Raw genomic sequence first — 115,343 nt, forward strand, 5'->3', positions numbered from 1 at the left:
TCGATGCTTTTCAGGGCAAAACACTTCGTCAGAAGTAGACAATTCTAGGTTACTTAGAATGCACCTCGCTATCCGTTTCACGGATAAATATAAGCTATAAAATTTGAATTTAAATATCTTATAATCAATTATTTAACTCTTAAAATCATATGAAACCATATGAGATTATTTAAGGCCGATCGGGGAATTTATCTGGTCTAATATGGTGTTTAAAAAATCAAGGAAATACGGAAATATTCAATTTTTTTGTGGGTAGGGGGAAGAAAGGGCAAGCGGCTTTTCCGCCGCTTGTTCTTTTGCGCGGCTCCGAGGGGGTTCGAAAATTTGGAACGCAAAGACCCCGAGTGCGAACTAGTGTAGCGGTTCGCTCGGGAAGTCTTGAAGTGGAAGATTTTTGAACTTCCGCAGGAGCTTGGGAAATGCCTTTCCGAAAAGCCAATAATTAAAAACAAGGTTTATGTTGCTATTTCATTTGTAGATAAACCTCAATATTTAGGGTTTATCCTTTAATGAAATATCATTGGAGAGGATATAGACTTAGATGTTCATAATTTGGTTATAACGCGAAGAAATCAGTTTGTATCAAAAGGTTCTCTGGCATGCGCTTCAAGATAATCGTTGATGGAATCTCGGTCATAAACAATGTGTTTTCGTTCAGGTTGTGCAAACCTGATTTTGCCTTCGTCCCGTAATTTTTGTAAGGTAGTAGATGATTTTATTCTCAGTAGCTGCATCGCTTCTTTTTTGCCAATCCATTTATCAGGAGTATCCATTTCCATTTGAGATTGGACATACTTGAACATCCTATCCAATAGGGTATAAAAAGCTTTTTCTTCGATACAGATAACGTTCATAGATGCCCAATATAGCAAATGATTTTCGGTTTTTCCAAATTTGAAAACACATGTTAATAGATGAAAAGAGATTGCACGGTAGTCTCACTAAATAATTAGAATTACCAATAAAAAAGGGTGGTATCTTCTTGAGAGGTATCACAAATTGTGACACCTTAAATCAAGCAATTCATTTTATTGCACATACACGCTTTTAGCTTTGCTGTTTTATTGGACTGGAACCAACAAGATTGGATTTATTTTTGAAATTTTTTAGTAAAAATTCGAGTTTATACCTAAAATTTGGTACTTTACTCGAAAATTTACTAAAGCTGGATGTATCTGAATACATAAAAGTCTGTCTATCAAGAGAAGAATACTCCTTTACATGGGATGAGCTAAGAGGTGCCATTGATAAACCCGCCTCTGCCATCAAAAAAGAAGTAACTTATTTAACCTCTAAAAAGGAGCTTATTGCCTTACGGCAAAATTTCTATTTGATAATACCCCCAAGGTATGCAACCCAAGGTAAACTTCCCATAGAACTTTACATACACAAATTGTTCAAATATCTCAAAAGGGAATACTATTTGGGTGGATTCTCCGCAGCAAAATTTCATGGGGCATCACATCAACAAATTCAAAAAGAATATGTCTTCACCACAAAGCCAGCTTTATTATCCATCTCAAAAGAAGGTATGGATGTCCGATTTTTTACGCTTTCCAATTGGCCCGAATCGAACATTATCCGTAAAAAATCCGATGCGGGATACTTCAATGTCTCAGACCCGATTTTGACCATAGTTGATCTAATCCATCATCAAACAAAATTTGGCGGTCTAAATAGAATGTTGGCCAATTTTGAAGAGCTTCTAGAAGAAGTGAAAATTCCACATCTACTAGAACTTCTAACATGGTATTCGAATAAAAGTGTTTTACAGCGTTTGGGTTTTCTGATTGAATATTTGCAACCTGAAAGCGAATTGCTTAATCCTATAATGGCTCATTTGGAAAAAAACCGATTTTATCCTGTTTTACTGAACACTTTCGACAAAAGCAAACCCGGGGCAGTTGACAATGGATGGAAAGTAGCTATAAACCTTGAATTGGAAAGCGATCTATGATACCTGTACTGAATAATCCTATCGATTATTATTAGAACAATTGGATTATTAATAAGTGAGAAATATTAGCGACCAAAGCTACCGTCCGAGAAGAATTTTAAACTTAAGATTTTATCCAATTTTACACTTTTTAGTTAAAATTACTTTAACACCGTTCTATCAAAAACACATTATTTGTATTTACCGTAATGAAACAATCATTTTGAAGATATTTTTTATGGAAATTATATTTTTTAGAAGCATGAAAATACAAAATTCACAATAAAAAGACATATTTCATAACTATTTGAACTACAAGTACTTATAAAAAAATATTAACAAATATTTAACATAATGTATTTTATAATTTTGATTTGTAAATCCTTCTTTTAACTACATTTAGCATAACTAATTACATCAGATGTAGTACGTTTCTCTCCTTTGGACATTAGGTCAGCTTTTGGTAAAAGCATGGTGGCCATTCTTTAGACTTTAAATCTGTTCAAATGAAACAAAGATTACTATTGTTGCTCACACTATTCAGTGTCATAGCTTCGGCACAACAAAAATTAAAATTTATCTACGATACAGCCGGCAATCAAATTTTGAGAGATCGGGTGTGCGCTACCTGCCTTAAGGCTATGATGCCAAAGGAATCCGATTCCCTATCATTAGAAGCATTTGATACTGAAATTGAGGTAATGGAAAATATTTCTGAATTGGAAATTATCGCTTATCCTAACCCAGTAACCCAAACTCTGTTCGTAGACTGGTTTCCACACAAAACTTTGTTACCAACACGGATTCAGGTTTTTTCTGTAGAGGGACGTTTAGTAATGGACATCCCAGTAAAGGGTTCCTCTGGCGAAAAAGCTATTGACTTCGGACAGAATCCGCCAGGGCTCTACATGGTCAATGTCTTGTTTGCAAATGGAGAAAAAAGATTCTTTAAGGTCATCCGACAGCAATAAAAAAGGAAATACTTATTAGTAAATATCGGGTTTTTGCTTGTAGCCATTTCCAACTAAGGTTAAATGCAAAATTAATAAAGTAAAAGGGCTTGCTAAACCCAATCCAACAATTCTAAAACACATTACCATTATGATAAAAATTCTACTAGGGGCAATCTGTCTAATATTTCTTAACATGTCTAATGCGCAGACCAATTATCAAGAGGTTGTCTTAGAAAGTACACCAATAAATGTAACAGATCGTGATAGTCAAGAGGGGACTATTCCTAATATTCTTTTACAACCACAGGCCATGCAAAAAATGTCCATAGGTGGAAATGAAATTTCGGAAACGACTGGTGAACTTTCTGTTTCGATGTCAGGAGGTGCCTACTACTCTTTACCCATAGTTGTACCACCAGGAATTAATGGAGTAGTACCAACAATTGCGATATCTTACAATAGCCAGGCTGGTAACGGATTAGCAGGGTATGGATGGAACATATCCGGTCTTTCGGTAATTACTCGTATTGCATCTACTAAGTACCACGATAACAACATTGACCCGGTGGACTTTGACAACTTGGACCGATTCGCTTTGGACGGAGAACGGTTAGTCCTCAAATTGGGTACTTATGGGGCTTCAGGGTCAGTATATGAGACAGAAACATTCTCCAATATCAAGATAGTAGCTAATGGAACTTCAAATTATGGTGCTTCCTACGGACCAGCCTCTTTTACTGTTACCTATCCTGATGGATCCGTTGCTCAATACGGAAATTTGACAAATACTTATTCTCGCTTGGAATATGCTATCTCTTCTTGGCAGAACCCACAAGGCGTGAAAGTTGATTATACATATACCCTTGTCGACAACAACCTTAGCATAAGTACCATCAAATATGGACATAGATCTACTGGAACAGCTCCCAACAGCATTGAGTTTGTTTACAAAACAAGAAAAAGACCTGAACAATCCTATATGGGAGGCCAAGAATTTCGCCGAAAGAACATACTTTCTGAAATACGGGTTAAAACAGGCGCAACTGGGTACCGGAACTATATTTTATCCCATGGTTTCAACACATTGGGCTATGAACGAGTCAATAGTGTTACTGAAAAGAACGGTGACAATTCGTTGAGCTATTCTCCAGTAAACTTTACCTATAATGATACCCAACAAACCTTAACAGGGTCCGGTATTACAACAACGCTAACAGTAAATAATATTGAACAAAGAAATGCTGAAGTGGTATCCCTTGATTATACAGGGAATGGTAAGATGGATTTTATTGTTTATCCATTGAACCGATCAGAACGAAACAAAATATGGGTTTTTGAAGATATACAATCAGGTGCTACGAATATAGGAAGCCAAGTAACGACATCTATATTTGAGAACTTATTCCCAATTTCCTATTTAAATGCTTCAAATAAACTAGACAAAGCACAAGGCTTTGCATTAGTCACACACACTGGAACTAATGAAACTAGGTTCAAGATAAATGGACAAAGTTACTATGGTGCCGCGGCACAGTATTATGAAAAAATATGGAACGCCCCTAGTTATTCTACTACTAGCTATTGTAGCAGTACCCCAACAACAAATCGAGTTCCCATGAGCTACATTTCAGGGGATTTTAATGGTGATGGCCTTTCTGATGTTATCGCAATCAGTAAGTCATATACAAGGAGGAGTTGCGTTCAGCAATCCCCCCCTTGTGATGGACCGCAACCTATTATGGCTTCATCTTCCACGTCCATTTTAATTAATTCCACTTCTGCAAATGCTGTCGCTCCTATAGACGGTTGTTGCGAGTGCACCAGTGCAACGGTTTCTACATCTACTGTTTATTATGTCAATTTGGACAGAAGGATTTCCTCCGGGTTTACTACGACGGCAGGCGCACTTTCTACAACCCTTAAGTCTACCGATAGATTGTTGACTGCTGATGTTAATGGTGATGGTAAAACTGATATCCTTCATATCACCGAGGGCAAAATGTATGCCTATACACTAAGTGCATCCAATTCTTTTACATCGCTATGGACTACCACTGATTCCAGAATCAAAATGGCATATCAGCCTATGCTAGGAGACTACAACGGCGACGGCAAGATCGACATAATGTACCCAACTGCAGCCAATAGTGGTCTATTCACCCTTTTCAGATCTACTGGAACCAGTTTCGTAAAATCAGAAAGTAATTACCCTTTCACCTTTAAATTGTCCCAGGTATCTTCTAGTCCAAGTTCAACTTATAATTTGATACCCACTGATATCAATGGAGATGGTCGTACGGATATACTGGAATATCATACAGTGGCCAATAATAATGGTCTAAATGGCTCCCAGAGCGTGGGCATGTATTTCAATACATTATCTACTGCCTCCGATGTTTCCCCGGCCTTTAGTTATATAACCAGTAAAACTATAAATAGTAATCTGAACCATTTTCCAGTTCCTGTTTACTTGTCCTCGATGAACAAGGCCAACAATAATTTGGATTTTGCAACCATTAGTAACAACCGAGTCTTTTATTTCACCTTTGGTAAGGACAATAGAGAAGACATGTTGCTTCGCAGTATTTCAAATAACGGAATTGTTCAAAATATTACGTATCGAGATATGATGACAACCGAGGTTGGTCTTGATAATATCCCCGTATATTATTCGCTAAGTAATCAGGTTTATCCTTATGTTGACATCGATGTTGGTCGTGGTATTAAACTAGCAGTGGCCATTGATAGGGTGGTAAGTGGAACCACTTCCATAAGAAAAGTGTTTTCATATGAAGGCGCAGTATCACATGAGGATGGCCTTGGTTTTATTGGATTTACAGGTTTGGCACGTAGTGAATGGAACACTGGAAACTCGGACCGGATTTGGACCATTACAAAGCACGATATGGCAAACAGGGGAGCTCTGACTAGTTCCTACATGACTCCATACACTGTCAATTTTTACAGTATACCCTCAGACTATATCGTTAAAACCGCATATGTAAACGCCTCTAGCATTGCACCTAACAAAATGTTCAAACTTTCCAATACTTCCAATGTAATGCAGAACCGATTGGAAGGTACAGCGATATCAACAAGTTACATATATGACACCTATAACAATCCAACGAAGATTACGGTGGATTATTCTGGGCAGGGTAAAAGTGTAAATGATATGACCTATGGTAATAGTACTGGGGCTACATATTATATTGGCAGGCCATTGACCAATAAAATTATAACTACTATAAATGGAAATACTTTTTCATTCGAGGAACAATTCACCTATACAGGGAATTTAATTACCACAAAGAAGACAAAAGGCAATGGGACGCAGTTTGATACCGAAACTTATGTTTATGATGCTTTTGGAAACGTTCTTAAACAAACAAGTACTCCATATGGAACTACTGCCAGGGAGATTAACTTTACATACGATACTTCAGGCCGCTATATGCTCACCAGCAAAAATGTAGAAGGGTTAAGCACTGTTTTAGAATACAATACACTTACTGGAACATTAAAAAAGGAAACGAATCCCTACGGTATTGCTACTCAGTTTTTTTATGACAGTTGGAATAGGTTGACCAAAATTACTGATTATTTGGGAAAAAACTCAAATACAACATATGTAGAGTCTGGATACTCCTACACCGTGACAGCTTCAGGGGATGACGGTGGAAGCACTATTAGTGTTTATGACCCCTTAAAAAGGTTGATCACCGAAAAATACAAAGATGTTCTTGGTCAATGGGTTTCAAAAAGTTATCAGTATGACAAGTTCGACAGACCTTGGAAGGAAAGTGAATCCTACATTGGTTCGGCGGCCAGTCAATGGAATATTATGGAATACGATTTATATGGTCGTCCGAACAAAGGAACTTCATATACCGGAAAAGTAACCAATATAACCTATTCAGGTCAATCGGTGACAGTTAACGACGGTACCAAAACTGTGGTTACCACTAAGAATGCTATGGGTAATATTACCCAAGTGACCGATCCTGGTGGCACCATAACTTACACATATTATGGTAACGGGGCTATGAAAACAAGCACCTATGGGGGCATAACCCTGAATGTGGAACAAGACGGTTGGGGCAGAAAAACCAAGCTTATAGATCCTTCAGCGGGTACATATACGTATTCTTATAACGGTTTTGGGGAACTAGTAAAAGAGACAACGCCAAAGGGGACTACAGACTATACCTTCTCCTCACTTGGAAAGCTTACACAGAAAAAGGTGACCGGTGACAATACCAATATGACTACTTCCTTTACATATGATGGCACCACAAAATTACCTACGAACATAAGTCTAACAAATTCCGATGGTAACAACAGTAATACCGTCATCACCTACGATAGTTACAAAAGGGTAACAGCAACGGTAGAGACCAACACATTTGCTAAATTTAGCAAATGGTTTACCTATGATGCTTTTGGTAGGGTCGCAACTGATGATAGTGAGGCCCGCTTACTTAGTAATAACAAATATAGTAGGGTAAAGGTCAAGAACACTTACGCCAATGGACAGTTAAAAAATATCAATGACAATACCAGTAATGAAGAGTTGTTCAACATTACCGGGTTGAATGCCCGTGGGCAGTTGGTCACGGCTACTATGGGTGTGGGACAAAAGCTTACCAACACGTATGATATTTACGGATACCTGACACAGGCTCTTGCACAAAAGAATGTGACAACAACCCCTCTGGAGGTTATGAAACTTACATTTGGTTTTAATGCACAGAAAGGGGTACTCAACAGTCGTACAAATAGTCTTTTTAGTTGGTCTGAGAGCTTTACCTATGACAGCATGGACCGCCTGCTAACGTTCAACGACAATAATGGCACCAAAAACCAAAATTACGATAGCAAGGGAAGGATAAACACCATCTCCTCATTGGGTACCTTTGCCTATAGTTCCACTAGTTTTCAACAGACCCAATTAACGTTGAACGCAACTGGAGAGGGTTATTATAACAACTATACCTCCCAAAATATCACCTACAATGCTTTTAAAAGCCCGGTTGAAATCAAAGAGAACGGAAAGGAATACTATAGCTTTCAATACAATGATGGTATGGATAGGGCCCATATGTTCTATGGTGATACCCAGACAGACAAGCTTTTGCGCCGCTACCGTAGGCACTACAGCGGAGATGGCAGTATGGAAATTACTTGGGACAAGAATACAGGGAAGACCACTTTTGTAACCTATATGGGTGGGGACGCCTATACCGCCCCAACCATTTATCGTTCTGAGCAGGCCGCTTCTACCAATGCGGAATACCAATACCTGCACAGAGACTATTTGGGCAGTATCCTTGCGATAACCGACAAGAACGGGAATCTAAAAGAGAAAAGGCATTTTGATGCATGGGGAAATATTGTAAAATGGACGAATGGCAGCGGTACGGCAATTACCGGAGGTATGGCAGGAGGTGGTATGTTGGACCGTGGTTACACCGGCCACGAACATCTCTTTGGTGCCAATCTGGTTCATATGAACGGACGTCTATACGACTCTATGCTGCACAGATTCTTAATGCCAGACAATTACATTCAGGACCCATTTAATACACTTAGCTATAATAGATATGGCTACGTATGGAACAACCCGCTAATGCATGTTGACCCTAGTGGTGAAATGGGGGAATTTACCGAGGAGCCCAATCAAGGGTGGTTCAGCAAGTTCCTTAGTCTTCCATATGTTAGTTGGACCACTGGGGTAATTGGAATCTATGAAAGCTTTTTTGGCCCCATTAATTGGGATAATGTTGGCGATGCCATTGCTAGACCCTTCAGGGAGGCAGGGCGCTGGTACGAAAAGAACATTGGCAAGCCAGCCAATAGATGGTTCAACAAACACATAAAAGGGCCAATAGACGATTTCTTTGATTGGGTTCATGGTAGAAGCGGAAGAGGCTCTGCACCACCTTTGGTAGCCCACGCAATGGAAGTACCCTCCCCATCAACGAATGTACAGAGTAATTTGCCTACCTTTAGCGTGTCTGGTAACGAAGGTGGATTAGGTATATCGACTGGTGATGTGCTACGTACCGGTGCCGACTTTGTACCCTTTGTGGGTAGTGGCCTCGATATTTATGAAGGCATACGTGACGGTGATGGGTGGCAGGTTGCCATGGGTGCGGGCTTTTTAGTGTTGGACGTTTTCACCCTTGGATCCGCTTCTGTTGTAAAAGGGGCTGTCAAGACCGGGGTTAAGGTTGGGACCAAATCCTTGGCAAAAGGAGCTGTTAAGGAAGGTACTCAGGGTGGATTGAATCTTTTCAAGTGGGGAGCTCCTCAAACTGGTAAAAATGTTGGATGGAGGACAGGAGATTATATGCTTCATTTACCAAACAAAGGAACCCCGAAATTAAACTGGAAAGCCAATTACGGTGCGTTACGAAGAGAAATGGGTTTAGGTAAGCCTATCTTCGATTCTTATAGATTACCGAATGGAAATCTGATACCTACAAAAGGGTTCTTAAATGCTGAAAGATCAATTCTTCAAGGTAGAGGATGGATTTATAGCCCAAGTAATGGGGCATGGATGCCACCGGGATTTTAAACAAAACTTATACATGGAATTTCATAAACTTATATCAGAAAAGCTTAGCCCATTATTTGAAGAATATGGGTTTAAATTAACTGGCAAATCAAATTATACTGTTAATTATAAAGCGGGTAATTTGGTTATTGAAATTGTTCATAACCCACGCGAAAATTCAAATACTCTTTGGTTTGGTAGAGATGGTTTTCAAGAAGTTGAGATTGATAATCAAGTGATGAAGGAATTTTTCAAATCCGATTTGAAACTTAGTAATCTACCTCAAGAGACTTTTGTAAATAATGTATTCTTATTCTTTGTAGGTGATGGTATTGGATTACTAAGTGGGAATGAATCGGATGTGATTAGCCTTGAAAAGTTCAACAAGAAAAGAAGTGATGAATTCACTGAGAATTTAATAAATAAAAAGTTTTTGGATGCAGCTAATAAAGCCTGGAAAGAAGGCAATTACTTTGATGTGGTCAGGCATTTGCAAAAAGTAAATGAAGAGAGCCTGACAACTTCTTTAAAGCAGAAATATAAAATTGCTCAAAAGCGGCTTAGTAATTAAATCAAAGTCATCTTCGAGTTCAAAAACTATGATAGAAGGAGAAGAATATGTAGAATTGGTAAAAAGGTTTTATTCCTTTCTTGAAACTGATTTTAACTTTACTAAAGTAAATGAAACTATAAATGGCAATGCCTTTTATGATGTGGAGTTTAGGAATAAGGAACGAATAATATCTATTTCGTACGAAAATATTGAAGACCATTTGGAAGTTATTGTCTTTATCCTGGAGAATGGCAAAATGCCAGACTATGACGACAAAACGAAAACTTTACATTTAAAACAGATTAACAGGTTTGCAATTGAAAAAGCTAGTAAGGATAAAATCAATTTTAACATTTTATACTTTGCCAAGTACAATGCAAAGAATGAAATAGAAAGGAGGCTATTAAAGAAGCCAGGGAACTTCGATTATACCTGAAATACTTTAGTTAGTTATTCAAAAAACTCAAAGCTCAGAAAAATTTTCTGAGCTTTGTTTACATGGTATGTTGCCGGAAATTATAAGCTTGAAATTCGGCTAGAGTACACCTCAACAGAAAGGTGACTGCTGGTTGATTACCATTTGTGTTTGATTCTTGGTTATGAATACATTTGTTCTTAGTTGGGGTGTCGTATAATCCACGAGCTATGCAGACAGGGCAAAGACAACTTCAAATGTATATGAAAGAATTAAAGTCGATGCCTCGTTATAAAGGTATTCAGTGGAAAACCGTTTTAGATGTTTATGGATTATGAATAGTAAAGAATTTAAAAAAACATTTAACACAACAGCCAAATCCTATGGATTTGAGTATGTTTTTGATGGCTCGAAGCTATTGTAGTGCTCGATTTGCAGAAGTCCAAATTTGGCGATTATTATGAATTGAACATTAAGATTTACATTCAAGGCATATTTGGAATAGACTACAAAAGAAATAAAAAATTAGTCAAAAGGATACTGGGGATATATTTAGAAAACAACCAAATGAATATAAATCAATTTTTGATTTTGAAAATGAAATGGAAGAAACTAAAAGAAAAGATTTTCTAGATAACCTTTTTAAGGAATTTATAGTTCCATTTACGACTAAAGCTCTATCAAGATCCGGAATTATTCAATTGGCAAAGGTAGGTGAAGTTACCTTGTTAGCAGCTGTTGAAGAAGAATTAGCGTAATCAAAAGACCGCCACGGGTTTTTTTTGTTTTGAAATTATGACAGTTTACGCATTTACGCAGTGGCCTCGATATTTATGAAGGCATACGTGACGGTGATGGGTGGCAGGTAGCCATGGGAATTGGTTTCATAGTTCTGGATGTATTGCTTCTGTTTTCAAAGGGGCTGTAAAGACCGGGGTTAAGGTTGGTGCAAAATCTTTGGCAAAAGGAGCCGCAAAAGAGGGAAGTAAATATTTATATCATTATACAAGTAAAAAAGCAGCACAAAGTATATCTCAGCAAGGTTTGAAAGTCGGACGAGATGGCTTTTCATACCTTACAAACAAAGGAAATCTATCGCCTTTGCAAGCTTAAATAGAATTGGCACTTCATGCAAATAGAGCTTTACCAAACTCAATTTTACGTGTTGATGAAACAGGATTAAGTCCTTCACTTATAAGAAGAGTATCTGGTAACTTACCTGGCTATGGTGCTGGTGATGGAACCGGATTATAAAACCTATAGAATTTCAGTTTTGAACCAAATTGTTGAACAATAGAATCAATATGTAAAGTTTCTATTGATACCAAAAGCTATTTTTATTTTTCTCGATTTAACTACAGATTTTGCCAATAAAGGTTTTTTTATATCTGCCTGTTGTTGACAAGAAAACTCAAACTAATGAAAACTAACTATCAACTCAGACTACTAATGGTCATGTTGCTGGCCCCCTATTTTATTTGGTGTCAAGACAGCAACACCCTTTTCAAACTGCATTCGGCAAACCGTACCGGAATTGAATTCAATAATTTATTGACGGAAAGCGATACCCTCAATATTCTTAACCAGGCGAATATTTATAATGGAGGAGGTATCGGTGTGGGCGATTTTAATAATGACGGACTTATTGATGCCTATTTTGCCGGCAACATGGTTTCAAACAAGCTCTACCTCAACCAAGGAAATTTTAATTTCAAGGATGTTACTAAAGAGGCACTCGTTGATGGGCAAGGCCATTGGAGTACGGGAATTTCAGTAGTCGATATCAATGCCGATGGCTGGCTAGACATTTATGTCGCGGCTTCATTTAGAAATGACCCCGAACGCAGAACCAACCTCTTGTATATCAATAAAGGAACCAACAAAAAGGGAATTCCCATTTTTGAAGAGTCGGCCAAATCTTACGGGTTGGACGATGATGGATATAGTACACAAGGCTATTTTTTTGACTACGATCAAGATGGTGATTTAGACATGTATCTGGTCACCAATGAAATTTATGATTCTCGCACCCCCATTCGCTATCGGGCGAAATTGACCGACGGTTCTGCAAAAAATACAGATCGCCTTTACCGAAACAACGGAGACCATACGTTTACCAATGTCTCGAAAAATGCAGGAATCACCATAGAAGGATGGGGGCATGCCGCTAACATCAGTGATTTTAACGGCGACGGATGGCCCGATATTTATGTCGCAAACGATTTTGTATCGAACGACCTACTCTATATCAATAATCAAGATAATACTTTTACCAATCAGTTAGACAACTATTTCAAGCACACGGCATGGAATGCTATGGGTACCGACGTAGTCGATTTCAACAATGACGGCTTTCCCGATGTTATTTCATTGGAGATGCTTCCTGAGAACAATCTTCGTAAAAAACGAATGCTGAGCGGTAATGAGTATTACAATTACATCAACAACCAACAGTACAGCTACAACTACCAATATGTACGCAATGTGCTTCAGTTGAGCAGCGGGCCTACCCCTAACGGCCACCCTGTATTTACTGATCAGGCATTTATGTCAGGTATTTACCAAACCGATTGGAGCTGGTGCCCGCTTGCTGCGGATTTTGATAATGACGGTTATAAAGACCTCATCATAACCAATGGATTGCCTAAAGACGTCACTGATCTTGATTACATAGCCTATGAAAGCGGGCAAACAGCAGGGGCACAGAGTTACACTCTTGAAATGACCGACCGCTTACCCGTAGTTAAATTGGCCAATTACTCCTTTAAAAATATCGATGGTTCCAGATTTGAAAATACTTCTAAAAAATGGGGGCTAAATCAAAAGTCATTTTCAAATGGTGGGGTCTATGCCGACCTTGATAATGATGGTGACCTTGATGTTTTAGTAAATAATATAAATGACACCGCATTTGTCTATGAAAATACCTTGAATGTTTCAGACGGGCATGTATCGGTATCCATTAAAGGCCCGGCCAACAATCCTGATGGTTATGGGGCATCCATAAAGGTATACTCCAACGGTAAAATGCAATATTTTGAGCATTACCCAATCAGGGGCTATCTGTCCACCCATGACTCTAGAATTCATCTAGGTATCGGCAACGCGGCCCAGGTTGATTCTTTGCGGGTACAGTGGCCCGATGGAAAATCCCAAGTTTTAAGCAACATCGTTAAGAATCAGATTACGGTTGATTATTCGAATGCGACATCCACTAAAGAAAGTAAGCCTTCTTTTGACAACTCCATTTTCTCCGACGCTTCTTCCGAACATCAATTGGTTTACACCCCAAAAGAAACAGACTTTTCAGACTTCAATATTCAGCCAACCATTCCGCATAAATTAAGTCAATATGGGCCGGGCATTGCCGTGGGCGATATTGACGGTAACGGTCATGATGACCTATATATTGGCGGTTCTTCCGATAACCCGGGAGTGTTCTTTATACAAAATAGTGACGGTACATTTATAAAAGATGCCAATCGTTTCTCGCAAAAAGAAGACATTCTTTATGAAGATATGGGCGTACTTTTTTTCGATGCCGACAACGACAACGACTTTGACCTTTACCTAGTTAGTGGCAGCTACGAAATACCTGCAAGGCACGAAATCAGCAATGACCGCTTTTTTCTTAATGATGGTAAAGGTTACTTTACACGGGCCAATAACCTTCCTAAAGATTTCACCAATGGATCTTGTGTAAAAGCCGCTGATTTTGATGGGGATGGTGACCTTGACCTTTTTATAGGCGGTAGAGTAGTTTCAGCAGCCTATCCACAGGCACCGGAAAGCTTTTTATTCCGTAATGATAACGGTCAGTTTGTTGATGTAACCGAGACTTATAGCCCTAAATTGAAACGCATCGGAATGGTTACGGATGCAATGTGGAGCGATTTTGACATGGATGGAAAACCGGACCTTATCTTGGCCGGTGAGTGGATGCCCATTACCTTTTTCAAAAATACAGGAGACTCGCTGGTCCAAATAAAAACGGGCATCGAAGACCGCAAAGGCTGGTGGAACAGCTTAGTAGCCGGCGATTTTGACAATGACGGTGACATGGATTATGTAGCCGGAAACTTAGGGCTCAACACAAATTATGAAGCTACCCCAGAAGAACCGATGACCATCATTGCTAAAGACATGGATAAAAATGGATCTTTTGATGGAACCGTTTTTTGTTATATGATGGGCGACGATGGAATACGCAAACCTTATCCGATACCATCACGTGACGATTTGGTGGGTCAGGTAGTCAGCATGAGAAAAAAATTTCCTACCTATACCTCATACGGTATGGCCGAAATGGATCAACTTTGGACGGAAGTCCAAAAAGAAGGAGCCATCATTTTAGAGGCCAACGAAATGAGAACCTCCTTTATTGAAAACAAGGGCAATGGTCAATTCGCCATGTCTCCCTTACCCAATGAAGCACAAGCGGCACCAATTTATGGTATGATGGCCGAAGATATTAACGAAGATGGTTATTTGGATATACTTATGGTCGGCAACGATTACGGAATGGATCCCTACAGCGGTCGCCACGATGCCTTTAACGGCCTATGCTTATTGGGTTCCAAAAATTCAGGGTTTCAACCCATGCAGTTGCAAAACTCCGGATTTTATGTAAAGGGTGATGCCAAAGGGTTGGCCAAGGTACATATAGCTGACCAAAAAGACCTTTATGTTGCAACCCAAAACCAAGATGAGCTTATTGTATTGCAAAAAGATTCAAATAAAACCAAGAATTGGGTACATATTCAACCCGACGATTTTTCTGCCGATATTTGGTTTAAAGATGGCCGTCGCAGAAGGGTTGAATTTCAATATGGATCTAGCTACCTTTCGCAATCTTCAAGAACACTACCTTTAGAAGAAGGTGTTACCAAAATTACCATTACCAATTTTAAAGGAGAAAAAAGAGAGGCCCTGTAGTCAGAATTCCTACTAACCCAAATTTAACGAACTAGTTACACCGCTTAGGCGGTTTTAAAGACAAAACCCCACAAATGAAAAGATTAAGTTTATTGGCTATTTTAATGATGCTGACCGTTTCTTCGAAACCTCCGGTCAATTACAAGAAACTTTCTGCCAGTGAAGAAGCCGATTATTTGCATCGGGCCGTTAAACAGGTTACCGATGTAATGGTGTACGATATATATTCGCCACCCGTGACCAGCAGAACGTATGCCTATGTTTCGGTAGCTGCCTACGAAACCCTTATTCAGGATAATAAAAAATATGTATCAATGGCCGGCCAGCTTCATGGTCTTGAAGCCTTCCCTTCTTTGGATAAGGATAAAAAATACGACCTTACGCTAGCCGCGGTTCACGCGGTTCTCACCACAGGTAAGGCCTTTGTCATCTCCGAAGAACGCATAGATACTTTTGAAAAGGAATTGTTAGCGGAAATCAAAGAAAATGGTATTCCGCAGAAAATATTCGATAATTCTATTGCCTACGGAGACATGGTAGCAAAACACGTTCTTCAATGGTCCGCAAAAGACAAATATTCCCAGATCAGGTCAATGCCCGATTATAGCGTAAAAAGTGGCGAAGGCTACTGGAAACCCACGCCTCCCGCTTACATGAAGGCCATTGAACCCAACTGGAATAAACTTAGAACCTTTATGATCGACTCTGCAGAGCAATTTAAGCCTGTAGCTCCCCCAGCTTTTTCACGTGACAGTACCAGTTTGTTTTACAAAGATGTCATTGATGTTTATGAGCAAGTGAAAAACAATACGCCCGAAGAAAATGAGATTGCCAATTTTTGGGACTGTAACCCTTTTAAAATGAACGTACGAGGGCATGTTATGTTCGCCACCAAAAAGATTTCGCCTAACGGACATTGGATGAACATTACCTCTTTGGTCTGCAAAAAAGCCAAGGCCTCTGCCGTAGAATCAGCGGAAGCCTATGCTTCATTGGCGGTCACCCTAGCCGATTGCTTCATCAGTTGTTGGGATGAAAAATACCGCAGTTCGGTCATCAGGCCAGAAACTTATATCAATCAATACATCGACCCGAACTGGTTACCGGTACTCCAGACCCCTCCATTTCCTGAATATACTAGTGGTCACAGTGTAGTGTCTTCTGGAGCGGCTATTATTTTGACCAAACTTTTCGGAGAGAATTTTGAATTTGCAGATTCTACAGAAGAAGAGTTCGGCCTGCCTACGCGCCATTTTAAATCGTTCAGAGATGCTGCTAACGAGGCGGCCATCAGTCGTTTTTATGGAGGAATACATTATATGCCTGCTATCGCCAACGGTCAAGATGAAGGTTTTGCCATTGGGGAGTATTACGCTGTCAACTTAAACACTCGACACTAGTTTTTAAAAATGGATTCAATCCTTTAAATAAACCGTTTGGGTAAAAGCGCCGTTGGCAGCTACATCCCAAACCTCAATACGAACCCACTTTCTGTTTTTGAGTTCTGCCTCAAAGCTGAATTTATCAGTTCCGAAGGCATTGGTATGGTTCATATCAATACGCTCCCTAAAAACCGAATTGCCATCACCAGAGATAATCTCAATAAAATTTAGAGGGAAAGTCCAATCCAGCTCCAAATCTATCTTAGCTTCCCCATTTTTTAATTGCAATGACTCTCCCGATTCTTTTCCATCTACCTTGAAGGCAGGTATGCGAATCTCTCCCGTTGTAGAAAAGAAACTGCCCTGGCTAAGTTGGTCCAGTACATTGCCCCATCCTTCCGAGAAACTAGGCAAATTTGGCATCTTAAGATAGTTGACATTCATATGGGCATACATTTCGTTCTCAAATGATATAGTGAACAAATCGGCTTCCGCCAACACCTTTTTTTGGTGTCCCCAATTGTTCATATCATCCAATAGGTCAAGCACTCGTAAACCAAGTTTGGGTGTCGACAAATCTGCGGGCATGGCTTTCCAAGCACCTCCCAAAAAGCGATCCGATTTAAAAAAAGTTTCGTTTTTGTATGCATCAGGGTAACCCGTTGAGCCCTTTATTCTTGGATGGGCCGTCCAGACCAATCCGTTTTCCAATTCCAATAATTTCAACATTTCGTCACTATTGCCAATTCGGTAGACCTTTCCGAAATCTGGCACTTCACTTACGAAAGGCTGGTCTTCGCTTCTGGCCATAATCCAATAGACCGGTTTGGGGAAAAAAGCCATGTAATGTCCTCCTAAAAACTCATTAGGTTCTTCACCCGGCAACAGCAAAAACTCATCATCCGACCATCTTTCTCCCATATCGAACAAAGCCTTTAGTTCCTGCAATCTCAAACTATCGGGCCCCTGTGGATGTGCCGTGTAATGAAATTCGCCCAAGTGAACGATATCAACCCCCATATCTTTAAAGACATCAACAAATTCGGGTTTCTCAGGAACTTCTTTGCCCGCCCTGACTACGTTTATAATAAACTCATTGTGAAAATGGCTTGAAAGGGTCTTATGATTTTCCAATGGACGATAGGTATCGCCATTCGTGAATTTCTTGATTTCTTCCAAGACCGTTTCGGGAGATTCAGAACCTAGGTACGCAAAGAAATTAAGTCGTTGTTCTGACTTCGGGGGCGCATTGAACCAAGGTACAAACCTATTGTCTCCATCAGGTTCGTGCCTGATCCCGACACCAAACTTACCCACCATATCTCTATAATTTTTACCATGCCAGACCGATTTGAGATTGAAGGCTTCATCTAAGGGATAGAAATACTGATGTGGTGGAGGAAAAATGGCTAGCGCTCCTTTTTCGCCATGTGCAAGAGCAGTTCTAAATTTGACCGCCTTATTGGTTGCAGAGTCGATTTGAACCTCTGCTGTTTCAAATCTTGAATTTGCATTATCGAGATACGAAACGTTGGTTGCACTTTCAAATGTTAAACCCGCATCGTACAAAACAGCCTTGGCATTCTCATCGGTAGAAATTACGGCAGCTATATTAAAAAGTGGAATACCGTTGTATATAGTCAACTCGAGCTTTCCGCTGAAAGACGGTGAGGTAATCTCAGAAATAGAAACAACAGTTCTATTAGCGTTTTTTGATACCTCAACACTCTTCTTGTTTAATTTAAGTACATGAGATTCATAGGGGCGGGTATGTACCTTATCGAAAAAAATAGTCCAACCATTTTCTGGTTTAAGCGTTCGGCTTCCCTCATTTAATAAAAATACAGGATCTGCCGATTCCGCGATACTAGTCCTCTTTCCGCTGTCTAAAATAGAAAGTTCACTGAATAAAGGCTTGTCATTATCGAAATTCAGATTCAGTTCTGCAATCGAGCCATTTTTCAACGGCCATGATAACAACAAGCCTTCTTTTGTTCTGGTAACATCGGTATTATTCGCCACTTGATTTTTCGGCAATTGAATTTGTATTTGGGCATGCATTGAAAATGCCATCCAACAAATACTCAAGCATATAAACTTTTTAACCAACATTACCATTCCAGCCAATTTTACTTATTCAACCAATTAAGGCTATTCTTCAATAAAGTTTGATACGCCTGTAAATCGTGGGCTCTTTCATCATGCCCCAACGTATTGCCTACAATTTTTGCCTTTGGATGTTTTACTACCCAAACCACAGGAAATTCTTCACCTGACTCTAAACCTTTACCAATGGCCAAGACCTCGACATCTGTTCCGGCAGGGTCTTTTTCCCAACGATAAAGTTCATCTACAATTCTAAAAGTAGCCGGAACGTCTTTCATAATAGGATGCTCCGGTTTGGTGACAATCACTTCAAACTCTTGCAGTTCTTCATGTGAGCGTGATCCGCCACCTACCAACTCTTTATTGTATTTGGGCCAATCTTCCCAATTGTACCATGTACTCGGGTGGTAGATTAGCATATCGAGTTTACCACTTTCTACATTTGAAAAAATGGATTCTTGAACCTCGCTACTCAAAGGTTTGTTGTTGGTCAGCATAAGCACATCAACAACTGGAACCAAAGAAGCTATTTCCGCCATATCTTCGGAATAGACTACAGTATTTCTGCCATTGTCACTCATGATTTTTCCATCAGTTTTTCCGAAGAACTTTAAAAAATCATGGGATCCGCCTCCTCCGGTAATAGCAATTTTACTGGCCTTCTTATTATTGGCTATGTAATGCCCCTTTGCAGCATCAGTAGCATATTCTTTTGGCAGTTCTTGCGTCTTACAACCGACGGCCATCGTCAATGTAGCAAGACCTAATAGTATGTTTCTCATTTTCTGTTATATTTCTGTTTATATATCGTTCTCACCTGGTTATGCCCCAGTGACCTGAACCTCTTTTTCACCATTGGGCATTACCATAATGACCCCTTGCATAAACCTCCAATGCCCAGGAAATGTACACACAAAAGGATATCGGCCCGGCTTGTTCGGTAAGTTGATGATAATGGAATCACTTTCATTCGGGGCAAGCATAGTGGTCGCACCCAAGACATAGCGAGAATTAGGAACGTAACCCATTTTTTCTGCTTCCGGGGTAGCCACAAACTCGTCTACCAAGGGTCCAAAAGCATCAAGGCTTTCAGGTCTTACAACCACTAAGTTATGTGGCATTTGATCTATATTCTTCAATTTGATTTCTATGGTTTGACCCGCTTTGGCAAAAAGTTCGGTTTGGTCAAAAGCCATTTCTTGGGGAACCGTTTTAAGATCAAAGACCACATCGGCCTTGGTCTCGCCCACTTTGCCGATACCCATATCGATGTATTGATCACCTCCGGTATTTTTACAGTGCAGCGCTATTACATTTTTGCCTTTCTTGAACAATTCGCTTTTGGCCTCATCAAGTTTAATGAACTTATAGTCTTGACCACTGGAACCGGATTCAGCCATCAATTTCTCGCCGTTGATAAAAACTTCATAGTCATCGTCGTGGGTAATCTTCAAGACTGGCTCTTCAATTGCTTCATTCAATTGAAACTCTTTTCTTAACCAGATGTCATTGGTATCCCAAAGAGATTTAGCTTTTTCGATGGCCTTGCCCCCGAAAAAAGCATCTCCCTTTTTCCAGTTCGATGTATTAAACTGCTCCGATGCCCAATCATCCCCGGGGTTTGTAGTCGTATATGACCATTGCGATGCACGCTCTTCGGCAGAAGGAACTATCATTTCTACGACAGCGGGATCAACCGTTTCATAATTCAATTCCCTAAAATATACCTTAGTTGCTGCATTCAGCCACTTGTCAGAACTATTGGATGCATCACCGGCCAATTTTTCCATGGCATTATAAAGTCCTGTTGATTCAGGAAGTTCAGATGCCCTAACTATTGCCGCCAATCGTACCTGAGGATTCGAGTCGGTCAATAATTTAGACCCTGCAAGTAATTCACTACCCGTCGTATCATTTGGCAACAAGGCCATTGCTGCTCTTTTCACCGCAAAGCTTCCATTTTCAAGCGCTTTTTTTAAAAGATCTTGCGTTTTGGCATCTTCCGCATCAAAGGCGCCCAAACCATCTAAAGTCCATAAGGCATGTAAAACGGGAGCATTGGTTTCATCATTCTCGCCCAAAACTTCCTCGGCCATAGCGGTTAATTCCCCAACTAGTTCTTTTCTGTCTCCTTCCACAATCAAGCGTTGCGCCGTGATTCGCCAAAAAAGATTGTCGCTTTTTAAAGCACTCAAAAGAGCTTCGTTGTCATCAGCGTCTAAGGATTTGATGGAATCATCAGTCTTATCGTCGTATTTGACAATGTAGATACGCCCATGCCCATAATCTCTTAGTTTATTGATGTGAGCATTACCCTCACCTTTGTCGGCATTCCATATTTGATTGTCCATTCCCCTTTTATCGGGATTATGCTGAATAACTGGATTGTACCAATCTGCAACCCAAAGATTGCCATCTGGCCCGGTTTCGGCAAAAACAGGAGCACACCATGCATCTGTACTGGCAAATATATTACCGCCATCAACTTCTTTATAACCGGCCCCATCCTTTACAATTTTGGCTACATGTACCAAATGCCCGGTAGGCTCAGCAACGTACATCTGGTTTCTATATTCTTTCGGATAATTGCCCGCTGTATAAAAGTTAGCGCCAGAAGCTGCGGTAAAACCACCTCGAACGTCAACCTGTTGTAGAGGAATGTCGGTAACCGGAGAAATTTCATAATGGCCTTGAATGAAATCGGCATTCAGGGCCCAAGAAGGTAACTTTTCTAAATATTCATAGTATTTTAGGGGAATACCTACATAACAAGCGTGGTTATTATTGGCCGTAGAACCGAATATTTCGAAGTTCTCGTTGTATCCCATTCCCCAAGTATTGTTATCGAACTGACCTACCGGTTCTAAGAAAGAACCGTCTTGGCCAAAGCGATAAACCCCTCTTTCGAACTTGACATTCTTATCACCGAAGGTATTTTCAAATCCGGAATATCCAACAGCACCCCATAAGGCATTATCAAGACCATACCTCAAACTTGAAGGCCCTGCATGGGTATCGAATGTACCGAAACCACCAAAAAGAACGGTGCGCTTGTCCATTTTGTCATCACCATCGGTATCTTCCAAAAAGACCATTTCGGGCGCCTGGGACACTATAGCGCCCCCCTTCACCAAAACGATTCCGGTGGTCAAACTTTGTACAGTAGCAAAGTCGGTAAACTTATCTGCCTTGCCGTCACCATCGGTATCCTCACATATGGTAATGCGGTCACCACCCACATCATTCGCCAAGTCGTGGGGATAATCTTTTGACTGCACTACCCATAGCCTTCCTTTCTCATCCCAAGTAAAGGCTATTGGGTTGATAATGTTCGGTTCGGCAGCAAAAAGATGTGCGCTAAAGCCTTCCGGTAACTGAATGTGCTTTTGTGAATCTTCAGGACTCAGTGGATCTTGTACCTTAGGATTTTCCCCCGTGTAGGTAAGAGGCGGTGGCGGTTCTTTCGTCTCGGTACAGGAATTGAGCCCCATACCCAAAATGGCCAAAAAAATGCCAGATCTAAATTTTATCATTCTTCTATATTCTTGATTAGTAAGTAGGCCTTTCAGGTAGGCCCTCGGTCTATTTTTTTCGGTAACTGGCGTAAGGTTCTTGTTGGCTCACATCAAGCGTACCTGCTTCCCAACCTTCTGGTGGCGACAATACGGCCAGAAACTCAAGATCACCCTTACCCGCATTAAAGGTGCTATGCACCACATCTTTATCTATATATATTGAATCACCCACTTCTAGATATTGCATTTCACCTTCAATCCATTGTTCGGCCCTTCCCTTAAGTATGTACAGTATTTCGTGCATATTAGGGTGCCGGTGAAAATCGTGGCCCATGCCCTCGGGCACTACCACTTTGACCATATAAGACTGTGCCCCTGCCATGGTCTCAGGGTGGTAATGCCAATAATGTAGCCTGCCAACGGTTTCTTCGAACATTAAATCTTCTTTCTTAACAAATTTCCATTGATCGGACATGTTCCAGTTTCTAAAGGGTTAACGATTTGAACTCTTTGGTCAAATTGGTCAAGGAAGCCTCAACACCCATTCTTTCCAAAGAGGAAGCACCCACAAAACCGTGCAAACCGTCAACGTGATCTAAGGTATAGCGCACATCTTCAGGAGTATTAATAGGTCCGCCGTGAGCCAAGAAGAAAGTATCTTTATTCGCTTTTTTTACAGCATGCACTATAGCTTGGGTGCGTTCCAGAGCAGCATCCATAGATACCGATGCCCCTGTTACCCCGATAGAACCACCTACTGTCGTACCCACGTGAGCTATAATGGCATCTGCCCCTGCATCGGCCATCTGAACCGCTTCTTCTGGCTTTGCCACGTAAACTATAGAAAATAGGTCCATACGAGTAGCTAAATCTACCATTGCCACCTCCTTCTGAAAGCTCATACCTGTTTCTTCCAGTACATTTCTAAAATGACCATCGATGATAGAATGGGTAGGAAAGTTGTTAACCCCTGAGAAACCCATGTCTTTTACTTGCCCCAAAAAGTGCCACATTCTTCTTCGAGGGTCGCTACCATGTACCCCACAGATTACGGGAACTTCTTCAACAACTGGCAAGACTTCAAACTCGCCGATTTCCATAGCGACCGCATTGGCGTCACCATAGGCCATCATACCGGCAGTTGAACCATGACCGCTCATTCTAAACCGTCCTGAGTTGTATATTATAATAAGGTCGGCCCCTCCTTTTTCTATAAACTTAGCACTAATTCCCGTGCCAGCCCCGGCCGCAATAATTGCTTTGTTTTGATCAACAACCTTTTTTAGGCGATCTCTTACTTCTTGTTTGGTATAGGGGTTTCCTTTTCCTGTCCACTTATTAGGCATACTTTGATATTTAATTTTGGTTATACTTATATTTTGTTTGAACTACTTTCGATTTTATTGATTCATTAGCAGCAATAACTCTTCGGTTATTACCTCGGCAAACTCAGGTGTGTTTACGTTTACATCTACCTCTACTACTTTTATTTTCGGATCTAAATGCTCACGGATAGACCTAAAAAGTTGTTTATCGGCCTGGGCATCATAAAATACCTCGCCCTTAGCTCCTATTTTAGATAATCCGTTCAAGGGAAGAACAACGGTTACGGCTTTTTTTGAACTGTTCAACCTTTCAGCCATTTGCCTCCCCAGTATACCGTTCTCTTCTTTATTCGTTCTCATGAGGGTTACGTCGGGTGCCCATGAGAACAAATGCCTGTGTTGGTATTTTTCAGGAACCGTACTTTTCGCGGCAAAATTCACCATATCAATACACCCGGGAACCACTACTTGTGGAAGGCCTATTTTTGAAGCAGCTTTTAATCTATGGGGACCAGCGCTACAGATACCCCCGCACAGCTCATCGGCCAATTCAGTGATCGTAAGGTCAAGTACGGCATCAAAAACACCTTCTTCCATTAAAGACTCCATCGTTTTGCCTCCACTGCCTACGGCATGAAAAGCCAGAACATCGTATCCTTTCGACTTTAAGATTTCAGAAGCCCTATTTGCACATACCGTGGTGTTACCAAATACACTAAGGGCTATATTACCTCTGGTATCGCTATCTTTCAAAGGCGCGATATTGGCCATTCCTAAAATGGCACCTGCAGCTTGATTGATCAACACCCTGCTTATACGATTAAGGCCCGCTACATCGACAATAGATGGCATAAGAACAATATCTTTATCCTCGATCTTTTCAGATAAATCTTTGGTGGCCAAAGTGCTCAAACACAGTTTTGGCACACCGAACGGTAGGGTTTTCATAGCTTCTATAGCCACAAAAGTACCGCCACCACCGCCCATTCCAACAACTGCATTTATCTCATTCTTTTGAAAAAGATTGATAAGAATTTGTCCCGCACCTTTACCCATAACAATGAGAGCCTCTCCTCTATCGTTCGCCTCCCTCAATGCTGCGATGTCTAGCTCTGCAGCTAATGCAACTTGATCAGCCTCAAAATTTACGGGAAATCGGTCGGTACTGCCTAAAACACCCGTATTAATGGAAACTACCTCAGCACCTCCTTTTGTCAAACAACTATGTAGGTAGGCAAAATCTTCTGCTTTGGTATCAAAACAGCCCACCATCGCCACCTTAGTCTTTTCACTCATATTCTTATTAATCATTTTTTGCCCTTAAGTTGCAAAAACCTAAATGTGTTTTTATCTATGCTTATTTCTTCGTGCCCTTCGTCACCGTCGCTAAATTCTAATTTGACCATTGCCGTACGTCTCGGCTGTACCTTTGAATCATCAAAATGAGTGTGAAAGACATAATACAAAGAACCGTCTTCATGCTCTAGAACATCGCCGTGGCCGGTTCCGTTGATTCCTAAAATCACTTTCGTAATAAAAGGTCCGTTTTTAGATTTGGTCCAAGGACCTAAAGGATGATCGCTAGTGGCATAGCCAACGGCATAATCAGGGTTACGAAAATCATTCGCGGAATAAATCATGTAATAAATTCCGTTTCTCTTCAAAATAGTTGGTCCTTCGGTTACAGGCCATTCACTATCCCACGTATTTTCCCAAGGCAATTCGCCAGAAATACATTCTTTTAAGGTCTCAGGTTTAATGGCCTCTAACGAGTCTTCAAGTTCAGCCACAAAAATTCGGTTACCCTCTGTCAACCTTACATGGTAAAGGTATTTTTTACCGTCATCATCAAAGTAGATAAAGGGATCGATTTGCCTTACAGCGGCCTGCAAGTCTTTCTTTTCTTTATTCTTAAAAGGACCGGAAGGATGGCTCGAAGTAGCCAATGCGATGTGCTCATCGGCAGTATAGGCCATATAATATTTAGAGTCGTACTCAAATATTTGTGGAGCCCAAAAGCCCTTTGTACCAAATGCATCTCCCTTTCTCATGGCCAACCCTTTTGATGGGCCAGATGGACCCTGCCAGTCAACTAAATCTTTGGAAGTGTAGACCAAGAAACCTTTATCCTTTCCCATTTTTGGATCTCCGGTGGTTCCATATAAATAATACGTACCATCTTCCTGAAAAATAGTCGGATCGGCCATCAAAGGATTTGCCAAGGAATCTTGACCATAACCGCTGAAAAGAAAGCCGATAAAAATGGGTAGAAAAGAAATGCTACATCTCATTGGTCGGTAATTTATTTAGTGGAAAAACGGTATTCAGTCATCGTATGATACTCTTCTCCCGGGTTTAATCTAATGGTTGGAAAATTCTTTTGGTTAGGCGAATCTGGGTAATGTTGGGTTTCAAGACAGAAAGCCGATCGATTTTCATCGCGTGCGCCCGACTTTAACTTATTCTCTGCATTCATGAAATTACCACTATAAAATTGTACGCCGGGTTCGGTCGTAAAGACTTCCATAACCACACCTGATTTGTCGCCTACTACCGTGGCGGCCTGCTTTAAAGAATTGTTCGTTTGATTGCTAAGAACGAAATTATGATCGTAGCCACCTCCATATTTAATCTGAGTATCTTCCGCTTCAATTCGCTCTCCTATTCTATGAGGCTCTGTAAAATCAAAAGGAGTATTCTCTACCGCTTTCAACTCACCCGTAGGAATCAAAGTTTCATCGACCGGGGTAAACTTATCGGCATACAAAATCATTTCATGGTCTAAAATGTTGCCACTGCCCTCTCCATTCAAATTGAAGTAAGCGTGATTGGTAAGGTTAACAATGGTCGGCTTGTCGGTCACGGCATCGTACTCAATTCTTAGGATGTTCGGCTTTATCAAGTGGTAAGTTACCTTCGCATCTAGAGCCCCAGGAAAACCTTCTTCCATATCTTCCGACAAATAATTCAGTACCAACGTGGTATCGTTGCTAGACTGTACTTTCCAAACTTTATCTTGAAAACCGTTCGGGCCTCCGTGCAAGGCATTTTTACCATTATTGGTCTCCACCGAATAATTCTTACCATCTATGCTGAATTTACCTCCTGCAATTCGATTGCCCACTCTTCCTATCAAAGCTCCGAAATAAGATTCCGGTCCATCGATATATTCTTTAACACTGCCACGTCCGATGACCACATCGACCCAATTACCCTTGGTATCCGGGGTAAATAGACCCACTATTCTTCCTCCATAATTGGTGATGGCTACTTCAATATCATCATTTTTAAGCCAATATAGTTTTACTTGATCACCATCGACAATCGTGTCAAAAGCCCCGGCATTAAGATTTCCGGCTCTGGCCTCCATAACCTCAGTGGCCTCTTCTTGTTCCGGTTGATCCTGCTTCTTTTCTTGTTTGCATGAAAAAACTACCGTTAGGAAAATGCCTAAAGCAACTAATTTCAGTTTCATAATTATCCTTTTTTAATTTGGAGCAGGGTAAACTTGGTATTTGCTAGCCAGTTCTTCCCATTCTTTCGCTAATTCTTTTAATTCTTCATGATGGGTAGCGGCCAAATTGACCTGTTCCGTTTTATCGTTCGATAGATTATAGAGTTCCCAAGGTTGTCCAGCATCTAACCTTACCAATTTTAAATCTCCTTTACGAAGTGCTTGAGAACCGAAATGTTCCCAAAAAAAAGTTTCTTGTGTGGGTCGATCGGTATTGCCTTTTAATAAAGGAATCAAACTGTTACCAGGAGTTGGGGTTATTGACCTTCCATCGAATTTTGTTGGATAAGTAGCACCAGATACATCTACACAGGTTGCCATAATATCACTAACATGGGCAGGCACTGTTCTCACCTCGCCATCATTCTTTAATTCTTTTGGCCACGACGCTATAAACGGAGTATTGATACCGCCTTCGAAGACTTTGGCCTTCCAAAACCGAAAGGGAGTATTTACGGAATGTGCCCACTGCGGACCGATACCTGAAAGAACGGTTTGTGGCCCGGGAAGCACTTCTTTGTCAACAGGAAATTGAACCATTTCGCCGTTTCGTGTACTGCCTGCCCTGTCGAAACCAGGGCCATATTTAGAGGGTCTTTCTGAACTCGCCCCGTTATCAGAGAGAAAGAGTACCAACGTATTTTCCAGTTCACCGGTTTCTTCGAGCTTTTTTATCAATTCGCCAATGGTTCTATCCATAATATCGACCATGGCAGCATGTACGGCCATAGCGCGTACATCCCATTCTTTATCAGAATTGTTTTCCCAATTTAATTTGGGAAACATAAATTCTGGCAATTGGGTATCTTCAGATATCAACCCCTTTTCAATCAAATTCTTATAACGTTCTTCCCTAATAGCTTGCCATCCCTTATCGTATTTATCAACATACTTTTGAATTATACTGTCAGGGGCTTGAAGCGGCCAGTGGGGAGCGCAATGGGCCACGTACAAGAAAAATGGATTTTCTTTTCTAGAAAACTCGCTTACATAGGCAACAGCCGAATCTCCTATAGCTTGCGTATGATAATAATCTTCGGGCACTTTTTCTACTGACTGGTTGCCATTGACCAAACTAAATGGATCAAAATAATCGACCACACCCCAGATATTGCCATAGAATTTATCGAATCCCCTTGCGGTTGGGTATGATTTTAAATCGGAAAATGGGCCGTAGTTTTCTTGATGAGCCAACCATTTGAGTTGTTTGTCGCCTCCTAGGTCCTTCGTCTCAGAAACATGCCATTTACCTACCATACCCGTTTGGTACCCTTCTTTTTTGAGTACCTCGGCAATGGTAACTGTATTTGCGTTCAATGTACCTTGATAACCCGGCAGACCTGCATCCATTGTCATTCTACCCAGACCCGCTTGGTGCGGATATAAGCCCGTGAGTAGAGAAGCTCTTGTGGGGCAACACCGGGAAGTATTATAAAATGAAGTAGACCTTACACCTGTTGCCGCCAGACAGTCTAAGTTCGGCGTATTTATTTCGCCACCGTAGCAACCTAAATCTGAAAAACCGAGATCATCGGCCATGATGATTACAATATTTGGCCTATCATCTTTACTAGGTCGAACTTTAAATGTTTGCGACTGAGCATCATCACCAAACGAAAAGAAGGCAATAACCAAAAGGCTTGATAAAACTATCGATATGTAGGTTGTAATTTTCAACACTAGCTTTTCGCCTTTGGGGGTTTAATTTTTAATTCTCTAAGGGTTTTGGAATCGATTCCGTGGTTGGGCCATCTACTATTAAAGTACCGTCTTCTTCAATATTCATCTTATCTATAAAAACAACTCTATTTTCACCCATTGCCTTCGTTCGACCATGGTACATGGTATACATTTTTTTTCCGCCATTAAGTGACAAAACCATATTATGGCCGGTACCGGTAACATCGCCACCCTTATCTATATTCTTTTGTAAAACAGGATTGTTATCTGCCTTTTGATACTTACCTAATGGTGAATTAGATGTGGCATAACCCACCGCATAATTCGGCCCTGCGTAATGATTTGCCGAATACATCATATAATAGGTTCCGTTATGTTTAAAGGTAAAAGATCCTTCCGTCCATCTTCTATTTACTTCCCCCGAAGTAACCGAACGGCTTTCCCATTCGGCATTACGATCATTCATTTCAAGTGGTGGCCTAAGTAGTAATTGGGGTTCACCGATAACACTTTTAAAATCAGCTGCCAATTCTACCCCATAGACCCAACTTTCTTCAATTTCATCGTAGAGCCCTTCTTCTTTGGCCCATTGAGAAATCTCGCTCTCTACAGGATGTTTATAGCAAACCCTCGAATAATAAAGGTAAAATTTACCATCGTCATCTTTAAAGACATTCGCATCGATAATAGGATACCCGGGATCAAATAAAGGTTGGTCGGTCAAATCTTTAAAAGGACCTTTAGGACTATCGGAAACGGCCACCCCAATCTTGAAATTTTCAAGTTCATCGTTGGGATTATCCTTGTCATCCGCGCTGAAAAATAAGAAGTACTTGGCTCCGAATTTATATACTTCGGGTGCCCAAAAGTTCTTTTGAGTCCAAGAAGCTTCAATATTTCCTTCATAAATACGGCCCTCGAACTTCCAGTTCACCAAATCATTCGATGAATAGGTAGCAAAGCCATTTTCTACTTGGCCCGTTCCATACATATAAAAAGTGCCATCGCCATTGTCCAAGACAAACGGATCCCCAAATTCTACTTTAAGGGGATTCGTAAATGTTGAAATGGCCGCTTCTTCATTTGAAACCTTGTTTTTCACTTTATCTTTACATGAAAGAAAGGTCAAAATCACGGCCATAATTGCTAGCCCGAATTTATAGTACTTTAAATTATAGTTCAACTACTTCTCTCTTTATAATTCTACATATATTTTAGACCAAATTGCTTGAAATTAAAGAATAGTAGGATATATTGAATACCGGACTCCAACTACAAAGTCCGGTAAAACCTCAATATAAGTAACTACTAACTCAACATTAGCCATATTTAAGAAACTTCCTTCTTCTAGCATCGTTCAACCTAACAACAGTCTGGAAGCTTTATTTTAAAATGTCAGTTTTTCAACTGGGGTATAGATCATATCTTCAACACCCTCGACCTTTACCCCTATTCTAGCAAATATGTAATCTTGATCGGGTTTTTTGGCATCCTCTGGGATATCAACAGACATAGATAAATTGCTTAAATCACTTAAATCAGCATCTACCTGAGCAACACTACCCTCTCCACCGCTATTGGTATCTACAAACTGGGTTCTATTGATTACCAAGGTAACACGTTCTACATTTCTGCCATTTGCTCCAGTTATTATTTGATCAACCTCACAGTTAGCACTTACCGTACCGGAAGCATGGGAAAACTGGGCACCGCGAATCATGTAATACGGAGTTACGTTAAGATCCATAGATTTACCTCCATCTACACCAAAATACAAGGTATCTGAAGATGCTCTGAAAGGTCCTTCACCCGGACGGAAAATTAACTTATAATCGCCGGAAAACAGTCTACTGCTAAAACTTCCGTCTTGTGCTATAGCCACATCGATAGGCGCCGGGCTACCATAGCCCGATTGCCATAACTCGAATCTTACCTGATTTCTAGCGACTGGTATCGCTTGACCCTCGTATACAATATTTCCGGTAAAAGTAGCATCTGGCTCATTGAAGTTATCCAATTCACATGAGGTGGCAACCACCAGTACAAGTAATGCCAGTATATAAAATTTAACTTTCATATTCTTTAGTTTTCTAGTTTTATTGATTAGGATTTCTAACCAGTTTCGGGTTATTATTTATCAGGTTCTGACCGATTTCAGAATAATAGTTTCCTAAACGGAATCTATCGGATCCGGTAATTCGTGAAAGTCTATTGATCCTGTACAACCATTTACCATCATTGGGATCACCTGGATTGTAATACTTATAGGGCCAGATATTATAGGGTTGCGTTTCTCTTTTGGTGGCAACACCGATGTTCTCTGTAACCTCTTCAGGCGAAATCGGGTTACCATCCAAAATAACATGAGCCAGTCTCCATCTTTTTAAATCAAAGAAGTGAAGGCCTTCAAAAGCTAATTCGACATAACGCTCATGCACTATCTTATCGAAGGTGATATCAGCTGCGGTCAAAGGAACAGTAAGACCTGCTCTTTCACGCACATCATTGAGATACTCGGCAGCCAGTTCAGGCCGACTTAGTTCAAAAGCAGCTTCGGCGGCGTTCAACAACACCTCTGCAAAACGATATCTTATAAACCAAACATCACTTTGAGTACCCCTTCTACCTGATCCCGTTGCTGGGTCTTGGTACTTTCTGATATAAAAACCGGTCTGGGCCGTAAACTCAAGACCATCAATGGGTCCGTCAAAACCTACGACCTGTACTTGGCCTTCCATTCCAGGAAGTTCTTTTTGCTGACCTCTTGAATCACCGCTGACAACAGATCCATCTGCCAATACTACACCGGCCCAAATATCAACATCTGTTGATTTGAAAGTACTACCGGGCAAAATAACCGTGCCCGCCAGGCGAGCATCCCTACCTTGAAAAATATCACCAATGTTATCAAAATATACCGGAGCCCCGCCAACTTCATTTTCAAGTGGAGCATAGGTGCCATCCAACAGTTCAAACGATTGAACAAACTGTAAACTTGGGTTGATACGCCCACCTTCTTCTTCTTCGGCTCCGAATCTTGGCTGGTTAACGATGGTATAACCATGTGTTTTACCACCACCTACAAGATAATCTTCTACAAAAATAGCTTCCGGGTTGTTCGCCTTGTCATAAAATATACTGGAGAAGTTATCAGAAAGGTCAGGCTTCTTGGTATAAAGACCATAGCCACCTGCTTCACCATTAATAATTGCTTCGGAAGCTTCCAAAGCTTTGGTATAGTATTCATTGGCTCTTGATGCCGGTATGCCTACTTCGTCACCGGGTAATGAAACCTGTGGTGTAGTCGCGCCATATTTGGCTATTGAAGCGGCATAGAGCGCAGCTCTGGCTTGCATGGCCAGAACTGCACCTTTGGTAGCCCTTGATTTGGTATTGGCATCGTTTGGCAATATATCTTTCAATGCTTCAGCCTCGCTTATGACAAAATCATATATAGCTGCCTCTGTTTCCCGAGGATGTTGTAAATAAGAAGCATCACCACTAAAATCATAGGTTTCAGATTCTAGAATGAGTGGAACACCTCCCATACGCTTGACCAATTCAAAATAATAGGAAGCCCTCAAAAACCTAGCTTCGGCCAAAAAACGAGTCTTATCTTCTTCGGTCAATTCGGTAGCTTCTGAACATCTCTCCAAAAAAAGATTAATTTCCCTTATATACGCATAGTCCCAAGTGCCCCAAGCACCGTAACCCCAACCATCGTTCTGAAATTCTGGGTATCGACCCGCTTCAGACCAATAGGCCACATTGAATCGGGCCATTGTAGACCAATCTTCTACCGTACCAAAGTCATAGTACCTATTATAAAGGTCGGCCAATACAGAAAGTGTAGTTTTTGGATCGGAAAATATCTGTTCTTGTGTCAAAATCGAGGTTGAAGGCCGATCCAAAAACTCTTCATCGTTTTTAGAGCAACTCCAAATTGCTAAACTGGCAATTAACAGTAAATAAATATGCTTTTTCATTTTACGATTATTTTTTAGATAGAAAGGTTCACCCCTACATTTACAAATTTGTTTTGCGGATATTGCAATCCGTTCTCTTCATTGACCTCGGGGTCAATGCCGAACTCCGATAAATTATCTATTGAGAACAGGTTATAGCCATTGATGTAAAAGCGAGCTTTTTGCAAACCAACTTTATCAAGCCACGGCTGAGGTAATGAATACCCTAATTCAAGGGTTCGTGCCCGGAGATACTTAACATTGTGCATCCAAAACGAAGATACCCTGTAATTACTGTGGTATCCGGCATTATACCGTAACGCTGGATAAGTACCAGCCACCCATGTGCTATTGGGGTCGGCCGGATCTTGCCTTGACCAACTATCTAAAAATAGTGTATTAAGGGCACCTTGGTTTTGGAATGCCCAACGTGTTTCATAATGCTGTATCCATGAATAACCCGAACCTCCTGAAAAGTCAGCGGTAAAATCGACCCCCTTGTAACCTAATCGAATATTCAATCCGAAATTTACATTTGGTTGTTTGCCAAAACTATAACCTATAGGCTTTTCATCATAACCATCGATTTTCTTGTCTCCATTGATATCTTCATAGATTAAATCGCCTGGCAGTAGAGTTCTGTTACCTTGCCCATCGATATCCACTGGATGATTATTGATTTCTTCTTGCGTCTCAAATTGACCGATGGCATTGGCCCCCCAACGAATATCATTGTAACGGCCTTCGCCAGAGACTCTATATTCTTGCCATGAATTTTCAAACCTCGGCTTGTACGATTCAATAAACTTACCTCTAGAGAAAGCACCGTTAGCAGAGACACTGAGATTGAAATCACCAAAGTTGTCGTTATAGCTCAAAGAACCTTCAAAGCCGGACTGAGCGTCACTGTTTACATTCTCATCGGGCAGTGAATAACCAAGTTCACTCGGTATCAAAATATCATATTTGAAACCACGCAAGCCAGTTCTCAACCGGTAGAACCAATCATACGACCCAGTCACCTTACCATCGAAAAGGGCAAAATCGAAACCGATATCGGTTATCTTACTTTTAAACCAAGTAAGATTATCGACTATTTGACCTTTATCCCTGGCACTTACAACTGGTTCCCCATTTAGAATTGCGGTACCCACATTGTAGTTATAACCCGGTAAATAGTCGTAAGCACCAATACCAATATCGTCATCACCCAAAATACCATAAGATGCTCTAAGCTTAAATTCGGTTACCCATGGGTCGTCGCCTGCAATATATTCGTACCAATCTTCTTCGGTCAACCTCCAACCTATAGACCCGGACGGAAAGAAACCAGTTCTTTTTGAGGGTGCAAACTTCCAAGACTTATCTTGACGACCAGAAATTTCCAAGAAATACTTCTGTTTATAATTATAATTGAACTTACCGATATAGCCGATTCGTGCAATTTCACCATCGTAGTCATTAAACTCCACTAAATTCGCAAAGTATATTAAGGGAAGTATATTATTCTCAGGTACCGAGCGCATCCATTGATTCTGATCCCGCTCCTCTTGTCGTTCTACTATGAACAGCCCTTCTACATTATGGTCTTTTTCTTGTCCAAAAGCTTTTTTATATTGTGCTTGACCTTGATACACATTTTTAATGATTTTTCGATTTCTACGCTCACGCCAGGGGTTGGTACTACCGCCGGTAACATTATAAGCATCGTTTTCAGCATCATAAGTATAAGCCTCATAGGTATACTCATGGCCGTTCAACACCTGATCTTGTATAGAGTATGAATAGGTGCCCTTAACCGATAGCCCTTCCAACACCCCTCCAAACTGGTATTCTGCGTTAAAATTTGATTGTAGAACCCTCCATATATCAGTCGAATAGCCACCGATTTTTTTATTGTGTAGAGCCCAATTGGTTTCATTATGCCCGATGTCATTAAGATATTCCGGGTTGTCATTAGCATAAGGCCTTTCAAAAGGTCTGTTACGCAAAATGGCAAAGCGAGGCAACCAATAATCATCGGCACCGGGAATACCCGGGTTATCGGTTGTTTCAATTCTTCCGTTAATCTGTACACCAACCTTTAAACGGTCTGTAATATTGGCATCTAGATTGCTTTGAATGTTGGTACGTTCGAAATTAAATTCAGGACCTAGTACGGCCTCTTGCTTTAGATGTGTTCCCGAAATATAATAATTGATTTTATCAGAACCTCCGGTGGTACTCAGATTAACACTATATAACGGAGCATTTTTCTTTATAATAAAATCTTTCCAATTGAAAGAACGGTAACCTGGCTCGGTTCCCACCCTGTACTTTTCGAGTTCTTCAGGGGTTATCTGGGTCTCTCCAAATTCATTTAAATCAGCCTCTGACTTTTTGCTCATATAGAGGTACGAGTCATTAACCGTTTCTGGAAAGCGAGACCAATTCTGCGCCCCGTAATAAGCATTTACGTTCACCACATTTTTTGAGTTCTTTTTACCACGTTTGGTAGTAACGACTACTACACCATTTGCCGCCCTCACCCCATAAATGGCCGCGGCAGCATCTTTCAGCACGGAAATACTCTCGATATCACCTGGCGAAATATTGTTAAACTGTCTCTCGTCTTGTTGAATGCCATCAATAATAAACAAGGGGTTGCCCATGTTTCTGATCTGAACCGTAGCAGAGGCTCCTGGTCTACCATCGGGCATCTTAAAGGTTACACCAGAGATTTTACCAGCTAGACCCGAACTTACAGAGGAACCGGCATGCACATTCTCCAAATCTTCACTGGTTACTGTAGAAATTGCTGCTGTAATCGACTTCTTGTCCTGAGTCGAATAACCTGTAACAACAACTTCATCAAGAGCAGCTACATCGTCGTTCATTTGAACATCTATGGTTGTTCGACCATCAACGGGCACTTCCATTTTTTGAAACCCGATGTAACTGAACGTTAAAGTGGCGTCTGCTGGAGCACTTATTTCGTAGTTTCCGTCGAAATCTGTGGTCACACCCGTAGTGGTGTTTTTAATGATAATAGATACACCAGGTAACGGCCCGCCATCGGAAGCAGATGTTACGTTACCTGTAACCGAAGATGCATCTTGACCGTAATTTGAATGTACCATCGCACATATCAAAAACACAGATAGAATAATCTTCATTAGTATACTAGTTTGTGGTTTTTTCATTGTTTTTCATTTTTGAAAGATTGCTTAGAAGTTAGTTGCGTCTGTTGAGTGAAGTGACATATTCTTATATTGAGCAATGTTTCAGTGATTTATTTTCATTGATTCTTGGTTTAATTAATTTTTTAATTAAAATTCGGTTCGATGATTATCAAATTGTCAACTATCAAATAAACTCAATTAAGACGGGTACCTACATTTATAGCGTTTCATTCTATCGTACAAATCGGTCAATTCTTAAGAGAAGGTTAAGAAATCGTGAGCAATGCAACATTTTGTTGCACATTGGAACAAATGGTGCTGAAGCAACAGTAAGACACTATAAATCAACCTTTAATAATAACATCTACGACCTGTTTCAACTAGCTATGAATTAAAATATCTCTAGGATTTCTATGGGCAATGCAGCGGAAAATACCTGAACACTATAATTAAAATAGCCTATAACCAAACACAAGTTTCTAACGCATATAAAGAAGCACTGGGTTTTGTTCTGATCAAGAGGGGGATGACAATTAGATGTTGTAGACAGGAAGTTGCAGGCAACTTTATGGGGAGAGAAAAAGAGAGTAGTGATGTAAATAAAAAAATCGTGTAATTACCGACTACCAGCTACTTATTAGAGACTGTTCCCGACGGTTTTATAAGCCGTTTTGAAGTAGAAAATGGAAAGCCTAGAATGGGCATATCGTCTGACGACCAATTGATTTTTTGTGCTCTAGGTGAACGTTTGTCACTACAGCCACCAATAGGAGTATCATTGGCATGATACAATATCCAGTCTTCGGTACCATCCGGGCTTTTGAAAAAGGAGTTGTGCCCGGTTCCGAACACAGATTTCTCTTTCGACTGTTGAAAAATAGGGTCTTCCGATTTTGACCATGACGATTTTTTCATGGGGTCATCATTCTTATTCATCGTCAAAAGGCCAAGGGCATAATAGGGAGTCCAACATCCGCTTGCGGAATAAACAATATGCACCTTACCTCCATGAGCTAACATTTGGGGTCCTTCATTAACGTATACCGGAGCGTCCGGTTTCCAAACTCCTGGATAATGCCAATTTCTTTCCCACTCATGTTCGGGAGTACTTATCAATACCCGATCAGAACTTATTGTATAGGGGTTAGACATTGTAGCGATATAAATATTCTGGGTCTCTTCACCTCCATCAGTTTTGGGATCTTCCCAACCAGACCAAATAAAGTAGAGCTGGTCTTGATGTTTAAAAATACTTCCGTCAATGGCCCAATTATCATTTTGGTCAGTTTTAAGTTTAGATTTCACTTTGAACTCACCTTTGAACGGATCGGCAGAACTATTATCTATAACGAACATTCGGTGATTTCGATTATCTCCGTCATCCCCTGCCACATAGATGTACCAGTGTCCATCAATATTATGAATTTCAGGGGCCCAGATGTTTCGAGAATGATCACCGGTTTCTGGAGCCCGCCAAATTACCTTCGACTCCGCATTTCTTAAATCAGTGATATCAGCAGTTCGCATCAAGGTAATAGCATTATCACCTGACTTTATGTAATAAAAATTTCCTTCGTGATAAATGGTCCAAGGGTCTGCACCACTATCCAATAGCGGATTCGTGAAATAGCCAGGTGATTTTTCATCCTCTTGAATAAGCCCTGTATCCGATGGTTCGGCAGCTTCCTTTTCAGATTCCTTACAAGAGAAAAAAACCAAAAGAAATACGAAGGGCACTAACTGTCTCATAAAAAAGCTAATTGTTACAATAATCTGGTCTAGTAACCCAAGAATTAATTTAAAGTATTGATGATTTCTTGGTTAATTTTCTTGACTTCCTTGATATTCATTTTGTCTATCTTTCTATCATAGGTCATAAAACCGTTAACTTCACCTTCTACGTCAGTCGTTTGTGTATAGACCGCCCCAGAAAAACCTGATTTGACCAAGTTTTTGAGCTCTTTCGCATACTTGATATATTCATCGGTAGTTTCTTTGGAGTTTTTGAATTTTATATACCCCCAGTTATTATCCGGTTTCCATAAATGCCCTTTTAAGGGTAAGCCGATTCCTCCATACTCACCTAAGACATTTACCCTTTGCGCATCGTATAAATACATGGCCGGGCCAGGGTAATTATGTAAATCGACAATATCACCCGTACGATAAAAATTGCCCCCACTGGCTGAATTCACAAGTCTACTTTGGTCATAAGCTTTTGTCCATTCTGTAATCTCTTCCGTTTTGAACTGACCCCATGCCTCATTGAAGGGAACCCAGGTCACAATGCTAGGATGGGAATAGAGATAATCCATAATACCCTTCCATTCTTTACGATAGATTTCTTCTGACTCAGCAGATCTTTTGAATTCTGTACCTGTGAAATAGTTGTGGTTTTGCCATTGCGGACTTTTATCACCGCTAGGCATATCTTGCCAAACTAAAATGCCGAGTCTATCACAATGGGTATACCATCTTGCAGGCTCAACCTTTACATGCTTTCTGATCATATTGAACCCAAGTTCTTTGGTCTTTACAATATCGTATTTGAGAGCCTCATCTGTAGGAGCTGTATACAAACCATCGGGCCACCAACCTTGATCCAAGGGGCCAAATTGAAAATAATCTTTATTGTTCAGCTGCATGCGTACTATACCATAGTCATCTTTCTTCATGGATATCTTACGCATTCCGAAATAACTCTTTACTTCGTCAACTTGCTCATTTTTGCTATGCAACTTAACTTGTAGGTCATAAAGAAATGGAGATTCTGGCGACCATAATTTTGCATTTGGAATACTTAAAACAGTTTCTTGCCCCACATTTGCCTTTGCGGATGCAATCGTAGTTGCACCGTCCATAGCCAAAACCTCAACAATATCACCGTAAGAGGTTCCCTCAGTTTCAACTTTTATGCTTATCGTGTTATTATCAATATCGGGAACCGTCTTCAAGCTTACTATGTTTTTAGTATTCACAGGCTCTATCCACACGGTTTGCCAAATTCCTGTGACGGGAGTGTACCAGATACCCTCTGGCTTTTTCACCTGTTTGCCGCGAGGTTGAGGACCTTCATCAGTCGGATCCCAAACTTTAACGGTCAAAACCTGCTCTGAACTTTGTATGAAAGGCGTTATGTCAAAAGAAAAAGGAGTATAACCGCCCGTATGCGAACCTACTTTTACGTCATTGATCCAGATATCAGCTTTCCAATCGACCGCTCCAAAATGTAAGAGAATGTCTTTTTCATTCCAATCAGCGGGAATTTCAAATTTAGTCTGATACCACAGTTCATTTTGCGAACCAACTTCTTTCATTACGCCAGATAGACTAGATTCAGCAGCAAAAGGAACTAAAATTTTTCCATCAAAACTATCAGGCAATTGTGTCCCTTTTTTCAAAATGCTATAATCCCACAACCCGTTCAAATTTTTCCATTCCGAACGTTCCATTATCGGCCTAGGATATTCTGGCAGCACGTTGGTCACATCAATATTCTCGGCCCATTTGGTCTTAATTTTATCGCCGGCTGGGCTATATTGTGCCATAAAGGCAACTGACCTTAACAAGAATACAAATAATATAACACGGTCTAGTTTAATCGAAAGCTGATTACAAAATTTCATCGTTAGGTGGTTTTATTAGACAACTCTCAAAACAAATAAATTTAAAGCTTAACCTATTCTGTTTTTGTTTCTTTTTACCGTCCGATCCGTTCAAATCGAATATTCCTAATTTATTATAGCCGTTTTGACCTAATTCGTATCGTGTCTGAAACGATTTGTTGAAGATTAATCACTAACTTTTAACGATATTCCCTCATTTTTGATGAATATGAAATTCCTCTTATTGTTCTTTCTTTTACAGGTAACCAATCTCTGTGGTCAAGATTTTTATTTCAAACATTACAAGGTTGAAGACGGTCTATCGCACAATACCGTTCAAAGCTCTATGCAGGACGAAAAAGGGTTCTTATGGTTTGGCACTAAGAATGGATTAAATCGTTATGATGGTTATAATTTTCGCCTATTTCAAAACAACCCCGATGATCCAAAAAGCTTGGGGAGCAACTATGTAGAAAGTCTCTATGAAATTAAAGGTAAAATCTGGGCGGGCACTGATAATGGTCTTTTCGCTTTTAATGAGCAGCTAGAAAATTTTGATATTGTAGAGGGCACCGAGAACACCCAAATTCTCGATATGACGAGTGATAGCTCGGGGTTACTTTGGTTTATAGCTGACGGCAGCGTCGTAAAGTATGACTATCTAAATCATATAAATAAAGTCTTTTCTGCCAGTGATTTTTTTTATGCGACAGATGTTCTAAACACCACAAACGGCATATGGGCCTGTTCTACGAACACGTTGTACCGTTACAGGGATGAGGATGAATCTTTCGATGAATTCAAGTTAGGAGTTAGTGCAAGTCCTGAAAGCCCGTTCGGAATTAATGAACTTTATCTATTGGATGACCGAACCCTTTTATTAGGCACTCAAAACCATGGTGTATTGGCATTTGATATAATCACCAACCGACTGAAAGAAATTGAATTTTTGACCGCCGGCAACCAATATGTTCGTGATTTTGCCCTCAACGGAGACAACGAGCTTTGGGTCGCTACCGAATCTGGCCTTCATATTTACAATTTGATTACCAAAAGATATGATAACCTTACCAAAAATCATGATAATCCGTACGCACTATCTGACAATGCCGTGTATACTTTGACCGTAGATCGAGAAGGAGGTGTATGGGCAGGAACTTACTTTGGCGGAATCAACTATCGAGCGAAACAAGATTCTCCATTCAAGAAATTCTTCCCTATGTCTTCGCAAAATTCGTTGAACGGAAATGCACTTAGAGAGATTTGTGAAGATAAGTACGGTAATCTGTGGATCGGTACCGAAGATGGAGGTCTTAACAAGTACAATCCAACCACCGGGGTTTTCACCAATTACACTTCTAGAGAAAAAGATAGCGCAGGTAATTTGGCACATTATAATATTCATGGCCTTTTACCCATAGAAGAACAGCTTTGGATAGGCATGTTCGATAGTGGACTAGATGTATTGGATATCAAAACAGGCCGTCTAAAAAAACATTATGGCAGAGAAAAAGAAGATGGTCTGCGTAGCAATTTCATTTTTTCGATCGACCCAGATGAATCAGGAAATATTTTCTTTTTGACCACCTACGGGGTACAAACATTCAATACTAAAACGGAAAAATTCGAATTATATGAAGGCCTACCACACGACCTTTCTTATAGGTGTTTTCTTGCGGACAACGAGGGGGTGCTGTGGGCAGGTACATCTTTCGATGGTTTATATTCTTACAATCCGATTACCCAAGACAAAAATGCCTATCAATACGATACATCAGATCCGAAAAGTATTTCGAACAATCATATTAATTCCGTTTTTCAAGATTCAAAGAATAATATTTGGGTATGTACTGAAAATGGATTGAACCTTTATAATACAGAGAAAAAAGGTTTCACGAAATATGGCATTAAAGATGGTTTTCCAACCAATGTATTCTACTCGATTCTCGAAGACAATAACGGCCAATTATGGATCAGTACTTCAAATGGCCTTATAGAGTACAACCCGATCAGTGGTATAAAAAAGGTATACACAAAGGCTGATGGCCTACAAAGCGAACAATTCAATTATAAGTCTGCGTATAAAGCCTCTGATGGCACTATGTACTTTGGTAGTGTGAACGGAATGATCAGTTTTAACCCAGAAGATTTTAAGAAAAACACCTTCAGTGCACCCATTTATATCACTGGGCTACAAATCAACAATGAAAATGTTTTTGTGGGCCAAGAGAACTCTCCCATACAAGAATCAACCATCTCATTAGACGAGATTACCTTAAAGCCATCGCAATCATCATTTAGTCTCGAGTTTGCTGCCTTGAGTTATACCGCACCGGAAAATACAGAATATTGGTATAAGATGGAGGGGCTAAATGAAAATTGGGTACACCTACAAAAAGACCACAAAGTCTACTTTACGGAATTAGCGGCCGGAAACTATAATTTCATTCTTAAATCCATGAATAGTAGTGGCGTATTGGGTATGGAAACCGATGGCTTAAAAATCGAAGTGCTACCACCATTTTACAGAAGCAATCTTGCCTATTTTCTATACTTTCTATGCACAATTCTTATAATTTTTCTGGCCTTTCGCGAATACCACCGTCGCATCAGGTTTAAAAATGAAAGAAAGATCAAATTATTAAATAACCGAAAGGAGAAAGAAATATACGAGGCAAAAATTGAGTTTTTCACCAATATATCCCATGAAATAAGAACACCTCTTACCTTAATTAAAAGTCCGTTGGAAAAAACTCTACAGACGACCCAACAATCCTCGGGAAGTCATGACAATCTGATGATTGTAAAAAGAAACGTAAACCGATTGTTAGACCTAGTCAATCAATTATTGGATTTTAGAAAAACCGAAATTGAACGGGTAAACCTAACGTTCGTCAAAACCAACATTACAAAACTTGTTCAAACAACCTATGAAAGATTTAGTGAGGCTATTCGGGATAAAGAGGTCGATTTTAGACTAGCCCTAGGCGATGCAGACATCTACGCTTCGGTAGACCCCGAAGCATTTAAGAAAATACTAAGCAATCTTTATGGCAATGCTGTTAAATATGCCGACAATACTGTTTTGGTAGATTTGGGTTGTGATGAGGAAACGATAAGACTGCATATTAAAAATGATGGAGAATTGATACCGAATCATTTAAAGGAAAAAATTTTTGAGCCTTTTTATAGAATCTCAGATTCATCGAATCAAACAGGTACCGGTATAGGCCTTGCATTGGCTAGATCTCTTTCCGAAATGCATCAGGGCAGTTTAACCATAGACACCTCTGACGGCAACATGAATAGTTTTGTTCTCACTGTACCTGTGCACCAAGAAAAAGAATTCATGTTAAGGCCAGAAAAGGTTGAAGATAACCACATAGATGAGTCTATAGACAACCAGCCTGCGGCCCAGAGCAATGAGAATATTATTCTTTTAGTAGAAGACAGTATTGAACTTCTTGATTTCGTATCGAAAGAATTAAGGGAAGATTACTATGTTTTAAAGGCCACCGATGGGGAGAAAGCCCTGAAATTACTTCAAGAAGAAAATGTTCAATTGGTCATCAGTGATGTTATGATGCCGGGCATGAACGGTTTTGAGCTGTGCAGAAAAATAAAGACCAATCTTGAAACCAGCCATGTACCTGTAATTATGCTTACCTCAAAAAATGCTATGAGCTCAAAAATGGAAGGGTTGGAGTCTGGGGCAGATGCTTATATAGAAAAACCCTTCTCTGTAAAACACTTGAAAATTCATGTAGCCAATCTGATCGAAAACAGAAGGCATGTCATGGAACATTATGCCAGTTCACCACTGGCACATATTAGAAGTATTGCAAATACTAAAACAGATGATACTTTTATCAAAAAGTTGGATGAAGTAATTATGACCAATATGGCCGACCCCGATTTAAATGTTGAAACACTAGCGGAAATAATGCATATGAGCAGGTCTACTTTATATAGAAAAATTAAAGATATTTCTAATTTAAGTCCGAATGAACTTATCAATATCGCTAGATTAAAAAGGTCGGCAGAACTCTTAAAAACAGGCAATTACCGCGTTTTTGAAGTGGCTGAAATCGTGGGCTACAATTCACCTACGAGTTTTGGCCGTAATTTTCAAAAACAGTTTGAAATGAGCCCAACAGAGTATATGAACAACAAGCCAAAGTAAGTACGTTTTCTCAAAAGACAATAGAGTATTCTGGGCAGTTTAGAGGTCACTATGGCCATCTAAATTTTTAGATTACGAGAACAGATTACTTTACGACATTCCCATAACTGTGAAAGGCAATCACGGTCTGTACACCTTACTTTGAATTGCACTCCAATTTCTTCAAATAAAAAAATCCATCTTTACTCTAAAACAATTTTTTACGCTACATATGAAGTGACCGACAGAGATTCAAACATTAAAAGCTCAATAAAATTAATTGCCTAACTCCTTGGTGTATCGTATATATTGGGCCTAGTTATTTTTTCTTCAATAAACAGACCCAGTCGTCATGCTCGGTGCCTTTTGAATTTGGTGGTGCCCCTAATTCTCTTACAGCTCCGCCTTTTAAAGTTGTTATACTTCCCAACTGAAGTTCTCCCCCATTTAGGGGATCGAACCAATGCACTTCGAATTCTCCTTCGCCCTCCGATAAATTAATTGTCGCTTTTTTGGTATCTGGAAGAAACAAAGCATAGACCTTTCCCTTTTCTCGAAGACAATACGCTTCTTCTTTATTAAGCAGACCATGTTCCGGTTGCATCTGCCAGTAGGGTAGATTCTCTTCAAAAAATACTCTAGCGTGATTGGATATTTCCCAAAGCTTGGATCTTTCTCGCCAGTCTTCCGAGTTTAGATCATTATGCGGGTGTTTTGCTCCAAAATACCATTCTACACCGGCACCACCGGAAAGTAACGTGCCCCATAACACATACTTTCTTAAGCTATCATGGGTAGGGTCTTCACTATCAGTGACAGCACCTTGGTACCATTTTCCAATTTCATCCATGGTAATCAACCATCCGTTTCCTGCTGCTTCAGATTTCTCCTTCCATCTTTCTATTACTTCTGCGGTTTCTTTTCTTTCTTCTTGTTGTAAGGATAGCCCGTCTACATATTTGTACCCCACAATAGAATCTAAAATATCACTTCGTAAAGGGTCTTGTGAATGGGTGTGTAAAAGTACCGGATGATTATATGGGTCAGACTCCTTTATAAATTTTGCCATTGCTTTTCTTTGGGCATCATTCTGCCCTAAGGGCGACCAATCTGCAGGTCCGTTTTCTTCACCTAAATTCCAATTAAGTGCCAAATGATGACCAAAACGCGCCATTAATTCATTGAAGTACAATTGTCTTAGTGGTCCCGTATCCCCTCCATCCAATAAGGTTTCATTTTCCGTTTCCTGTAGAATGATATGCAACAACAATCCTTTGGACTGCATATGGCGAAAAACAATTTCCCACTGTTCTAGTTTACTTACATCAAAACGATTGAACTCATCTGGTTTCACATAAGGCCAAACATCTTTTCCATCACCCAAAATATTCATTGTCAAGAAATAAACCGAATTCATTCCTGTAGAAGCAAGATAATTTAGCGCTCCAATAAGAGCTTTTCCTGTTCCATCTTTCCAAGTAGGGTCACCAGTTTTCCAATCTTTTAGGTGTAAGGGATAGGAATGTATTTCATTAGTGGTACTTGCTTCGCCATCTTCATTGGAAGCCTCCATACGGTACGTATCATCAAAATCAACATAACCCAAAAGGTTTTCCGGACTGTTGGCCCCCACCTTCAACCAATATTTATCAGACCCCGTAAATCTATAATATCCGTTAGATGCTACGAGCCTACCATGAGCCCTAAAGTCGACACCTTCTTTATCTGATGCCACTACTTTAAATGCTCCTGAGGCATTGGAAATAGAAACTTTATCTGCTGTGGAAACATCATTTTTTAAGGCAATGCTATCTTGATGGTACAATTTTGCAGAATAGGACCAATCGCCCAGCTGCTCAGGGGTAAACCGAACGCTCCAAATATTTCCTTTATCTGTACCAGATTCTGAAGCATTTCCGTCTGCAGCATAAAAACCTCGTATCGTATACTTGGTTTCCGCATTTTTGAACTCAACATGTAGCAGGTAGTTTAAAAACGGATTATCCGTAGCATTTTCAGAAGTTTCAGGTCCTTCGAAATCAAGTTCTATCGTATGCCATTGTTTTTTGATTTCAGTAAAATTAGTATTGGCAACTTCTCTACTTTCTTCTGTTTTTGACGGCAATTTCAACCTCTCGATCGTAGTCAGTTCGGGTCCGCCTCCACGGTTACCACTACCTGCAGCCATATAGACATAATTGCCAACGACGGCATAACCGGTGCCGTGCCGCCCTTGTATCATTGACGGCCAATTTCGCCACGTTTTCGCTTTGACGTCATAGGCCTGTACTTCGTTATGGGCAACTTCATGAGCTATACTTTCCCCTCCGCCAACAATTACCTCACTCTTCCAAACAAATGCGGCATTCCCAGCTCTTTGAGTAGGAATAGCCAAATTATCGGTAACCTTTAGCCATTCATTTTTTTCAAAATCATACACGTTACCATATTGATTGGTAAGCACCATGTCTTGATTAGTTTTCTTTGATGTCTTACGACCTGCAAAAGCATATAATTTGTTATTGGCCACAACAGCTTGAAAGTGATCGCGAGCGTCAGGGGCATCAGCCAATACATCCCATTCTCCTGTTATTGGATCATATACGTCAAACCACGGCTGGTAACCGTTCATATGACCTTTGGTGATGCCACCCACTACATAAATTTTACCATTATAAGCGACAACACCTGCCCCACCTCTTCTGCGGTGCTCAGGAATTTCGTGACTATATACATACTCATCTTTCTCTGGGTAATAAATAACCACACGGTCTAACGGAGTTTCATTCGGCCATTGCCCGGTCATTCCTCCAATAAGGTACACAGCATCACCAACAATTACGGGTTGAAAATGATGAATTTCTATAGGTGTTGGTGACTTTGCCGTCCAAGTATTGTTCTCCGTATCAAATACATCCGTGGGATTGATACGTCTACCTCCGATAAGCAGAATTTTGTTTTTATAAGCAACCATACCTGCTTCATGGCGGGCTGTCGGCTCTCCTTTTGCCTCAATTTGTTCCCATTGCCAAGTTTCTGTCTTGGTTGCGGCACACCCCATCAAGGATAAAGAACTTGCAAGAAATACAACGATATAATAGTGCTTTGAAAAGAAATTTGATTTACATGCTCTGGTACTTTTCATTCAGTCCTATTATTTTTTGTTTGTAATGATATCAATCAATTCTTGGTACGGGGTGCCGTCATCTGCTACGAGGCCAAAACTTCCGCTTTTATAATTCCAATTGGCGTGACCTATTCCCGTTTCTTCAACCAGGGCCATCATATCTTTATACCATGCCAAAGCCTCATGTTTAGGTGCTTTCTCAATAATTCCGAATTCGCCACAATATAGCGGTAGACCTAAGGATTTTGCTTTTTGAATCGGTTTTTGCCATAATTCTAGCAAGACCTCTTTATCAAATTTTACATTTACATATTGTTTCACCGATGGCTTCACGTTTTCGGGAAGGGCATTGAATTCTTTTTCGGTCAATAGAATGCCAGGATAATGAACAGGACCTTTATACTCCTTTAAGTTCGTCCAACTGGCATTGTAATGGCTCAACAGAAAAGGGGTGTAAAAATGAAAACTCAGTAGAATGTTCTTATCATTCTCCGGCACTTTTAGCTCATCAAAAGTATCTACGGACTGCCATCGATTAGACCCAATAACAATCGTCCGTTCTGGCTCAAGCTCACGAATGGCGGTAAAGGCATTCTTCACTAGTTTGTTCCATGATTCATGGTCATCGGCCACTGCTTCGTTCATTAATTCATAGGCCACAAGAGAATTTGGGTATTTGCTCAGAGCTTTGGATAAATCGCGCCATAAGTCGAAGAATTTTTCTTGTTCCCTGGCATCTGTCCACAAGGGTTTTTCTTTGGCGTTAAAATGATGAGACCTAAGAATATGCAGGTCTACTATAACCTTTAGATTGTATTGCTCGCACCATTTCATACAATTATCCATTAGCTGAAAAGCATCTTCATGTCTTTCAACCTGATTATTCCACATTTGCTCTTCATCAATTGGCAACCTGATATGGTCAAATCCCATAGCAGCGATCGCTTTGATATCCTCTTTTGTAAAAAACTGCTCACGCTCCTCTCCTCTGCGACTACTTTGTGATAACCAATGCGCAATATTGGTTCCTTTCTGAACGGTAAAATTCTCGCTATTGTTTTGCTCTTGAGACTGACCATAAGAGAAAGCCATCACCAATAACATTACACACTGGAATACGATTTTCATTATTTTTCTATATCGTTTCATATACTCAATTTTACCAATCTTTATTTTTCGATGCTTCTTTAATGACAACCTCAGACATCATCTTTACTACGGCCATTGCACCAAACAATTCTTTCAAAAACATATAGAATTTCCATCTTTGAGCGACATAAAAACTTGACTAGTGACGCCGGTACTTCATAAATCGAATATAGGAAAATTATTTAGGCAATCGGCTTACCGAATAAGTCAAGAATAGGTTTGCCATGACCATCTGGAGTTGTGTAAAACGGTCTACCCTCGATAGTGTACTCCGTTTCAGGGTGTATACCCAAGGCGTGATAAATGGATTGATGTACTTGATCGATGACCACCGGATTTTCTATGGAAGAACAAGGTCTTTCATCAGCGGTTTTTCCATACACCAAGCCTTTTTCAATACCACCGCCCCATAAAAGAATCGAACTGCCATCTGTAAAATGGCGGTGCATTCCGTAGAATTTCTCATCTTCGATGATATCCGGTTGGTCCACTTGATCTTTTACTTTTTCACCCGGTCTTCCTTCTAGAATGGCATCACGGCTAAACTCACTTGCCAAAATAATTAACGTGCGATCTAAATGCCCACTTTCATCCAAATCCTTCACCAACTGGGCAATAGGCCTATCTATCAACTCTTTCATTTTCTTGGCTCGGGTATGACCGTTTTCGTGTGTATCCCATCCTAAGAAAGGCTCGTATTCAGTAGAAACACTAATAAACCTACCCCCATTTTGGGCCAACCGCTTTGCCAAAAGACAACCAAGGCCAAATCTTCCAGTATTATAAGTATCGTACACCTCTTTGGGTTCTTCTGACAAATCAAAAACCTTTGCCTCCGGGGAGTTCAATAGACGGTACGATTGCTCCATTGAGCGCATGAGCGATTCTTTTTGATAATCGCTGCCCTCTTGCATGAACGAACTTTTATTGGCCAACTCTTTATAAAGCTTATAACGGGCTTCGAAACGTTTCAATGACATTCCTTTTGGTGGGCGCACACTGTCAAGTCCGCCCGCCGGATCAGGTATTAAAAACGGACCAAATTCGGTGCCCAAAAACCCTGCGGAGTGAAACGCTTTTAATTCTTCCGCCTCACCCACCGTAAAACGCTGCCCCATCGCTATAAAAGGAGGAATCACAGGATTGACCGGCCCTAATTCTTTAGCTATCCATGCTCCTATATGAGGTGCCTGTACCGATTGTGGCGGTTCATAGCATGTATGCCAATGATACTGGTGCCGAGTATGCAGAATATGACCTAAATCAGCCGATTTATAAGACCGAATAATGGCCCCTTTATCCATCACTCCTGCTATAGATTCCAGCCCCTTAGAAAAATGCAGGCCATCGACCACCGTGGGTATTTTTGGAAAAGTACTTAAAACTCTTTTACTCTCTACCCCCTTTTCATAAGGCACGTAGGCCTTTGGGTCAAATGTTTCGGTGTGGGCCATACCACCTGCCATCCAAAGGAGAATGACCGTATCTGCCGTTGATGGCAGGGAAGAGGGGCCTTTTGAACAAGAGCTCAAAAAACTGGCCAATGGAATACTCGTAGCGGATGCCGCCAAACTGGCTGCCGACATTTTCTTAATGAACTCTCGTCTTGTATTATTCTCTTTCATCTTTCTCAAACTTTATATGCGAAAAACCCATTACTATCTTTAATTGATAAACTGAAACTCCGGTAAGACCAACGTAGACCAAAATACATCTTGCAAACCTTCTTTACTCGCATTCTCCCCTAGTATGCCCATCAACAATGCACTTTCTTCTTCGGAGGGATTTCTACCGAAAGATTGTTGGTATAGATTGTCAACTATTTTCTGACTATCCTTATCATACGCTTTCAGCCAGCGTTCGGCGCCCTCCTCTAGCACTCCATTGAAAAACTCTCCATTCGTAAGCTCCAAGGCTTGTAATAAAGTGGCATTATCATCCCTCGTTGTAGCGACATTTTCGCGACTTGGCCTACCCAATGCTTTCATGAACGGGTGTTGCTTTACCAAACTGGCTCTTGCGAATTCCCCATTTTCATCATTGAAATTGAAATTGACCAATTTGCCCCAATTCGCTGTACCATAATTTCTCACTTGGTTCCAAGAAGTATCATCAAAATGAATGGATGTCCACTCCCCCTTGGGGATGTCGGCACTACTTTTCCATGTGGTATCGGAATCTATCTGTATCTCATTTTCAGTTTCAAACTTGATTTTCATTGAAAACAGCACTCCCGCCGGGTTGGCAATCGTTCCTTCATTTTCTCCTTCGATAGCGATCACATTTTTTCCTGGTTTTAAAAATTGGGTCACATCATATTTACCAACCCTTTTCCAATCATTTCCGGAAGCAATTTTTTCACTATTTACATATATCACATAGGAATGATCGACAGATAATAAAGCAGTCGCTTCGGAAATTGTCCCGCCCGACAAACTAAATGTTTTACGAAAATACCTTTTGCCGGGCTCGGGAAGCACGTCGCGGTCAAACTTGACCTCTCTATGCCATACTCGCTGCGCTTTCAACTCAGCATGTGAAGGGTCATACTCCACCGTATGGTACACCGGAAATACGATTTGACTCACCGCATCGGAAAACTGCTCGGCACTTAAGCGTCTTACAATCGGCCCGGTAAAGACATAATCAGCTTTCAAATCTTCTACCCTATCATACTTCGCCGCGCGCAATTGGTACGTTTTGGAAGTCATGATTCGCTTGATCAAATGCTTCAAATCATAACTAGATTCAATAAAATCGGCGGCAAGCCAATCGAGTAAGTCGCCATTCCATGGTTCATTATCCATTTCATCTAGAGGTTCAATAATTCCACGGCCCATCAGTCTTTGCCAAATTCTGTTGGTTATGGTTCGGTACAAGCGGCCATTATCGGGCTGCACCATTACTTTCGCCAAGTTCAACAACCGTTCTTCTAGGCTTTCGCCCTCTACTTCGCCCAATTCAGGGTACAGAAAGTTAACCTCGGCCATTCTACCCAATGGTTTGTCGCAACGGTTCAATTCTAAAACCGAATCGGCAAATATCGAGGCAAAGCCATAAGATTGCTCCAAAGTAAGATTACTCACAAAGCTGTTATGACAAGAGGCACATTTTACGTTGACACCCATTAAAGATTGACCTATATTTTGAGCGGCCTGCATTTCGGTACGTTGACTGGCGTTGACCACACCTCGCCATTCAATGCCTTTGATAAAGCCTTCGGAAGCCTCAGATGGGTTTACCAATTCACTTACCATTTGGTCATAACCCTTATTTGTAAGTAGCGAATTATACAACCAGTCGGTAATCTGCTTTCTTCCCCCTGTAATAAACCCTGTTCCACTATAGTCATTGCGCAATAAATCATTCCAAAAACTGATCCAATGCTGCGTGTAATTGTGTTTATCGTTCAAAAGGGAATCGATAAGAGCTTCCCTTTTATTAGAATCGGAATCATTTACAAACTTCTCAATCTGTTGGGTTGATGGCAGCAACCCAACAATATCTAGGTATGCCCTGCGAACAAATAAGTGGTCATTTACTTCTTGGGGCCATTCTGTGCCCTTTTCCTCAAAATACGAGTCAACCAATTTGTCTATAGGATGGGATTGTACGGAAGTTGGCAAAGAAGGCATGTTTAATGCCAATTCGGCCTCAGGAAACACTTTTAATGTTTGGTCTGACCAATGGGCTCCGTTCTTGATCCACATTTCAACCAATTTGATTTCACTGGATTTTAAAACTTTTCCTTTTTTTGGCATTACCTCATCATGATTGGGAGACAATGTAATTCTCCGAAAAAGTTCACTTTCCTCCGGTTTGCCAGCCACTACCGATAAGCCGGATTCGCCACCTGCAAAAACCCCTTCTTTACTATCCAAAACCAAACCACCCTTCTGTTTGTTCTGGCTGTGGCATTGATAGCAGTTATGGGCAAAAATGGCCCTTACCTCTAAATTTAAACGGTCTTGCTGCGCGGTATCCAACGAATCGACCTGCTTGAGTTCAGCCAATAAAGCGACCCCTTTACTATCGTCATAACCTTCATCACTACCGGGCAAAACACCTGTTAAAAAGTCTTCCCCATGGGTGAGGTTGGCACCTAGATGCCCTGTGATGGTCAGTAAAATGACCGTGGTCATCAAAACGCCTCTATATAGGCGAAAATCTTTGATTTTTCCTTGAAGAGTTCGTTGCAGTAAAATTGATGCGGCGATGGAAAAAACAGCTGTCGCTATGCCAATATATTGGTGTTTATCGACCAAATCTCCGCTATAGTCATCTTGAGATTTCAAGAACCACCCAAAGAGGGTAGATAAAATAGCCGAAACGGCACCGATTATGACCATCCAACGAATACCTTCACGAAGTCCCTTTCGTTTTCCATTGAGCGTCAAAAGCTCCATGAAAAGAGCAACTACTAGCAGCCCAATGGGAAAATGAACCATTAGGGGGTGAAGTCTTCCGAGAAATTGAAGTATCCAATCAAAACTTTCCATAAATCAATCAAATTTTATGTTGATGGAATTATATCAACTTACCAACTCTTCAATCTAAAGAGATCAATATCCGTCGTTTTGCTTTAAATTTTTATTTACCAGCAATTCTCTTTCCGGCAGCGGGAAAAGCACTTCAAAAGCATCAAACTGATAATCGGACGGAGAAAAACCTATTTGGCCTCGAGGCGTAGTAGGGTTGTTTCTTTCTCTTTCACCATGGGCATTTAAGAAGCTAACTAGCTCAGCTGTACTAAAGGTACGTTTTAAATCGAACCAACGGTGGTTTTCAAATGCCAGCTCTATTCTTCTCTCGTGCCTTAGAACATTACGAAACTCACCTTGTGACAAGCCTCCCAAAGACTCCAATCCTGCACGCTCCCTAACTTCGTTCAAATAGCCGTAGGCTTGTGCATTCGGGCCAGATTCTTCGTTGATGGCTTCCGCCAACATTAAAAGCACATCTGCATACCTTAGCACAGGCCAGTTGTCATCAGGTCTTGACTGAATGGAATGTGGATGATGAAACTTTTCTATGAAAGGTACCGCCACATACTCATCATTGTTGTTGATGTAGCCCTCACTTATTGAAACCGCTTTGCGCAAATCACCTTCTTCATAGGAACTAATGAGGTCATTGGTAGGGATGTTCCATCCACCCCCATTAATACCAGGAAAACCCGTGACTGCACCCTCCGAAAAAAGCGGATAAAAATTATAGATAAAACCACTGGATTCACCCAAATCGTTGCCTCCTTGAAATTGTACTTCAAAAATTGATTCAACATGGTTCTTGTTGTTAGGATCAAAAACAGCCCCATAATCAGGTAACAAGTCATATATACCCAAATCGATTACTGCTTCAAGAGTTGTTATAGCCTCGCTATAGTCTGCTAAAGTCAAGTAAACCTTGCCCAATAAAGTTAAAGCCGCACCCTTCGTAATTCGGCCCGCTTCTGAAGAATCATAAATGGCCGGCAAAGCGGAGACAGCAAAATCGAGATCGCTTTTGATCAGTTCATACACCTCTGATTCGGGTGAACGGGAATATTCAAAAGATTCTGAGGGATCCCCAATCGGTTCTGTAATCAAAATGGCATCACCGAAGTATTGAGCCAATAAAAAATAATAATACGCCCTGAAAAATTTGGCTTCGCCCTCTAATCTTGCTTTCGAAGTAGCATCAATTTCAGCTTCAGAAAGTTTAAAAAGCACCGTATTGATATTACCCAATGTATTATAAATATTTCGGTATGCAGTATAGATCAAACTAGTGTTCGAATTCATTTGCCAATATTCTACCGACTCTATGTTCGGCCCCTGCCCCCTATTGCCTTCGTTAAAATGCACAGTGGTATTATCGGAGACGAACTCTTGCAACAACCATTGGTCTGCGGTAATGGTCTGCAATTGCCCGTAAATACCAAAAACCGCTTGTTCTAACTGATTTTCGGTATTGTAGAATGTTTCTTCACCTAATTGTGTGGGGTCGGTCTTATCAAGAAAGTCTTTACTGCAAGAGAATACTAAAGCCGCCAGAATAAAAACTCCTATTTTATATATCGTTTTCATTGATTTACTTTTTTAGATAGTTGATTTGAGTTTAAAATGACAGGGTTGCTCCTAAGGTTACCGTTCTAGGCACCGGATAAGCTGAATCGTCTCGACCGGGATTAATACCGCCTGCCGTACTAACCTGTGGATTTCCTCCCGGAAAATCTGAAAACAAGTAGAGATTGTCTGTGTTGATATAGATACGAGCATTTCGGATGGCTCCCTCGGGGTTTAGAGGAATGGTATACCCCAAAGAGACATTCTTGATCCAAATATGACTGGCATCGTGAACATAGAAAGAGTTCGATTCTCTTTCCCATTTCCAATAGGTAGTGGTGGGTACCCTGCCATTGCCCGGGTTTTCGGCAGAACGCCATCTTTCTTTGGCCCTCGCGTCTACATTGAAAACACCATCAAGGTTGAGCGTTGTAGATTCTATATTTCTATAAACATCATAATTCTCGGCACCGGTCAGAATCGCATTGAAATCAAACGCCTTATAATCTAGGCCCAAGTTAAACGACCATACATACTCCGGATGTGGATTTCCAATCTCTACCCAATCTGTGGTATCATATGAAATCTCTCCGTCACCATTGGCATCATAATAAATGAATGAGCCGGGTATGGCGCCATCTTGCGTTGGACTTGAATTGATCTGATAAACCGTGTTGAACACTCCTAAATTTCTATACCCATGAAGCATACCGATAGGCCGACCGACTTGAGAAACATTGTTTGTACCATAAAAACCACCATTTCTAATTTGGTCATTATCATCATTTATCGCCAAGACCTCGTTATCATTGAATGAAATATTAAAATTACTTCTAATACGAAGGTCTTCTCCGATACTGTTACGGTAGCCAAGAGCAAATTCAATACCCGTATTCTGAACCTTGCCTATATTCGTAAAGGTGGACTCAAAACCTGAGATTACCGGAATATTTACCGGCAACAGCATATTCTCTGTAGTTTTCTTATAGTACTCCCCCGTAAAAACCAATGTGTTATCAAGAATAGTTATATCGACCCCATAGTTGAACTGATCCGATTCTTCCCATCCTAGATTGCGATTTGCCAAAGAGTTCAGCACTTTACCAGGTGCGAAGCCGTTTCCTAATATATAATTGGAGGATGTCAATGTTGAAAGACTCGGGTAGTTACCGATATTATTGTTGCCCGTCACCCCAAAACTTGCCCTGAGTTTTAGATCGTTCAACCAATCGGCGTTTTGCAGAAAAGATTCGTCTGAAACCCTCCAACCTAAAGAAACAGCCGGAAAACTTCCCCATCTATTATTTGATCCAAATCTTGAGCTACCTTCTCTTCTATAAGTGGCCGACAGTAGGTATTTGTCTTTAAAATCGTAGTTCAACCTGGCAAAATAAGCCAACAAACTCCAACTTGTTTCTCCGGAATTGACACTGAAAATTTCCGCATTTTGTAGAAATCGAATTTGATCATCAGGAAATTTAGTGCCTTGCGAACCAATATTTCTAAGCGTTGCCTCTTGCGCGGTATAGCCAAGCAATACATCTAGACCATGAGACTCGCCTAGAGACTTCGAGTACGAAAGTAATTGATCGGCAGACCAATTGATTTCTTCGGCATATTCTTCGGATAAACTTGCATCTCTCGGAGGCGGACCATTGAAACCGTTAGAGGCCAAAGTAGAGGGCCTAAACGAATTGACCCTCTGACCAATCAGCGATACATTGGCCGACGATTTGAACTTGAAATCTTTTAGAAAATCGACCTCAACGAACATATTCGACAAGAGCCTGTTTATATGTCTTTTATTTTTCTCTTCATGTAAAAGTTGAACAGGGTTCAAACTACCGAAAATCAAATCTCCATCGGCATTATATCCTCCTAAATAATTATTGAACGAACCGTCTTCATTATAAATGGGCTCTCTAGGGTCTGCCCAAAGGGCAATTCCGGTAACCAAATCTCTACTGCCCTCAGGTATATATCTCTCGTTTGACCTTGAACCAGTTACATTTAGACCAATATTTATGTTATCGGTAATCTTTGTATTGATGTTGGCCCTTACATTAAAGCGCTCGAAATTGGTTTTAATGATGGCGCCTTCTTGATTCAAATAACCCATAGAGATGATAGAATTGCTTCTCTCACCCCCTGAAGTCACGGTAATATTATACTTTTTGAATAAAGCCGCACTGTTCATTATTTCATCTTGCCAATCAGTATAAGTAGTATTGTTCTCGGGATTTCTTATACGCAGGGGAATTTCAGATTCAGCTGGCTCCCTGCCCTCATTGAATATAAATTTATCGACCCAACTTTCTTTTTGAAATTGTCCAAATTCAACCGCATTCAGCATTTTGGTTCTTCGTTCGCTAGGTATGTTCTGTATACCTGAAACCACGTCTAGGGTAACCGATGTAAGACCTGCCTTGGCACTTTTCGTATTTATCAAAACAACCCCGTTCGATCCTCGAGCCCCATAAATGGCCGTTGAAGCGGCATCTTTCAGAATTGTTATCGACTCAATATCTCCTGGGTCGATACTAAGGCCAGTGGAAGTTCCGATTGCAAACCCATCAACGACATACAAAGGTTTACTATCAGCACCCAAAGAACTGAGGCCACGTATAACTATATCCATTTCTTGACCTGGCCTTCCGGAATTTTGACTCACCACTACCCCTGGGGCCTGGCCTAAAATCAATCTTGATATATCAGTGGCCGGTACATCTTTAACCTCTTTTAAATCTACTACCGAAACTGCGGAAACAATATCTCTCTTCCGTTTGGTGCCATAGCCGACAACCACCACCTCATCTAAGCCCGCTGCACTTTCATCAAGCATGACCTGAAGGCTTGATTGGCCATTGACCGATACTTCTTTGCTGGCATAGCCAATATAAGAAACCTCCAAGATGACATTTGAATCGGCAATCGCTATCTGAAACTTACCATCGAAATCAGCAGTGACCCCGTTGGTCGTACCTTTTTCTATAATATTCGCCCCGGCCAATGGAAGACCATCACTATCCGAAACTGTACCAGAAACAGTGAATTGTACCTCTTTCTTCACTAAATTCTTAGCACGCTTTTTTAGAAAAATGGCATTGTCTTTAGCAAATTGAAATTCAAATTCGGTCAACTCTGCGCATCTATTAAGCAACTGTTCGATTTTCACCGTGCCTTTGTCGATTCTTATTTTAGGGCTGTTCTTAAAGAGGTCAGAGCGGTAAATAAAATTGTAATCGGTTTGTTTTTTAATGACTTCTAAAATTTCCTCTATTGTAAGAGAAGCGTCATTATCAAATCTGACTTTTTCATTTTGGGAAAACCCATATTCAGAACTAAATCCGAACGATATTATCGTAAAGAAAAAGATAAAGCTTCTCATAGTCAGCATTAGGATTTTCCTCAAAAACAGAGGAACACCCTCAAGTAGTTTAGTTTTCATAAATTTGAATGTTGGTTAATTTTAAGTTGATCAATGTATATGGGGATGGAGGTTTAAATTTGACAGATCTAGACTCCGTTCCCTTTTTTGTTTTATCCTATTTCACGGTTATTGTTTTTTGGTTTATTTCGAAATTTATTTCGTTCGTTTGCCGTATGATGTCTAGAATATCCTCGATAGCCGTAGCCCTTCTAAAAACACCGTTGAACGCAATGTGCTTCAAATCCTTATCTTGAAATTTCACTTCAAAGTCATACCAACGGGAGAGTACTTTCATAATATCTTCCAATGATTTGTTTTTAAAGCTGAAATAACCATTTTTCCAAGAGGTTTCATTATCGACGTCTGCCGGTGTTATGCGCAGTTCTGAAGTTTTAAGATCCAACTTTGATTGAAACCCTGGTTCAAGATTCAGAGATTTGCCGGCATTGTCAATTTTGACCTTGCCTTCGACCAAAGTGGTGGCAACATGATCTTCACCTTCATAAGCCTTTACGTTAAATTGGGTGCCCAAAACCTCGACCTCATGCTCCCCTGTCATCACAATAAAATTAGCTCCATTATGTTCTTCACTGGGGGACACCTCAAAATAAGCTTCCCCGTAGACCAACTCTACCTTTCTAGATTCCCCCGGAATGAATTCTACAGGATATTTTAAACGGGTTTCGGCATTCACCCAAACTTTAGTACCATCTGCAAGTACCACATAAAACTGGCCTCCCCTAGGTATATCCAGAATATTTTGTGCAATTGTCTTCTTATTTGAAGTTGCGTCATATATCAGGTGCTTTCCGTCACTAGACACATTTCCTGCACTAAATTGTTGCCCTTCTTCCAACGTAACTTTAGAACCATCTTCTAGCGTTAGGGTCGCCTTGTCCGTTCCTACTTCAATTTTATCTTCCTTAGGTGTTGAAACTATGGGCGGAGTACGGTCTAAATATATTTCAGCATTTCTATTCAAAAGCCAAAGAGAAGTAATCGCAAGAAATACGGTTATAGCTGCGGCATACTTTAAGTAGCCGGCTTTGCTTGATTTATTATTGATTTTATAAAAAACTTTCGCCCATGCATTCCTCGTTTCTACTCGTTTTGGAGTGTTTTCGTATTGCTGTTTAACTCTATGGAAATATGCTTTATGCTCGGGAGATTCATTATACCAACTATTGAAAGTATCGGTTTCAGATTCATTTAACGTATTGTTTAATTTCTTGATAATGAGCTTAAATTCCATAATAAAAAATGGTTGCCTTTTTAAAACAAGACAACCATATATTCAAAATGGGTGATAAAAAATTATCAAAATGATAAAATTTTAGTCTTTATAATATAAATATCACGGCACTTACAAGTTAGTACCAGAGGAATAGAAGCATGGTTAGTATGAGTTCGGAAAATTTGGCCTTTGCCCTTCGAAGTTGTGTCTTTACCGTATTAACCGATATGTTTAGTTCATCAGCAATTTCTTGATAGGCATAATCGCTTTGGAAGCGTAATTCTACAACGGCCTTCATTTTTGTGGGCAACTCGTCAATCACCTTCAAAACTTGGTTGTAGAGCAATTGTTTATGGTCTTCGCCGGCCAATTCCATATCCATACCAACCTCGGCTACTGCCGGAATTTCCAGCACTTTGGACTGATCACTAATATTAAATTTCTTAAGGTGGTTCAAACAAGCATTGCGCACCATTGCAAAAAGGTAAGATTTGAGATTAATATCGATGGTAATTTTATGAGACCTCTCCCAAAGACGCACAAAAACTTCTTGAACTATATCTTCACTAGAAGACTTTTCATAAAGGTAGGAATGGGCATAAATTACAAGCTCTGTATACGTAGCATCAAAAAGCTCTTTAAAAGCCAGATGATTGCCATTACGTATTTCTACAAAATTGATTTCTGCCCCCCTTAACATGAATAGTAGTTTGGTTCCTTTATTGTAATTATAGGGCTGCATTTTCACACTAGACCATAGTTGCCATACAAACACCTGCTAAACAAGATGAAGATGAGCTTTTAAAAGCTTATTTTACATTTTCATCTAACCAAGTATAATTTTTTTTGCTTTGAAGAGCATCCTGTACTATGCTGCTCTGAGGCGATGGCCCCATTTCTAAATTAGAAGAAATACCAAAAAAACAGGATTTACTTTTCTTAAGTGTTCAAGAAGGATAAAGTATTATTTTCGTTTAAAATTATAAAGCGCTTGGCAAATTATTCGAACACAATTTACCAAGTGAACATACCTGTAGCAGAAAAAGAAGTACGATTCTTGTGGAAACTGGTAAAGCAATAGTTTCATATAATGAGCAAAATATCTCAATCGCTAAACACAATTATATACTACAATAATCTTCACTCCACTTCGATGACCATAGCTGTTTTACCAGTAATTTTTAAGCTATCCACAGCCTTATATATCTTTCCCGTTAAAACATCCTTCCCTGAAAGATTGTCCTTGAGCACTTCTTTATACTCATTCAGGTCAATACTCTTGGCTTTTTCAGCCTTGTTTAAAATTACCATTACCTTTTCACTCTCGGTATACCTAAAGAAAACATAGGTATTATTCTGAGGAGCAAAATGAATAAGTTTTCCGTTGTGAACGGCCTTATTTCCTTTTCGCCAATTGAAAAGTTTAGCCAGATAATTCTTCGTTTCTAACTGCGCCTCGGTAAGACCTTCTCCCGTAAAAGAATTTACTTTATCGTTTGGCCAGCCCCCTGGAAAATCAGATCGGATGACGCCGTGATCTTCTGTACCCCTATTCTGCATTAAAACTTCTGTACCGTAATAGATTTGAGGTATGCCCCGTACGGTTGCAATATATGTCAAAGCAAGTTTCAATAGTTCTTTATCTTGGTTTAACTGAGTGAAGATTCGACTCATATCATGGTTATCGGGAAATATTACCAAATTTTGAGGGTTGGGGTATAAATAATCTTGTGCGAGTTCTTCATAAACCGCATTCCACGAATCAGAATCATTCAATGAATTGACCAGAGCATTTTGCAAAGGAAAATCCATTAGGCTTTTTAATTCCGATGTATAGCCGTTCGAATTTTGCTTTCCCTTCTGCCAATAAGAAACTATAGTGGGTCGCAATACCCACTCCTCGCCGACTATATTGAAGTTTGGATATTCTTTCATCACCGCCTTCGTCCAATCATTCATAAAGTACATATCGGGGTAAGGGTAAGTATCCATTCGTATGCCTGAAATACCGGAAAACTCTATCCACCAAAGTGTATTCTGTATCAGATATTTTGAAAGAGATTTGTTTCGTTGATTCAAATCTGGCATTGTCGGTACAAACCAACCATCAAAAAACGCTTTCTTATCTTTTTCAGTGGCATATGGGTCTAGTATCACCGTCTTTTTATGATTGGTCTGGGTATATGTATCCCATTGGTTGATCCAATCTTTAGAGGGCAAATCATTCATCCACCAATGATTTAAGCCCGAATGGTTCGCAATCATGTCCATAATTACTTTCATGCCTTTTTCAGCAGCTTTTTCGCACATCGCTTTAAAAGATGCGTTGCTACCATAACGGGGGTCAACTTTGTAAAAGTCTGTAATCGCATAGCCGTGATAACTATAGTCTGGCATATCGTTTTCTAAAATAGGGTTGGTCCAGATGGCCGTAAAACCCAATTCTTTTATGTAATCTAAATTTTCTACGATTCCTGCTACATCGCCCCCATGCCTACCTGCTTTTTCTTTTCTATTCGGTAGTTCTTTCAAGCCCTCTACAGCATCGTTGGTAACATCGCCGTTTACAAAACGGTCAGGAGTTATTAAGTAGATGGCATCAGAAGAATCAAAGCCTTCGATGTACCTTCTATTTGCTTTTCTTTGATTAATAGGATAGGAATAGGTAAAAGGTTTCGAGCTTGGTTTTTTAAACTGTAATTTAAGTTCACCAGGCTGTGCATTATTTGATATATGAAGGGTCAAAAATAGATAGTTGAAATTTTCAACAGTTTTAATACTTTTAAGGGTTACGGCATTTTCATCTTTTAAACTCACTTCATAGCTGGCAATATCTTTTCCGTAGACTAGTAACTCAACGGTATTGTGTTCCATACCGACCCACCAATTGGGTGGTTCTACTCGTGTTATAGGGTTTTGCGCCCAAATTTGTGTAAAGCAAAGTGATAAAAGTAGCATAAAGCCAGTTGCAATTTTCATAGTTTAGAGTATTGAGTTGCGACTAAACTAGTTGGAAATCTGCCCTGGTTCGACTTAAATTATAATTTGATCTATATATTTAATGTTATGCCACTCTTTTAAGCCTTTTGACTAGCTCTCTCTCAAATCATTGAAATATTCTCTGGGAGATTTATTGGTAACCTTTTTAAACGAACGGTTAAAAGATGATTTGGAATTAAAGCCTACCGCCAAAGCTATGGCCAAGAAAGTCTGGTTCTTGTATTTCTCTTCTTGCGCCCTTTCTATAAAATCTTGAATTCTATAATGGTTTACAAAATCTCTGAAATTTTTAGTGTAGCCTGCATTGATGGTCTTAGATAAGGTGTGCACATTAGTTTCCATTTTTTCGGCCAGTTCGGGTAAGCTTAGCTGCGGATTCAGGTATACCTGATCTTGTGTCATCATTACGTGCAATGCCTCTTTCAACTCTTCCAATTCATTAGTATCGATTTGCGGGCGGTCTACTTCCGATTTTTCCTCTTCTTCTTCTATAGTGGCCATTCTAAAAATTTCCGGTTGCTTTATAGCAAAATATCCAAGCAAGTAGACCACAACCGAAAAAACAATCCATATAACATCAATCAACAAATTCACAGTATGGTTTACCGGATTAGCACTATATGTACCATAAACATCGACAACAACAATAACCGACCATAGCACAAGACACACCCCAAGTACCATCATTATAATATTCAAGTACTTGATATTTTGGTCAGTGGAATAATTAAGTTCTATATTTTCAAAATATCTTTTGATTATCGCCTTGATCCTAAACCAATACCAAATATTGAACACCAAAGCCACCAGTACGATTACTTCATAAATAGCATATGGGGGCGAGTCTAAAGATTGAAATAAATTTTGCTCGATAAATGTATGCGTAGGTTTAAAGGAAAAGCTGATGTAAATGACCACTTGAACCAAAAAAGGCACGAAATGCGGCCAAAAGGTCAGAAATGACTTTTTACTATGATGTAATAACCTTTTAATATAAATGAGCAAAATTGGCCCGTACAAGAAAAATATAAAATCGGTCAGCAGCGACAGCCTTGGATAATCAGTATAAATTATACGATCATAGATGACTACTCTAGCTATTAAGGTCAACGAGATAATAAAAATGAGAACACTCAGGGCCTGATTTGCCCATTTGTTATTGTTCTTATTTGAATTAATAATGAATATGAGAAAAAACCCTTGTAAAGCGGTAAGTACTAAAAGCAGGGTATAGGGGTTAAAAATACCATAAGATTGGTCTTCCCAATAAGTTATCGAATTTTTTATAGGTTGGTTTCGATTGATTTCTCTACTGCTCAATAAACGATTGGGCCTAGGCCTGCCATAACTGTTTCCCTCAACCGTAAGCCAATTGCCCCGTGTAAATTTATATTCAAGCGGTTCTTCAAAAACAGGAACCTCAACTTGATAGGTTTCGTCGGCAAGCTGCTTCATTTTGTAGCGTTGATCACCCGGTACCCAACCATTAAAATTACCGCATACATAGAATGAAGAATTAGGCGGGGTGTTTCTAGGTATATCGCTCAGTACAATCGCAATCTTTTTCTGTTCGGATTGAAGATCTAAAATGTCTGACCAACCCGCCACCTGTAAGACCAATGTTTCTTCTGCAGTACTGTTAAAGGAGTGTTTTCTTACCATTAACGGTGTTCCGTCTTTTTGAACTTCTACGGTTGACCAACTGCCGCGGGTAATTTTATAAGATATCCAAGAGCCATTGAAGAACTTGTTTCTCAACTCGTAAGTTCCATCAATTTTTCTCACAAACCTGTAGTTTATATCTGCAGGATCCCAATTATTGAAAGTGCCTGTTAAATAAAGCTCATCTGAAGTATGGGTATCTTCTGGCACATAGTCTAATACAAAACTGGTCTGGGCCAACGAGCCGCTGGCATATAGACAGAGTATGACAACCAAAAAAAATCTGAAATTATTGACTTTTGTAAAAATTTGCCCAAGCAGCTTATTAAAACTCATATCACCTAAAACATTTGATGACCGGTTCATCGAACACAGGCCAACCAAGACAAAACTACTAAGAACCTACTGTTCGAAAGAAACAATTAAATTCTTTATTGTTGTTATCACTAAAATTCTACCTAGTCATTGACACTCAGCTCTTTTGGAAAAGAGATTCTATATTCACAAGAAACTTAACCCGAGATTATATTTTGAGAATTATATAATGAGAAAGGGCCACCAAATGGCAACCCTTACTACTAAATAAACCAACTAAACCAACATTTTAATTGCTATTGATACTATATATATTTCTCACCACATCTAAAGTAATCGTATAATTTCCCGCTGTTGTAATCATTATATTATCACCATCTTGTTCTAACGAACTACCTGCACCGGCATCACCTAAGTTAACATTCCACGCATCATTAAACCTAAATTTCATTTCCCCGGGCACCAAATCAATAGTTATAGTCCATACCTCATTGGTCATATCATACCCCATATCAGTATCTGGGTCGTCCCCACCGTTTGGTGTTGCAGAGCCAATTATACCCCAATTGCCAAGGTTAAATGTCTTGTTGGTCACGTCTAAATCTATCTGATAACTACCTGCGGTCACAGCAATGTTATCTCCTCCATCACTTAAATCACCTTCGGCACCGGTACCGCCAAGGTTTATATCCCATCCGTTATTGGCTCTGAACTTTAATTCCCCATCGGTCAGATTGGTAGTAATCGTCCATACATTTCTGTCAAAATCATAGTTCATATCGGTATCTGGGTCATCCCATCCATTTGGTGTTCCTGACCCGATGATGGCCCATGTATTGGCAGACCAGGTATTATTCACCAAATCAACATTAATTTCATAGTCCAAAGGACCGGGCAGTACCACACTATTACCAGGAGCTGCAAGCACACCAGCTGTGCCTTCACCCTCATCGCCGTAAATACCATTGTTCCAATTTGGAGCATCAGTAAATTTAAATTCATTTATTTCGCCTGTAAGACTTACATGACCTTTATAGGTGCCCGCTAAATTCGGAGTTTCAAACGCATCTAGTTTTGGTGCGGTATTAGGATCCCAGCCTTGGTGACCTCCAGGTACATACAATATGTCAGAAAAAGCCACTTGCTCATCGTCGGTAGCCGCCCAAATAGTATAACCCATTGCCGGTGCTTTTAAAACTACTAATCCGTTCGCATCAGAATTTTGAAAAAGGTTATACTTTTCTGTATAATCTTTAATATTTGAACTGTTCCAATGGGTTTGAACTTCTCGAGAGACTTCTTGATCGGTCAAATTAATGTAAAGAACCAAACCGGGTTTTTCATCGTCTCCGCCTCTAGTAGCTATAAATTCTTGATTGTTTACAAAGTTTACCGACCAATCTCCTGCTGCTAGTTGCGAACGAATCTGAATCAGTTGATTGATTTTTTCTTTTTGCTCATCGCCGCTATCTTCATAATGGGAATAAAACACACAAGGATATCCTGGAGCACTCATAATATAAGCATAGGCATGCGTCTCAAATTCATTAGGGAATTCGTTACTACCATCTCTTGATTCCGTATCATGATTGCCAACAAAAGTGACTGCCTTTTCCGGCATGGTCGATAGTAAACTTGGCTTTGTCAATTCATTTAAGTTTCCATTTAAAAATGCATTGCGCATATTAAAGAAGTTGGGAAAATCGAACGCATTAGCCCCTGAGGCTTCTACCCACGGACCGACAACATCTGTAACGTTTCCATCAAAATTCTCACCAACGCTATACCCCCCTACGCTACCAATCCATTGTTTAACCACATCCGGAGAAAAACCTTTTACATAATCGAATCGCCACCCATCAATATTAAGCGTATTCATGTAAAAACTGGCTACTGATTCTTCAGAACGCCATAACCAATCTATCACATAATCATTCTTCAAGTCTAAATCGGGAAAGCCGCCAAACCTACCTTCATCCTCTAGATTCTCCGCGTTGGGCAAATAATTTAGCCAAGTTCTGTTGAAAAGACCGGAAGCCGGCTCGAACAGGGTATAAGTTTCTATCTGCCTAAACTCATTGTATTCTAACGCACCCCCAGAATTGTGATTGATCACTATATCTGCAATCACCGCAATATCATTCTCATGCGCCGTACCTATCATTTTCTCTAATTCTTCTCGATTACCGAAGCGCGTCTCTACAGTACCATGCTGTTGAAAGTCGCCAAAATCAAAATAATCTGCCGGATCGTAGCCCATGGAAAAACCACCGCTTTGTCCTTTGGAGATTGGGGGAATCCATATAGCATCGACCCCATTTGCGGCCCAACTATCTAGTTTAGATTCGATATTGTTCCACCAAATGCCTCCTTCTGTAACATCCCAATAGAAGGCTTGCATCATTACACCGCTACCGGGCAAAAGCACATTTGCTCTAGCCTGTGCCGAGCCGGTAGGAGAATCTTCCGCATTATTGCTTTGCGAGACTCTAAGAGGAGTAAAATCATCATTGGTACAGGCCGTAATTAGCATGATCAACGACCCTAGACCCAGTTTTATATAGTTATATATTTTCATGTTCATCTTGTTTATTCAATAGTGTAGGTTGGATTTTCGGTATCTGCCAAGAATAACGTAATGGTATAAATACCGGCACTAACGGGAATATTAGCGCCTTCAACTTCAAGCGTACCATCTTCCCCATCATCACCATAATTAAAATCCCACGCATTGTTGGTTCTAAACTTGATTTCACCATCTAACAGCTCTACCTTCTTCAAGACCCATACACCCTCGTTCGCATAATCTGGTGTGAACTGTAAATTCGGACCATCCCATCCATTCGGTGCGGCATCTCCTGCCAGACCCCAAATGTCAATAGGCTCAATGGTATATAACCTGTTATTAAAATCAACTGAAACCAAATAGTTTCCTGCTTCAACGGCAATATTACCTCCGTCTTGCTCCAAAATACCATCTGATTCGGCATCGCCATAGCCTATTGTCCATTCATTGTTCTGCCTAAATTTTATTTCACCTGTGTTCAATGTTATTGTCGCCCTCCATTGATCAGAGGTAGGATCGTAAGATAACGGCACGTCGGGGCCATCCCAACCATTAGGTGTAGCATCACCCACTATACCCCAAGTGAAGGGTTCAATGGAATAGGAAAAATCATTTAAACTGAATATTATTTTATAGGTACCCGCAGTTACCACGATGTTATCACCACCTTCGTCTATAGAACCATCTGCACCGGTATCACCGTAGTTCACCGCCCAATCATTATCTTGACGTATTTTTAGTTCACCATCAACAAGGGTAGCATAAGCAACAAATTCATTAGCTACAGCCGTGCTGTATACCGGAATATCCGGCCCATCCCAGCCATTCGGTGCGGCAGACCCAACCAGACCCCAAGGTGAGTTTAAATCAAAAGTAGTTGCGTAAGCTGTAATGGTCAGCGATTGAACCTCAGAAGTGGTGACGACCTCTTTACCTAATACAGCTTCTACCCAAATGTTGATTTGGTTCTCCAACCCTGAAAGGGCACCGGCATCATTCAAAGCTTCATTCAATTCTTCTGCGACAAAATCTTTCGTAAGATTATTACCAACGCTTACTGTTTTTGGTGTCGCTTCAGAGGCTCCTTCTACCCCCAAAACCACATTATAGGTTGGCACTGCGCCTTCAAAACCAAAATCTGGTACGGTCCAATTTAAAGATAGTACGGTCTCTCCTATTATATCTCGTGACAATACCAACGCATCTGAAGAAGACAGGGTCAGTTGGGTACTGGTCATATCACTGACCTTTATATTCTCATCATCATCGCTACAACTCCCCAGTAAAAAGGCCATTGCTACGAAAAAGGAATAGATGTATATTAAATTTTTCTTCATCTCTTTAATTTTTTAGTTGGTATAGCCAGGGTTTTGTTCAAGCAATGGGTTCGCCTGCAAGGCTTCCAATGGAAACGGGAATAAATTATAATGTTCGGGGATTGCGGTGCCTTCTAGAACATTACCCTTCCAAGGCCATAAATACCCACCCCCTGTGAAGCGGTTGAAGCGAATTAAGTCTTGTCGTCTATGTCCTTCATAATACAATTCTCTTGCTCTTTCATCAATTAGAAATTGTTCGGTAATGTCAGCCTCTACGATATTTCCACTCGTATCACCAAATGCCCTTTGCCTCAATGCATTTATATAATCTACCGCCTGCGTTGCAGAACCGCCTCCACCTCTAAAGAAGGCCTCGGCATACATTAAATAAGCATCAGACAACCTAAACAAGGGAATATCTGTATCTGAAAAGTTGCTTTCACCAGAATTGCCGGTAGCATATTGATTTTGAAACTTAATGGTGGGGTAGCCGTTTTCCCAGGTTCTATAATCGGTCATTTCATAGGTATGGCCTTCTGTCCAAAATAGGGCACGACCATCGTTCGTAGTTTCCAAATCACCAAACAAACCATAGACAGCAGGGGTACAACGGTGACCGAACCAGCTTTCAGAATTTCCGAATTCAGAGATGGGCATGGTGGTATCTCCCAAACTACCATTTGTGAGGTATGTTGATGTACCAAAACTCTGTACTGAATTTCTATCTGCTACGATCGGAAAAATTATTTCGGTAGAAGTGTGGTTATCACCTTGAAAAATAGATTGATAGTCGTCATCTAGGGTAAAAGAAGATTCAGCTATAACTTTTTCACTATAGGTTAACGCATCTGCATATCTACCCGTACCTGTATAAACCTCAGCATTCAAATAAATTTTTGCCAGAAGAAAATGAACAGCGGCCTTGTTTGCCCTACCATATTCGTTTACGGCAATAATCGATTCTTCAATTGCCAAGAGTTCACTTTCTATAAATTCAAATACCTCTGTACGTGTATTTTTAGGTCTACGAACACCCGTTACGCCATCATCTTCGGTTACGATGACCACACCCCCGAACATATCCATCAAATAATAGTAGTACAAGGCCCTTAAAAAACGGGCTTCCGCTACAAACAGTTCTGCTTCTGGCTCATCGGCTTTTTGCACATCCAATATAAAATTGTTGGTCTGTGCAATATTGAAATAGCTTCTGTTGTAGAGATAACCGAAAAACTTGTTGGTCGGTGACCAATCAGATGCCGTTGTCAAAGGATCCAACCCTCCATCACCCCATCTATTTTTAGCAATATCGGTAGTTAGTTCTTGCATGTTCCACATGCTTCTAAAGAAAACCGTTTCCCCAGGGTCATCACCTGCAATATCAGCCTGTTGATTATCACCACCGGGTATTCCAATACCATGTAGAGCTAGGCCTCCGTATAATTTTCCTAGAATTCCTAAGGTTGCGTTAGGGTCAGAATCCAAAAGATTGTCTAGACTTTGCTCAATTCTAGGTTCTGTATCTAAATCGTCAGTACAACTTACTAGTAGTGTTACAGCAAGTATGGTAAATAATATATTTTTTATCATCGCAGTATTTTTTAAAAATCAAGGTTGAGACCCATTGTAAATGTTCGTGGACGAGCATATGGTGATGCCTCAATTCCGTCAAAATTCTCAGGGTCTAACCCATCATAATCGGTAATTACGAACACATTGTTTGCCGAACTATAGATTCGCAATCCGATTTTTTTATTATCAAAAGGTTTTAGATTGTAGCCAAGGGTAATGTTATCCAATCGTAAAAAGGAAGCATCAGAAAGATAGAAATCTGATAACGCCTGCAAATCTGAAGGAATATTAGGGAACCCATTATATTGAGTTCCGTCATACAAATTCAAGGCATTGTTTATAAAACCTGTGTCGGTAAGTGGTATTACCGATTCGGCAAAACCTCTATTCAAAAGGTTACCATTGTATACTTCACCTCCTATTTGCCCCCTAAAATTAGCGGTCAAATCTAGGTTCTTGTATTGCATATAGGTTCCAAAACCATAGGTCCATTTGGGCTCAAAAGGAATAAAAATGCGATCCCTATCTGAAATGACACCATCTCCATTTTGATCCACAAAGGCATCTTCTATGGGCGAACCATCGGCACCGTATACTTGCTCGTACAGCCAGAAAGTTCTATTTCTTTCACCTACGGCGGTCTGCCCTATATTCACGCCGGTACCACGACCTATTCCTCCTCCGCTCGAAAACTGGGTAATGTTGTCTAAATCTTTAATATAAGTCTCATTGAAAGCGACATTACCGTTAAATTCTAAATTGAAAATCTCAGTTTGTACGGGTCTAAATTGCAAAGCGGTCTCAAAACCTTTACTCTCAGTTTCACCAACATTACTAACAAAACGATTTCGCAATGCACCTTCCGATTGTGGTACCTCAGCCAATAGATCGGTCGTATTTCTAGTATAGGCATCAATTGTTCCACTTAGAATATTAGAGAATAAATCAAAGTCGATACCAATGTTGTAGGTCGATGTCTTTTCCCATGTTAAATCTGGATTAAAAGCATTAGCTCTATAGGTAGTAACGGTTCGGTCTCCGAAAATATAACTTACAGTTGGGTCGCCATCATCGTATAATGCTGTATTCGGATAAAAACCTACCGGACCCGTAATATCTTGTTGGCCGGTAAGGCCCCAACCAACCCTTAATTTTAATTGGCTTAACCATTCAGCATCTTTCAGAAAATCTTCACTATCAAGTTTCCAAGCGAACGCCGCTGCTGGAAAATATCCCCAGCGCTGGTCTTTAGCAAATAACGAAGAACCATCTGCCCTTAAAGACGCTGTTAACAAGTACCGATCAAAAAAGTTAAGGTTGGTTCGTGCGAAATACGATTGTAGATTAAGTTCTGTATAATATTTAAATGGTTGTTGTGGCTCTCTAAAACCATTCTCGGTAGTTGTTGGGTAGGTTATACCCTGTGTGGTAAAATTTTGATATGCATAACCAGCTTGAACATCGATTTTTCGAAGTGGTCCATCCCAGAATTTCACATAGGACAAATACGCGTCTAATAAATGATCTCTTTTAATCTGATCTTCGCTGTAGTTTTCACTGAAATTGTTGAAAATCGGAAGACCTTCGAAAATACTGTACGAAGCCACTGCCCCCGGCAAAAAATATTCGTTAATAGTTGATTCAGAGTAATCGATACCGGTGTTGACAACCGCGGTTAAATCTTCAAAACCGTGAATTTTATATCGCAGTTCCATATTTCCGATAAATCGGTCGGCATCTTCATTACGTTCTCTCTGTTTTAGCAAAGCAAGCGGATTAGAAGGCCCAACGATACCTCTGTCATCGGTCAGTTGATAAAAGCCGCCGAAAATACCTCCTTCAGGATCATAAACGGGCAGTGTCGGATTCGCGGTTAAGGCACTACCAATAGCCCCACTATCTGGTTGGTCTTTCTCTGTAGCAATTCCTTTGGCATTGATAGTCAACTTTAAGTGCTGATCAAAGAAATCAGGAGAAATGTTCAACGATGCGGTATACCTATTAAGCTGAGATTCTTTAAGAATACCGTTTATCTCTGAATGGCCAAAAGAGGCCCTAATCGGTATTTTATTAAACAGATTGCCCCTTGCCGTTAAGTTGTTGTTCAGCGTATAGGAAGTTCTATAGATTTCTTCTTGCCAGTTGGTATCGTAAATCGTACCGTTGAGACCTAGAAGGTTCGAACTATCAGGGTAGGTGTTCTGAATAAAATTTACATACTCAGAAGATTCAAAAATATCTATCTTTCTACTTAAGGTACCCACCTGAACATTTGATGAAAAATTAAACTGCGGAGCACCTTTCGTACCAGATTTGGTCGTAATGATAATTACTCCGTTAGATGCCCTAGAACCATAAATAGCGGTAGAAGACGCATCTTTTAGAACAGAAAACGATTCAATATCGTTCGGATTGATAAGAGTTAAGGGGTTTGCTTGCCCCGCGGGATTCTGGTTAGACAACGGCACACCGTCAATTACTATAAGCGGACTATTATTAGCATTCAATGATGAGCCCCCACGAATTCTAATGTTGATTCCTGCATCTGGGTCACCTCCGTTATTCACCACACGCACACCGGCAGACTTGCCCGTTATCATCTGATCCGCCGTAGTAATAGCACCTTTATTCAGTTCTTCGGATGTTAATAACTGCACGGAACCTGTGGCATCTTTTTTGGTGGTAGAACCATACCCAATAATCACTACTTCATCTAGCTGAGCTACATCATTCTGTAGCGTCACATCAATCGTGTTTGAGGTAACCTCTCTTTCTACTGATTTTAAACCGATGTATGAAAAAACCAAGACGCTACCCATATCGGCTTCAATGGAGTATTTGCCATCAAAATCAGTGGTGACACCGGTAGTTGTTCCTTTAATGATGATTGTTGCCCCTGGCAAGGGACTTTCGGTTTCGCCATCAGTGACTGTTCCTGTAATGTTACTTTGTGCCAAAACAAAAAATGGTGCACATAGTGACATCAGGAAAATCATCGAAATTTTCTTTCGCATAAGTGAGTTGAGTTTAAGTTAGTTTAAGGGTTGAGCACCCTCTCATTTACCTACTAAAACTACTTTATGCCAACCTCTCATTCGCTTCATTTTATAAAATGACCTAAAATTGAGGTTGACACTTGGCCTAAAAAGATTAACCATATTCAAAAGAGACATACTCAAAAACCTAAAAAACAATCATTTATATATTTTTTAGAACTAATTCAAAGAAGCAAAATCTAAATACTATTGAAGGCTATTAAAATTGAAGTACGACACTTAAAAGCGAATATCAATATAGATTTATCAATCAAATAGGTTTAATTTTTTAATTTGAAAATAAAATCAGTCTAAAAAAATAGATTTCAAAAAGTAACTACACAAGAAATGCATATTTAACCCTTCAAATAAATGCACATTCACTAAGATTGTTATATAAGATGTCGAACCATTACTGGTTCTCGTAGAATTCGATACCCTCTAATTTCCAAATGGTCTTTAATTCGGCCAAGGCTTTTTGAAAATCGACAAAACTCTTTTGCTTTAATACCGTCCACCCTACTTCGGAATATGCAGCCAACCTCGGGAAGATTTGTTTTTCCATACTCTGAACCGTAGGTACCCATTCACTCCACATTTGAGTACCTAAACCCTTGATTTTTGAGTGGTATTGCTCCTCTAATCCTTCTGGCACCGGGTCGAATGCGTATGACTTTTCAAGTGGTAAGCGTTTATAGGTGTAATCAAGATACGTATCCCAATGGTTAGAATTGACCACATCATACCCGTCTTCAACAGCTCTATTCACTAGCTCTAAATCTCCTTTCCAAAAATGAACAATGGCAGAAGGGGCTAATTTCTCGGATGCATTTACAGCAGTATGGCCCCGATCTTCATGAACATTGTGACCCATAATCTCGTTCCAGCCCATCATTCGTTTTCCGGCCTCATCAATATAATTCGAGATATCATTTGTAAAACTGATCTGTAGATCCATCGGTGACTGTAAATCCTTATCCTTCATGAAAGAGACCATCGATTTGTTTTTTAACCACGGTTCAAAATTTACTTCATCTCCTCCGATATGGATCACTGAGCCCGGAAAAAGTTTCATAACCTCATCTAAAACATCTTTTAAAAACCGTACTACTTTCGGATTTGTGATGTCAAAAGAATCATCCATTTTACCAAAAGTTTCAGAAACTTCTTTCGTTGTACCCAAAGTACCTAACCAATTATATGAAGCGACTGCCGCCATTGCATGACCGGGCATTTCAATTTCAGGAACTATCGTAATATGCCTTTTTTTTGCATAATCGATGATTTCTCGAATTTCCTTTTGGGTATAATACCCACCATGTGGTTCGCCTGTTCTTAAATCGCTTTTTCTTGCTGTCTGGGTATCGTTTCTTTTAGAACCGATTTCAGTCAGTTTCGGGTATTTTTTAATTTCTATACGCCACCCTTGATCGTCGGTCAAGTGCCAGTGAAAAATATTCATTTTCACTAAAGCCATTTGGTCCAAGAGCTTTTTTACCGTTGCCGTACCCTTAAAATGTCGAGATTCATCTAACATAAAAGTGCGCCATGAAAAACGTGGTCGATCTACAATCTTTAGCTTCGGTAGTATTACCGGATTTTTACTTTCGCCAAACTCAAATTCGGGTGGCAAAAGCTGTCTAAATGTTTGAATGCCATAAAAAATTCCGGAAGCATCGGCAGCTTCAATTAAAATACCGTCATCGTCAATATTCATGGTATACCCCTCTTCACCCAACTCATCGAACAACGAAACGTCGATTATTAATTCTATATCACCTCGATTCTTACGAATTTTTGGTGCCACGCCAAATCCACTTTTTAAGACCTCTGCCAAGTGCAATGCTTCGCTCTTCAGTTCATTCGATGCATTTATGGTGACATTTTTTGAAATCTCATAAGACCCTTCGTTAAAGCTAATTGAATTAGGTCTAGGAACCACGTGAACCTCTTGTGCATGGACCGGATGGAAGGCCGAAAAGAGGAGAAAAAAGAGAAATACAGTATGAACTAACTTCATGAATTATTTTTTTGAAATATTATTTTGAATACTACCTATCTGGTGAAGACAAGTTGCCCAGATTTAAAGGTTTTGATTACGCTTAGCCCCGATTTTCCCTTTTCGAAAACCACGATATCTGTCGGACTCTTTGAGTTTAATTTCTGAAGAGTGCCAGACATTAGCTCCATAGGTTTTAAACTTGCCATATCTATAGCGGTCGGCAGATTGGCCAAATCAGATTTCATCATGTGGTTGACACACCCTAAAAGTGATTGGGCGGAGCCGGCCAACAATTCGGGCGAACGCTTCATAAAAAGACGCCCCTCTGTGCTGAGTTCAATGTCGCCACCAATGTGAGAACTGTAGGTGCCAGCTGATAGACCCGCAAATTTTGTACTATCGCTTACCAAGATGCTGGTATTCGGTTTGACCTTGGTGAAAACTTTGATAACGGATTCCGGAAGATGAAAACCATCGGCAATCAAAGATATCCACAGTTCGTCTGAGGCCAGTTGCTCCCAAATATAATTGGGGTGTCGAGGTAAACTAAGGTGAGCGGCATTACCCAAGTGCGTAGACATTTTAGCGCCCGCCTTTACCGCTTCCTGAATTTTTTCCGGACTGGCAGCTGTATGCCCTAAAGAAACAAGAACTCCCACTTCCGCACATCTACCAATAAACTCAACAGCCCCGGGCAGCTCTGGGGCCAAAGTGATTTTTTTAATGCGATTTCCCGAACGCTCTTGCCATTCACTGAAAAGTTGCCAATCGGGATTCTGTATATGCTCCATTGGATGTGCCCCTCTTGGTCCATCTTCTTTAGAAAGAAAAGGCCCTTCGAGATGTATACCCAATATCGATTTACCTACTAGAACCTTCTTATCACAAGCTTGCACTATGGCATCAATAGCACTTTCTATTTTGGCTGAAGAGTTGGTTATCAGTGTCGGCAGAAATGCTGTAACACCTTCTTCCCATAAAAATTGTGTGATTTGAATTACTTCATCTTCGGTCAATTCTCCGCTATTCAAATCGATTCCTTTAAAACCGTTAACTTGAAGATCTACCAAACCGGGAGCAATGATTTGAGAACTGTTTTCTGAAGGATGCCCGACAATTTGAGAAATCAAATTATCTACTATCTGTACTTCGATAGAGTCACCCGTTTTATAATTCGCTCCCTTTATAGTGGTAGTCATAATTTTATGTCTTTGGATTTTGGTCTAAGTTCAAATGAAGTTCTTTCACAACTTCGGGTACCGGATTTCGGTTAAAAAGGCCATAAATCACGTAAAGAAAAAAGGAAACCAGGGTAGGCCCGCCAATTTCGAGGGCAAAAACATCTATAGGAAAAATTTTAAGCGCTATAAAAGTTAACAATCCTCCCACAATCGAGATAAGGGCAGCTCGCCCGTCGCTTTTGGCAAAGGCAGGTACAAGACCCAATATCATCGGTATCGAGATGGGGCCGAGCAATGCCGCGAACCAACTTACTATGAGTCCGAAAACACCACCAAAATGACTCGCGTTCAAGGCGGTTATGATTGTACATATCGTAAAACAAAAGGTGGTTATACGTGCCAACCGTAATCGCCTAACGTCGTCATATTCCTTAATTTTTGGGTTGAGTACTGGTAAAATATCCCTACTGATTACGGCGGAAACCGTATTCGAATCAGAAGCCGTCATCGAAAGTGTATTCGCAAATAGGGAGGCCAGAACCAAACCGACCAAACCTGAGGGTAAAAATTCTTTGACCAACATACCATAAGATAAAGTGGGGTCTGCCATATTTTCAAAAAACAGGGGTGATGCGAACATGGGATAAAACAGGATCAGGGGCCAAATAAAATAGAGAATGGATGAGAGTATCGCAGCCTTTTTGGCAACTTCACCCGAACCGGATGAAATGAATCGAGTAGCCAAATTCCAAGTTCCGCCACTATAACTGAAAAAGTTTATGATCAATATAACTATTACAAAACCCAGTGTATAGGGCTCATTAAAAAGTTGTGAATGTTCTTGTGGTAATCTATCCCATAGGGTAAAGATGCCATTGACACCATCACCCAACTTCATTAAAATCATAACGAACATGGTCATACCGGCAAGAAGCTGAACAATGAACTGCCCGAAGTCGTTCCACACATCGGCCCATAATCCACCAATAGTAATGTAAATCAAAGAAATAACCCCGACCAAGATAATACCAAAAGTTAAAGAGGTACCACTGAACACATTGAGCAATACTGCTATTGCGGCCAACTTTCCACCGGTATCAAAAACCTTAATCAACGCTCCGGCCCAAGCAATCAATTGTTGGGTCTGTAAATTGTACCGTTTTAATAAATATTCTGTAGGGGATTGAATTCCAGAAAAAATTCTGAGTCGTGACCAGCGAGGGGCAATAAAGAATGCCGCCATCAATGTTGCCAAAGCCACGGTAAAGGCCCACCAAACATAAAGGCTAAAGCCATGGGTGTAGGCAATACCCGCATAGGCAACGAAAACTGCACCACTATACCCAGAAACATGGTGCGATATACCTGATAGCCACCATGGCAACTTACCTCCGGCTGTATAGAAATCGGCCGAACTTTTTACCCGAAAATAGGCCCAAAGACCAATACCAAGAAGCATTAGAAAATAAAGAGATAGAACAAACCAATCGAGTAACTGCATTTATTAAAAAGGTATTTCGGTTAATTTTTGATGGCTACTGCGCCAGAATTACTTCACTTTTGCCAGGCGATTGTACAGAACCTTTACTTGTTGCACCCGAAGTTCGTTCTGTTCTTGTAGTTCGGTTTCGTATAGAAACCCACTATTTAAAGCAGTAAATCGTTTGTTTAAACTTTCAGCTTCGGCTAAAATTTCATCCAATTTTTTTAGTAGTTCAGGAGTTTGTTCTATAGAAAAATCTTTGTGATTGTATTCGGCTTCTACCCCTTTAAATTTCAAGTAGTGCATTCTTAAGTCGACCATAAGTTTGTAATGTTCGAATTCAGACACATTATCTTTTGGTTCAATTTCTTTGATAGCTTTTCTTATGCCTTCATAATTCGAATACATCTCGTCGATATCTGCACTCCAAACCGGCTTTCCATTTTTTATCAACTCAGGCTTGGCCGAGAAAAACTTCCAGAGTGTTTCTCTTTGTTCTTTGTTTAACCCAAAGCGATTTTTACCGTATTGCGCAACAAACGACTTGGCATCAATCGGTTTCTTCTGCTTTAGGGCTTCGGCGTAACTAGCTATTAGAATTCTAAAGCCCGACATGGGGTAGGTGTTTCTTATTTGAACCATCCCCATTACATCATAATCGACATCCCAAGTAAAACCGTACACGCCTGAAGTTGACCATGAAGTCATGACCAAGCCCTCATAACCTGCTTTTCTAGCATAGGGTATAAATTCTTCTTGATTCTTAAAATGGGTCGGCCAATTTGTAACGTACCAATTGTCAGGATGTGAACGAATCGCAGGCGAACCCCAAAATGTAAATCCTTTTTCCTGTAACCCGGGAACATCACCGAAGTGGTTTATTTTCCAGCCGTAGTTCCAATCGACAAAAATGGTTTCCTTTGGCAATTCAGATGCCGCTTCAGGATGTTTGAGAATAATGTCTGCCCACATTACCGGTTTTTTATCAAGATCTATCACCAACTCAGTAATCATTTTCATATGATCAACGAACAACTTAGACTTACTCGACTCTTCTACCTTTTTTTGACATTTAGAACAATGACCTAATAGGTAAGTCTCATCACCTCCTATATGTATGTAGTCGGAATTATGGGTATTGGCCAAATCAGTGAACAGATCCGTGAACAGTTCTTTGCTGGCTTCAGACTCCATAGGGCAAAGCTGACTGATATCTTTTCTATCTTCCTTTAAAAGACTATATCTAGAATTTCTAAGTATATACTCGACATGCCCCAAACTCTGCTGCAAGGGTATCACCTTGATGCCCAAACTTTCACAATAGGTGATAAATTCATCAACTTCTTCACGTGAATACGAATACTTGTTCGATATGGCTGGATGCTTTTCAAAGGGATAAGTTCCTTCCCACTCCATTACCAAAGTATTGAGTCCAAAATCAGAAAGCTGTTTTGCGAACTCTTTAAGTGCTTCTGGGGTCATTACCTGTATGCGAAGGTCGATATGAAAACCCTTTACCTCGAAGTCTGTACTATCTTCCACAGCATTTTCTTGAGCCTGCATTGCCGCGGGCATATTAAGAAATAAAACGAGGACAAAAATTATTCTATACACTCTTTTTAAAATCATATGGATGTTTTTTGTAGTATCTTAAATAGACACCTGCTTTACCTTTTGATAAGCTTTTTCGTCAAAATAGAAAGTGCAATCAGGGTGCGATGTCAATATGGAAGCAGGGCATGATTCCGAAATATTGCCAGTTAATGTATTCTTGACGGCTTCACTCTTGGTTGTACCCAATACAACGCAGAACAACTTCTTACCTCCTGTCAAGGCAGGAATAGTTAAAGTCAACGCACTTTTAGGCACTTTATTCAGTTCAGAAAAGCACTTATCGTTCACCTGTTGAATTCTACATTCTTTATCGAGCTCAACAACTTTTATCGTTTCAGGGTCATTAAAATCAGCAACCGGAGGGTCGTTAAAAGCAATGTGACCGTTCTCGCCAATACCCAAACAAACAATATCGATGGGTGCTTCGTTAATCAATTTGGTATATTCTGCCATTTGCTGATCAATATCGCCTTTAGTATTCAAGACATGATATGCCTTTAAAGGTACTTTTGAAAAAAGATTGGCTTTCAAATATTCAGCAAAATGCTGTTCAGCTCCAACAGGAAGCCCGATATACTCATCCATATGAAAGGCCACGATCTTCGTCCAATCGATAATAGTAGATTTTGCTATATAATCTAGCATGGCCGTTTGAGAAGGTGCTGCTGCAAATATGATACGTATCGTATCTTGTTTACCTTGAATTTTAGAAATATATTCTTCTATATCCTTTCCCGCTGCCTCACCAGCTAATTTTCCGGTAGCCTTGACATTAATAATGTTCTGGTTTTGTTCCATTTTTTTAATTGTACGGTGAGTCATCCTCACCATTTTATTTTTCCTTACCTCAGCACAAAGCAATACAATACGCTGATTCACATAAATTTATAAAATTTCAATTCGGTCGATAATAATTTCATCTTCTATATTTTGAAGTGGAGGTTTGCCCCTGAAAAGCCATAAATTGATTTTTAGTCGCTCTTCGTTATCGGGTGGTATATCATCCCCTTCGTATATCCACGAATGATTTAATGCAGCTACATCGGTGGTATGCCCAGCAAAACTGCCAAACTTGATACTTTCAGGTTTCCAGTCAATAAAATGAGTCGACAGGTCATTTTGAAGATTCAAATCAAAGCGATATTTGTTGGTTGATCTAGCGGAAGGTTGAACTGCAAATTGAGCATTTCTATTTTCTTTTACCGCCCAGCGTGAAAATTCAATATCAATTTCTTCTTGGTCATTGTTATAGATAAAAACTCCGGCGACCACATTATCATCTAATTGATCGACCCTACTAGAAATGTACACCACGTAACGATTAAAACCATAAGAGCGATGTAGGGCCAGCCCGGCGCAATGCCAAACCCCATTTTGATTGGTGATTTTCAAATGCAACCTACCTTGATCATCTACCCAAACATTTTGTTCTGAGTCTGAGAAAATATTTGGCCCCGGCCCTTCTTTAGCTTCTTCGGAATTTCGTACCACCCAATCAAAACCGGAAAATGAAATTACCCTATTCGCATCTGGCACTATAGGTTCCGATTCGTCTTCAGATTGACTGCAAGCCAAAAAGTTGCTAAAAATCAACATCAACAAGACATTGCCCATAGTTTTTCTCATACCAACTATTTTACCTCTGAAACTGATTCTTTCGATTAGTTGATAGCTATGTTGATTTCGAAGGGCTCTACCTCTGAGCCTACACGATCCTTCGCTGAGAGCACTACTTTATCGCTTACACCTGTACCATCGTTAATATATAGTACATTCATCAGATTAATGTCTTGCTGGGTAAACTTATCACCGACCTGTAGGGTCTGCGCACCAGTAATAAGCCATCCGTTGGCAGGTATTTCCTCTACCGTAAATATGATATCACCCGGTGAGGCCCCTTCAATTTTAACTACCGAATCGTTCCAAACATATGCTTCGCCCTGGTCTACCAAAAAACCGTTGTTCGTGACTATATTTAAAAAACTGTTGCCCGACCCTAAAGTCGCAATCAACATCGGAGCGTTGAAATCGGGGTTTTCTTTTGTACCGATCTCATCGGTTTCATCAGAGCCGTCTTCCCCGTCTATCATTAGCGATATTCTTTGCTCTGAACCCAACCCGGTCACATAGTCGGTGATATTAAAATCAAAAGTGCTGACCTTAGTGGTCGTAATACTGGCAATAGGATCGTTCTCAGGAAAAACCGCATTATCGAAGGTTAGACCCATTTCCGTCCAAAGGGTATCGGGTGTTGCAAAAATGTTCATTGCCACACCTTTGGCATGGGTGAATTTCACCGCTAACTCTAAGCGAATGTCAGTGATTACACCCTCCTCATCGAAATCTTTTAAATCGAACATCACAAAACCTTTACGGTCAAAATCGCCTGCACCAGTCACATTCTTGACCTTAATCAAGGCATCCGATCCGAAATTAGTGCCAGATTGTGCTCCTCCGTTTATATAGGTATCCGCAACAGGAAATATAGTATCTGTTTTTATGGTCGGGTCAGGCACGTTCAAATCGTTCTGAGGAGCTGAAAAATAAACGATTGATCCTACGACGTGTACCGCATCATCTAAAGTTTCAAGATTTGAACTTGTTATTGACCATTGCTTGCCCGTACCTTGATTCACCAACCCGATAAAATTAGAGTCATGTGACAAATACATGATTTGACCGTTTTGGGTATTGTAGGGCAGCGGCTTATTGCTTTCAAACAGATTTGGGTCTGTAAAGACCACCTTTTTATCAACTATATGGTATTTAATCAAGTTTCGCAGAATGGGTAACGGAACGTCGTTTATTGAACCATATGCATTTGTGGCAAGAAACTCTTCAAAAGCCATATTTGTAGGTGCAATATACGTTCTGGTGGCATTATCGCTAAACAAACTTTGAAGTTCAGCACGCTCTATGGCATTTTCGAATATTCTTAAAGAATCGCTGCCCTTAATATAGTCCCAGGCAGAAACACCCAACTGTGCTTCTACACCCGCCTCTTGATATTCAAAGTTTTCTTGAATTTCACAACCATAATTTATGCTCGCAATTGCGATTACGGCAAGCAGCAAAATTTTACTGTAAGTTATTAAACCATTTTTCATAATCTATATTTTCTAATTGGATAGCATTTAATTCTAGTAAAAACCGTTCTGCTCAAGATTAGGGTTTCTATTCAAAGCATCTTCGTGAATAGGCCATACAAAATTGGCCTCATCTGCGAGTCCGTTAATGGGCCCCATAACCTCAACGGCCTTTCCTGTTCTAACCAGATCGAACCATCGGTGACCTTCAAAAGACAATTCGATAGATCGTTCGTGCAATAATGCCGATTCGAGATCACCGTACATATCAACAGCTTCGGCCTCATTCAATTCCGGTAAGCCCGCCCTATTTCTAATTGTATTTAAAAGGCTTAAAGCTTGTGCTACCTGCCCCAACTGGTTATGGGCCTCTGCCTTTAGAAGCATAATATCTGCCAAGCGAATCATAACAATGTTCTGTGCCGATGGGTCTGCACTTTCATCATCAAAACCTTGCCCGAAAAATTTCCAGATTTTCTTAGGTTCTTCTTGCGTTACATCATAAATCAAATCTTGTCTTAAATCATCTTCTTCAAAAGAAGCCCTAAAGTTCTCACTCGGAAAAAAGTGACTGTCAGAACCAATTGCGTAAAGAATTCTAAGATTATTGGTCTGGGTCTCGTCATACCCAATTTCGAATACACTTTCATTGGAAAACCCTGTAGAGAAAATTTTCGACCAATCGTTAATGCTTACCAATGAATACAAACTATTGTTTAGAACCTTATCGGCAGCGGCAATGGCCGCCTCATAATTGCCCCTCCACATGTAAACCTGGGTCAACAGACCATAGGCTGAGCCCTGTGTAATCAACAACCTATCTCTTTCACCACCAAAACTCTCTCTACAATTTTGGCTCGCGAAAATTAGATCTTCTATTACTTGATCGAGAACTACATCTTTGTCTGTCTTAGCTATAAATAATTCTTGCTCTACACTTTCGTAGGGCTCCAGTATTAACGGAACATCGCCCCAAACCCGAACGGCATAAAAGTAAGATAACGCCCGTAAAGCACGCGCCTGACCTACCAATTGTAGGCCGAACTCCGTATCTTCTTCAAAGACGGAGGGCACATATTTGATTGCGTAATTGGCCCTACTTATGGTTTCGTATAAATTGTTCCATCGGGCAGAATTCATTGTTTTGTTCAAGGTATTCTGTTGAAGCAACAAAGGGTCTCCCGAATGATTGGTGTTAACCGCATCTGCCCTACCTTCTCCCCAGAACGAAAAGTTAAGGGAAAAAGTCGATTGCACGGCATCATATATACCATTGACCCCAGCTTGTGCATCGCTAGAAGTTTTATAAAAGCCTTGGGCCGAAAAGCCACTTTGAGGTTCCTTATCCAAAATATCTTTTGAACAAGAAAATGCTAAGGCTATGAAAAAGACCGCTATTATATTTTTACTTTTTTTCATTGTTCAGATTTTAAAATTGAAAGTTTAGTCCTGTCATTATCGTGCGACTTTGTGGGTATGACCCTTCATCTACCCCTGCACGAAGACCACTGTACGAGTTTACATCAGGGTCGAATCCAGTGTACTTGGTCCACGTAATCAAGTTTGAAGCCGTTACGAACACATCTAGCTTACTTAAGCCCAATGGTTCGATCAACCTATTAGGAAAACGATAACGAAGGTTGACGTTTTTAAGCTTCAAGTATGAACCGTCTTCAACCCATCTGCTTTGTACCCGACTATCAGATTGCATAGGGTCATCACGTACCGGTCTTGGAAAATCGGTAATATCACCCTGCTGTCGCCATCTGTTCAATGCATCTGTCGAAAGGTTGTTATAACGAACCACAGAGTTTCTCTGGTGATTTATTTCGCTATAAATGTCGTTACCATAAGAGAATTGAAAGAACACGTTCAAACTAAAGCCCTTATAACCGAAGTTGTTGGTTATACCCCCAAAGAAGTTAGGTTGCGCGTCGCCGATAACCTGTCTATCTTCTTCGTCGATAATGTTATCACCGTTTAAATCGTTCCATATAGGGTCACCGCCTTTAAAGACGCTACCTAAGGCACCGTTGGTGATTCCGTTAACGTTGTCTTCATCTCGGGCGTAGACTCCCTCGAACTTCCAACCGTAGAATGTACCAATGGGCAAACCTTCTTGCAAAATATGATAATTCCCATTTTGAATATATCCGTTGGTCAGAAGTTCATCGGGGAGATCTTTGACCTTATTTTCGTTCTTACTAATATTAAAACTGGTATCCCATGTAAAATCGCCCACCATATTTTTTGTACTCACCAACAACTCAACACCCTTATTTTCGATACTACCTATATTTTGGGTAATGAAATTAAAGCCTGTAGTTCTGGGAATGGGTACATTGTATAAAAGATCATCAGTTTCTTTTAAATACACATCAGCGTTAAGAACGACCCTATTGTTGAAAAATGCCAAATCTAGGCCAGCATTGTATTGGGTCGTGGTTTCCCAAGTAAGTCCTGAATTAGGCATTACCGAAGGGGAAGCGCCGGAATAGCCCAAGTAATTGGTGCCCACTAAAAACTCGCCCTGTGAGGTATAGTTTCCTATAGCCTCATTACCTGTTTGACCTGCACTGAAACGAAGTTTACCATCGGCCAGTACATTTTGGTCTCGTAAAAATTTCTCATCAGAAAACCTCCATCCGACTGAAGCAGAAGGAAAATACCCGAAGCGATTATCTTCTCCGAATCGAGATGAGCCATCGGCCCTAAGGTTAACTTCCAATAGATATCTACCACTATAATCGTAAGACATTCTCCCGAAATAAGACAATAAAGAATGTTCGGTTAAAATATTCACATCTTGGTTTGAAATAGTACCCGCAGCATTCAAGGTTCTTACGTTATCACTCGGAAAGAACATACCGTCTAAACCGGTTCTTTCATATTGCCATTCTTGAAAACTCATACCGAGAAGAGCCCCAAAATTATGGTTCTCGCCAAAAGTTCGATCAAAACTGAAATAAGTCTCATTACCCCAAGTTAAATTGGTAATGGCCCGAACAGCTCCGGAATTATAACCTTCTCTATAATCAAGTGTCGAAGGAAGAAATTCATCTTCTTTCATCGATAAAAAATCTAAGTTTAGATTACTTCTCAATTTAAGCCCCTCGATGAATTCATACTCGGCGTACTGGTTACCGATAATTCTATTGCTCTTATTAAGATGAGTAGCATATTCGGCAAGCCCCACAGGGTTTCTTTTACCGAACTGATACCCATTAAGCGAACCGTCGGGCAAATACATGGCGTATGATGGTGGCCGAATCAACAACTCTCTCACCACGCTAAGGTTACCACTACCACCCGCATTAATTCTATTGTTGGTTCCGTTGGTGTATGATAGACTTTGACCGACCGTTAGTTTATCGGAAACATTAAAGTCGACATTTAACCTAGAAGTGACCCTTTTGTAATTGGAGTTTAATATAATACCATCTTGATTTGAAAAGGAGGAGCTCCAAGAATATTTGGCATTTTCAGAACCGCCCTGAACCGAAAGGTCAACCTTATATTGCGGAGCCACCCTCAATAGTTCTTCTTGCCAATCGACATCTCCGTTGTTTTTAGGGTTCAGCGAATCGATTATTGTCCAGTTTGGTTCAACGGGGTTCTCCATATTCCTATAAGAATCAATGATTGCCTGTCGATATTGAGATGCATTCAACACACTCAACTTTCTGGTAATCTGACTTACACCGGAAGTAAAGTTGACATTTAAAACCCCCTTGCCTTCTTTACCTCTTTTTGTAGTAATCATCACAACACCATTGGCCGCACGTGAACCATATATGGCGGTCGATGCCGCATCTTTTAATATTTCGATGGACTCGATATCATTTGGGTTTATATCAGCTAGTGGGTTTAGTCCAAAATTTTCGGTTCCATTCAGAGAAGACAATGAACTCGACTCTATAGGCACCCCGTCGACCACATATAAAGGTGAGTTTCCGGAATTCAGCGATGAATTACCCCTCACCGTTATAGACATGCCCCCACCGGGAGCACCGGAGTTCGACACCACTTGAACCCCCGCGGCCCTACCCTGCAATATCGAAATCGGGTCTTGCAAATTGGTCTGGTCGATATCTTCACCACCAACCGAAACTACCGACCCCGTAAGGTTTCTTTTCTTCTTTTTACCGTAGCCAACAACTACAAACTCATCTAGTTGATTAGCCCCCAGCTCTAATGAAACATCAACTATCACATTATTTCCTACGGATATCTCTTTCGATTGATACCCCAAAGAAGTGAACACCAAAACCGCGTTGGCACTAGCGACATCAATGGAATAGTTACCATCAAAATCGGAAGCAACCCCATTAGCAGTACCCTTCTCAACTATATTGACACCAAGAAGAGGCTCTCCGCTTTCGGCATCGGTGATTTTACCGGTGATAGATGTACTCTGCGCATGAAGCCCAAAACAACAAAGTTGTGCTATAAAAAGGAGCAGTACTTTTTTGAGAAGCCCTTCACACCCTTTTTGGTAGAGTTTCCCAGCACTTTTTAGTTTCTTCATAAATTAATGATTTACAGGTTAGTTTTCTGTATTGTTAACTGATTGTGATCAAATATAGATTTAGGAACAGGTTTATGCAAACGTTTGCATAAATATTTATAGTAGAAACGTAATTTTTAACATATCAGAGTTTATTAGAGCAAATAATTCTTATTTTTGCTTAAATCACAGTGGTATTTTTATCATTACATCTATTTTGCCTAATTATTCATAATATAAAAATTGCAAACGTTTGCTAAAAGATGTCCAATTCAAGAATAACTCTTAAAGATTTAGCAAAAGAACTGGGGCTTTCACCCTCGACTATTTCCAGAGCGATTGCCGGGCACCCCGCAATCAGCAATGCAACCAAGCTTAAGGTTCAGCGCAAGGCAGAAGAACTAGGGTTCGCCCCTAATACTATCGCTGCAAGCTTCAGAAAGAAACGAACCTATTCCATCGGGATTATCGTACCAAAATTAGAAGTGCATTTTCATTCATTGGTAATTAGTGGAATTGAAGATTTGGCATATAGCAGAGGATATAACGTAACCATATTTCAATCGAAAGATTCTTTTGAACGTGAAAAGGAAATAACCAAGATTCTTCAAAACCGGTTGGTCGAAGGTATTATCGTATGTATCTCTAACGAAACAAAGAACTATTCACACTTTAAAAAATTTATTAAACTCGGTGTACCCATTATTTTCTATGACCGAGTGCCATCTGAACTAAAGGCCAACAAGATAATTATTGATGATTTTGGTTCTGCATTTCGAGCTACCGAGCACCTTATAGAACAAGGCTGTCAAAGAATCGCCCATATTGCAGGTAATCAAAATACTTCTATTTTTAAAGATCGGTTCGAGGGGTATAAGGCAGCTTTAAAGGCTCACAAAATTGCTTTCGACCCAAATCTTGTGTTTGAAACCAAAAATTTGACCTACGAAGAAGGAGCATCAAGTGCCAAAGAACTGATAGCGCTCAAAAACAAGCCGGACGGACTTTTCTGCTCCAACGACTATACGGCGATTAGTGCCATTCAAGTATTTCAAAAGGCCAATTATAAGGTACCAGAACAAATTGCCGTGGTCGGTTTTAGCAACTACCCTATTTCTAGGGTAATCGAACCCAATCTTACCACGGTGAATGACCGCGCTTTTCAAATGGGTGAAGCCGCTACGAACTTATTGATAAGACAAATCGAGGATAAAGACAACCCTATCGATTTCGAAACTATTACCCTGAAAACGAACTTGATTGTTAGAGAATCTTCGTCAAGACACTAAGCTTTCGAATAGAATTTTGGTTTTCACAAGAGTTTATAAATTACCGAGACTTACGGGATCGACACCCTCTAAGGTCGGCTTGATTTTTTTCATAGAACCATCCGCATTGAATTCTAACTCGTCTATACACACCTCTCGATGAAAACCTGCCGGGCTACCCATAGTAATTCCCTTTGGTCTCGTAAAACGATGGTACACAATATACCAATCATCTGTACCGGGCACATTGATTACCGAGTTGTGCCCAGTACCATAAATTTCTTTTTTCGAATCTTTTTCTATGACCAAATTTTCTTTAGGAATGCTCAATGGCCCCATTGGAGAATTTGATGTTGCATATCGAACCCGGTAATTGGGACTACGGGTATCATCTTCCGACCACATGAAATAATAGGTTCCATTTCTATAAAAAACCTCGGTACCTTCTCTGAAGGTACCATCTTCTGGCGTAAGGTCTGTCAAGGTTTCCTTTTTAAGCGAAACCATATCATCATTTAATTCGGCAGCGGCCATAAATCCATTACCATAATAAAAATAAGACTTTCCGCTTACGGGGTCGGTAAAAACATCAGGGTCGATTACTTGACCGCCCTTAGCCTCCTTTGTTTTATAATCGACAAAAGCATGACCCAAATCTTTGAACGGACCAGCAGGATTATCAGCCACGGCAACCCCAATATTTTGTGCAGCGGTATAATAGTAATAGTACTTATACCCATTTTCGGTTTTCTTCTCGGCAATACATGGTGCCCATGCATTTCTGTCGGCCCAAGAAACATCGTTATTTAAATCTAAAATAACACCTTCATCGTTCCAGTTGACTAAATCAGAGGAAGAAAAAGTTTTAAAATAAGTACCTGACCAACTATCGAATCCATCACTGGTAGGGTAGAGATAGAATTTATTATCTGTATGGGAAAAAACAATTTCGGGGTCGGCATAATAGCCTTCCAATACCGGGTTATGATCCTCAGAAATCTTTATACTGTATTCTGCCATTTCCTCATTTGGCAATTCTAAGCTAACGGAACTCGAAACGTTATTTTTAGATTCTGCTTGCTTTACTCCCGGAAAAAGCACCAACTTCGGTTTTAATGCCTCAATGTTAGTTCCCGGTTGTACCGGAATATAGAGCTCTTGCTTTTCTCTATTGCTATAAATATTATGTGTTTTAATTTCTGTCGCTTCAGCACCCAAGACAAGTGGCAGGTCTCTAGAGGGAAATGCTTTTACCAATCGAGCAGCTTCCGCCTCAGAAATTGTAATTACAGTGCCGTGTCGGGGGTGAAAATCCATAGAAACAACATCAGCCCCTAAAGCTTCAAAGTTTGTCAGGTCGGTACTTTTGGCAAATTGATAACGACCATCCATATACATATCATACAATAAGATATAGGTGTCATCATCTAACAACTTAAAAACCCCCGACCCTTCGACAGCCTTATCTGTCTGGTCGACATTGCCCGCTAATGACTCGTAGCCTTCGGTTAAATTTTTGGAGGTAGCTACTTTTATTCCTTTATCATCAGTGCCTTCCGTCTTATAGAACAAATGGTAAGTACCATCCTTTAAAATAATGTCTCCATCGATACAGGCTTTTTCATCAGGACTAAAGAAAAGCTGTTTAGGCTCAGTAGCTAGATCAGAAAAATCTTCATTGGCGTAGCTGTAGTAGATTTTATCATAACTACCAGGCTCAAGCATTGAAAAGTACACCATTAATTTATCGGCCTTTTCATCGTAAAATGTTTGTGGGGCCCAGGCGCGGGTAATTTCTGAAAATGAGGCAAAACGTTCTGGTATGTTGATCACGTGCGATTTCCAAGAAATCAAATCTTTCGACCGCATTAAGACTATTTTGGTATTACTCCACCCATTTTTGGTCAACAAATCGGTTACCGTCATATAAAAATAGCCGTCGTTTCCCCTAAGAATATGTGGATCGCGAACACCTCCGGTTTCACTTATTTCACCAGATGCAATTATGGGCTGGTCATTATTTAGCGCATAATAATTGAAACCATCACGACTTAAAGCATAGCGTATGGCCTCTTCACCTTCGCCATTACCCGTAAAGTAGGTGAAAAGATAGGCGGTATGGTCTTGTGAAGATTGGTTTTCGGCGCAAGATGTTAATATTGCCAATACTCCAAAAAAAAGAAAAAAACACTTTGTGCTCATGGTCGGTACAGATTATTCTTTGTTATTCGATTTTACGAAAATACACTAAAAATTTATAAATGTATTTTTTACACTAAAAATTTCATTTGAGAATATCTTGGATTTAAGTCCGAATTGTAAGATTAGTCTTCGCAATTAATGAACAAACGGGAAGATAGCATACAAACAAAAATAAAATCATATGCCCAATCATTAAGAATTTGTAAATTGCTGGCTATAATTGTTTCGATTCCAAAAAATATCATGCCAGAAAATTCACAGACTGTTAAATCAAAATCGCCGGCCTTCTTTGATGGTGAAGATGATTTCAACACGATGTATAATTTCTACAAGCCCAAATTGTTTACCATAGCCAATAGTTACGTAAATTCAAGGGAAGATGCCGAAGAAATTGTTCATGATGTACTTATAAAACTTTGGGAGAAAAAGGAAAATATTACCGTAACCTCTAATCTTACAGGCTATATCTATCGAATGACACGAAATGCCTGCTTAGATTACTTGCGTTCACATAAGAATAGACTTTCAAAAGAAACTACAAGCGATCAACAAGAACATTGGCTTAATTACACTGCTCTCTCCGACGATGCGGCTTCTGCCGTTATGGCCAAAGAACTTCAAACTTTGGTTGATAGTGCCGTTAAACACTTACCTGAAAAATGTAAGAATGTATTTGTGAAAAGTAGGTTGGACGGACTTGGGCACAAAGAAATTTCAGAACAATTGAAAATTTCACCTAAAACCGTTGAAAACCATATTTCAAGGGCCTTAAGAGAACTTAAAACGGTTCTAAAAGAATACTTACCTATACTTTTCATCTAAAATTTCTTATCTCGACTAGGGGGAGTTTACCATTTTTTCGTCTTGATAGAAACACTGCACCACAAATTAAATGAACAAGAGGGATATCACAGCATTGGTAGAAGGCCGGCTTTCAGATAAAAGAAAGAAAGAGGTTATCAAATGGTTGATTAAAAACCCTAAGCAGCAACGGCGATATAACTATTTAAAAGCCCGACATGTAGCTCAGCTTCTAAGAGAATCAGACCCTAATTATTCAAAATATAATTTGAACAGACGCGCTACTATTTACAAAATAATAGGTGCTGCAGCTCTAGTGACCATTCTCGTCTCTTTGTCTCTTCTTTTTAATGGTGAACAAGCCACTACAGAGGTATCAGAATCGACAATCGTGATGACAGAAACCTCTATTGGGGAATTTAGAACAATTGAACTTTCTGATGGGTCTAAAATTATGCTCAATGCCAATACTTCGCTCATATACCCTCAAACATTTTCGAAAGAAATAAGAGAGGTCAGTCTTCAGGGTGAAGCTTTTTTTGACATCGCTCATAATTCAGATAGACCCTTTGTAGTCAACACTGAGAATGGCATGAAAATTCATGTTCTTGGCACTACCTTCAATGTTAAATCGTATCCTGAAGATCAAAATATAGAGACCACCCTGGTATCGGGTAAAGTTCGGGTCATAGAAGAAAAAGATAATAAGACCGTAGTTCTTAACCCCTCTCAAAGGGCTACCTATGTTAAAAATGAAGATAAAATTATAATCGAGAAGGTACAGACCAGTAATCTTACGGCTTGGCGACAAGGCAAGCTCATTTACGATGAAACGCCCATCAGAGAAGTAATTGGTGATTTAAAAAGAAAATATCAGGTTTCTATCTCAGTAGAGTCTCCAGAAATCATGAATTATGAATATACCGGTTCTTTCGACAACTTGAGCATAGAACAAATTATGGCCCTTTTTGAGGTATCATCACCTATAAAATATAAACTGAACGATAACAAAATCACACTATATATGAAGAAATAAAAACTAAAAAGAAGAGGAAAGTGCTGCAACACTCCCCTCTTTGAATAATCATCTAACTACTTAGTAATTAAACAACTTAAACTATTCAAAATTATGGAAAAAAAGGATCATTTTTTTTCAAAGATCCCTATTATTAGGATAATGAAAATCTACGTCATATTATTGGTCTTTACATTAGGCAAGTTATTTGCCTCAGAAATCAAGGCTCAGAGCATTTCGTTAGAAGTGAATAACGTAAGGTTAAAAAAGATTCTCAACGAAATTGAACGCAAAAGCGACTATAGTTTTTTCTACAACAACAGCATTATAGATGTATATAAAAAACAGTCATTGAGCGTTGAAGACAAGAACGTTAACGAGGTACTGGAAGCACTTTTTGCCAATTCTAATATTGATTACAGCTTTGTTCGAGACCAAATTATCCTGTTTCCGAAAGACAATCCGGAAATAAAGGAGAAAATCGAAAATCTGCTCAACGCGCAAATTAGCAATATGCCATCGGTTTTGAGTCCACAAAAAATCAATGAGCTAATTCAGAGCAATGTTCAGTTCACGGTTCAGGGTACGGTTAGTGATAATGCCGGTACACCTATACCTGGTGTCAGCGTTGTTGTCAAGGGTACATCCAAAGGAACGGCTACCGATTTTGACGGAAATTATAGTATTATGGCCGATGCCGGTGATGTGCTTTCTTTCAGCTATATAGGCTTCACCTCGAAAGAGGTTCCTGTCAACGACCAACAGACCATCAACGTAACTTTAGAGGAAAATGTTGATGCACTTGAAGAAGTTGTAGTTGTAGGTTATGGTACACAAAGAAAATCAGACCTTACCGGTGCCGTTAGCGCCGTAAGCAGCGAAGACCTTTTAAAAGCCCCCGTGAATAATGCATTACAGGGCATGCGGGGTAAGGTTGCTGGTGTAAACGTGTTTTTGAACTCTGGTTCTCCCACAGGCTCCCCAAGAATTGTTATCAGGGGTGTAGGTACCATCAACTCGTCATCAGACCCTCTATATGTGGTTGATGGGGTTGTTATGGATGACATCAAATTCATAAACCCTAATGATATTGAGCGCATGGAAGTTCTTAAAGATGCTTCCTCTGCTTCTATCTATGGTGCCCGTGGTGCCAATGGTGTTGTTTTGATTACGACCAAAAGAGGTGGTCAAGATGGAAAGGTAACCATTGGTTATGACGGATTTATCAGCGTTGGTAGCATCCGCAAGAAAATGGATCTGTTAAATGCCGATGAATGGCTAGAAGTCGTTAGAACCGGTATGGAGAACACTCCAAAATACCGTCCAGATTCGCCAGCTCCGGTATTCACTACCAACGACCGTCGATTGTTCGATGAAAACGGAAATCCGTTGTATGATACAGATTGGCAGGATGAGGCTACAAGAACCGCCTTCTCTACCAACCACCAACTTTCGGTTCAGCAAGGAAATGAGAATTCTTCAGTAGGTGTGTTCTTGAACTACTCACATGTAGAAGGTATTATGCTGAACAACAAATTAGACCGTATCAGCGGTAAGATTGCCTATGACGTAACCCCAAAAGATTGGCTGAAAATTGGTGTAAACCTTATGGTCAATGATGTAAAAGACACAGAATTTGAAGAAGGTGGCGGTGGCCAATTGCCACGTAGAACTATGATCGAGATGCCTCCTATCTTCCCGGTAAAATTCCCTGATGGAACTTGGAGCAATAGCCAAATGATTTCCGATGCCTATAATTTGGAATCTATGGCCAACCCAGTACATGTTCTGGAAACTCAAGAACGCAAGTGGGAAAGAAACCAGATGTTCGGTAATTTTTACGTGAACTTCAATATTCTTCCAGGTCTAGAACTTAGAAGTCAGTTCGGTTTTGACAAGAACATCCGTAACAAGAAGGAATATTCTCCAAGAGATTTGGTAAATATTTCAGCTCCTGATGGCTTCGGTAGAATTTTCAACGAAAAAAGTACTTACTGGCAACAGGAAAATTACCTGACCTATACACAAGATTTTGACAAGCATAGAGTTAACGCAATGTTAGGTCTAAGCTGGCAAGAACGCCAATACGAGTCTTCTAATATCTACGCTAGAGGATTTAGCGATGACTTTTTCAAATACAACAACATTGGTTCTGCAAGCAACCCAAATGCACCGGAATCTGCTACAGAAGAATGGGCGCTTAATTCCTATTTTGTAAGAGCCGGTTATACCTTTGATGACAAATACCTGATTACCCTTACTGCTAGGGCCGATGGTTCTTCCCGTTTTGGTAAAGATAATAAGTACGGCTTCTTCCCTTCAATAGGTGCGGGCTGGAACATTAGTGAAGAAGAGTTCATGCAAGATGTAGAATTCATAGACCGTCTGAAACTACGCGGTAGCTATGGTATCACCGGAAACACTGAAATTACACCTTACAGTTCTTTGGCAACGGTATCGGCAGGAACTGTATTGCTAAATGGCAGTCGTGTGAGTTCAAGCTCAGTTAACAGATTGGCAAACCCTGGTTTAGAATGGGAAAAAACAAGCCAGTTTGATATTGGTATCGATTTATCGGCCTTTAACCACCGTTTAAGTTTAGAGTTCGATTATTATGACAAGTTGACCAAAGACCTTTTATTAGATAGACCGGTTCCTTATACCACAGGCTTTACGTCTGTAAGAGATAACATTGGTTCTGTATCTAACAAAGGTATCGAGGCAATGATTACTGGAGATATTGTTCGTGGTGAGGATTTTGGATGGGATTCTTCCTTCAACATGAACTACAACAAAAACACCATTGAAAGCTTAGGCGAAAACGATGAGGACATTGAACCTGGTCCATTTTGGGTATCGGGTAGCCAGACCATACTTCGCGTAGGAGAGTCTTTGAGCTCTTTCTACGGATACGAAAGATTGGGTACTTGGGGTACCGATGAAGTGGCCGAAGCTGCTGCCGTTGGTGCCGTTCCCGGAGAAGCCAAGCGTTCTGCGGACAAGAAGATTCTTGGCAAAGGTTTACCTGATGTTACAGGAAGCTTTATCAACAACTTCAGGTACAAGAATTTTGACTTGACTGCCGATATTCAGTTCGTAGCAGGTGTTGAAATCATGCAACAGTTCTACCACTCTACCGAAGACCGTTCCGGTATTGCCAATGGTTTGGCTACCATTCTTTACGACGGGTGGACGGAGAACAACCAGAACACTATGGTTCAAGAAATTAGAAACCAAGCATATGCCGGTCAGAACAGTCAGGTAGATAGCAGATGGGTGGTTGATGGTTCTTACATAAGAGGTAATCTTTTCTCTTTAGGATATAGTTTCGATGAGCAATTTTTAGATATCATCGGCCTCAACACTCTTAGGGTTTACGCCAGTGTCGAAAATGCATTCGTGATACACTCTAAAGATTTTCAGGGATATGACCCTGAAGCATCATCTTGGGAAGATAACCAATGGGGACAGAACATTTTCTTCTTCCAGTACCCAAAACCAAGAACGTTCACCTTGGGATGTAGCCTTAAATTTTAATGCTTAAAAAAAAATATCATGAAAATTAAATATATAGCTTGTTTAATAGGACTCGTATTTTTGGGGTCTTGTGACGATTTCCTTGAGGAAGAACCGCTAAGCGAATTGAGTTCCGATCAGTTCTTTTCAGAACCTGACCAAGCATTTAGTGCCGTTAATTCATTATATAGAAACGGAGCTCCTCAAATGACCGATGGCGGAGTATATAGCGGTACCCCTTTGATGCTGGGTGCCTATATGAGCGGTTTTTTTACCAATGAATATGCCGGTCAAGAACTACACGTGAGCAATACCCAACAATTGACGCTAAACGGCGATAATATCGGCACCTATTTGCAAGACCGTTGGAGAGAACTGTATTTAGGTATTTCAAGGGCGAACAATGCCATTAAGTACATTCCGGAAACACCGGAACTTACAGATGCACAAAGAAACCAATTATTGGCAGAAGCCAAGTTCTTTAGAGCTTTCTCGTATTACTACTTGGTAAGATGGTTTGGTCCCGTTCCTTTAACTACAGAGCCTTACGAATCTTTGGAAGACCTCTATCTGGAAAAAAGTTCCATTGCAGATATCTATGCGTTGATCGAAGCAGACCTTACGGAAGCGCTAAATCAAGGGAATCTACCTAAGACCAATATGGTAGACAACGGAAAAAGAATAACTGCCGGTGCCGTTGCCACCCTTTTGGCCGATGTATACCTGACCATGAGCGGAAATCCTTTAAATGCCGATAGGTATGCTGATGCAGCTACATTAGCTCAAGATATCATCAATGGTGAATACGGATCTTACGCCTTGGTACAACATGATCAGGTAGAGGGTGCCGTAGATTTTGAGAATTCTGCCTACAACAAATTGAGAAAAGGCGATGCCTCTACTAGTGAAGACATCTATATCAAGGAATATGACCCTGAAATCGGCACAGCGGTATATGCGCGTTACTCATACCCTGTTGCCTTGGCATCTGAGGTTTTGTATGACATTACCAACGGAGCCTATCAGCCATCAAGCCAGTTCTTGGATTTCTACGACCCAACGGAAGATTTAAGAGCTCAAGAAAGACAGTTTTTTCACAGCACCTATGTACCAACAGGGCAAACCTTTGAAACGGCCCCTTTCTTCTGGCATGATGATACCGCCATTTTTGAAACCGCTAGATCTGGAAAGGATTTTGCAGTATACACCTATGCAGATGTTTTATTGATCGCTGCCGAAGCTATCGCCATGAGCAGTGGTGTAAATGCAGATGCGGTAGATTATTTGGCTCAAGTTAGAGGCAGGGCATACTGGAATACAGATGCGGCCACTATCACCTCTGAACTTTCAGGTTTGGGAGCTACCGCTTTTGTAGAAGAAGTATGGAAAGAGAGACACAGAGAATTGGTCTTTGAATTTAGAAACTGGTTCGATATCGTGCGTACCGGTCAGTTCCCAGTTTCCAATGCCCCTGGTAGTATTTCTTTTGTGAGTGCCGTAGGCCACACCACCGAAAACGGAAAACAAATTGAAAGTAAACATATGTTGTTGCCCTTACCAGGCCCTGAACTTCAGAGAAATCCGAGTTTAGGTACCGACAATAACGGCTATTAACCAAACGGCCCTTTATTAGAAACCCCGTCAACTTTTGTTGACGGGGTTTCTTTTTTCAATTGGTCGACAGGTGGTCTCATCAACGTAATTCGTACGTTTCTTTAAAATGGTTTACATGCCAAACTTGTATCCAAATGAAATCAGCAAAGTCGTGCTTCTAAGAGTCGACAAATCATTTGAAAAAATAATTACAAGTCAAATCCGTTGAGCTTTCATCTAATCGGGCTGGCTGAAAATTTTATTTTAAAGATTGATGTTTTGCTTATCGCCCGTCTCTACGGCCTTATATATAGCGTCGATAATTTTCATGTCTTTTACACCTTCTTCCCCATCTAAAGGCACTATAGGCTGTACACCTTCAAAAATAAGTTGGGCCATACCGTCCATCTGTAAGGTCTGGTGTGTTATATGAGGTTGGTCAAGTTCACCTTTATGGGTACGCCCTTTAATTGGACCATAACCCGTAGATGGCTTCATTTCTACCCAACCATCGGAACCCGTCATGAAAAACCGGTCTAAGTTGCTCATATTATAGGTAGATAGGCAGTTCGCCACAGCCCCACTGGGGAAACCCAATTGAAATTGAATAGTCTCATCGACACCTTCTTCAAACTTGACAGGATCGGTTTTGGTTTCTTGTGCCGTAACCCAAATGGGTTCTTCACCTAGCATATAACGAGCCCCATTAATGGAATAAATACCGATGTCCATCATAGCACCACCACCTGCCAATTTTTTATCTAATCGCCATTGAGTTGGGTCGCCGATGGTAAACCCTGATTGCCCTTGAAAAAATTTCACCTTACCGAACTCCCCATTTTTACGCATTTTTATTACTTCGACCGTCTTGGGCTCGTAATGCATACGATAACCTATCAACAGTTTTACATTCGCGGCTTTACACGCATCGACCATGGCCTGCCCTTCTTCCGCATTAATAGCCATGGGCTTTTCGCAAATAACATGTTTGCCAGCTTTTGCAACTCTTATCGATTGGTCTTTATGCAATCCGTTAGGAGTAATAACATATACCGCATCGATATCGGCATTATCTTTTATCGCATCGAAATTCTCATAATTATAACAGTTCTTTTTTGGGATACCGTATTTCGATTGCCAATCTTTAATCTTAGAAGGGGTACCACTAATGACGCCGACCAGTTTAGCTCTTTTACAATCTTTCATGGCCTCGGCCACTCGTGTACCATAACTGCCCAAACCCATAATGGCCACTTTCAGTATGGGCCCTTCGTAGGGAACTTCCGGAGCTGCAAAAAGATTAGAACTATGATATAAAATTGGCACGCCAACAGCCGAAACGGTCAACTTTTCAATAAAATTTCTTCGTGATCCCATAATAATGTTCGATTTTGTTATTGTTCTAAAAATAAGGATTATGTGTAAGGAAAAGTACTTTTAAAGATGAAAATACATGTCTTATAATCTAGCAATCACTGAAATCGTCCCACCGCTTTAAAATCGACGTTCCCTCCAGATAGTACAACTCCTACTTTTTGCTTTTCAAACCTAGGCTTATCCTTTAAAACAGCAGCCAAAGCTACCGCACTTGACGGTTCGACAACTATCTTCATGCGTTCCCATACCAAATGCATGGCTTCAATAATTTGTGGTTCCGTCACCAGAACGATACGCTCAACATACTTTTGAATAATTGGAAAGTTCTTATCGCCCAACTGAGTTTTGAGTCCGTCCGCAATGGTATCCGTAGTTTCATTTGATTCTATATATCCACTTTGAAGCGAACGATACGCGTCATCGACTTCCATCGGCTCTCCCCCGACCACCTTACAACCATTGCCAAAATAATAGGCCGCTAATGAAGTGCCTCCAATTAGTCCGCCACCGCCCACTGGGGCCACCACATAATCAAGGCCCGGTTCTTCTTCCAATAATTCTAGACAAGCGGTTCCTTGTCCTATAATAACATCCATATCATTGGAAGGATGTATGAACGTAGCTCCCTTCTCTTCCACTATGCGATGTGCTTCATTCTCACGCGCCGACAATGTAGGTTTACATTCAATAATCTCGCCCCCATATTCCAATACTGCATCTTTCTTTACCAGAGGTGCCGTCGATGGCATTACGATATAGGCTTTGACCCCTATTCTACCTGCAGCCAAAGACAGTGCCTGCGCAAAATTACCGGAAGAGTGTGTTACTACGCCCTGACTCTTTTGCTCTTCGGTCAGAGAGAGTATGGCATTGGTGGCACCTCTAGCTTTAAAAGACCCTCCACGTTGAAAATTTTCACATTTAAAAACGATATCAGCGTTCACAATTTTATTAATAAGCCTTGATGAAAATATGGGGGTTCTATGGATGTGCGGTAAAATTCGCCTGTGAGAATCAAGTAGTAGCTCTTTGTGCATAGCCTATAAAATCAGCATTATTGAAGAATAGATATTCATACCAAAAGTTACAAATTAGTAAAATTTAAGGCCTTAGGCACACTTTTTGGATAGTTAAGAACTCAATCGTTCAAACGCTGATCATTTACTAAAAGGAAAAAATGTTATCTTTTATTCCAACATTTAATCCCAAATGTCGTTATACAGTGTACTATAATTGAATTTCTCGTTAAACGACATCCATAAAACCTAAGTTGTTTGAAAGGAAAATAGAATCAAAGTGAAACATACCTTCATTACCATATTATTACTCTTTTTAAGTTTGACTTCCTTTGCCCATAGTAGTTTGGAAGCCTCACATACTTTTCATATTTCTGACGTTCATTATCAAGTATTTAATGACACCCTTAATAAAAAGACCAAAATTGAAGTTACCTACCCCAACTCATCTACAGTTTGGACCATCTCTGAGCCTGCCAAGATAGAATGGGAGACCATTAATATAGCATCTGAGAAATCGATACGTTTCTTTTTGGCGCTGAACGATATGGTGGTTCAAGAACTAGGAACCTTTAAGAACTCATTCAGTGCAGATGATATTGTTTTAGCCAAAAACATAAGTACTGGAGATTCTTATCAGGTCGTCGGTATCGAGCTGTTTCCCGATAACAAATACCAGATTGCAAAATATGCCACATCCTATTTTTCAATCCGCAATCCGGAAGCAGATGCACGAAAAGCCGCTTACGAAGCGAGAAATAGAGAAAAGCCTGCAGGAGTGAAGGCACCAAGTGAAAAAACAATAGAACCTGTTACCCAATTTGATGGTAGAAACATTTCTTATGTAGAAGAAGTTGTTTTCGAAAATGAAGACATCACCATCGAAGTTTGGGACCATGGCCGACAAGACGATGATATTGTTTCTATATACCTCAACGGAAAAACGGTGATATCAAAGCATCTACTTACGTATCGAAGAAAGCAGGTTACCTGCACCCTTGAAAAAGGCAAACCCAACGACTTATTTCTCTACGCCCATAACCTCGGTAAATCGCCCCCAAATACAGTCTCTATTGAAATTACCGACGGCAGTACTTCCAAAAAAATCATACTCAACTCTGATTTAAAGAGTTGTGAAGCGGTCAAGATTAGCGTAAAACAATAAGTTGAATACTATCTGAACCCTTTATTGATTACATACGCAGCATCGTTCCACCTAAGTTCTTGCTTAAACCGATAAAGGTCTGTTTTCTCGTCTATTAGCAGAAACTCAATATCCATAATTTCTGCATAATCCTCTAGAGATTCCGCTGAAATATTCTGACTATAACAAGTATGATGTGCTCCTCCTCCATAAATCCAAGCGGCAGCGGCCGTTTGCAAATCAGGTTTGGGATCCCATAATACTCTAGCCACGGGAAGTTTGGGCATATCATGTTCTAGAGGCAGTGCCTCTACTTTGTTCACGAGCATTCTAAAACGGTTGCCCATATCTACGATCGAAGCATTCAAGGCATCACCTGCACCTCCATTGAACACTAATCGAACCGGATCCTCTTTTCCTCCAATTCCTAAAGGATGTATTTCACATTTCACCTCACCCTGGGCAATAGAAGGACATATTTCTAACATGTGTGAACCTAGGCAACTGGAGTTTGAAGGGTCGAAATGATAGGTATAGTCTTCCATAAAGCTATTACCCCCATCTAAGCCAACACCCATAACCTTCATCGTACGTACTAAAGCGGCAGTTTTCCAATCGCCTTCGCCACCAAAACCATATCCACTGGCCATCAGTCTTTGGGTAGCTATGCCAGGTAATTGTTTTATACCATGTAAATCTTCAAAAGTATCGGTAAAGGCCGTATAACCACCATCTACTAAAAAGGCTCTCATGCCCAATTCTATTCGCGCCGCATCTTTAAGCGATGAGCGCATATTTCCGTCAGATTTGATTTTAGATGCGATGGTATAAGTAGCTTCATACTCTTCTAGAAGTACTTGAATTTCTTGATCCGTTATTCCGTCAATATATTTCACTAAATCACCCACTCCGTAGCCATTAACCTCATAGCCAAATTTTATCTGGGCAGAGACTTTGTTACCATCGGTTACGGCAACCTGTCTCATATTATCTCCAAAACGGGCCACTTTCATTTTTTTGGAATCGGCAACCGCACTGACCACCCGACACCAAGCGGCAATCTTTTCTATCACCTTACTATCTTGCCAATGGCCTACAACTACTTTTCTATTCATTCGCAATCGAGAGGCCATAAAGCCAAATTCACGACCGCCATGTGCAGATTGATGAAGGTTCATATAATCCATATCAATGGTTCCCCAAGGTAGATCACGATTGAATTGGGTATGTAAATGCAAGAAAGGTTTCTGAAGTGCATTCAGGCCTGCTATCCACATTTTTGAAGGCGAGAACGTATGCATCCAAGTGATTAGCCCTACGCAATTTATAGCATTATTGGCCTCTTTACATAGTGAATGAATTTCATCGGCCGTTTTCACCGTTGGTTTACAAACCACCTTTACGGGTATAGAACTATCATTCTCAAAATGTTTCGCAATTTCACTGGAATTCTCGGCTACTTGTGCCAAAGTTTCCGGACCATAAAGGTGTTGGCTTCCCGTAACGAACCAAACTTCGTTATCTGCAATATGTATCATTCTTAAGTTTCTGTGTAGGTTACAATGTTAATGTACTAAAGGAAATCATAATGTACACTACGATCAATAAAACGACAACCGATGTGATTATGTCCCAAATATTATAGCTCAATTTATCTTCTGCCTTTTGCTCGCTGGTTACGCTACCGAAGGTCAAACCGGCCAGCTGAGCTTTCGAAGGTGCAGGGTAAAACATGCTTACCACAACCGCAATGGCGATGCACATGGCAAAAAAGTATGCCCCAAAAACCAACCAATTAATGTCGGCAATCTTGAATATTAAACTATCAGTGGCAAAACTAGACTTTAAAATCTCTAAGGTCAACTTCGAAAAACCGATGATAAAACCACCAACCAATGTGGCAATCGCCCCGTTAGCATTAATTCGCTTATAAAAGATACCTAGTAGGAAAACGGCAGCAATAGGTGGTGAGATATAGGCCTGTACATTCTGAAGGTATTCGTATAATCCGTCGGATAAGGTCGTTATAATGGGGATCCATAAAAGACCGAGACCTACTACGAAAAAAGTAGCTATACGCCCTGTTTTCACCAATTCTTCTTCTGGCTTTTCAGGTTTCAACTTTTTATAAATATCAAGGGTAAATAGCGTTGAGCATGAATTGAATACCGAAGCCAATGAACTCATCAAAGCAGCCAACAATCCGGCAGCTACCAAACCTCTTAGCCCGGATGGCATCAGATTACTCATCAATACGGGAAAAGCCTCATCAGGACTATCCCAGTCCAGTTTTCCTTGCATTTTGAGACCTAAGGCAACTACGCCAGGAATAAGGAACAAGAAAATCGGCATTAGTTTTAAAAGAGCTCCGAAAATACTACCTCTTCTCCCTTCTTTGATATTTTTGGCCGTCAGTACCCTTTGCACAATGACCTGATCGGTACACCAGTACCAAATACCCACTACCGTACTCGTTATGAATAAGGGTAACCACGGATAATCGGGGTCTGAGTTCGGGCGCCACATATTAAAATAATCGGCACCGACCGTTTCTTTCAATTCACCCCATCCCCCTACGGCATCTAAACCAAGGTAGGTTAAAATACCTGCTCCAAGAACCAATACGATAGCTTGAATAGTCTCGGTATATACTACGGCCCGCATTCCACCTAAAACTGTATATAGCCCTGTGAGTACCACGGTAGCAACCGCTCCTATCCAAAATGGAATGCCCATTAAGGCCGATACTACGACACCACCGGCATAAATGGTCACGGAAACCTTGGTCAAAATATAAGCTATCAACGAAACAATCGAAAGCACCCATCTTGACCGAGCATCAAAGCGCTTTTCAAGAAATTCGGGCATAGTAAAAACACCACTACGCGCATAGAAAGGCAAAAATACCCACCCTAACATAAGTACTAACCAGGCGTGAAGCTCATAAATGAGCAAAGGCATTTTGTCACCAGCCCCGTTACCGGCAAGTCCTACTACATGCTCAGAACCAATATTCGAAGCGAAAATAGATGCCCCGACCACGAACCAGCCTATGTTTCTACCGGCCAGAAAGTAGTCTTCGGTATTCTTTTGCTTTTGTTTGATGACCCACCAGGCCACGCCTAAAAGCACTAAAAAATATAGAGAAATAACGACCCAATCAAGCGTATCCAATCCTTTCATAATAGTATATTTCGTTGGTTGTTTAGAAGGTTATTGTTCTTGACCGTAGTAGGAGTTTCCCCCATGCTTACGCTCAAAATGTTTCTTTTTTAAAGCCTCTTTCAGCGTATTCGCATTCGGATTAATTTGTAGGGTCAATTGGGCCATTTTAGCTACTTCTTCACAAACCGCACTATTATACACGGCTTTTGCAGCACTTTTACCCCAAGTAAATGGAGCATGATTACCCACCAAAATCATTTCGACTTCGTTATGGTCAAGACCTCGTTCTTTCAAACAATCTATAATTTGGTAACCCGTCATATGCTCATAATCGCCCTGAATGTATTCATCTTTCATAGGCGGCGCGCATGGAATATCGGAAGTCAAATGATCTGCGTGCGTGGTTCCGAAAATGGGTATGTCTTTAATAGCTTGAGCCCAAGCCGTACCATAGGTCGAATGCGTATGTACAATTCCACCGATTTCGCTCCATTCTTTGTAAAGTACAGCATGGGTTTTAGTGTCTGATGAAGGCCGCATTTTACCCTCTACGGCTTTGCCCTCGAAATCGCAGATGACCATATCATTCACTTTAAGGTCGGCATAAGGTACTCCACTAGGTTTAATGGCAAAGACCGCTTCGTTGCGATCAACGGCACTGGCATTACCGAAGGTAAAGAGCACCAAGCCTAGTTCTGGCAACCTCATATTCGCTTCGTAAGCCTCTTCTCTTAATGCTCTGAATCTATCCATCGGTTCTAACCTCGTTCATTATATGCGCCTCCATCGTTTCGCACAGTTCATTATACCTTTGATAAATTTTATCGTATTCGCCCACATCTTCCTGATTTGGTTCATAGACCGATGAGAAAGCACTACCCATTTGAACCATCGCGTCGGGTACGTTATCGTATGTTTTTGCGGCTACTGCACCAAAAATTGCAGCACCTAGAGCGCAAGCTTGTTCAGATGAAACCACCTTTATGGGCATATTCAGTACATCGGCCATCATCTGCATGATAAAGGGCGATTTTTTAGCTACCCCGCCCAAAGCGATTACTCCTTTTATGGGAATGCCTTCGGATAAAAATCGGTCAACAATCTTTTTTGCCCCAAAACAGGAAGCCTCGACTAGGGCTCGGAATATTTTCGGAGAATCACTACCTAGATTAATTCCGGCAATAACCCCCTTTAAATTTTGATTGGCATCAGGTGTCCTTCTTCCGTTCATCCAATCCAAAGCCAACTCCCCAGATGCACCTATCGGTTCTCGAGCTGCAGCTTTACTCAGTTCAGGAATCAATTTATCCATCGCCTCTTCGATTAATTTCTCTTTGGTCGATTTGTCAATTAGGTTAGAACTATTCAGAAGTTCTCTAATGGGCCAGGCCAGTACTCTTTCGAACCAGGCATAGATATCGCCAAATGCAGATTGACCTGCTTCAAGCCCCAACATACCGGGAATAACAGAACCATTTACCTGTCCGCAAATACCTTTTACCAATTTTTCTTCACCTTCCATTGGGGCTACCAAAATGTCGCATGTAGACGTACCCATTATTTTGGTTAAAAAATAAGGTTCGGTCTTAGCACCAACGGCGCCCATATGCGCATCAAAAGCCCCTACGGCTACCTTCACATCATTCGGCAGCCCCAGTTTATCAGCCCATTCTTGGCTAATTGTACCTGCAAGTTCATCGGATGTATAGGTCTGCGAGAACAGACGATCTCTTAGTCCATCTAAAACAGGATCTAGCGCCACAAAAAAATCGTTGGGCGGAAGACCATCGAATTCAGGGTGCCAAAGTGCTTTGTGCCCTGCTGCACAACGACTTCTCTTCATGTTAGAAACATCGGACCCTCCTGTCAACAAAAAAGGGACCCAATCGCAATGTTCAACCCAAGAATAGGCCGCCTTCAACACCTTTTCGTCTTGACGGGATACGTGCAAAATTTTAGACCAAAACCATTCCGATGAATAAATTCCGCCTTCGTATTTCGAATAATCTACCTCCCATTCACTACAAAGTGCATTTATCTCCTCCGCCTCCTTGATTCCTGTATGGTCCTTCCACAGCACGAACATCGCATTGGGGTTTTCCTCAAATTCTTGCAATAAAGCTAGAGGTGTGCCAGTAGCATCAACGGCAACAGGTGTTGACCCTGTAGTATCCACCCCTATACCAACAATATTATCCGCTATTTTTGGGCCCACTTGGGCTACTATTTCTTTAATGGTGGCTTCGATGCCTTCGATATAGTCCAAAGGATGCTGGCGGAAGCGATTTTTCGATGGATCACAGTACATGCCTGTTTTCCATCTCTTGTAATAATGTACCGACGTAGCTAATTCTTCACCTGTAGCCGTATTCACCAGAAGTGCCCGTACAGAGTCAGATCCGAAATCTAAGCCTAAGCTATATGTATTCAATACTATTGATTTATGATTAGAGTGTATATTCTATCTAGGTTAGATACTAAAATTCTTTACGCCATTATATTTATCCTCATCAAAGCGATACAGAAACGCTCCTTTCTTTGATTCTGATTTGTCCTTTTCTTCTAGCCTGATGAGAAAATCCATAGCATGGAGTTTTTTACGAAAGTTGCGTTTATCGATTTCTTCTCCCAAAATGGCCTCATAGAGCTTCTGAAGTTGTGGAAGCGTGAACTTTTCGGGCAACAAGTTGAAGCCAACGGGGCCTGTTTTGATACGGCGGCGTAAACGTCTCATAGCCGATTCGATCATATCTTTGTGATCGAAAATCAACTCTGGAAGGTTATCTATAGGAAACCATTCAGCTTTGTAACTATTGACCAGTTCATCATTATAGTTCTCTTTTAAAACCAGCGCACTATACGTAACCGACAGAACACGTTCATAAGGATCTCGATTCGCCTTCCCAAAAGTTCGAACCTGCTCCATATACACATCTTCAAGGCCGGTAAGTTCACTAAGTACACGATGCGCTGCCTCATCAAGGCCTTCTTCGTTATGCACAAAACCGCCAATTAGTGAGAAGCGGTCTCGCTCAGGCTCAAAGCCACGACGAACCAATAATAACTCTAGTTTACCCTCATTAAAACCAAAAATGAGACAATCGACTGCAACAGTTATCTGTTGAACCTCTTTATAGGCCCTGTTTATCTGAAAAGGTTTCTGCAAAACATTTCTAATTTTGGACTAAATATAGAATAAATATTTCAATAGTGTGAAATATACACTTATGAATTACATAAAAGATTTCATGTTTTTCATAAAAGGAATCTAATGTACTTAAAAAATTGCGGTTTTTTGAACGAACCCAGCAACTACTATCAAATCGTTTAAATGCTTACTATTTTCCATCAACTAATTACAAGCTATCTAAACATTTTACAAGATAGACTTAACACTTCGTCGAAAAAAAAACAATAACATCTGAACTATTTCCGTTCTTGAAGGTACAAAAAACTACTATTTTAACTTTTGTAGCGCTTTAGCACCCCAACGCCACAATCTAAAAAAATGAGAAATGGCTTCAACAGTACCAAGTTTCGACAACAATTCTAAACAACATTTTTATCAAGACCATAGTCTTAAGAAATTCGCAGTCAAACTGTATCGTTTGAAAGAAAAATTTGAAAAAAAATATTATAGTATCCCTGGGTGCAGAAAGTATGAATTGGCCAGAAACTTTAATATTCATCTAGCCGCAACAATATTTGAGGTAAATAAAATGCTCTCTACCGATGGGTTGAGCTTTTCTTCAGCTCAAACGAATAACCATCAAAAAATAAAGACCCAAATAAGTCAATTAGAAGACCAGTTGGTCAAACTAATTTCCTAATCGACGTCAGGCTTTCTTTTAGTTATCTTTGCTCTACCTATACCGAACCAAATGAAAATGAAGCGTATAAAAGTTATTGGGCTGCTTTTTGCTACCCTGATTTTGCTTATTTTCATGTGCAATTCGATTATTACCAATGCCGCCGAAGGCAAAACGTTCGACGACCCACAAGATATTGTTGAAAATCGTGTAGGTCTTGTTTTAGGTACTTCTAAAAAATTAATCGGAGGTTTGCCAAACCCATACTACTCGTATCGAATTAAGGCTACTATCGAACTATACAAGGCCGATAAAATTAAATTTGTTCTTGTTAGTGGTGATAATGGAACTCGATATTATAATGAACCCAATACTTTCAAGAAAGATTTGATTGCAGGGGGAATTCCTGCTGACAAAATATTTTTGGATTTTGCGGGATTTCGAACCCTAGATTCAATGGTACGGGCAAAAGAGGTATTCGGCCTAAACAGTGTTACCGTAATCTCTCAAGAATTTCATAATCAGAGAGCTATTTATCTAGCGGAAAAAAAAGGCTTGAAAGCTATCGGTTACAATGCTAAAACCGTATCCGGAAATCAAGGCCTAAAAGTACAACTGCGTGAATACTTGGCACGCGTGAAGGTTTTTATCGATTTACTTTTCAATACACAGCCAAAATTTTTCGGAAAAAGTATCGAAATAAAATAGGGCAACACTCCATCTCATAAAATGGCTTATTTTAGGCGGATAAATCACAATCCGCATGCCCACCTTAAAATCTTTATTAAAAAATCTAGGTCCAGGTCTTTTATTCGCCAGCATGGCCATCGGAACCTCACATTTAGTGCTTTCAACCAAGGCCGGGGCACAATATGGGCTGATTATGGTGATTCCTATAATTTTAGCCAATCTATTTAAATATCCATTTTTTGAGTTCGGAGTTCGTTACACCAACGTCACGGAAAGAACATTAATCGAAGGTTATCTAAAACGTGGCAAGGGCTATTTATGGTTTTACGCTCTTATTACACTTATTACCACATTTACCATTCTAGCAGCTTTATACACTGTAACTGCTGGACTTTTTATAAATCTTTTCAAAGTAACACATACCCCAATTTCCCATATAGCATTGGGCCTCTTCGTTTTTATTAGCCTAATTCTAATTATTGGAAGATATAAGCTTATGGAGGTTTCCTTGAAGTTTATAGTTTCCGTTTTGTTTATTGCTTTATTGATTACCACGGGGTTGGTTTTACTCAAAGGAAATGTCACCGAAATCGCTGATTTCAAACCTCCATCCGTTTTTAATGATGCAGGAATACTTTTTCTCATTAGCCTAATGGGTTGGATGCCTACCACCGTTGAAGCCTCAAGCTGGGTAAGCCTTTGGAGTATCGAAAAATGGAAATCTGAAAAACAAAAACCAGCGCTGAAAGACTCACTTACAGAATTTAATACAGGTTATATCATCACTTCTTTATTGGCCATCTTTTTTCTAATCATTGGGTGGGCCACTCTTTATGGCACCCGTACCGAACTTAGTGGAAACGCCGTCACTTTTGCCGACCAAGTAGTACAATTATTCACTACCCATATCGGACCATGGGCCTATATTTTTATTGCTATTTCTGCTTTTGCAACGATGTTCAGTACCTGTATGACAGCCCATGATGCAATTACACGCGTAAGTCTAGATGTTCTTGACCTACTCATACCTAAAGTGAAAATTACAGGAAACAAGATGTTTTTTGCGGTCGGCATCGTTCTTTTGGCCCTCATAAATTTTATTGTGGTTTTCGCTTTCAGTGCTAATATGGGTCAACTTGTGGGTCTTGCCACCTTTGTATCGTTCATTGTGGCACCTATCGTGGGCTATATGAACCTTAAAAATGTTATGGGTGATGAAGTGCCCTTAAAGTATAGACCGCATATTTGGCTGCAATCCCTTACCTATGCAGGTATACTATTCTTAACACTCTTTTCGCTCTACTATTTTTGGATAATGGTTTTTTAAATTCGTTCTACTGCCAACTGTTACTTTATAACAGACTTAACAATCTCACTTTGGCATTAAATTATAATTTTATAAGTTTTGCAAAAAATTTTGAACGGAAACCCACAAGGGTAAAATCAAATTGAAAACTTATATGAAGTTAATTCGCATTAAAAGACAAACCAAACGCGAAAAAAGATACTCTGAAAAAATGGGTATGCTATACACCAATGTTACTTATGTAAAAAAAGCATTATGGGGCATTCCTCTAAAAACAATGTTCGCCTACAGAAAAACGTACTACGGTGAAATTAAACTATGCGAAGATTGCAGTATGGCCTACTAATGAAAATTCTAATTATTGATTGATTTCATCGTAATTCTCGACTATAAAAAGCGTACGTAGATTCTGGCGGTGCAAAAAGTCTAGACAATACACTCCATCTTTACAATTATTCAAAATTTTATCTTCTCCATGGCCTACGACCTTAGAAATGTTCGAGCTAGATACTCCATTTTTCAAGAGGTAAGCTTTTATCGCCTCTGATCTCTTTAGAGAAACACGCTTATTAGAAGACCTACTGCCCTTACTATCGGTATGCGTCTCAATCGACAACTGAATTTCGGGAAACATTTTTACCGTCTTTACAACCTCATCCAACACTACGCTGATATTAGACGTAATATCACTCTTACCGCTGGCAAAGAAAAAGTCATTAACATCTAAGACCGTTTTACCCTCTTTTTCTTTCAAAACATCTTCCATAGCTAAAAGCTGCACTTGAAGCGGTTTCTTTTGCATTTCTACCAAACTCTTTGGGTCATAGGTTTCGTTGTATGAAGCATATGATTTTTTTGAAATGTTCAGGCTCACCACATCGGTATAAGGTATTTCCATATGGTAGTTACCGCTACGATTGGTTACCGTCTGCTTCAAAACATTGCCATTCGCATCCGTCAATGTAATATTAACATCTGCAATAGGTACATCATATAAAGGTTTAACCACTTTACCTCTAAAAATCAAGGTCTGTAATCCCGGCTTTTTATTGACTTTAAAGCCATAAATATCATCTCCGCCCTTACCTCCCGGCCTGTTGGAAGAAAAGTACCCGAGTAAACCATCTCCTTCCTTTTCTTTGATCACAAAGCCGAATTCATCATATTTTGTATTGATGCCTTCACCCAAGTTGACTGGTATACTAAAGCTTTGATCGGCCAATATATTACTCCTATAAATGTCCATACCCCCAATACCATAAAAGACATCCGAAGAAAAATAAAGACTATTATCGTAAACAAAGGGGGCTATTTCATTACCCGGTGTATTGATGCGCGGGCCGAGATTGATGGGCTGTGACATAACCTGCCCATTGTTGGTAACCACATAGTAAAGGTCGGTGCCACCGTAGCTGTCGTCAAAATTGGCGGAAAAATATAATCTTTCCGCCTTTTCATCATAAAATGGATAGTAAAAAGAAGTACTCAAATCTTTTAATAGAAATCGAAAATAGCCGTTATCATACGCCATACCAATGGCCAAAGCATTTTTACCTTTTTCATCAAAAGCCAAGTTCTTACCCTCTGTATTGGAGAGTACATAATAAATGCTACCGGAATTCGGCACATAAAACGGAGTTGACTTATGAAAAGGGGAATCAGGTATACCTTTAAAAACCTCTACATTTTTTAAATTACCACTATTATCACTGTCAGCCACATAGATATCTAGATAAGATTCTCCTGAAGGGCCGTAAACCTTCTTTGATTTTGATGATTTTCTGCTGCTACTGAACAGTACTTTATCATTATAAAACGTAGGCGAAAAATCAGCATGCTGACTGTTGGCATTAATATTAAAAATAAAAAAACCGGAATCCTGATCAGTATCCGATTCAAGCATTTGGTAATTGAACTCGGCATTCTCTGAAAGTTCATTGGCCAAACCACTGCTTTTAGACTTTAGAAAAGCTTTTACACGCTCTCTCTCCGAAGTTTTTGCCAAACTCTGCAACATCTTGTTGAAACGATGGTCAGACATGATAGTATCGTTCTTGTTGATATCGAGATAAAGCTTGGTCGCTTTATCGTACTGTCTAGTCTTGAAGTAAGAGTCGGCCAAATTCAACAATTGGTGATTGGTCATCAACTTACCATCAGACATTTGTTTATGATATTCTCGAATGGCATCTTCATAGGCGTAGCTATAAAAATATTTATCACCCTTAGACGCAAACTCTTGGGCCTGAATGACCGTAGTCGCAAAAATGAAAAACGATATGAAGAATTTAAATTTCATAATATGCTATTAGAAGAATCTAGGCGTATCGATTTGCTTCGGTTTCCCCTTTAAATTTTTATCGTTGGTATTAGAACCATCTCCTTTACCCAAATAGAACTTAAGTATTACCTCATGCGAACCACTACTGAATTCACCCAAAGGGTTGGTATTGTAATCGTAGCTATACCCTAGGTAAGTGCCGCTGGTAATTTGAAAACCGGCCAATGCACTAACTGAATTACCAAACCGATAGCCGGCACCCAAGGTAAACCTATCATTAAAAAGAAAATTGGTAGAAAGATTGGTACTTAACGGTGCGCCATTAATGTAGTTCAATAAAAATGCGGGCTTGAATTTCAAGGTTTCAGATAGGTCGAAAACGTACCCTCCTATAAAATTAAATTGCATTTTATCTTCTATTATGGTTGCCACATCATCGTTATAAATACCATCGGTCAAGAAATTAGGAATAGAAACCCCCAAATACCAAAGGTCATCGTACAAAAACATTCCCGCACCGACGGTAGGGTAGAATTTTTTGATTATGGCTCTATCTAAAATTGGTTCTCCAGGATTTTCAAAAGTTCCTTTTGAGAAATCAACATTCAGAAACGAGCCCCCTATATCCATACCAAAAGAGAGCTTGGTACTCTCTGAAACATTGAACTGATATGAATAGGCCAATTCTACATAGGTCTGGGTAGAAGGGCCGATTTCATCGCTTATAATATTTAGTCCAACACCCATTTTCTCGTTGGATAGCGGAACGTTCGCCCCTAAACGAATGGTTCTTGGCGAACCCGGCACATCTAACCATTGAGCACGGTATAAACCAGCAATTTCAGGAGTTTCGACCGACCCAACATAAGCCGGGTTAAAACTGCCGATATTGTACATGTATTGGGTATAATGGGGTTCTTTTTGAGCTTGAAGCCCAGAGCACACCAATATAAGACCAAGTGATAAAACTATATGTGTATAAGCGAATTTCAGTGTTCCGTATCCCATTCTGATCATTATCTTATGAGCTGGATCCAGCCTTTTTTGGTCGTGTTCATATCTACCCCTTCAACCTCTTCTTGTAGAGCAACATTGAGTACATAGAAGTACGTACCATCAGGCACTTCGTCACCTTCTCTGTTTCCGTCCCAAATGATTTCGTCGCTCATTTCATTTCCTTCGAACACCAAACTACCGTATCTATTGAAAATTTTAATATCGTATAATATATCTATCTCTTGTTCGCCCCCATTCTCATCAATAAATACCTTATTTATCTTGAGGTCGTCATTTACTCCATCGTTATTTGGAGAAAACTGGTTAAAGATAATCCCAAACTCGGCCTGCGTTCGTTCAGACACATTTACCGTTACCCTATCTGTGTTATTGTCATAGTTACCTTCACTATCTAAAGGTGAAGAACGTACTATTTCAGCATTATTGAAAAATGTGCCCGTTTCCGGAACAGTAACTCTAATTTCCAATTCAGCCACTTCGTTTCGTAAAAGCTCGGGAATAATCCATAAACCGGTCTGCAAATTGTACGTACCTATCAAGGCTTCGTGGGCTATGTATTCAAAACCTTCAGAAATTGTATCTAACACCTGAATATTAGACACCGCATCTTCTCGAGATTTATTGGTTACCCGTATTGTAAAAATTACTTCTTGACCTACCAAAGGATTAATTTCTGAAAGGTTTCTATTTTCAGAAATATTCAGGGTATCGTTCACATCTACAATTCTCGCCCACTTTTCTAGAACCAAATCTATACCTTCGGGAAGGTCGACATTTAAAGCGACCTCAGAGGTATTGTTTTCCAACGTTACGTCTTCTGGAAAAGATTGCAAAAGCTCCGCTACGTTCGTGTACGGACCTCCCTCAAGCACATCTACCGTAATCGTCAATGTAGCCGAATCACCCGCAGGCACTTCGAAGATTGTCCACATACCTTCTTGCTGGTTGTAAGTACCTACCGAAGTACTATGGGTCTTATAGGCAAACCCCGCCTCAAGCAAATCACCGATGATGATATTACGCGCCTTTCTCGCAGACTGATTATTTAAAGTAATTGTAAAGATTACCTCATCACCAACAACGGCATCAGGTTTATCCAAGGTTTTTATTACTTCAAGTTCAATTGGCGTAGGGTCACAATTTTCGTGATTAATGTTAGGGTCACAAGCATCCAACGGATCGCTACCGTTAAGAATTTCGTCTCCATCGGAAATTCCGTCTTCATCGGTATCGCAAAGCCCTATAGAGTTATCGGGCACACAAGGGTTGTCATTACCAGGATCTAACTCATCTACCGTACCGTCATTATCGGAATCTCCGTCACTAGACTCCAAAGCATCAATAATACCATCACCATCGGTATCGATGGGGTTGTTTGGGTCATCACCTACCTCGTCACCATCATTTTCGCCATCTCCGTCGGTATCGGGATTGTTCGGATCTGTACCTAAGGCTGCTTCAACACCTCCCAATAGACCATCGCCATCATCATCAGTATCACAACTGCTTATAGAAACCGTTATTTCGGCAACCTCATTTTCACAGGGAGCTTCAGCACCTGTTGTTGTATATGAAAACAAATAATCTCCATTAGGAAGACCCTCAAAATCTATGATATTATTTGTGTTAAGGGTAGGACTGCCAGGGCCACTTACATATGCCCAGTTGCCATCGCTAGCCGATTGTTGAAACAAATCATCTAAATCAAGTATAGTCTCACCAAAACGGGAATTGTTACACGAGGATGCATCTTGAGGCGAACCAGCTGTTGGCTGTATGGCTATTTTTGCCTCAACGGCAACCCTATCGGTTGCACATGCATTAGAAGAAGCCTCTACATAATAGATTCTGGTCTGGTTAAGGTTAGGCGTGGTAAAGTTAGCTCCGTTGGCTATCGAACTACCACCAGTCTCTTGTGTATACCATAAAATAGTAGCGTTCTCACTGGCCGTTGCGGTCAATGTCAAGGATCCCGAACCACATCGTTCATCACCTTCGGTGCTTAACAATTGTGGAGAAGCTGTCACTGCCAAGTCAATAGTCAATAACGGACTTGCACAATCGTTGGTAGCATCATAATAAAACCCATAGTAAGTTCCAGGCAGAGGATTATTCACTCTATTTTGAGGCACAAAACTACCTGTAGGGTCGCTAGAATCACTTGCCCATCGCAAAGTACTACCATTAGGTCCTGAAGAATTTGTGGCATAGTCATTTAGTGTAATATCATCATCGATATCGTCACAAAAAGCCATTGGCGTATTATTATTTAAAGGAGGAGCGTTATCACCGGCCTCACAGGGGTCACAATCGGTTACCGTAATGGTTACCGTAGAAGTCTCAGAACCACAAGGGCCTGAGGGGTTTGTAGTATAAGTAAACACATAACTACCCGCAGCCTGATTTCTAAAATCTAGATTATTACTGTTAGGTATGTTTATATTGGGGCCACCGGTCTGAGACCATTCGCCAGCATCTGCGTTCTCTATTAAATTGTCAAGATCTACACGAACAGGGCCAAATTCGTTATTAGGGTTATTACAGGCATTTGCATCGGTAGTGGTACCGGCAGAGGGTTGCTCTACAAAGGTAATGGTCACATCGTCAGATGGGCTGGCACAAGAATTGTCATCTGCCCAATACACTGCATAATAAGTACCATTTTCAGATATCGTGGCATTGGGAAGCAGTTGGTTAGCAGCCGTTGGGTTTTGTTGCAAACTCCAACGTAGTGATGACCCCGCAGGAGCATTATTACCCCCACCCACTACATAAGCGTTTAAGTTTACAGTGGCATTGGGTGGATTACACACCGTATTAGGCCTCGCATTGATTTCGGGGGCCGTATCGCCTGCTATACAATCGTTATCGGCTATAGTAATCGTTCTTTGCCCTTCCGGTAATTGCGTATGGGAAAACAACGTGTTATTACTTGGGTTGCCCAACTGAAGTATCACCGTTTCATCGGTTTCGGGTATAGCATCGTCATTTATATCAATAAACATGTTTACCTGCGTGACACCCGCTGGAAACGAAAACTGATTTTGA

General features: G+C 40.3%; 71 protein-coding genes (1 of these 71 running past the window's edge). 21 read left to right on the forward strand and 50 right to left on the reverse strand.

Going from position 1 to position 115,343, the window contains the following annotated elements; translation table 11 throughout:
- Nucleotides 1-572 precede the first annotated feature (572 nt).
- On the reverse strand, nt 573-854 hold the full coding sequence (locus tag IV512_RS15435) for a helix-turn-helix domain-containing protein (protein WP_209404953.1): 282 nt from the start codon (nt 852-854) through the stop codon (nt 573-575).
- A gap of 242 nt (nt 855-1,096) precedes the next feature.
- Between IV512_RS15435 and IV512_RS15440 the strand changes: the two genes are divergently transcribed.
- The 10 genes from IV512_RS15440 (at nt 1,097) to IV512_RS15485 (ending at nt 16,751) form a co-directional block, all read left to right on the forward strand.
- A complete protein-coding gene (locus tag IV512_RS15440; RefSeq protein ID WP_371743305.1) occupies nt 1,097-1,957 on the forward strand; it encodes a type IV toxin-antitoxin system AbiEi family antitoxin in 861 nt (286 codons plus the stop codon).
- Nucleotides 1,958-2,442: 485 nt separating this feature from the next.
- Complete coding sequence (locus IV512_RS15445; RefSeq protein ID WP_209404955.1) at nt 2,443-2,907, forward strand: T9SS type A sorting domain-containing protein; 465 nt, start codon at nt 2,443-2,445, stop codon at nt 2,905-2,907.
- Nucleotides 2,908-3,037: 130 nt separating this feature from the next.
- On the forward strand, nt 3,038-9,469 hold the full coding sequence (locus tag IV512_RS15450; RefSeq protein WP_209404957.1) for an FG-GAP-like repeat-containing protein: 6,432 nt from the start codon (nt 3,038-3,040) through the stop codon (nt 9,467-9,469).
- A 13-nt stretch (nt 9,470-9,482) separates the two neighbouring features.
- Entirely contained in the window at nt 9,483-10,019 is a 537-nt protein-coding gene (locus IV512_RS15455) for a hypothetical protein (RefSeq protein ID WP_209404959.1), read from the forward strand.
- A gap of 28 nt (nt 10,020-10,047) precedes the next feature.
- Nucleotides 10,048-10,437, forward strand: a complete 390-nt coding sequence (locus tag IV512_RS15460) for a hypothetical protein (RefSeq protein ID WP_209404961.1) — start codon at nt 10,048-10,050, stop codon at nt 10,435-10,437.
- A 188-nt stretch (nt 10,438-10,625) separates the two neighbouring features.
- A complete protein-coding gene (locus IV512_RS20075; RefSeq protein WP_371743306.1) occupies nt 10,626-10,754 on the forward strand; it encodes a hypothetical protein in 129 nt (42 codons plus the stop codon).
- A gap of 264 nt (nt 10,755-11,018) precedes the next feature.
- Nucleotides 11,019-11,174: a hypothetical protein gene (locus IV512_RS15470; RefSeq protein ID WP_209404964.1), complete on the forward strand. Its 156-nt coding sequence runs from the start codon at nt 11,019-11,021 to the stop codon at nt 11,172-11,174.
- Nucleotides 11,175-11,274: 100 nt separating this feature from the next.
- Nucleotides 11,275-11,529, forward strand: a complete 255-nt coding sequence (locus IV512_RS15475) for a hypothetical protein (protein ID WP_209404966.1) — start codon at nt 11,275-11,277, stop codon at nt 11,527-11,529.
- Nucleotides 11,530-11,835: 306 nt separating this feature from the next.
- A complete protein-coding gene (locus IV512_RS15480; protein WP_209404968.1) occupies nt 11,836-15,351 on the forward strand; it encodes a VCBS repeat-containing protein in 3,516 nt (1,171 codons plus the stop codon).
- A gap of 74 nt (nt 15,352-15,425) precedes the next feature.
- Nucleotides 15,426-16,751, forward strand: a complete 1,326-nt coding sequence (locus IV512_RS15485) for a vanadium-dependent haloperoxidase (protein WP_209404970.1) — start codon at nt 15,426-15,428, stop codon at nt 16,749-16,751.
- Nucleotides 16,752-16,766: 15 nt separating this feature from the next.
- On the opposite strand, the gene IV512_RS15490 is transcribed toward IV512_RS15485, so the two are convergent.
- From IV512_RS15490 to IV512_RS15560, 15 genes are all read right to left on the reverse strand, one after another.
- Entirely contained in the window at nt 16,767-18,806 is a 2,040-nt protein-coding gene (locus tag IV512_RS15490; protein WP_209404972.1) for a hypothetical protein, read from the reverse strand.
- Nucleotides 18,807-18,862: 56 nt separating this feature from the next.
- Entirely contained in the window at nt 18,863-19,621 is a 759-nt protein-coding gene (locus IV512_RS15495; RefSeq protein WP_209404974.1) for a ThuA domain-containing protein, read from the reverse strand.
- A 39-nt stretch (nt 19,622-19,660) separates the two neighbouring features.
- Nucleotides 19,661-22,372, reverse strand: a complete 2,712-nt coding sequence (locus tag IV512_RS15500) for a PVC-type heme-binding CxxCH protein (protein ID WP_209404976.1) — start codon at nt 22,370-22,372, stop codon at nt 19,661-19,663.
- A gap of 49 nt (nt 22,373-22,421) precedes the next feature.
- A complete protein-coding gene (locus IV512_RS15505) occupies nt 22,422-22,829 on the reverse strand; it encodes a cupin domain-containing protein (protein WP_209404978.1) in 408 nt (135 codons plus the stop codon).
- Nucleotides 22,830-22,839: 10 nt separating this feature from the next.
- The gene (locus tag IV512_RS15510; RefSeq protein WP_209404980.1) at nt 22,840-23,700 is read right to left on the reverse strand and encodes a phosphoenolpyruvate hydrolase family protein; all 861 of its coding nucleotides are present in this window, start codon (nt 23,698-23,700) and stop codon (nt 22,840-22,842) included.
- 54 nt (nt 23,701-23,754) lie between these two features.
- Nucleotides 23,755-24,975: a Tm-1-like ATP-binding domain-containing protein gene (locus IV512_RS15515; RefSeq protein ID WP_209404982.1), complete on the reverse strand. Its 1,221-nt coding sequence runs from the start codon at nt 24,973-24,975 to the stop codon at nt 23,755-23,757.
- Nucleotides 24,976-24,986: 11 nt separating this feature from the next.
- Nucleotides 24,987-25,970 carry a glycoside hydrolase family 43 protein gene (locus tag IV512_RS15520; protein WP_209404984.1) on the reverse strand — a complete coding sequence of 328 codons (984 nt, stop codon included), beginning with the start codon at nt 25,968-25,970 and terminating at the stop codon, nt 24,987-24,989.
- Between the two features lie 11 nt (nt 25,971-25,981).
- On the reverse strand, nt 25,982-27,154 hold the full coding sequence (locus IV512_RS15525) for an aldose epimerase family protein (RefSeq protein ID WP_209404986.1): 1,173 nt from the start codon (nt 27,152-27,154) through the stop codon (nt 25,982-25,984).
- A 12-nt stretch (nt 27,155-27,166) separates the two neighbouring features.
- Complete coding sequence (locus IV512_RS15530; protein ID WP_245224863.1) at nt 27,167-28,870, reverse strand: arylsulfatase; 1,704 nt, start codon at nt 28,868-28,870, stop codon at nt 27,167-27,169.
- Between the two features lie 31 nt (nt 28,871-28,901).
- Entirely contained in the window at nt 28,902-30,056 is a 1,155-nt protein-coding gene (locus IV512_RS15535; RefSeq protein WP_245224865.1) for a glycoside hydrolase family 43 protein, read from the reverse strand.
- 204 nt (nt 30,057-30,260) lie between these two features.
- Entirely contained in the window at nt 30,261-30,950 is a 690-nt protein-coding gene (locus IV512_RS15540) for a DUF3823 domain-containing protein (protein ID WP_209404988.1), read from the reverse strand.
- A 19-nt stretch (nt 30,951-30,969) separates the two neighbouring features.
- Nucleotides 30,970-32,859, reverse strand: a complete 1,890-nt coding sequence (locus IV512_RS15545) for a RagB/SusD family nutrient uptake outer membrane protein (protein WP_209404990.1) — start codon at nt 32,857-32,859, stop codon at nt 30,970-30,972.
- A 14-nt stretch (nt 32,860-32,873) separates the two neighbouring features.
- The gene (locus IV512_RS15550) at nt 32,874-35,993 is read right to left on the reverse strand and encodes a TonB-dependent receptor (RefSeq protein WP_245224867.1); all 3,120 of its coding nucleotides are present in this window, start codon (nt 35,991-35,993) and stop codon (nt 32,874-32,876) included.
- Nucleotides 35,994-36,629: 636 nt separating this feature from the next.
- Complete coding sequence (locus IV512_RS15555) at nt 36,630-37,748, reverse strand: family 43 glycosylhydrolase (RefSeq protein WP_209404991.1); 1,119 nt, start codon at nt 37,746-37,748, stop codon at nt 36,630-36,632.
- Nucleotides 37,749-37,792: 44 nt separating this feature from the next.
- Nucleotides 37,793-39,625 carry a glycoside hydrolase family 2 protein gene (locus tag IV512_RS15560; RefSeq protein ID WP_209404993.1) on the reverse strand — a complete coding sequence of 611 codons (1,833 nt, stop codon included), beginning with the start codon at nt 39,623-39,625 and terminating at the stop codon, nt 37,793-37,795.
- Nucleotides 39,626-39,833: 208 nt separating this feature from the next.
- Here IV512_RS15560 and IV512_RS15565 point away from each other — a divergent pair, with 208 nt between their 5' ends.
- Nucleotides 39,834-43,787: a hybrid sensor histidine kinase/response regulator transcription factor gene (locus IV512_RS15565; protein ID WP_209404994.1), complete on the forward strand. Its 3,954-nt coding sequence runs from the start codon at nt 39,834-39,836 to the stop codon at nt 43,785-43,787.
- A 298-nt stretch (nt 43,788-44,085) separates the two neighbouring features.
- Here the strand turns inward: IV512_RS15565 and IV512_RS15570 are convergent, their stop codons facing one another.
- The 23 genes from IV512_RS15570 to IV512_RS15680 form a co-directional block, all read right to left on the reverse strand.
- Nucleotides 44,086-46,911, reverse strand: coding sequence for a DUF5060 domain-containing protein (locus IV512_RS15570; protein ID WP_209404996.1), 2,826 nt, complete (start codon nt 46,909-46,911; stop codon nt 44,086-44,088).
- Between the two features lie 9 nt (nt 46,912-46,920).
- Nucleotides 46,921-48,042, reverse strand: a complete 1,122-nt coding sequence (locus IV512_RS15575; RefSeq protein WP_245224869.1) for a glycoside hydrolase family 5 protein — start codon at nt 48,040-48,042, stop codon at nt 46,921-46,923.
- Nucleotides 48,043-48,224: 182 nt separating this feature from the next.
- Nucleotides 48,225-49,667, reverse strand: coding sequence for a DUF1501 domain-containing protein (locus tag IV512_RS15580; RefSeq protein WP_209404998.1), 1,443 nt, complete (start codon nt 49,665-49,667; stop codon nt 48,225-48,227).
- Between the two features lie 39 nt (nt 49,668-49,706).
- Nucleotides 49,707-52,541, reverse strand: coding sequence for a DUF1549 domain-containing protein (locus IV512_RS15585; protein ID WP_209405000.1), 2,835 nt, complete (start codon nt 52,539-52,541; stop codon nt 49,707-49,709).
- Between the two features lie 63 nt (nt 52,542-52,604).
- Complete coding sequence (locus IV512_RS15590) at nt 52,605-54,110, reverse strand: RagB/SusD family nutrient uptake outer membrane protein (protein ID WP_209405002.1); 1,506 nt, start codon at nt 54,108-54,110, stop codon at nt 52,605-52,607.
- Between the two features lie 31 nt (nt 54,111-54,141).
- Nucleotides 54,142-57,537: a TonB-dependent receptor gene (locus tag IV512_RS15595; RefSeq protein ID WP_209405004.1), complete on the reverse strand. Its 3,396-nt coding sequence runs from the start codon at nt 57,535-57,537 to the stop codon at nt 54,142-54,144.
- 97 nt (nt 57,538-57,634) lie between these two features.
- A complete protein-coding gene (locus IV512_RS15600) occupies nt 57,635-58,771 on the reverse strand; it encodes a FecR family protein (RefSeq protein WP_209405006.1) in 1,137 nt (378 codons plus the stop codon).
- Nucleotides 58,772-58,889: 118 nt separating this feature from the next.
- Nucleotides 58,890-59,453 carry an RNA polymerase sigma factor gene (locus tag IV512_RS15605; RefSeq protein ID WP_209405008.1) on the reverse strand — a complete coding sequence of 188 codons (564 nt, stop codon included), beginning with the start codon at nt 59,451-59,453 and terminating at the stop codon, nt 58,890-58,892.
- Between the two features lie 440 nt (nt 59,454-59,893).
- A complete protein-coding gene (locus tag IV512_RS15610) occupies nt 59,894-61,732 on the reverse strand; it encodes a glycoside hydrolase family 13 protein (protein ID WP_209405010.1) in 1,839 nt (612 codons plus the stop codon).
- 111 nt (nt 61,733-61,843) lie between these two features.
- Nucleotides 61,844-63,751: a helix-turn-helix domain-containing protein gene (locus IV512_RS15615; RefSeq protein WP_209405012.1), complete on the reverse strand. Its 1,908-nt coding sequence runs from the start codon at nt 63,749-63,751 to the stop codon at nt 61,844-61,846.
- A 268-nt stretch (nt 63,752-64,019) separates the two neighbouring features.
- Nucleotides 64,020-66,308, reverse strand: a complete 2,289-nt coding sequence (locus IV512_RS15620; RefSeq protein WP_209405014.1) for an alpha-amylase domain-containing protein — start codon at nt 66,306-66,308, stop codon at nt 64,020-64,022.
- An 11-nt stretch (nt 66,309-66,319) separates the two neighbouring features.
- Entirely contained in the window at nt 66,320-67,633 is a 1,314-nt protein-coding gene (locus tag IV512_RS15625) for a SusF/SusE family outer membrane protein (protein WP_209405016.1), read from the reverse strand.
- Between the two features lie 12 nt (nt 67,634-67,645).
- Nucleotides 67,646-69,205 carry a RagB/SusD family nutrient uptake outer membrane protein gene (locus IV512_RS15630; RefSeq protein WP_209405018.1) on the reverse strand — a complete coding sequence of 520 codons (1,560 nt, stop codon included), beginning with the start codon at nt 69,203-69,205 and terminating at the stop codon, nt 67,646-67,648.
- An 11-nt stretch (nt 69,206-69,216) separates the two neighbouring features.
- The gene (locus IV512_RS15635; RefSeq protein ID WP_209405020.1) at nt 69,217-72,201 is read right to left on the reverse strand and encodes a TonB-dependent receptor; all 2,985 of its coding nucleotides are present in this window, start codon (nt 72,199-72,201) and stop codon (nt 69,217-69,219) included.
- Nucleotides 72,202-72,634: 433 nt separating this feature from the next.
- A complete protein-coding gene (locus IV512_RS15640; RefSeq protein WP_209405022.1) occupies nt 72,635-74,242 on the reverse strand; it encodes a beta-N-acetylhexosaminidase in 1,608 nt (535 codons plus the stop codon).
- 35 nt (nt 74,243-74,277) lie between these two features.
- On the reverse strand, nt 74,278-75,423 hold the full coding sequence (locus IV512_RS15645) for an N-acetylglucosamine-6-phosphate deacetylase (RefSeq protein WP_209405024.1): 1,146 nt from the start codon (nt 75,421-75,423) through the stop codon (nt 74,278-74,280).
- 4 nt (nt 75,424-75,427) lie between these two features.
- Entirely contained in the window at nt 75,428-76,906 is a 1,479-nt protein-coding gene (locus IV512_RS15650; RefSeq protein WP_209405026.1) for a sodium:solute symporter family protein, read from the reverse strand.
- Nucleotides 76,907-76,954: 48 nt separating this feature from the next.
- A complete protein-coding gene (locus IV512_RS15655) occupies nt 76,955-78,517 on the reverse strand; it encodes a family 20 glycosylhydrolase (protein WP_209405028.1) in 1,563 nt (520 codons plus the stop codon).
- A gap of 21 nt (nt 78,518-78,538) precedes the next feature.
- Nucleotides 78,539-79,324 (reverse strand): 6-phosphogluconolactonase, encoded by a 786-nt coding sequence (locus IV512_RS15660; protein WP_209405030.1) that lies wholly within the window; start codon nt 79,322-79,324, stop codon nt 78,539-78,541.
- 63 nt (nt 79,325-79,387) lie between these two features.
- On the reverse strand, nt 79,388-80,128 hold the full coding sequence (locus tag IV512_RS15665; protein WP_209405032.1) for a family 16 glycosylhydrolase: 741 nt from the start codon (nt 80,126-80,128) through the stop codon (nt 79,388-79,390).
- Between the two features lie 35 nt (nt 80,129-80,163).
- Nucleotides 80,164-81,609, reverse strand: a complete 1,446-nt coding sequence (locus IV512_RS15670; RefSeq protein ID WP_209405034.1) for a DNRLRE domain-containing protein — start codon at nt 81,607-81,609, stop codon at nt 80,164-80,166.
- A 33-nt stretch (nt 81,610-81,642) separates the two neighbouring features.
- Nucleotides 81,643-83,007 (reverse strand): RagB/SusD family nutrient uptake outer membrane protein, encoded by a 1,365-nt coding sequence (locus IV512_RS15675; RefSeq protein WP_209405036.1) that lies wholly within the window; start codon nt 83,005-83,007, stop codon nt 81,643-81,645.
- Nucleotides 83,008-83,017: 10 nt separating this feature from the next.
- Nucleotides 83,018-86,116, reverse strand: coding sequence for a TonB-dependent receptor (locus tag IV512_RS15680; RefSeq protein WP_209405038.1), 3,099 nt, complete (start codon nt 86,114-86,116; stop codon nt 83,018-83,020).
- A 242-nt stretch (nt 86,117-86,358) separates the two neighbouring features.
- On the opposite strand from IV512_RS15680, the gene IV512_RS15685 reads away from it, so the two are divergent.
- Nucleotides 86,359-87,384 carry a LacI family DNA-binding transcriptional regulator gene (locus IV512_RS15685; RefSeq protein ID WP_209405040.1) on the forward strand — a complete coding sequence of 342 codons (1,026 nt, stop codon included), beginning with the start codon at nt 86,359-86,361 and terminating at the stop codon, nt 87,382-87,384.
- A 33-nt stretch (nt 87,385-87,417) separates the two neighbouring features.
- On the opposite strand, the gene IV512_RS15690 is transcribed toward IV512_RS15685, so the two are convergent.
- Nucleotides 87,418-89,565: a family 43 glycosylhydrolase gene (locus tag IV512_RS15690; RefSeq protein WP_209405042.1), complete on the reverse strand. Its 2,148-nt coding sequence runs from the start codon at nt 89,563-89,565 to the stop codon at nt 87,418-87,420.
- A 243-nt stretch (nt 89,566-89,808) separates the two neighbouring features.
- Here IV512_RS15690 and IV512_RS15695 point away from each other — a divergent pair, with 243 nt between their 5' ends.
- The 4 genes from IV512_RS15695 (at nt 89,809) to IV512_RS15710 (ending at nt 96,511) form a co-directional block, all read left to right on the forward strand.
- On the forward strand, nt 89,809-90,387 hold the full coding sequence (locus IV512_RS15695) for an RNA polymerase sigma-70 factor (protein ID WP_209405044.1): 579 nt from the start codon (nt 89,809-89,811) through the stop codon (nt 90,385-90,387).
- A gap of 70 nt (nt 90,388-90,457) precedes the next feature.
- A complete protein-coding gene (locus IV512_RS15700) occupies nt 90,458-91,402 on the forward strand; it encodes a FecR family protein (RefSeq protein ID WP_209405045.1) in 945 nt (314 codons plus the stop codon).
- A 141-nt stretch (nt 91,403-91,543) separates the two neighbouring features.
- Nucleotides 91,544-94,918, forward strand: coding sequence for a TonB-dependent receptor (locus IV512_RS15705; RefSeq protein ID WP_245224871.1), 3,375 nt, complete (start codon nt 91,544-91,546; stop codon nt 94,916-94,918).
- A gap of 18 nt (nt 94,919-94,936) precedes the next feature.
- Entirely contained in the window at nt 94,937-96,511 is a 1,575-nt protein-coding gene (locus tag IV512_RS15710; protein WP_209405049.1) for a RagB/SusD family nutrient uptake outer membrane protein, read from the forward strand.
- 243 nt (nt 96,512-96,754) lie between these two features.
- Here the strand turns inward: IV512_RS15710 and IV512_RS15715 are convergent, their stop codons facing one another.
- Both IV512_RS15715 and IV512_RS15720 read right to left on the reverse strand, forming a co-directional pair.
- Entirely contained in the window at nt 96,755-97,867 is a 1,113-nt protein-coding gene (locus tag IV512_RS15715; RefSeq protein WP_209405051.1) for a Gfo/Idh/MocA family protein, read from the reverse strand.
- A 95-nt stretch (nt 97,868-97,962) separates the two neighbouring features.
- Nucleotides 97,963-98,904, reverse strand: coding sequence for a pyridoxal-phosphate dependent enzyme (locus IV512_RS15720; protein ID WP_209405053.1), 942 nt, complete (start codon nt 98,902-98,904; stop codon nt 97,963-97,965).
- A 259-nt stretch (nt 98,905-99,163) separates the two neighbouring features.
- On the opposite strand from IV512_RS15720, the gene IV512_RS15725 reads away from it, so the two are divergent.
- Nucleotides 99,164-100,048 (forward strand): hypothetical protein, encoded by an 885-nt coding sequence (locus IV512_RS15725; RefSeq protein WP_209405055.1) that lies wholly within the window; start codon nt 99,164-99,166, stop codon nt 100,046-100,048.
- A gap of 8 nt (nt 100,049-100,056) precedes the next feature.
- Here the strand turns inward: IV512_RS15725 and araA are convergent, their stop codons facing one another.
- The 5 genes from araA to IV512_RS15750 are packed head-to-tail and all read right to left on the reverse strand — an operon-like array spanning nt 100,057 to nt 106,358.
- Nucleotides 100,057-101,565, reverse strand: a complete 1,509-nt coding sequence (gene araA, locus IV512_RS15730; protein ID WP_209405057.1) for an L-arabinose isomerase — start codon at nt 101,563-101,565, stop codon at nt 100,057-100,059.
- Between the two features lie 19 nt (nt 101,566-101,584).
- Complete coding sequence (locus tag IV512_RS15735) at nt 101,585-103,210, reverse strand: sodium:solute symporter (protein WP_209405059.1); 1,626 nt, start codon at nt 103,208-103,210, stop codon at nt 101,585-101,587.
- A gap of 30 nt (nt 103,211-103,240) precedes the next feature.
- On the reverse strand, nt 103,241-103,945 hold the full coding sequence (locus tag IV512_RS15740) for an L-ribulose-5-phosphate 4-epimerase (RefSeq protein WP_209405061.1): 705 nt from the start codon (nt 103,943-103,945) through the stop codon (nt 103,241-103,243).
- On the reverse strand, nt 103,938-105,623 hold the full coding sequence (locus tag IV512_RS15745) for a ribulokinase (protein WP_209405063.1): 1,686 nt from the start codon (nt 105,621-105,623) through the stop codon (nt 103,938-103,940). Before IV512_RS15745 ends, IV512_RS15740 begins: the two co-directional genes overlap by 8 nt.
- Nucleotides 105,624-105,662: 39 nt before the next feature.
- On the reverse strand, nt 105,663-106,358 hold the full coding sequence (locus IV512_RS15750) for an NUDIX domain-containing protein (RefSeq protein WP_245224873.1): 696 nt from the start codon (nt 106,356-106,358) through the stop codon (nt 105,663-105,665).
- 349 nt (nt 106,359-106,707) lie between these two features.
- Between IV512_RS15750 and IV512_RS15755 the strand changes: the two genes are divergently transcribed.
- The 4 genes from IV512_RS15755 (at nt 106,708) to IV512_RS15770 (ending at nt 109,343) form a co-directional block, all read left to right on the forward strand.
- Nucleotides 106,708-107,022: a hypothetical protein gene (locus IV512_RS15755; protein ID WP_209405065.1), complete on the forward strand. Its 315-nt coding sequence runs from the start codon at nt 106,708-106,710 to the stop codon at nt 107,020-107,022.
- Nucleotides 107,023-107,073: 51 nt separating this feature from the next.
- Nucleotides 107,074-107,709 (forward strand): vancomycin high temperature exclusion protein, encoded by a 636-nt coding sequence (locus IV512_RS15760; RefSeq protein ID WP_209405067.1) that lies wholly within the window; start codon nt 107,074-107,076, stop codon nt 107,707-107,709.
- A 55-nt stretch (nt 107,710-107,764) separates the two neighbouring features.
- On the forward strand, nt 107,765-109,018 hold the full coding sequence (locus tag IV512_RS15765) for an NRAMP family divalent metal transporter (RefSeq protein ID WP_209405069.1): 1,254 nt from the start codon (nt 107,765-107,767) through the stop codon (nt 109,016-109,018).
- 133 nt (nt 109,019-109,151) lie between these two features.
- Complete coding sequence (locus tag IV512_RS15770) at nt 109,152-109,343, forward strand: hypothetical protein (protein WP_209405071.1); 192 nt, start codon at nt 109,152-109,154, stop codon at nt 109,341-109,343.
- Between the two features lie 12 nt (nt 109,344-109,355).
- Here the strand turns inward: IV512_RS15770 and IV512_RS15775 are convergent, their stop codons facing one another.
- The 3 genes in view from IV512_RS15775 to IV512_RS15785 are tightly spaced (at most 9 nt apart) and all read right to left on the reverse strand, a layout consistent with a single transcriptional unit that may run on beyond the window.
- A complete protein-coding gene (locus IV512_RS15775) occupies nt 109,356-111,296 on the reverse strand; it encodes an OmpA family protein (protein WP_209405073.1) in 1,941 nt (646 codons plus the stop codon).
- 9 nt (nt 111,297-111,305) lie between these two features.
- On the reverse strand, nt 111,306-112,286 hold the full coding sequence (locus IV512_RS15780) for a type IX secretion system membrane protein PorP/SprF (RefSeq protein ID WP_371743307.1): 981 nt from the start codon (nt 112,284-112,286) through the stop codon (nt 111,306-111,308).
- A gap of 8 nt (nt 112,287-112,294) precedes the next feature.
- Nucleotides 112,295-115,343: the 3' portion of a gliding motility-associated C-terminal domain-containing protein gene (locus IV512_RS15785; protein WP_209405077.1), read on the reverse strand. Its footprint extends 626 nt past the window's final position; only the last 3,049 of its 3,675 coding nucleotides appear in the window; its start codon lies off the right edge, out of view; it ends in the stop codon at nt 112,295-112,297.

Origin of the sequence: Pseudozobellia sp. WGM2 (assembly GCF_017810075.1) — a bacterium.
GTDB lineage: Bacteria > Bacteroidota > Bacteroidia > Flavobacteriales > Flavobacteriaceae > JADNYK01.

Bases quoted from the DNA above. Each gene is read 5' to 3' on its own strand.
- IV512_RS15650 (WP_209405026.1), bottom strand. From the start codon at position 76,906: ATGCAGTTACTCGATTGGTTTGTTCTATCTCTTTATTTTCTAATGCTT.
- IV512_RS15545 (WP_209404990.1), bottom strand. From the start codon at position 32,859: ATGAAAAAGCATATTTATTTACTGTTAATTGCCAGTTTAGCAATTTGG.
- IV512_RS15625 (WP_209405016.1), bottom strand. From the start codon at position 67,633: ATGAAGAAAAATTTAATATACATCTATTCCTTTTTCGTAGCAATGGCC.
- IV512_RS15470 (WP_209404964.1), top strand. From the start codon at position 11,019: ATGGAAGAAACTAAAAGAAAAGATTTTCTAGATAACCTTTTTAAGGAA.
- IV512_RS15525 (WP_209404986.1), bottom strand. From the start codon at position 27,154: ATGAAACTGAAATTAGTTGCTTTAGGCATTTTCCTAACGGTAGTTTTT.
- IV512_RS15595 (WP_209405004.1), bottom strand. From the start codon at position 57,537: ATGAAAACTAAACTACTTGAGGGTGTTCCTCTGTTTTTGAGGAAAATC.
- IV512_RS15600 (WP_209405006.1), bottom strand. From the start codon at position 58,771: ATGGAATTTAAGCTCATTATCAAGAAATTAAACAATACGTTAAATGAA.
- IV512_RS15635 (WP_209405020.1), bottom strand. From the start codon at position 72,201: ATGCGAAAGAAAATTTCGATGATTTTCCTGATGTCACTATGTGCACCA.
- IV512_RS15680 (WP_209405038.1), bottom strand. From the start codon at position 86,116: ATGAAGAAACTAAAAAGTGCTGGGAAACTCTACCAAAAAGGGTGTGAA.
- IV512_RS15550 (WP_245224867.1), bottom strand. From the start codon at position 35,993: ATGAAGATTATTCTATCTGTGTTTTTGATATGTGCGATGGTACATTCA.
- IV512_RS15710 (WP_209405049.1), top strand. From the start codon at position 94,937: ATGAAAATTAAATATATAGCTTGTTTAATAGGACTCGTATTTTTGGGG.
- IV512_RS15765 (WP_209405069.1), top strand. From the start codon at position 107,765: ATGCCCACCTTAAAATCTTTATTAAAAAATCTAGGTCCAGGTCTTTTA.
- IV512_RS15740 (WP_209405061.1), bottom strand. From the start codon at position 103,945: ATGGATAGATTCAGAGCATTAAGAGAAGAGGCTTACGAAGCGAATATG.
- IV512_RS15690 (WP_209405042.1), bottom strand. From the start codon at position 89,565: ATGAGCACAAAGTGTTTTTTTCTTTTTTTTGGAGTATTGGCAATATTA.
- IV512_RS15735 (WP_209405059.1), bottom strand. From the start codon at position 103,210: ATGAAAGGATTGGATACGCTTGATTGGGTCGTTATTTCTCTATATTTT.
- IV512_RS15775 (WP_209405073.1), bottom strand. From the start codon at position 111,296: ATGAAATTTAAATTCTTCATATCGTTTTTCATTTTTGCGACTACGGTC.
- IV512_RS15460 (WP_209404961.1), top strand. From the start codon at position 10,048: ATGATAGAAGGAGAAGAATATGTAGAATTGGTAAAAAGGTTTTATTCC.
- IV512_RS15570 (WP_209404996.1), bottom strand. From the start codon at position 46,911: ATGAAAAGTACCAGAGCATGTAAATCAAATTTCTTTTCAAAGCACTAT.
- IV512_RS15620 (WP_209405014.1), bottom strand. From the start codon at position 66,308: ATGAAAATATATAACTATATAAAACTGGGTCTAGGGTCGTTGATCATG.
- IV512_RS15490 (WP_209404972.1), bottom strand. From the start codon at position 18,806: ATGGCATTTTCAATGCATGCCCAAATACAAATTCAATTGCCGAAAAAT.
- IV512_RS15505 (WP_209404978.1), bottom strand. From the start codon at position 22,829: ATGTCCGATCAATGGAAATTTGTTAAGAAAGAAGATTTAATGTTCGAA.
- IV512_RS15555 (WP_209404991.1), bottom strand. From the start codon at position 37,748: ATGAGACAGTTAGTGCCCTTCGTATTTCTTTTGGTTTTTTTCTCTTGT.
- IV512_RS15435 (WP_209404953.1), bottom strand. From the start codon at position 854: ATGAACGTTATCTGTATCGAAGAAAAAGCTTTTTATACCCTATTGGAT.
- IV512_RS15485 (WP_209404970.1), top strand. From the start codon at position 15,426: ATGAAAAGATTAAGTTTATTGGCTATTTTAATGATGCTGACCGTTTCT.
- IV512_RS15450 (WP_209404957.1), top strand. From the start codon at position 3,038: ATGATAAAAATTCTACTAGGGGCAATCTGTCTAATATTTCTTAACATG.
- IV512_RS15585 (WP_209405000.1), bottom strand. From the start codon at position 52,541: ATGGAAAGTTTTGATTGGATACTTCAATTTCTCGGAAGACTTCACCCC.
- IV512_RS15455 (WP_209404959.1), top strand. From the start codon at position 9,483: ATGGAATTTCATAAACTTATATCAGAAAAGCTTAGCCCATTATTTGAA.
- IV512_RS15660 (WP_209405030.1), bottom strand. From the start codon at position 79,324: ATGACTCACCGTACAATTAAAAAAATGGAACAAAACCAGAACATTATT.
- IV512_RS15590 (WP_209405002.1), bottom strand. From the start codon at position 54,110: ATGAAAACGATATATAAAATAGGAGTTTTTATTCTGGCGGCTTTAGTA.
- IV512_RS15510 (WP_209404980.1), bottom strand. From the start codon at position 23,700: ATGCCTAATAAGTGGACAGGAAAAGGAAACCCCTATACCAAACAAGAA.
- IV512_RS15610 (WP_209405010.1), bottom strand. From the start codon at position 61,732: ATGAAAATTGCAACTGGCTTTATGCTACTTTTATCACTTTGCTTTACA.
- IV512_RS15630 (WP_209405018.1), bottom strand. From the start codon at position 69,205: ATGATAAAAAATATATTATTTACCATACTTGCTGTAACACTACTAGTA.
- IV512_RS15565 (WP_209404994.1), top strand. From the start codon at position 39,834: ATGAAATTCCTCTTATTGTTCTTTCTTTTACAGGTAACCAATCTCTGT.
- IV512_RS15670 (WP_209405034.1), bottom strand. From the start codon at position 81,609: ATGAAAAATGGTTTAATAACTTACAGTAAAATTTTGCTGCTTGCCGTA.
- IV512_RS15445 (WP_209404955.1), top strand. From the start codon at position 2,443: ATGAAACAAAGATTACTATTGTTGCTCACACTATTCAGTGTCATAGCT.
- IV512_RS15760 (WP_209405067.1), top strand. From the start codon at position 107,074: ATGAAAATGAAGCGTATAAAAGTTATTGGGCTGCTTTTTGCTACCCTG.
- IV512_RS15560 (WP_209404993.1), bottom strand. From the start codon at position 39,625: ATGAAATTTTGTAATCAGCTTTCGATTAAACTAGACCGTGTTATATTA.
- IV512_RS15640 (WP_209405022.1), bottom strand. From the start codon at position 74,242: ATGAAGTTAGTTCATACTGTATTTCTCTTTTTTCTCCTCTTTTCGGCC.
- IV512_RS15695 (WP_209405044.1), top strand. From the start codon at position 89,809: ATGCCAGAAAATTCACAGACTGTTAAATCAAAATCGCCGGCCTTCTTT.
- IV512_RS15615 (WP_209405012.1), bottom strand. From the start codon at position 63,751: ATGAGTTTTAATAAGCTGCTTGGGCAAATTTTTACAAAAGTCAATAAT.
- IV512_RS15540 (WP_209404988.1), bottom strand. From the start codon at position 30,950: ATGAAAGTTAAATTTTATATACTGGCATTACTTGTACTGGTGGTTGCC.
- IV512_RS15575 (WP_245224869.1), bottom strand. From the start codon at position 48,042: ATGAAACGATATAGAAAAATAATGAAAATCGTATTCCAGTGTGTAATG.
- IV512_RS15515 (WP_209404982.1), bottom strand. From the start codon at position 24,975: ATGAGTGAAAAGACTAAGGTGGCGATGGTGGGCTGTTTTGATACCAAA.
- IV512_RS15520 (WP_209404984.1), bottom strand. From the start codon at position 25,970: ATGAGATGTAGCATTTCTTTTCTACCCATTTTTATCGGCTTTCTTTTC.
- IV512_RS15720 (WP_209405053.1), bottom strand. From the start codon at position 98,904: ATGCACAAAGAGCTACTACTTGATTCTCACAGGCGAATTTTACCGCAC.
- IV512_RS15780 (WP_371743307.1), bottom strand. From the start codon at position 112,286: ATGGGATACGGAACACTGAAATTCGCTTATACACATATAGTTTTATCA.
- IV512_RS15495 (WP_209404974.1), bottom strand. From the start codon at position 19,621: ATGAGAAACATACTATTAGGTCTTGCTACATTGACGATGGCCGTCGGT.
- IV512_RS15480 (WP_209404968.1), top strand. From the start codon at position 11,836: ATGAAAACTAACTATCAACTCAGACTACTAATGGTCATGTTGCTGGCC.
- araA (WP_209405057.1), bottom strand. From the start codon at position 101,565: ATGATACATATTGCAGATAACGAAGTTTGGTTCGTTACGGGAAGCCAA.
- IV512_RS15645 (WP_209405024.1), bottom strand. From the start codon at position 75,423: ATGACTACCACTATAAAGGGAGCGAATTATAAAACGGGTGACTCTATC.
- IV512_RS15605 (WP_209405008.1), bottom strand. From the start codon at position 59,453: ATGTTAAGGGGGGCAGAAATCAATTTTGTAGAAATACGTAATGGCAAT.
- IV512_RS15755 (WP_209405065.1), top strand. From the start codon at position 106,708: ATGGCTTCAACAGTACCAAGTTTCGACAACAATTCTAAACAACATTTT.
- IV512_RS15700 (WP_209405045.1), top strand. From the start codon at position 90,458: ATGAACAAGAGGGATATCACAGCATTGGTAGAAGGCCGGCTTTCAGAT.
- IV512_RS15675 (WP_209405036.1), bottom strand. From the start codon at position 83,007: ATGAAAAAAAGTAAAAATATAATAGCGGTCTTTTTCATAGCCTTAGCA.
- IV512_RS15715 (WP_209405051.1), bottom strand. From the start codon at position 97,867: ATGGGATCACGAAGAAATTTTATTGAAAAGTTGACCGTTTCGGCTGTT.
- IV512_RS15685 (WP_209405040.1), top strand. From the start codon at position 86,359: ATGTCCAATTCAAGAATAACTCTTAAAGATTTAGCAAAAGAACTGGGG.
- IV512_RS15580 (WP_209404998.1), bottom strand. From the start codon at position 49,667: ATGAAAGAGAATAATACAAGACGAGAGTTCATTAAGAAAATGTCGGCA.
- IV512_RS15500 (WP_209404976.1), bottom strand. From the start codon at position 22,372: ATGATAAAATTTAGATCTGGCATTTTTTTGGCCATTTTGGGTATGGGG.
- IV512_RS15665 (WP_209405032.1), bottom strand. From the start codon at position 80,128: ATGAGAAAAACTATGGGCAATGTCTTGTTGATGTTGATTTTTAGCAAC.
- IV512_RS15770 (WP_209405071.1), top strand. From the start codon at position 109,152: ATGAAGTTAATTCGCATTAAAAGACAAACCAAACGCGAAAAAAGATAC.
- IV512_RS15655 (WP_209405028.1), bottom strand. From the start codon at position 78,517: ATGATTTTAAAAAGAGTGTATAGAATAATTTTTGTCCTCGTTTTATTT.
- IV512_RS15705 (WP_245224871.1), top strand. From the start codon at position 91,544: ATGAAAATCTACGTCATATTATTGGTCTTTACATTAGGCAAGTTATTT.